The sequence below is a fragment of the Flavobacterium anhuiense genome (assembly GCF_050990855.1).
Classification (GTDB): domain Bacteria; phylum Bacteroidota; class Bacteroidia; order Flavobacteriales; family Flavobacteriaceae; genus Flavobacterium; species Flavobacterium anhuiense_C.
Window position 1 is genome coordinate 4,402,992 of sequence record NZ_CP158861.1, and the last position, 115,343, is coordinate 4,518,334.

Annotated in this window: 90 protein-coding genes (2 of these 90 cut by a window edge); 40 read left to right on the forward strand and 50 right to left on the reverse strand. The window is 34.7% G+C overall.

Annotated elements, in window-relative coordinates; translation table 11 throughout:
- Positions 1–76 carry the 3' end of a pectate lyase gene (gene pelA, locus ABTV69_RS19140; RefSeq protein ID WP_433831631.1) on the forward strand. 1,109 nt of this gene lie to the left of the window's left edge, so the window shows 76 of its 1,185 coding nt (coding positions 1,110–1,185); its start codon lies off the left edge, out of view; it ends in the stop codon at positions 74–76.
- A gap of 394 nt (positions 77–470) precedes the next feature.
- Here the strand turns inward: pelA (ABTV69_RS19140) and ABTV69_RS19145 are convergent, their stop codons facing one another.
- The 4 genes from ABTV69_RS19145 to ABTV69_RS19160 all read right to left on the reverse strand — a co-directional run bounded on the left by ABTV69_RS19145 (position 471) and on the right by ABTV69_RS19160 (position 4,392).
- Positions 471–1,307 carry an amidohydrolase family protein gene (locus tag ABTV69_RS19145; RefSeq protein WP_433831633.1) on the reverse strand — a complete coding sequence of 279 codons (837 nt, stop codon included), beginning with the start codon at positions 1,305–1,307 and terminating at the stop codon, positions 471–473.
- A 6-nt stretch (positions 1,308–1,313) separates the two neighbouring features.
- Complete coding sequence (locus ABTV69_RS19150; protein ID WP_433831635.1) at positions 1,314–2,111, reverse strand: SDR family oxidoreductase; 798 nt, start codon at positions 2,109–2,111, stop codon at positions 1,314–1,316.
- A 162-nt stretch (positions 2,112–2,273) separates the two neighbouring features.
- The gene (locus ABTV69_RS19155) at positions 2,274–3,287 is read right to left on the reverse strand and encodes a zinc-binding alcohol dehydrogenase family protein (RefSeq protein WP_433831637.1); all 1,014 of its coding nucleotides are present in this window, start codon (positions 3,285–3,287) and stop codon (positions 2,274–2,276) included.
- Between the two features lie 250 nt (positions 3,288–3,537).
- Entirely contained in the window at positions 3,538–4,392 is an 855-nt protein-coding gene (locus ABTV69_RS19160) for a fumarylacetoacetate hydrolase family protein (RefSeq protein ID WP_433831639.1), read from the reverse strand.
- Between the two features lie 388 nt (positions 4,393–4,780).
- On the opposite strand from ABTV69_RS19160, the gene ABTV69_RS19165 reads away from it, so the two are divergent.
- The 7 genes from ABTV69_RS19165 to fucP all read left to right on the forward strand — a co-directional run bounded on the left by ABTV69_RS19165 (position 4,781) and on the right by fucP (position 12,718).
- On the forward strand, positions 4,781–5,929 hold the full coding sequence (locus ABTV69_RS19165) for an ABC transporter substrate-binding protein (RefSeq protein WP_433831640.1): 1,149 nt from the start codon (positions 4,781–4,783) through the stop codon (positions 5,927–5,929).
- Positions 5,926–7,068 carry a CaiB/BaiF CoA transferase family protein gene (locus ABTV69_RS19170; protein ID WP_433831642.1) on the forward strand — a complete coding sequence of 381 codons (1,143 nt, stop codon included), beginning with the start codon at positions 5,926–5,928 and terminating at the stop codon, positions 7,066–7,068. Before ABTV69_RS19165 ends, ABTV69_RS19170 begins: the two co-directional genes overlap by 4 nt.
- 99 nt (positions 7,069–7,167) lie before the next feature.
- Positions 7,168–8,307 carry a CaiB/BaiF CoA transferase family protein gene (locus tag ABTV69_RS19175; protein WP_433831644.1) on the forward strand — a complete coding sequence of 380 codons (1,140 nt, stop codon included), beginning with the start codon at positions 7,168–7,170 and terminating at the stop codon, positions 8,305–8,307.
- 2 nt (positions 8,308–8,309) lie between these two features.
- On the forward strand, positions 8,310–9,533 hold the full coding sequence (locus ABTV69_RS19180; protein WP_433831646.1) for an extracellular solute-binding protein: 1,224 nt from the start codon (positions 8,310–8,312) through the stop codon (positions 9,531–9,533).
- Between the two features lie 79 nt (positions 9,534–9,612).
- A complete protein-coding gene (locus ABTV69_RS19185; protein ID WP_433831648.1) occupies positions 9,613–10,686 on the forward strand; it encodes a Gfo/Idh/MocA family protein in 1,074 nt (357 codons plus the stop codon).
- 108 nt (positions 10,687–10,794) lie between these two features.
- Positions 10,795–11,238, forward strand: coding sequence for a MaoC/PaaZ C-terminal domain-containing protein (locus ABTV69_RS19190; protein ID WP_433831650.1), 444 nt, complete (start codon positions 10,795–10,797; stop codon positions 11,236–11,238).
- A 175-nt stretch (positions 11,239–11,413) separates the two neighbouring features.
- On the forward strand, positions 11,414–12,718 hold the full coding sequence (fucP, locus tag ABTV69_RS19195; protein WP_433831652.1) for an L-fucose:H+ symporter permease: 1,305 nt from the start codon (positions 11,414–11,416) through the stop codon (positions 12,716–12,718).
- A 394-nt stretch (positions 12,719–13,112) separates the two neighbouring features.
- Here the strand turns inward: fucP and ABTV69_RS19200 are convergent, their stop codons facing one another.
- The 4 genes from ABTV69_RS19200 to ABTV69_RS19215 form a co-directional block, all read right to left on the reverse strand.
- The gene (locus tag ABTV69_RS19200) at positions 13,113–13,604 is read right to left on the reverse strand and encodes a hypothetical protein (RefSeq protein WP_433831654.1); all 492 of its coding nucleotides are present in this window, start codon (positions 13,602–13,604) and stop codon (positions 13,113–13,115) included.
- Between the two features lie 180 nt (positions 13,605–13,784).
- A complete protein-coding gene (locus tag ABTV69_RS19205) occupies positions 13,785–15,191 on the reverse strand; it encodes an efflux transporter outer membrane subunit (RefSeq protein WP_433831656.1) in 1,407 nt (468 codons plus the stop codon).
- An 18-nt stretch (positions 15,192–15,209) separates the two neighbouring features.
- Positions 15,210–18,380, reverse strand: a complete 3,171-nt coding sequence (locus tag ABTV69_RS19210) for an efflux RND transporter permease subunit (RefSeq protein WP_433831658.1) — start codon at positions 18,378–18,380, stop codon at positions 15,210–15,212.
- A 5-nt stretch (positions 18,381–18,385) separates the two neighbouring features.
- Positions 18,386–19,540, reverse strand: a complete 1,155-nt coding sequence (locus tag ABTV69_RS19215; protein WP_433831660.1) for an efflux RND transporter periplasmic adaptor subunit — start codon at positions 19,538–19,540, stop codon at positions 18,386–18,388.
- Between the two features lie 265 nt (positions 19,541–19,805).
- On the opposite strand from ABTV69_RS19215, the gene ABTV69_RS19220 reads away from it, so the two are divergent.
- The 4 genes from ABTV69_RS19220 (at position 19,806) to ABTV69_RS19235 (ending at position 23,477) form a co-directional block, all read left to right on the forward strand.
- Positions 19,806–20,852, forward strand: coding sequence for a sensor histidine kinase (locus ABTV69_RS19220; RefSeq protein WP_433831662.1), 1,047 nt, complete (start codon positions 19,806–19,808; stop codon positions 20,850–20,852).
- A complete protein-coding gene (locus ABTV69_RS19225) occupies positions 20,849–21,580 on the forward strand; it encodes a LytR/AlgR family response regulator transcription factor (RefSeq protein ID WP_433831664.1) in 732 nt (243 codons plus the stop codon). Before ABTV69_RS19220 ends, ABTV69_RS19225 begins: the two co-directional genes overlap by 4 nt.
- 19 nt (positions 21,581–21,599) lie before the next feature.
- Positions 21,600–21,893 carry a DUF3861 domain-containing protein gene (locus ABTV69_RS19230; RefSeq protein ID WP_433831666.1) on the forward strand — a complete coding sequence of 98 codons (294 nt, stop codon included), beginning with the start codon at positions 21,600–21,602 and terminating at the stop codon, positions 21,891–21,893.
- 354 nt (positions 21,894–22,247) lie between these two features.
- Complete coding sequence (locus ABTV69_RS19235) at positions 22,248–23,477, forward strand: PQQ-dependent sugar dehydrogenase (protein WP_433831668.1); 1,230 nt, start codon at positions 22,248–22,250, stop codon at positions 23,475–23,477.
- 148 nt (positions 23,478–23,625) lie between these two features.
- Here the strand turns inward: ABTV69_RS19235 and ABTV69_RS19240 are convergent, their stop codons facing one another.
- Together ABTV69_RS19240 and ABTV69_RS19245 are read right to left on the reverse strand one after the other, a co-directional pair.
- Entirely contained in the window at positions 23,626–24,240 is a 615-nt protein-coding gene (locus ABTV69_RS19240; protein ID WP_433831670.1) for a thioredoxin family protein, read from the reverse strand.
- Positions 24,241–24,246: 6 nt separating this feature from the next.
- The gene (locus ABTV69_RS19245) at positions 24,247–24,726 is read right to left on the reverse strand and encodes a redoxin domain-containing protein (protein ID WP_433831672.1); all 480 of its coding nucleotides are present in this window, start codon (positions 24,724–24,726) and stop codon (positions 24,247–24,249) included.
- 519 nt (positions 24,727–25,245) lie between these two features.
- Between ABTV69_RS19245 and ABTV69_RS19250 the strand changes: the two genes are divergently transcribed.
- Positions 25,246–26,163: a DsbA family protein gene (locus ABTV69_RS19250; protein ID WP_433831674.1), complete on the forward strand. Its 918-nt coding sequence runs from the start codon at positions 25,246–25,248 to the stop codon at positions 26,161–26,163.
- A gap of 2 nt (positions 26,164–26,165) precedes the next feature.
- Here the strand turns inward: ABTV69_RS19250 and ABTV69_RS19255 are convergent, their stop codons facing one another.
- Positions 26,166–26,594, reverse strand: a complete 429-nt coding sequence (locus ABTV69_RS19255; protein ID WP_433831676.1) for an NUDIX domain-containing protein — start codon at positions 26,592–26,594, stop codon at positions 26,166–26,168.
- A gap of 98 nt (positions 26,595–26,692) precedes the next feature.
- Positions 26,693–27,166: a CinA family protein gene (locus ABTV69_RS19260; RefSeq protein WP_433831678.1), complete on the reverse strand. Its 474-nt coding sequence runs from the start codon at positions 27,164–27,166 to the stop codon at positions 26,693–26,695.
- 314 nt (positions 27,167–27,480) lie between these two features.
- On the opposite strand from ABTV69_RS19260, the gene ABTV69_RS19265 reads away from it, so the two are divergent.
- From ABTV69_RS19265 to ABTV69_RS19275, 3 genes are read left to right on the forward strand one after another with little or no spacing between them, the layout of a single operon-like run.
- Positions 27,481–27,969: a hypothetical protein gene (locus ABTV69_RS19265; RefSeq protein ID WP_433831680.1), complete on the forward strand. Its 489-nt coding sequence runs from the start codon at positions 27,481–27,483 to the stop codon at positions 27,967–27,969.
- 34 nt (positions 27,970–28,003) lie between these two features.
- Positions 28,004–28,402 (forward strand): hypothetical protein, encoded by a 399-nt coding sequence (locus ABTV69_RS19270; protein WP_433831682.1) that lies wholly within the window; start codon positions 28,004–28,006, stop codon positions 28,400–28,402.
- 44 nt (positions 28,403–28,446) lie between these two features.
- Positions 28,447–28,719 carry a PrgI family protein gene (locus tag ABTV69_RS19275; RefSeq protein WP_433831684.1) on the forward strand — a complete coding sequence of 91 codons (273 nt, stop codon included), beginning with the start codon at positions 28,447–28,449 and terminating at the stop codon, positions 28,717–28,719.
- A 73-nt stretch (positions 28,720–28,792) separates the two neighbouring features.
- On the opposite strand, the gene ABTV69_RS19280 is transcribed toward ABTV69_RS19275, so the two are convergent.
- The 5 genes from ABTV69_RS19280 to ABTV69_RS19300 all read right to left on the reverse strand — a co-directional run bounded on the left by ABTV69_RS19280 (position 28,793) and on the right by ABTV69_RS19300 (position 36,262).
- Positions 28,793–29,161 (reverse strand): STAS/SEC14 domain-containing protein, encoded by a 369-nt coding sequence (locus ABTV69_RS19280; RefSeq protein ID WP_433831686.1) that lies wholly within the window; start codon positions 29,159–29,161, stop codon positions 28,793–28,795.
- A 442-nt stretch (positions 29,162–29,603) separates the two neighbouring features.
- Positions 29,604–31,373 (reverse strand): RagB/SusD family nutrient uptake outer membrane protein, encoded by a 1,770-nt coding sequence (locus ABTV69_RS19285; protein ID WP_433831688.1) that lies wholly within the window; start codon positions 31,371–31,373, stop codon positions 29,604–29,606.
- Between the two features lie 5 nt (positions 31,374–31,378).
- Positions 31,379–34,660 (reverse strand): SusC/RagA family TonB-linked outer membrane protein, encoded by a 3,282-nt coding sequence (locus tag ABTV69_RS19290; RefSeq protein WP_433831690.1) that lies wholly within the window; start codon positions 34,658–34,660, stop codon positions 31,379–31,381.
- Between the two features lie 70 nt (positions 34,661–34,730).
- Positions 34,731–35,654, reverse strand: a complete 924-nt coding sequence (locus ABTV69_RS19295; protein WP_433831692.1) for a FecR family protein — start codon at positions 35,652–35,654, stop codon at positions 34,731–34,733.
- Between the two features lie 83 nt (positions 35,655–35,737).
- Positions 35,738–36,262, reverse strand: a complete 525-nt coding sequence (locus tag ABTV69_RS19300) for an RNA polymerase sigma-70 factor (protein WP_433831694.1) — start codon at positions 36,260–36,262, stop codon at positions 35,738–35,740.
- Between the two features lie 265 nt (positions 36,263–36,527).
- Between ABTV69_RS19300 and ABTV69_RS19305 the strand changes: the two genes are divergently transcribed.
- Complete coding sequence (locus ABTV69_RS19305) at positions 36,528–37,592, forward strand: phosphatidylinositol-specific phospholipase C1-like protein (RefSeq protein ID WP_433831696.1); 1,065 nt, start codon at positions 36,528–36,530, stop codon at positions 37,590–37,592.
- Between the two features lie 300 nt (positions 37,593–37,892).
- On the opposite strand, the gene ABTV69_RS19310 is transcribed toward ABTV69_RS19305, so the two are convergent.
- On the reverse strand, positions 37,893–39,827 hold the full coding sequence (locus ABTV69_RS19310; RefSeq protein ID WP_433831698.1) for a metallophosphoesterase family protein: 1,935 nt from the start codon (positions 39,825–39,827) through the stop codon (positions 37,893–37,895).
- A 163-nt stretch (positions 39,828–39,990) separates the two neighbouring features.
- On the opposite strand from ABTV69_RS19310, the gene ABTV69_RS19315 reads away from it, so the two are divergent.
- Both ABTV69_RS19315 and ABTV69_RS19320 read left to right on the forward strand, forming a co-directional pair.
- The gene (locus ABTV69_RS19315) at positions 39,991–40,584 is read left to right on the forward strand and encodes a Crp/Fnr family transcriptional regulator (protein ID WP_433831700.1); all 594 of its coding nucleotides are present in this window, start codon (positions 39,991–39,993) and stop codon (positions 40,582–40,584) included.
- Positions 40,585–40,676: 92 nt separating this feature from the next.
- A complete protein-coding gene (locus ABTV69_RS19320; RefSeq protein WP_433831702.1) occupies positions 40,677–41,735 on the forward strand; it encodes an SDR family oxidoreductase in 1,059 nt (352 codons plus the stop codon).
- A 63-nt stretch (positions 41,736–41,798) separates the two neighbouring features.
- On the opposite strand, the gene ABTV69_RS19325 is transcribed toward ABTV69_RS19320, so the two are convergent.
- The gene (locus tag ABTV69_RS19325; protein WP_433831704.1) at positions 41,799–42,434 is read right to left on the reverse strand and encodes an HAD family hydrolase; all 636 of its coding nucleotides are present in this window, start codon (positions 42,432–42,434) and stop codon (positions 41,799–41,801) included.
- Positions 42,435–42,648: 214 nt separating this feature from the next.
- Here ABTV69_RS19325 and ABTV69_RS19330 point away from each other — a divergent pair, with 214 nt between their 5' ends.
- Positions 42,649–43,812 (forward strand): DUF4861 family protein, encoded by a 1,164-nt coding sequence (locus ABTV69_RS19330; RefSeq protein WP_433831706.1) that lies wholly within the window; start codon positions 42,649–42,651, stop codon positions 43,810–43,812.
- A gap of 414 nt (positions 43,813–44,226) precedes the next feature.
- On the opposite strand, the gene ABTV69_RS19335 is transcribed toward ABTV69_RS19330, so the two are convergent.
- Positions 44,227–45,297 (reverse strand): substrate-binding domain-containing protein, encoded by a 1,071-nt coding sequence (locus tag ABTV69_RS19335; RefSeq protein WP_433836730.1) that lies wholly within the window; start codon positions 45,295–45,297, stop codon positions 44,227–44,229.
- Between the two features lie 119 nt (positions 45,298–45,416).
- Between ABTV69_RS19335 and ABTV69_RS19340 the strand changes: the two genes are divergently transcribed.
- The 12 genes from ABTV69_RS19340 (at position 45,417) to ABTV69_RS19395 (ending at position 67,036) form a co-directional block, all read left to right on the forward strand.
- Positions 45,417–45,866 carry a YhcH/YjgK/YiaL family protein gene (locus ABTV69_RS19340; protein ID WP_433831708.1) on the forward strand — a complete coding sequence of 150 codons (450 nt, stop codon included), beginning with the start codon at positions 45,417–45,419 and terminating at the stop codon, positions 45,864–45,866.
- Between the two features lie 3 nt (positions 45,867–45,869).
- Complete coding sequence (locus ABTV69_RS19345) at positions 45,870–46,532, forward strand: bifunctional 4-hydroxy-2-oxoglutarate aldolase/2-dehydro-3-deoxy-phosphogluconate aldolase (RefSeq protein ID WP_433831710.1); 663 nt, start codon at positions 45,870–45,872, stop codon at positions 46,530–46,532.
- Positions 46,533–46,563: 31 nt separating this feature from the next.
- On the forward strand, positions 46,564–47,376 hold the full coding sequence (locus ABTV69_RS19350) for an SDR family oxidoreductase (protein WP_433831712.1): 813 nt from the start codon (positions 46,564–46,566) through the stop codon (positions 47,374–47,376).
- A gap of 113 nt (positions 47,377–47,489) precedes the next feature.
- Positions 47,490–48,674 (forward strand): mannonate dehydratase, encoded by a 1,185-nt coding sequence (uxuA, locus tag ABTV69_RS19355; RefSeq protein WP_433831714.1) that lies wholly within the window; start codon positions 47,490–47,492, stop codon positions 48,672–48,674.
- Between the two features lie 302 nt (positions 48,675–48,976).
- A complete protein-coding gene (locus tag ABTV69_RS19360) occupies positions 48,977–50,605 on the forward strand; it encodes a hypothetical protein (RefSeq protein ID WP_433831716.1) in 1,629 nt (542 codons plus the stop codon).
- 252 nt (positions 50,606–50,857) lie between these two features.
- The gene (locus ABTV69_RS19365) at positions 50,858–54,946 is read left to right on the forward strand and encodes a two-component regulator propeller domain-containing protein (RefSeq protein ID WP_433831718.1); all 4,089 of its coding nucleotides are present in this window, start codon (positions 50,858–50,860) and stop codon (positions 54,944–54,946) included.
- A gap of 492 nt (positions 54,947–55,438) precedes the next feature.
- Positions 55,439–58,441, forward strand: a complete 3,003-nt coding sequence (locus tag ABTV69_RS19370) for a SusC/RagA family TonB-linked outer membrane protein (protein ID WP_433831720.1) — start codon at positions 55,439–55,441, stop codon at positions 58,439–58,441.
- A 12-nt stretch (positions 58,442–58,453) separates the two neighbouring features.
- Positions 58,454–59,974, forward strand: a complete 1,521-nt coding sequence (locus ABTV69_RS19375) for a RagB/SusD family nutrient uptake outer membrane protein (protein ID WP_433831722.1) — start codon at positions 58,454–58,456, stop codon at positions 59,972–59,974.
- Positions 59,975–60,579: 605 nt separating this feature from the next.
- A complete protein-coding gene (locus ABTV69_RS19380; protein WP_433831724.1) occupies positions 60,580–61,770 on the forward strand; it encodes a glycoside hydrolase family 88 protein in 1,191 nt (396 codons plus the stop codon).
- 75 nt (positions 61,771–61,845) lie between these two features.
- Entirely contained in the window at positions 61,846–64,248 is a 2,403-nt protein-coding gene (locus ABTV69_RS19385) for a glycoside hydrolase family 2 protein (RefSeq protein WP_433831726.1), read from the forward strand.
- Positions 64,249–64,439: 191 nt separating this feature from the next.
- Complete coding sequence (locus ABTV69_RS19390) at positions 64,440–66,239, forward strand: glycoside hydrolase family 2 protein (RefSeq protein WP_433831728.1); 1,800 nt, start codon at positions 64,440–64,442, stop codon at positions 66,237–66,239.
- Between the two features lie 233 nt (positions 66,240–66,472).
- Positions 66,473–67,036: a DUF2911 domain-containing protein gene (locus ABTV69_RS19395; protein ID WP_433831730.1), complete on the forward strand. Its 564-nt coding sequence runs from the start codon at positions 66,473–66,475 to the stop codon at positions 67,034–67,036.
- A gap of 356 nt (positions 67,037–67,392) precedes the next feature.
- On the opposite strand, the gene ABTV69_RS19400 is transcribed toward ABTV69_RS19395, so the two are convergent.
- The 3 genes from ABTV69_RS19400 to ABTV69_RS19410 are packed head-to-tail and all read right to left on the reverse strand — an operon-like array spanning position 67,393 to position 71,220.
- Positions 67,393–69,597 carry a xanthine dehydrogenase family protein molybdopterin-binding subunit gene (locus ABTV69_RS19400; protein WP_433831732.1) on the reverse strand — a complete coding sequence of 735 codons (2,205 nt, stop codon included), beginning with the start codon at positions 69,595–69,597 and terminating at the stop codon, positions 67,393–67,395.
- Positions 69,598–69,604: 7 nt separating this feature from the next.
- A complete protein-coding gene (locus ABTV69_RS19405) occupies positions 69,605–70,585 on the reverse strand; it encodes an FAD binding domain-containing protein (RefSeq protein WP_433831734.1) in 981 nt (326 codons plus the stop codon).
- Positions 70,582–71,220, reverse strand: coding sequence for a 2Fe-2S iron-sulfur cluster-binding protein (locus ABTV69_RS19410; protein WP_433831736.1), 639 nt, complete (start codon positions 71,218–71,220; stop codon positions 70,582–70,584). The genes ABTV69_RS19405 and ABTV69_RS19410 overlap by 4 nt, the downstream gene beginning before the upstream one ends.
- 429 nt (positions 71,221–71,649) lie before the next feature.
- Between ABTV69_RS19410 and ABTV69_RS19415 the strand changes: the two genes are divergently transcribed.
- Positions 71,650–72,786, forward strand: a complete 1,137-nt coding sequence (locus ABTV69_RS19415) for a cysteine desulfurase family protein (RefSeq protein WP_433831738.1) — start codon at positions 71,650–71,652, stop codon at positions 72,784–72,786.
- A gap of 211 nt (positions 72,787–72,997) precedes the next feature.
- Here ABTV69_RS19415 and ABTV69_RS19420 read toward each other — a convergent pair whose 3' ends face one another.
- Genes ABTV69_RS19420 through ABTV69_RS19430 form a run of 3 tightly spaced genes read right to left on the reverse strand, consistent with a single transcriptional unit; the run spans position 72,998 to position 75,514 of the window.
- On the reverse strand, positions 72,998–73,621 hold the full coding sequence (locus ABTV69_RS19420; RefSeq protein WP_433831740.1) for a nucleotidyltransferase family protein: 624 nt from the start codon (positions 73,619–73,621) through the stop codon (positions 72,998–73,000).
- Positions 73,611–74,735 carry an XdhC family protein gene (locus ABTV69_RS19425; RefSeq protein ID WP_433831742.1) on the reverse strand — a complete coding sequence of 375 codons (1,125 nt, stop codon included), beginning with the start codon at positions 74,733–74,735 and terminating at the stop codon, positions 73,611–73,613. The genes ABTV69_RS19420 and ABTV69_RS19425 overlap by 11 nt, the downstream gene beginning before the upstream one ends.
- A 35-nt stretch (positions 74,736–74,770) precedes the next feature.
- On the reverse strand, positions 74,771–75,514 hold the full coding sequence (locus ABTV69_RS19430) for a response regulator transcription factor (RefSeq protein WP_433831744.1): 744 nt from the start codon (positions 75,512–75,514) through the stop codon (positions 74,771–74,773).
- A 134-nt stretch (positions 75,515–75,648) separates the two neighbouring features.
- Between ABTV69_RS19430 and ABTV69_RS19435 the strand changes: the two genes are divergently transcribed.
- Together ABTV69_RS19435 and ABTV69_RS19440 are read left to right on the forward strand one after the other, a co-directional pair.
- Complete coding sequence (locus tag ABTV69_RS19435; RefSeq protein WP_433831746.1) at positions 75,649–76,398, forward strand: DUF1349 domain-containing protein; 750 nt, start codon at positions 75,649–75,651, stop codon at positions 76,396–76,398.
- A gap of 146 nt (positions 76,399–76,544) precedes the next feature.
- Entirely contained in the window at positions 76,545–76,877 is a 333-nt protein-coding gene (locus ABTV69_RS19440; protein ID WP_433831748.1) for a YegP family protein, read from the forward strand.
- Positions 76,878–76,932: 55 nt separating this feature from the next.
- Here ABTV69_RS19440 and ABTV69_RS19445 read toward each other — a convergent pair whose 3' ends face one another.
- The 10 genes from ABTV69_RS19445 to rhaT all read right to left on the reverse strand — a co-directional run bounded on the left by ABTV69_RS19445 (position 76,933) and on the right by rhaT (position 88,953).
- On the reverse strand, positions 76,933–77,433 hold the full coding sequence (locus tag ABTV69_RS19445; RefSeq protein ID WP_433831750.1) for a hypothetical protein: 501 nt from the start codon (positions 77,431–77,433) through the stop codon (positions 76,933–76,935).
- A gap of 4 nt (positions 77,434–77,437) precedes the next feature.
- On the reverse strand, positions 77,438–77,851 hold the full coding sequence (locus ABTV69_RS19450) for a hypothetical protein (RefSeq protein WP_433831752.1): 414 nt from the start codon (positions 77,849–77,851) through the stop codon (positions 77,438–77,440).
- A 73-nt stretch (positions 77,852–77,924) separates the two neighbouring features.
- On the reverse strand, positions 77,925–79,295 hold the full coding sequence (locus ABTV69_RS19455) for a glycoside hydrolase family 27 protein (protein ID WP_433831754.1): 1,371 nt from the start codon (positions 79,293–79,295) through the stop codon (positions 77,925–77,927).
- Positions 79,296–79,462: 167 nt separating this feature from the next.
- Positions 79,463–80,050, reverse strand: a complete 588-nt coding sequence (locus ABTV69_RS19460; RefSeq protein WP_433831756.1) for a LutC/YkgG family protein — start codon at positions 80,048–80,050, stop codon at positions 79,463–79,465.
- Positions 80,043–81,443, reverse strand: a complete 1,401-nt coding sequence (locus tag ABTV69_RS19465) for a lactate utilization protein B (RefSeq protein WP_433831758.1) — start codon at positions 81,441–81,443, stop codon at positions 80,043–80,045. Before ABTV69_RS19465 ends, ABTV69_RS19460 begins: the two co-directional genes overlap by 8 nt.
- Positions 81,444–81,626: 183 nt before the next feature.
- A complete protein-coding gene (locus tag ABTV69_RS19470; protein ID WP_433831760.1) occupies positions 81,627–82,367 on the reverse strand; it encodes a (Fe-S)-binding protein in 741 nt (246 codons plus the stop codon).
- 97 nt (positions 82,368–82,464) lie between these two features.
- Complete coding sequence (locus ABTV69_RS19475; protein ID WP_433831762.1) at positions 82,465–83,826, reverse strand: FGGY-family carbohydrate kinase; 1,362 nt, start codon at positions 83,824–83,826, stop codon at positions 82,465–82,467.
- 83 nt (positions 83,827–83,909) lie between these two features.
- Entirely contained in the window at positions 83,910–85,184 is a 1,275-nt protein-coding gene (locus ABTV69_RS19480) for a TIM barrel protein (RefSeq protein WP_433831764.1), read from the reverse strand.
- A gap of 545 nt (positions 85,185–85,729) precedes the next feature.
- Entirely contained in the window at positions 85,730–87,874 is a 2,145-nt protein-coding gene (locus ABTV69_RS19485; RefSeq protein ID WP_433831766.1) for a bifunctional aldolase/short-chain dehydrogenase, read from the reverse strand.
- Between the two features lie 29 nt (positions 87,875–87,903).
- Positions 87,904–88,953, reverse strand: coding sequence for an L-rhamnose/proton symporter RhaT (gene rhaT / locus ABTV69_RS19490; protein ID WP_433831768.1), 1,050 nt, complete (start codon positions 88,951–88,953; stop codon positions 87,904–87,906).
- A gap of 388 nt (positions 88,954–89,341) precedes the next feature.
- Here rhaT and ABTV69_RS19495 point away from each other — a divergent pair, with 388 nt between their 5' ends.
- Entirely contained in the window at positions 89,342–90,382 is a 1,041-nt protein-coding gene (locus tag ABTV69_RS19495) for a GntR family transcriptional regulator (protein WP_433836732.1), read from the forward strand.
- Between the two features lie 115 nt (positions 90,383–90,497).
- On the opposite strand, the gene ABTV69_RS19500 is transcribed toward ABTV69_RS19495, so the two are convergent.
- From ABTV69_RS19500 to ABTV69_RS19515, 4 genes are all read right to left on the reverse strand, one after another.
- Entirely contained in the window at positions 90,498–90,674 is a 177-nt protein-coding gene (locus tag ABTV69_RS19500) for a histone H1 (RefSeq protein ID WP_008467640.1), read from the reverse strand.
- A gap of 392 nt (positions 90,675–91,066) precedes the next feature.
- On the reverse strand, positions 91,067–92,356 hold the full coding sequence (locus ABTV69_RS19505; RefSeq protein WP_433831770.1) for a DUF4861 family protein: 1,290 nt from the start codon (positions 92,354–92,356) through the stop codon (positions 91,067–91,069).
- A gap of 195 nt (positions 92,357–92,551) precedes the next feature.
- Entirely contained in the window at positions 92,552–92,986 is a 435-nt protein-coding gene (locus ABTV69_RS19510) for a hypothetical protein (RefSeq protein WP_433831772.1), read from the reverse strand.
- Positions 92,987–93,075: 89 nt separating this feature from the next.
- On the reverse strand, positions 93,076–93,618 hold the full coding sequence (locus tag ABTV69_RS19515; protein ID WP_433831774.1) for a hypothetical protein: 543 nt from the start codon (positions 93,616–93,618) through the stop codon (positions 93,076–93,078).
- 331 nt (positions 93,619–93,949) lie between these two features.
- Between ABTV69_RS19515 and ABTV69_RS19520 the strand changes: the two genes are divergently transcribed.
- The 4 genes from ABTV69_RS19520 to ABTV69_RS19535 all read left to right on the forward strand — a co-directional run bounded on the left by ABTV69_RS19520 (position 93,950) and on the right by ABTV69_RS19535 (position 98,869).
- Positions 93,950–95,041 carry a sensor histidine kinase gene (locus ABTV69_RS19520; RefSeq protein WP_433831776.1) on the forward strand — a complete coding sequence of 364 codons (1,092 nt, stop codon included), beginning with the start codon at positions 93,950–93,952 and terminating at the stop codon, positions 95,039–95,041.
- 5 nt (positions 95,042–95,046) lie between these two features.
- Positions 95,047–96,387: a sigma-54-dependent transcriptional regulator gene (locus ABTV69_RS19525; protein WP_433831778.1), complete on the forward strand. Its 1,341-nt coding sequence runs from the start codon at positions 95,047–95,049 to the stop codon at positions 96,385–96,387.
- Positions 96,388–96,857: 470 nt separating this feature from the next.
- Positions 96,858–97,838 (forward strand): helix-turn-helix domain-containing protein, encoded by a 981-nt coding sequence (locus ABTV69_RS19530; RefSeq protein WP_433831780.1) that lies wholly within the window; start codon positions 96,858–96,860, stop codon positions 97,836–97,838.
- 32 nt (positions 97,839–97,870) lie between these two features.
- Positions 97,871–98,869: a helix-turn-helix domain-containing protein gene (locus ABTV69_RS19535; RefSeq protein ID WP_433831782.1), complete on the forward strand. Its 999-nt coding sequence runs from the start codon at positions 97,871–97,873 to the stop codon at positions 98,867–98,869.
- 98 nt (positions 98,870–98,967) lie between these two features.
- On the opposite strand, the gene ABTV69_RS19540 is transcribed toward ABTV69_RS19535, so the two are convergent.
- The 10 genes from ABTV69_RS19540 to ABTV69_RS19585 all read right to left on the reverse strand — a co-directional run.
- On the reverse strand, positions 98,968–100,947 hold the full coding sequence (locus tag ABTV69_RS19540; RefSeq protein ID WP_433831784.1) for an OmpA family protein: 1,980 nt from the start codon (positions 100,945–100,947) through the stop codon (positions 98,968–98,970).
- A gap of 22 nt (positions 100,948–100,969) precedes the next feature.
- Positions 100,970–101,881 (reverse strand): PorP/SprF family type IX secretion system membrane protein, encoded by a 912-nt coding sequence (locus tag ABTV69_RS19545; protein WP_433831786.1) that lies wholly within the window; start codon positions 101,879–101,881, stop codon positions 100,970–100,972.
- A 29-nt stretch (positions 101,882–101,910) separates the two neighbouring features.
- Positions 101,911–103,287: a gliding motility-associated C-terminal domain-containing protein gene (locus ABTV69_RS19550; RefSeq protein ID WP_433831788.1), complete on the reverse strand. Its 1,377-nt coding sequence runs from the start codon at positions 103,285–103,287 to the stop codon at positions 101,911–101,913.
- 313 nt (positions 103,288–103,600) lie between these two features.
- On the reverse strand, positions 103,601–106,771 hold the full coding sequence (locus tag ABTV69_RS19555) for a hypothetical protein (RefSeq protein ID WP_433831790.1): 3,171 nt from the start codon (positions 106,769–106,771) through the stop codon (positions 103,601–103,603).
- Positions 106,772–107,088: 317 nt separating this feature from the next.
- Positions 107,089–107,832: a rhamnogalacturonan acetylesterase gene (locus ABTV69_RS19560; protein WP_433831792.1), complete on the reverse strand. Its 744-nt coding sequence runs from the start codon at positions 107,830–107,832 to the stop codon at positions 107,089–107,091.
- 284 nt (positions 107,833–108,116) lie between these two features.
- A complete protein-coding gene (locus ABTV69_RS19565; RefSeq protein ID WP_433831794.1) occupies positions 108,117–109,472 on the reverse strand; it encodes a glycoside hydrolase family 28 protein in 1,356 nt (451 codons plus the stop codon).
- 66 nt (positions 109,473–109,538) lie between these two features.
- Positions 109,539–111,536, reverse strand: a complete 1,998-nt coding sequence (pelA, locus tag ABTV69_RS19570; RefSeq protein ID WP_433831796.1) for a pectate lyase — start codon at positions 111,534–111,536, stop codon at positions 109,539–109,541.
- Positions 111,537–111,544: 8 nt separating this feature from the next.
- Positions 111,545–113,134 (reverse strand): glycoside hydrolase family 43 protein, encoded by a 1,590-nt coding sequence (locus tag ABTV69_RS19575; protein WP_433831798.1) that lies wholly within the window; start codon positions 113,132–113,134, stop codon positions 111,545–111,547.
- Between the two features lie 198 nt (positions 113,135–113,332).
- Positions 113,333–114,559, reverse strand: a complete 1,227-nt coding sequence (locus ABTV69_RS19580; protein ID WP_433831800.1) for a glycoside hydrolase family 88/105 protein — start codon at positions 114,557–114,559, stop codon at positions 113,333–113,335.
- 22 nt (positions 114,560–114,581) lie between these two features.
- A protein-coding gene (locus tag ABTV69_RS19585) for a glycoside hydrolase family 88/105 protein (protein WP_433831802.1) crosses the window boundary here: on the reverse strand, positions 114,582–115,343 show its 3' portion. The gene runs 444 nt beyond the window's last position; only the last 762 of its 1,206 coding nucleotides appear in the window; its start codon lies off the right edge, out of view — the gene reads right to left on this strand; its stop codon occupies positions 114,582–114,584.

Sequence of the window (115,343 nt, forward strand, 5' to 3'; positions counted from 1 at the left end):
ACCTGAAAAAGCTTTAAAAAAATATCCAGAATGGCAGAAAAAATGGGCGCCTGATGCAGATGTTTTGAAAAAGTAAAATATTAGCGCTAAATTTTTAGCCACAGATTAAAAGGATTAAAATGATTTAAAAAAAATCTATAAAATCCTTTAATCTGTGGCTATTTTTTGTTTTCTATTTAAAACATAGCCCATGGTTTCAACCATGGGAACGCAACGTTTTTCCAATCTTTGTCTCCCAATGGTTGAAACCATGGGCTATATTTTATCAACTGTCTCAAACCCCTAAGTCAACCTGTTTAGTGCTCCAGCGGAGCAAAATATTTATAGAACATCAATAGGACAAATGAAAAAAGCTCCAACGGACGATATATAATCATAAAAAACATGTCGCTGCGCTGGAGCTTTATATAGTAAACCTATATTTCTTGCTATAAATATTTCGCTTCTCCGAAGCTTGCAAAAATTAAATATTACATATTTAAATTGTAAAAAGAATTCGCATTCTCAAACCAAATCTTATTCTGATCCTCAATTGAAAATTCAGTAATATAATCTTCTAAAGTTTTCACCACTTCATTATAATCAGAAGCTACGTTTAAAACTGGCCAATCTGACCCGTACATTAATTTATCGATTGAAAAGTTTTCAAAGATTACATCCAAATATGGTTTTAAATCTTCGGGTTTCCAATTTTTCCAATCGGCTTCGGTTACCATTCCTGAGATTTTGCACCAAACGTTATCGTATTTTGCTATTTCTTCGATTCCTTTTTTCCAAGAATCAATACTTCCTGATTTGATATCTGGTTTTGCAATATGATCAATCACAAATCGCTGATTTGGGAAATCTTGAACCAAATTAATTGCAGCTGGTAATTGACGTTCGAAAATTAAAATATCATACGTATAATCAAATGCTTTTAAAGCTTGAATTCCTCTTCTGAATTCTGCTCCAAACATAAAATCATCTGGTTCGCCTTGCACAACATGTCTAAAACCTTTCAGTTTTTTTTGATTGGAAAAAAATTGCAAACGCTCTTCGATATTTTCATTTCTCAAATCTATCCAGCCGACAACTCCTTTTATGAAATCATTTTTTGAAGCTAAATCCAATAAAAAATGAGTTTCTTCTTCAGATTGACTTGCCTGAACTGCAACACAGCCCTCAAATTGATTTTGTTTTAAAATTGGCTGCAAATCTTCAGGCAGAAAATCTTTCTGAATATTTTGCATCGTTTCATCAATCCAGCTGTCTCTAACGGGATCAAACTTCCAAAAATGCTGATGGGAATCAATTCTTTTACTCATAATTTCTTAGTTAACATCGCTGATTAATGCGCGGTCTAAATGTACGTAACCTCCATCCACAAAAACAAATTGTCCTGTAGTATGCGATGATTTTTCTGAAATGATAAAAAGTGCTGTATCTGCAATTTCTTCTGTTTTCGTCATTCTACTTTCCAGCGGAATACTTTTGTTGATTTTATTCAAAACTGTTTGACCATCTGGCAATGTTTTAATCCAATCTTCGTAAGCAGGAGTATAACTTTCAGCAATAATAATCGCATTCGAACGAATTCCAAACTGGATCAAATCGACTGCCCATTCTCTTGTTAAGCCCAAAACTCCACCTTTCGCTGCAGCGTAACCAGAAGTTCCACCTTGCCCTGTTAAAGCCACTTTTGAACCAATGTTTAAAATATTTCCTTTTGATTCTTTCAAAAACGGCAACGCATATTTCGCTAAAAGAAAATAACTCACTACATTCAATTTCAACGAATTCATGAAATCTTCGTAGCTAGAATCTAATCCAGCTCCGTCATTTACACCAACATTATTAATTATAGCATCGATTCTTCCATATTTTGCTCCAATTACTTTTACGGCGTTTTCTATTGCAACAGGATCAGTTACGTCAGTTTGTACGAATAACGAATTAACGCCACTTTTTTGAAGTCTTTCTACGTATTCAAAACCTCTTGCATTTCGGTCAACCAAAACCGGAATCGCACCTTCATCTGCCAATCTGTTAACAATTGTTTCTCCGATACTGCCTTCCTTTCCAGCCGAACCAGAAACGACAACAATTTTATTTTTTAAGTTTAAATCCATTTTTCGTGGTTATTTAAAGTTATAGTTTTTCTCATTTTTGTCATTTCGACGAAGGAGAAATCTCCGCAAGAAATTCTATAAAGATTGGTGAATTTCTAGATGGAGCTACTTGTGGAGATTCCTCGTTCCTCGGAATGACAAACAGTACTTTATAATATACTTTTACTCAATTTCAATCAACGCCTTGATCACATTATTTTTCGGATCAATCAAATCTCTGAAATCATTAATCATATCAGAAAAACTAGTTCTATGAGTGATATATTTTTTCGGATCGATTTTTCCTTCTTTCAAACATTTCATTACATATTCGAAATCTTCGATTGTAGCATTTCTACTGCTCATCAAAGTCGATTCTCTTTTGTGGAAATCAGGATGACTGAAACTTAATTCGCCTTTTTGAAGTCCGACCAAAACGAATCTTCCTCCATGCGAAATGTAATTGAAAGCGCTATTCATCACTTTCTGATTTCCAGTTGCGTCAATTACCACGTTTGCCATGTCTCCGTTTGTCAATTCAGCCAATTTTGCAGCAACATCATCGTTTAACGGATTAATCGTTTCATCAGCTTGCAATTGCTCTTTACAGAAATTCAATCTGTAATCGTTAATATCCATTACGATAACTTTGGCACCAGCGATTTTTGCAAACTGGATTAAACCAATTCCAATTGGTCCTGCCCCCATTACTAAAACCGTATCTGTAGCTTTTACAGCCGCTCTTCTAACACCGTGTGCTGCAATTGCCAATGGTTCAACCAAAGCCAATTCATCATAATCCAAACCTTGACCGTGCAGTAAATATTGTTCCGGAATTGAAACATATTCAGCCATTCCGCCATCAATATGCACTCCAAAAACTTTGATATTTACGCAGCAGTTCGTTAATCCGTTTCTGCAAGCAACACATTTTCCGCAATTGAAATACGGAATAAAAGTTACTTTATCTCCAGGTTTAAAACCTTCCGCATTTCCTTTTACATATTCAGCAGCCAATTCGTGACCTAAAATTCTTGGATATTCAAAATACGGTTGAGTTCCGCCAAAAGCGTGAATATCAGTTCCGCAGATACCGATTCTTTTTATTTTCAATAAAACTTCACCTTCTTTTGGTTCTGGAATATTCGTTTCTTTCAATAGAAATTCCTGCGGTTTTTCGCAAACAATATATTTCATTTTATACTTTCTTAATTTTATTTTTTTAACTATTTGTTACCGTACTAATTTTGAAAATCGCTACTTAATCTGACGCTGATTACACCGATTCGCTATCGCGAAAACACGGATTAAGGCGGATTTTTTTAATCTTTCTAAAAATTTAAATATAGAATCCGTTTTAATCAGCGTTTTTACAAAGTAAATCTGTTTTATCCGCGTCACAAAGCAGAGACAGTTGAATCCTTAGTTCAAATAACAGATAATCATATTACTTTTTATAAGCTACAGCTTTCTGTTTGCTTGTTCCTAAACCTTCAATTCCTAATTCTACAACATCTCCCGCTTTAATGTAAATCGGATCTGGTTTGATTCCTAAACCTACTCCTGGAGGCGTTCCTGTACTGATAATATCGCCAGGAAGCAATGTCATAAACTGACTTAAATAATGCACCAAATAAGGAATTTTAAAAACTAAATTTAGCGTGTTGCTGTCTTGGTATTTTTTACCGTTTACCGTCAGCCACATTTTTAAATTGTCAACATCTGCGATTTCATCTTTCGTTGCCAAAAATGGTCCAAGAGGCGCAAAAGTGTCGCTTCCTTTTCCTTTTGCCCATTGCCCGCCACGCTCCAACTGAAAAGCTCTTTCGCTATAATCATTCAACAAAGCATAACCTGCAACATAATCTAAAGCTTCCGCTTCTTCAACATAACTTGCTTTTTTTCCAACTATGAAAGCCAATTCAACTTCCCAATCTGTTTTTTCAGAGTTTTTTGGAATGATCAAATCATCGTCTGGACCGCACAAAGAAGTTGTCGATTTAAAGAAAATAATAGGTTCTGTCGGAATCGGAGCATTTGTTTCTTTGCAGTGATCCACATAATTCAATCCAATGCAGATAATTTTAGAAGGTCTTGCGACAGGCGAACCCAGACGTACTGAAGCATCTACTTCTGGCAAAGTCGGATTGCTTTCTAATGCTTGTTGTAATTTTTCTAATCCATTTTCTTCAAAGAAACTTTCGTTAAAATCGGTTACAATTGAAGAAACATCGTATCTTTTTTCTCCAATTATAACGCCCGGTTTTTCTTTTCCGATTTCTCCAAAACGTATTAATTTCATAATCGTATATTTTTAATTGTTAGTTTATTTTTTCTGACGAAAGAGCTTCGTGTTTTCGCAGGCATTCTACATTTATCAATTCAAAATTGGCGTAAAAGCGACTTCAAAAATAATAAATGTAAAAATCACAATTACAAAAATACTTTTTAAAAATTAATATTCTAGATATATTTCATTTTCCTATTCTTAAAACAGCTAAACTTTAAATTTTTATAACATTTTTTACATGGTTTGTAAAAATAATATCACTAATTGCCGATTTATGCAAAAAGATTCTTGAATAAAGTTTGTATTTGTTGCGCATTTGAATCTTATTCCTACTTTTGTAATTGTAATTTTTACATTTATTATTTCAAACGATTTCACTACTCAAAATTCCTATATAAAAATGATAAAATTAAAAGGCATTACTTGGAACCATACAAGAGGTTTGCTTCCAATGGTTGCCACATCTCAGCGTTTTACAGAACTACATCCTGAAGTTGAAATTTCTTGGGAAAAGAGAAGTTTACAAGAATTTGCCGATGCTTCAATCGAAGACTTAGCCAAAAGATTTGATTTATTGGTAATTGATCATCCTTGGACAGGTTTTGGAGCACAGACAAAAGCAATTCTTCCTGTATCTGATTATTTATCAAACGAATATATTAAAGATCAAGAAATTAATACCGTTGGAAAATCATACGGAAGTTATGTTTTTCACGACAAATTATGGGCGCTTCCTATTGATGCGGCGACTCCAGTTGCTTCTGCCCGCTTGGATCTTTTAGAAAAAAATAATTTAGAAGTTCCTAAAACGTATGATGATTTATTGGCTTTAGCGAAAAAAGGTTTAGTCGCTTTCGCTGGAATTCCGGTAGATGTTTTAATGAGTTTTTATATGTTTTGCTGCAGTTTGGGAGAAGCTCCTTTTCTTTCTGAAGAAAAAGTGATTTCTGAAACTACAGGAAAAAAAGCGCTTCAAATGTTTAGAGAACTGGCGCAATTGATTGATCCAGCTAACTTTAACAGAAATCCAATTCAGGTTTACGAAGCAATGGTCAATTCAAATGAAATTGCCTACTGCCCTTTTGCGTATGGATATTCTAACTATTCGAGAAGTGGTTACAGCAATAATCTTTTACATTTTTATGATTTAGTGCGTTTGAATGACAACCCAATGATTTCTTCTTTGGGCGGAACAGGATTGGCTGTTTCTTCATTCAGCGAACATACTGAAACAGCTATAAAATATGCTGAATTTACATGTTCATCACAAGTACAGCAAAATATTTATACCGATAACGGTGGTCAGCCAGGACATTTGCAAGCTTGGAAAAGTGAGAGAATTAATGGCGTAACACACGATTATTTCAAAAATACATTGCCAGCTTTAGAGCGTGCTTTCCTTCGTCCAAGATATTACGGTCACATGTATTTCCAAGATCACGCAGGTGATGTGGTTCGTAATTATTTGATGAATGGCGGAGACGAATTGAAAGTATTAGAAGAAATGAATGCGCTTTACGCGGAATCTCTAAAAATTCAGACGATATGAGACCTTTAGAAGGACTAATTGTTCTGGAATTCTGCCAGTTTTTGGCAGGACCTTCAGCTGGTTTAAAACTAGCTGATTTGGGCGCGCGCGTCATCAAAATCGAACGTCCTGTAAAAGGAGAAGCTTGCAGACAATTAAGTATCAAAGATTTATTTGTAGATGACAGCAGTTTGCTTTTTCATACGATAAACAGAAATAAAGAATCTTTTGCAGCCGATTTAAAAAATCCAGACGATTTGGTTTTGATTAAGAAACTAATCGAAAAGGCTGATATTATGACGCATAATTTCAGACCTGGAGTAATGGAAAAAATCGGTTTAGATTTCGAAAATACCCTTTCTATAAATCCGCAGATTATTTACGGAACTATTACAGGATACGGAAATGAAGGCCCGTGGGCTAAAAAACCGGGACAAGATTTATTGTTGCAATCACTTTCTGGTTTAAGCTGGTTAAGCGGACGCAAAAGTCAAGGTCCGGTTCCGTTTGGATTGGCAGTTGCCGATTTAATGTGCGGGAATCATTTTGTACAAGGAATTTTAGCCGCACTTTTAAAAAGAGCTAAAACAAAAAAAGGAGTTTTGGTTGAAGTGAGTTTACTTGAATCGATTTTGGACGTTCAGTTTGAAGCGATTACTTCATTCTTAAACGATGGCGGTCAATTGCCAGAACGTGGTGATATTAAAGGAAGTGCACACGCTTTTTTAAGTGCACCTTACGGAGTCTACCAAACGAAAGATGGTTATTTGTCTCTTGCCATGGGTGATTTAATTTTCATCGGAAAAACGTTAGGATTGGATTTAAACGCTTTCGCGGATAAACATTTATGGTTTGAAAAACGAGACGAAATCAGAACGATTTTAAGCGAAAGAATTCAAACCCAAACTTCTGATTATTGGATTGAAATCTTGCAGAAAGAAGGCATTTGGTGCGGAAAAGTTTTTAATTATGAAGAACTGGATAATCAGCCCTTTGTGAACGAATTACAGTTGAAACAAACCGTAAAAAATACCGAAGGAGAAACTTTAGTCACAACCAGAAGTCCGATACAGTTAGACGGTGAAATTTTGCTTAGCGAAAAAGCAGCGCCAAAAGTTGGTCAAGATAATTTAAGAATACACGAAGAGTTTATTCGATAGATTGTTGAACCGTTTATTTGTTTAATCGTTTAATCGAATTAAACAAATCGACGAATTGACGGTTAAACAAATAAACGATTAAACGAACAAACAGAAAAAATGAAACCTTTAGAAGATTATTTAATTGTAGATTTCAGTCAGTTTCTTTCGGGACCTTCAGCGAGTTTACGTCTTGCCGATTTAGGTGCGCGCGTGATAAAAATTGAAAAACCAGGAACGGGAGATATCTGCCGAACTTTATATACTTCTGATTTGATTATGAACGGCGAATCGTCTGTTTTTCATACCATCAACAGAAACAAAGAATCTTTTGCGATTGATTTTAAACAACCAGAAGAACTTCAAAAACTAAAAAAATTATTAGCCAAAGCCGATGTTGTCATGCATAATTTCAGACCCGGAGTTATGGAGCGTATTGGTTTGAGTTATGACGATGTAAAAAGCATCAATCCGAATGTGATTTATGGATCGATTTCAGGTTTTGGAGAACATCCAGATTTGAAAGATTTACCGGGTCAGGATTTGCTTTTACAATCTTTAACGGCTTTAACTTGGCTGAGCGGCAATCAAGAAGACGGTCCAGTTCCGATGGGATTGTCGATTGTAGATATGCTTGCGGGAGCGCATTTGGCTCAAGGAATTTTAGCGGCTTTATACAGAAAAGCAACGCATAATATTGGAGCACAAATTCAAGTCAGTATGTTGGAATCGGCGTTTGACTTTCAGTTTGAAACCATTACGACTTATTTCAACGATGGTGGCGAATTGCCTGTTCGAACAAAAACCAATAACGCACACGCTTATTTGGGCGCACCATACGGCATTTACAAAACCAAAAACGGCTATTTAGCGTTGGCAATGGGATCAATTCCTGTTCTGGCTTCTTTGTTGAAATGTGATGCTTTGTTAGCTTTTCCAGAAAATAAATTTACGCTTAGAGATGATATCAAAAACATCTTAGCAGAACATTTGCAAACGCAGGAAACACAATTTTGGCTAGATATTTTAGAACCTGCTGACATTTGGTGTGCAGGAGTTTTAAACTATCAACAGCTTTTTGCAGAAGACGGATTTAAAGTTTTGAATTTCACTCAGCAAGTAGAAATGCTAGATGGTTATAGTTATAAAACAACGCGCTGTCCAATAAAAATTGACGGCGAATATTTGAACTCTGGAAAAGGTTCACCAAAATTAGGTCAGGATAACGAACGTATTATTAAAGAATTTATAGACTCCTAAAAATGGATAAAATCAGAATCGCTGTTCGAAAATTCGATCCCTTCGAAAGTACATTGCAAAAGTTGTGGGATGCTTTTTGTATTGAAAATAATATTCAAGTTGAAGCCGAAATGATTCCGATGGAGCTCCATGATTTGTATGAAACCACGATTTCTAAAAAAGGCTTAAAAGAAGGAAAATGGGATATTGCGCACCTCAATACCGACTGGATTTTTGATGCTGTACACGAAAAAGCGGTTCAAGATTTATATACTTTTATTGCAGAAAATCCGCCAGAAAATTATCCTTATGGCTGGCATAAATCGCTTCTGCATTTGCAAAAACTGGACAACGGAACTTTCGGACTTCCTTTTCACGATGGTCCAGAATGTCTCATTTACAGAAAAGATTTGTTCGAAAACAAAACTGAAAAAGAGAATTTCAAAAAGCAGTTTGGTTACGAACTTTCTACTCCAAAAACTTGGCAAGAATTTGTTGATATTGCTACTTTTTTCAATCGCCCAGAAGAAAATTTATACGGAACTATTTTTGCGAATTATCCAGACGGACACAATATGGTTTTTGACTTCTGCCTGCAATTATGGACGCGCGGTGGTTCTTTAATCAATACTAAAAATCAAATTTCTATTTATAGCGAAGCTGGAATTCAAGCTTTGGATTTTTATAGAAAAATAGTAAATAATAAAAACGCTGTTCATCCTAAATCGAGAGAATTTGGTTCAGTTGAAGCTGGTTTGGCTTTCGCCGATGGACAAGCCGCAATGGCCATCAACTGGTTCGGATTTGCTTCAATGGCGGAAGTGATTGAAGAATCAAAAGTAAAAGGCAAAATTGACATTACTTCCCTTCCATCCGATCCTAATCATAAAACGGCTTCTTTGAATGTATATTGGTTGTACACAATTGGTTCAGGAAGCAAACATAAAAAACTGGCTTACGATTTTCTGCGTTTTGCTACAACTGCCGAAAGCGACAAATTGTTGACAAAAGAAGGTGGAATCGGTTGCAGAAAATCAACTTGGAAAGATGAAGAAATTAATACGTTAATTCCATTTTATCATAAATTGGAAATGCTGCACGAAAATGCTTTGACCTTACCGCAAACGCCGATTTGGCCAAAGGTGTGCGAATTTATCGATCATATGGTTTTAAAAGCTATTAATAGCGATATTCCTTCAGCACAATTATTAGAAGAAACACAAATTAATATTCAAAAAATAGAATAAAGAAAATTACCGTCATGAAAAACTTTGTCAAAGTTTTAAACTTTGACAAAGTTGACACTAATCTTAAAAATAGTTTATCATGAATATTCCATATAAACCCTTATTACCAGAAACAGAACAGCCCATCATCATTATCGGAGCAAGCGGAATCGTAAAAGATGCGCATCTTCCTGCTTACGAAATGGCTGGTTTTAAAGTTTTTGGTATTACGAATAGAACGATTTCAAAAGCATACGATTTACAGAAAGAATTCAAAATTGATCATGTTTTTGAAAGTGTTGCCGATGCTGTTAAAAATGCGCCTTCAAACGCCGTTTATGACATTACGGTTTTGCCTGATCAATATATCGAAATTTTAGAGCAATTGCCTGATGGAGCTGCGGTTCTGATTCAGAAACCAATGGGTAATGATTTGGCTCAAGCACGTGAGATCGTAGAAGTTTGCGAAAGGAAGAATTTGGTCGCTGCGATTAATTTCCAGCTTCGTTTTTCGTCTTTCGTAAGTGCTGCAAGATATTTGATTAATGAAGGAATTATCGGTGATTTATACGATTTCGAATTCAAAGTAACGGTAAATACGCCTTGGGAATTGTTTCCACTAATCAAAGAACATCCTAGATTGGAAATTCTCTTTCATAGCGTTCATTACATCGATTGCATCCGTTCTTTCCTAGGGAACCCGAAAGGAGTTTACGCAAAAACAGCTAAACATCCTCTTAAAAAATTATCTTCAAGCCGATCTACCATTATCTTAGATTATGGCGAAGATAAACATGTTGTGATCAATACAAATCATGATCATCATTTTGGTCCAAAACACGAAGAAAGCTATATTAAATGGGAAGGAACAAAAGGCGCGGTTAAGGCAAAAATGGGCTTATTGATGAATTATCCTGACGGTCTTCCTGACGTTTTTGAATATGCTTTACCTAAAAAAGATAATGAAAAAGAATACGAATGGACCAAAGTTAAGCTAGAAGGTTCATGGTTCCCAGAAGCTTTTATTGGCGCAATGTCTAATCTGATGCGTTTTAAAGAGGGCTCTGACTCCATATTATCTGCTAGCGTGCAAGATGTTTTAGGAACAATGAAAGTGGTGGAAGCTTGCTACATCAGTAGTAAAAATGGCGGAATTTCTTTTGATGAAGTGTAATTAAAACACTATATTTCAAAACCAAAAAAAAATAAATTTAGTCCTCTTCAAAAAAGCTTCATTTTGATATTTATTTGAAAGAGCCGACGAATAAAAAGTATCTAAATTATGTATTTTAAATCGACTTTTTTCGAAGATTATACCATCGACGATAAACGAGTAACTGTCGGCAGAACGATCACAGAAACTGATTTTGTGGTTCACGCTGGACATACGGGAGATTTCTTCCCGCACCATATGGATGAAGAATGGTGCAAAACACAACCTTTCGGTCAAAGAATTGCACACGGAACCATGGTTTTCAGTATAGGAATTGGTTTGACTGCATCTGAAATAAATCCAGAAGCTTTTTCAAGAGGTTATGACAGAATGCGTTTTGTAAAACCAGTTCATATTGGAGATACGATTCACTCTGAAATCACAATCTCTGAAAAAGGCGAAGCTAAAAACCCTGAATTGGGAGCTGTTACTGAACACGTAGAAATCATTAACCAACGCGGTGAAGTCGTTTTGGTTTGTGATCATTTACTTTTTGTGAAAAGAAGATCCTAAGTTTCTAAGCTACTAAGACTCTGAGTTTCTAAGTTTCTAAGTTACTAAGTTACTAAGTTACTAAGTTAAAAAACTTTGAATCTTAGTGTCTTGGTGGCAAAAGATAAAAACTTAGAATCTTAGTATCTCAGCATCTTAGCAACTCAAAAAAAATAAACAAAAAACTATCAACACAATGCAAATTACAAACCAAGCTGGCGATCAACACGAAGTGCCGACAGAAGGCGGAAAAGGAAATCAATATCTTTTGCCTTTTATTTTAGTTACATGCCTATTTTTTCTATGGGGAATGGCCCATAATCTTGATTCTGTTTTGATTCCGCACTTGAAAAAAGCGTGCGAATTAAACAATCGTCAATCTACTCTTATCGATACTTCTGTATTCTTTGCTTATTTTATTATGGCAATTCCTGCGGGAATGCTGATTAAAAGGTTTGGTTACAAAAACAGTATTATAACAGGTTTATTAGTTTTTGCAATTGGAGCCTTTTTATTTGTTCCTGCGGCTAATACTAGAACTTATGAGCTATTCTTATTTGCCTTGTTTGTAATTGGGTGCGGACTAACAATTTTAGAAACCAGTGCCAACCCTTACGCAGCGATTTTAGGACCAGCTGAATCTTCTTCTAAAAGATTGAATTTAGCGGCTTCTTTCAACGGATTAGCAGCAATGGTAGCACCAATCGTAGGTTCGCTATTTATTCTTTCAGGAACAAATCATACACCAGAACAAATGGCAGCAATGCCTGAAGCAGAAAAAGCGGCTTATTTATTAGGCGAAGCAGCTTCTGTAAAAATGCCTTACATTGTATTAGGAAGCATTTTAGTTTTGGTTGCTGTTATATTTTATTTTGTACAATTGCCTTCAATGAAAGCCACTCATGTAGAAGCTGAAATTAAGCCTGGATTTTTCTCTGTTTTAAAATTCAGACATTTAAGCTGGGGAGTTGTAGCACAGTTTTTCTACGTTGGTGCTCAAGTTTGCATTACAAGTTTCTTTATTCGTATTGCACAGCAAGGCGCTGGATTAGACGAAAAAACAGCTGGATATTATTTAGGAATCTACGGTTTTCTTTTTATGGCAGGACGTTTTATCGGTACATTCTTTTTACGTTTTGTAAAAGATTATGTATTGCTTTCTATCTATTGTGTAATGAGCGTTTTGCTATGTTTAGTAGCAATTTACGGTTCTGGAATCGTAGTTATTTATGCACTTGGAGGAATCGGATTCTTTATGTCTATTATGTTCCCAACTATTTTCTCTTTGGGAATTAAAGGCTTAAAATCGAATACTGAAACAGGTTCTTCTTGGCTGGTAATGTCAATTGTTGGTGGAGCGATTATTCCTTATGGAATGGGAACTTTAATCGATATGAATCATGATGATATTCAGTCTGGATATATTATTCCTTTAGTTTGCTTCTTGATTATTCTCTCTTTTGGAGCTATTGGCCATAAAGTAAAAGCGGTTACAGAATAGTTTTTTGCCACAGATTATTGTATGGCTTAAAAAGTTTTTTTTAGCCATGAATTCACGAATTATTTTTTTATGAATAATAATTTAAATATCAATTGCCTCCAGTTTTAACTGGAGGTTTTTTGTTTATAGGAACAATAAGGCTTTAGCCAAACTTTGCGTTTAATTCGGCTAAAGCCTTAAATGCATAATCTTTTAACCTCCAGCTAAAGCTGGAGGCAATTCATTTTTTATTTTTAGTCGCGACCTGGGCGATAGCGAATAGGTGAAGTACCAATTTCCATTAATTATAAATCATCCATTTTGTCAAAAATTCGTGCCAATTCGTGAAATTAGTGGCTATTAACAACAAAAAACGCCCCCTATTGGAGGCGTTTTTCTTAGTCATGTTTTGGAATTAATGGTGTTTTCCATTAGAGTGATCGTGGTTTTTGTCTGACTTATTGTTTCCGTGGCCGTTATTACCCTTATTACCTTTGTCGTTTCCGTAATGGTTACCGTTGTTACTTTTTGGTTTTTCGCCTCTGTTTTTTTGAGGTTTTCCAACATAACCTTTTGGATAACTGGCTCTGTGTTTTGAATGATAATAATACGGAGCATCTCCTCTATAATCGGTCAAAACTACTTTATATCCAGAGTACAAATCATATTGTCTGTATCTTGATGGAAGTCTTTTTTCACGCATCCATTTTCCACCGTTATCGTAGATAAATACGCTTTGATTGATATCATAATACACATCGATGTCTGGCAAATAGTAATACCTGCTGTTGTCGTAGCCTTGTGGTCCCCAATTTGGAGGAGTACCAATATTTACATTAACTGATACTTGCGCATGAGCAAAAAATACACTCATAAAAAGCACTGAGGCGAATACTAACTTTTTCATGTCTTTAGAATTTAAATGTTAATCTTAGTAGATAATGATCGAAAGTAATGCCAAAAGTTTGTGGCTAAAGCATTTAATATACAAATTTACGAAACTAATCGACGAATAGCATTTTTTAAACGATGTACATTTCAAAAAAACGTCTCAAAGATTGAGACGTTTTTTTTCATTATAAATCAATTATTTCCAACCGCCACCCAACGCTCTGTACAAATTAATAACAGCTTGCAATTTTTGCAGGTTGTCTGCTACTCCGCTTAACTGTGCAGCCAAAAGATTTTGTTGAGATGTTAATACATCAGTATAATTGGTTGCTGAACTATATTCTAAAAGTTCTTGAGTAAAGTCTACTGCTTTTTCTAAAGCTGCAATTTGTTTAGCTCTCGAATCTTCTTTCTCAACAGCCATTTGATACGAATACAATGCATTTGAAACTTCCTGACCAGCCACTAAAAGACTTTGCTGAAAACTGTTGTAAGCTTGCAATTGTTGTGACTGCGCTGTTGTCAATCTCATTTTGTTTAATCCGTTATTGAATAACGGCTGTGTTAAGCCTCCTATAATTGAATAAAAAATAGAATGGCTGAAGAAATCGTTTAACTCTAAATTAGAAAATCCTGTGCTTGCTGTAAGTGTCAAACTTGGATAAAAATACGTCTTAGCCAAATTTGTCGATTCGAAAGCTACTCTGAAGTTAAATTCCGCTTGACGGACATCTGGACGATTATTCAACAATTGTACTGGCATTCCAATTGCAATGTTTTCTGGGATAATCTGAGTTCCTAAAACACCTCTATCGATTGGTCCTGGAGCTTGTCCTAACAGAATGTTTAAAGCATTTTCTGCTTCACGAATGTTTTGTTTCAAATCTGGAATCAAGACTTCTGCCGCATGTTGATTGGCCTCACTTTGAACCACAGCAGCACCTGTTACAATTGCTCCTTCTTTTAAAGCTTTAATGGTTTCAACATTTTCGATACGGCTTTTTAAAGTTTCTTCTGTAATCTTCAATGATTCATCATAAGACAGAAGCAGAAAATAAGTATTCGCAATATCTGCAATTAACTGTGTCTGAACAGCTTGTTTTGCTGCATCTGTAGCCAAATACGTTGCCAAAGCTGCACGCTTAGAACTGCTTAATTTTCCCCAAACATCAATTTCCCACGAAGTGCTTACGCCTAACTTATAAGTCGTTGTTAAAGTATTGATGTTGATTCCTGCTGGAAAGTTTAAACCTGCCTGAGATTGTTTGTTATGCGTTACATTAGCATCTAATTGCAGGCTAGGATAATAAGCCAATTTACTCTGACGCAAGGAAGCTTGTGCTTGTACAATATTCTCAATCGCGTTTTTCAGGTTTAAATTCTGATCTAATCCCTTTTGAATTAAGGCATTCAGTTTTTCATCTTTAAAAACAGTATTCCAAGGCATATCTGCAATTGTAGTCGAATCTGTAGAAGACTGATCACGGTACAATTGATCGGTTTTTAAAGTAGTGGGACGTTCGTATTTCTTGGTAACAGAGCACGCACTAATGAGTGCGGCTGTTAGTACCAGTAGAATATATTTATTTGAACTATTCGTCATCGTTGTTGTAATTAAATTTTACTCTTTGTGAGCTTCTATTAAATGAATTTCGTCTTCATCATCATCGTCATCATCATAACCATCTTTTGCCGGACCACTTACTTTTTCTTGTAAGGTTTGGAAAATGATAAACAATACCGGAATCACGAAAACCCCTAAAATTGTACCAATTAACATTCCTCCCACGGCTCCAGTACCAATCGATCTATTACCTACGGCACCCGCACCAGTCGCAAACATCAACGGAACTAATCCTAAAATAAAGGCAAAAGAAGTCATCAAAATAGGTCGTAAACGTGCTACAGCTCCATCAATTGCAGCTTGTAAAATTGGAAGACCTTTTCTTCTTCTGTCCAAAGCAAATTCGACAATCAAAATACCGTTCTTCGCGAGAAGTCCAATCAACATGATTAAAGAAATCTGCAAGTAAATATTACTGTTCAGTTTGAAAATAATCGAGAACAAGTACGCTCCCGCTAATCCAAAAGGAATTGAGAATAATACGGCGAATGGCAAAATATAACTTTCGTATTGAGCACTTAACAAGAAATAAACGAATACCAAACATAAGATGAAAATGAAAATTGTCTCACTTCCAGATGCCAATTCCTCACGTGTTAAACCTGAGAATTCGTAACCATAACCTGCAGGAAGACTTTCTGCAGCTACTTCTTGAATTGCTTTAATAGCATCTCCAGAACTAAATCCTGGTTTTGGTGCTCCTGTAATCGAAATCGAAGTAAATAAGTTAAATCTCGAAATCGATTCTGGACCAAAAACTCTCGTCATTTTTACAAACTCTGTAATTGGCGCCATGTTTCCAGCGCTGTTACGAACAAAGATTTTATTTAATCCTTGCGTGTTCGTTCTAAACTCTGGAGAAGCCTGAATCATTACACGATATTGTTTTCCGAATTTGTTGAAATTCGAAGCGTACAATCCACCATAATATCCTTGCATTGTTGATAAAATCGTGTTTACAGAAACTCCTGCATCTTTCGCTTTCGCTAAATTAATATCCATCATATACTGAGGGAAACCAGGATTAAATGGTGTCGTTGCATACTGAATCTCTGGGCGCTCTGATAACTTGGCTAAGAATTCATTATTTACTTTATAAAATTCAGAAGTTGTGTGACCTCCTTTATCCTGCAATTGGAATTCGAATCCGCCACTTTGTCCAAAACCTTGAATCGTTGGAGGCGAAATAAAGAAAATATTGGCTTCACGAATTCCGCTTGTTTTTGCAAAAAGCTGTCCGATTACATCATCAACACTCAAATCACGTTCATCCCAAGGTTTCAATTTCACAATAACCATACTGTAAGCACTACCCGCACCCGCTGTAAAGTTTTGACCAACAATACGAAGTGTATTTCTAACTCCCGGAATTGTCTTTGCAATACTGTCTACTCTTTTCGCAATGACATCCGAACGTTCCATAGAAGCTGATGGCGGCAAACTAATGTTAGCGAATACAGTACCTTGGTCTTCAGATGGTACGAAAGCTGAAGGTGTCGTTTTCATCATATAAACTAATGCTATACCCGCAATTACAATTGAAGCTACTGCAATCCATTTTTTAGCAGAAAGGAAACTTACAGAACGTTTGTATCTTGCTGTAACATTATCGAATGCCACGTTAAATGAAGTATAAAAACGCTGTAAATAGCTTTTATGTTTATGATCGTCTGCATGCGGTTTCAGTAAAAGAGCACACAATGCTGGACTTAAAGTCAAAGCATTTACTGCCGAAAGAATAATCGCGACCGCAAGTGTAATACCAAACTGTTTGTAGAAAACCCCTGTCGAACCTCCAATAAAAGTTACTGGAATAAATACCGCGGCCATTACCAATGTAATCGAAATAATTGCTCCCGAAATCTCGTCCATTGCATGAATTGTCGCTTTTTTAGCCGATTTATATCCATGATCGAGTTTAGCGTGAACCGCCTCTACGACCACAATCGCATCATCGACCACAATACCAATGGCCAGAACCATCGCAAAAAGTGTCAATAAGTTAATCGTAAATCCGAATAAATTCAGGAAGAAAAACGTTCCCACAATCGCAACTGGAACTGCAATTGCTGGAATTAAAGTCGATCTAAAATCCTGAAGGAAAATAAACACTACGATGAAAACCAGAATAAAAGCTTCCACCAAAGTATGGATTACTTTTTCAATAGAAGCATCCAAGTTTTCGTTAACGTCAACCAGAGTGGTATATTTAACTCCTTTCGGGAAATTCTTCGCTGCTTCTTCAATCAATTTTTTAGAATTGTTGATTACGTCACGCGCATTAGATCCTGGAGTCTGGCTAATTGCCATCGCTGCCGATTCTACTCCATTTGTTTTAATAGTCGAAGCGTAGCTTAAAGATCCTAATTCAACTTTAGCAACATCTTTAAGTCGAAGCATTTGCCCATTTCCAACAGACTTAATTACAATTTCCTCAAATTCTTGAGCACTTGTTAAACGTCCTTTGTATTTAATTACATATTGAAAAGCCTGATCTCCATTTTCACCAAATTTACCTGGCGCAGCTTCAATATTCTGTTCTGCCAAAGCAGCCGAAATATCGCTTGGGATCAATTTGTATTGCTGCATTACATCTGGTTTAAGCCAGATTCTCATCGAGTAATCTTTTGCACCAAAAACGGTAACATCTCCTACCCCAACAACACGTTGAATTTGTGGTACAAGGTTGATCTTCGCATAGTTCTGAAGAAACGTCTGGTCGTAAGCTTTGTCTTCACTGTATAATGAGAAAATTAACAAGTTACTACTCTGACTTTTTGTAACGGTAACCCCAGCTTGAGTAACCTCAACAGGCAATAAACTGGTTGCTCTAGAAACCCTGTTCTGAACGTTTACCGCTGCTAAGTCTGGGTTTGTTCCTACTTTAAAGAAGATTTTAATAGATGCATTTCCGTCATTAGTTGCTGTAGAAGTCATGTACGTCATGTTTTCTACACCATTAATTTGCTCTTCCAACGGAATTACAATACTTTTTAGTACCACGTCGGCATTGGCTCCTGTATAACTAGCCGCCACGTTTACTGTCGGAGGTGCAATATCTGGATACTGCGATATCGGTAACTCAATTAGGCCTAAAACACCTAAAATAACGATAATAACAGATATTACCGTTGAGAGTACGGGTCTTTGTATAAATTTTTTAAACATTTTTTTTATTTTAAATCGGCGTAAACTGTTTCTGGGCTTTGATTTTGGGCTTTAATTTCAGTTCCTTCTTTTAGAGAGGCTACTCCTTCTAACACAATTTGATCTCCAGGATTTAAACCACTTGTAACTACATAATAATTACCTGCTGAATTGTCTAAAACGGTGATATTTGCATTCTTAGTTTTTCCATCTTTACCCACAACTACTGCGAAAATTTTATCCTGCAATTCGAATGTTGCGCTTTGAGGAACTATAATTGAATTTTTAACTTCGTTCGGAATTCTAACTGTAGTGCTGCTTCCGCTTCTAATAATTCCTTTTGGATTAGGAAAACGTGCTCTAAAGTTTACAGTACCTGTTTCTGTATTGATTAATCCGTTTACGGTTTCTATTTTTCCTTTTTGATCATAAGTTGAACCATCTGAAAGCAATAAAGAAACTGCCGGCATGCTTTTTATTTTTTGGTTTAATGAACCTCCAGCGTCTTTAGTAAAATTCAGCAAGACTTTTTCATTCATAGCAAAATAGGCATATACATTTCCAATACTTGAAACTGTTGTTAAAGGTTCAGCCGTATTCGAGCTTACCAAACTTCCTAAACGGAAAGGAATTGAACCTACAACACCATTTACTGGACTTGTTACTGTAGTATACCCTAAGTTAACTTTTGCATTTACTAAAGCCGCATTTGCTTGCGCTAAAGAAGCAACAGCTGACTCGTAAGTATATTGAGCAGACTCTAAATCGTATTTACTGATAATTCCTTTTTCAACCAATGGTTTTACTTTATTTACAGCTAATTTTGCTGAGCTTACATCTGCCTGAGCACTCTTAATGCTTGCCGTTGCCGTACGAACTTGTTGCTCATACTCTGGAGCGCTAATTTTAAATAATGGCTGCCCTGCTTTTACAACAGCTCCTTCATCTACGAAAATCTTGTCGATGTAACCTTCAACTCTTGGGCGAATTTCTATATTTTGTTGTCCTTGTATACTAGCTGGAAAATCGCTATTTAACGTAGCTGATTCTGGCTGTAGTGTAACAGTCTTATATTCTTTAATCTGCGGAGCTCCTCCGGCTTGAGCCGATTTATCATTTTTACCGCAAGAAGCGATAATAAGTGATGCTGCTAGAATGCTTAAAAATGATTGCTTATTCATCTTGAAAAATGTGTAATTATCTATTATATGACAACAAAAGAACTAAAATATAACACACAAAAATTTTCAAATAGACGAAGAGCGAAAGACAATCGATAAAGGTAAGATGACAGCCGACGGAATTTTTATTACTATTAAACAAGTGTTTAATTTTTATCCCGTCGGCTCTAAAATGCTTTCTAGAGGCTCTAATTCAGGTTTTAGCGATTGCTCCAATTTCATATTTAAATAAAATGTAATATTGTCCCTAAAATCACAAATTCTAATGGCACCAAACTTTTTTAGACCTTATTTATTTACCGGGCTACACATCCTTGGCTGGTCTTTATTAGGCTATCTTATGTTGTTTTACATTCCATTAACTTGGAATGTGGTACTTCCTGAGGCATTCTGGCTTTGGCAGAGCATTATATTGTTTCAACTAATCATTCTCTTTTATTATACGGCAAAAATTATAGTCCCAAAAACCATCATTAAAGACAATACTTCGGCTTTCTTAGTCTGGGCATTTGCTGCCATTATAACCCTGCAGTTAATTGCCTATTTTTATACCTCACAAACCGATCTCCATAATCAAATTAGTAAGGCTATTGGCTTTAAGAAATATAAAAATCCGTATTTTGATAATTACGTTTTTACTCTGACATTATTGGTTTTAGGAATCAGTACCAGTTGGGCGATGCTAACACACTGGCAAAAAGCAGCACAACACAAACTGAAACTGGAGCAAGACAAAACAATGGCAGAATTGGCCATGCTGAAAGCGCAAATTAATCCGCATTTTTTCTTTAATTCATTAAATAGCATTTATTCTCTGACTTATACTGATATTGAAGATTCTAGAAATGCATTACATACTTTAAGCCGCATGATGCGCTATTTGCTTTACAGTAACGAAGAAAAAACTACGCTACTGAAAGAAGCAGAATTTATGAGAGATTTCATTGCATTAATGAAGCTTCGTGCCAATAGCAAACTAACTATTACAACAGACATTCCAGAAAAAATACACGACTATCCAATTGTTCCCATGTTATTACTACCTTTAGTAGAAAATGCTTTTAAACATGGTGTTCATGCTACAGATAAAAGCGAGATTTACATTAAACTAACACAAAATGGCGGCAATCTGGAATTTGAAGTAGAGAATACTTATTTTGAAAAAACATCGGTTTCTGACGTTGGCGGAATTGGTCTAACCAATACCAAACGAAGATTACAACTGATTTATCCTAATCAGCATTATATTTCTTTTGGCGTTACCGATCATGGAACATATAAAATTAAATTGAAAATAAATCTAGAGCAATGACGGTATTAAAATGTATAGCAGTAGATGATGAACCATTAGCTTTAAAACTGGTAGAAACGTTTATACAGCAAACTCCATTTTTAGAATTAATTACAACATGCGACAATGCTGTAGACGCTATGGGCATCATTAAAGAAACAAAACCCGATTTGGTTTTCTTAGACATCAACATGCCTAATTTGAGCGGAATGGAATTGGCAAGACTTCTACAAGATCAAGCCGGACCACTGCCAAAAATTGTTTTTACAACAGCTTACAATCATTATGCAATCGAAGGTTATCGTGTAAACGCGGTAGATTATCTTTTAAAACCTTTCAGCTACGAAGAATTTCTGCGCGCTTCAAGCAAAGTTTTGCAATTAACAGAAGAAGCCAATAACAATTTTACAACAATTGCTGCCGATGATGAATTTATCTTTTTGAAAGTCGAATACCAATGGGTTCGAATTTCATTAAAAGACATCACTTATATCGAAAGTTTAAAAGATTATGTAAAAGTGCATCTCGAAGATTCTCAAAAAGCTTTAATGTCCCTTATTTCACTTAAAGCATTAGAAGAAAAACTACCTTCCTCAAAATTTATGCGCGTTCATCGTTCCTTTATTGTTTCGCTTGACAAAATTAGCGCTATCAGCAAAAACTCGATTTTTATCGATAAAATAGAAATCACAGTCGGCGAGCAATACAAAGAAGCGTTTAAAGTATTAGTCGATAAATGGCTAAAATAAAATTAGAATAGTAAATATCATGGAAAAAAGATCAAACAAATATTACCTTACTTTAAGTCTTAAGGAATATGCAAATGGTGAAACCGAACCTGCAAAAGAACTCGGAATCGAATTTGACAATCACGACGAAATCTTCGGAATTATTGAAAGAATAAAATCTAAAAACATTTTTGCCAATGAGTCTGAAGCTACTCAATTTGCTTTAGGGTTAAAATTATTTAGTGAAATCAAATTAAAAAACAGAAAAAATCCGCTTTTTGAAGAATTAAATGAAGTATTTCCTGTCTTCATGAAAAAATTAAAAAGTCTTTAAATTTCTCTTTAAAAACAAGACTTCAGCTCCATTTTTATTGAATTTTAGAATGTTAATTTTTTGCTAAGAAAAAAACAATACAATTCTTACTGGCAATATTTTGTAGCAATTTTCCGTTCCAATTAGGCATGTCCCACTAAATGCTTTTCCAAAAGAAGTTTAATTTCTGTTAAATGAAATTCTTTAGCTTCACATAAAATGTTAAAAGCATTTAGGCATTCTTAATTGAAAATAAAATTGAGAATTTCGTTTGAAACTGACCATTTCTAATTAACGAATCTCTACTCGCAATCTTCTTTTTCGAAATGTTCGATAATGCAAAAAATTATTTTTTAACCATTAAAATGAAGCATTATGATAATTCAAAAAAGTATTTTTCTTCTAGCCGGAATTTTTATTTTGGGCAGCTGTTCGAATAACGACAATACTGACCCAGGAACCGATCCGGGACCAACTGGTCCACCTGTAGAAACAGGTAATGCCAATACCACTTATCAGCCCGCATTTTCTGGACAAACACGAGCAGGAAGCATTCAAACTACCACAGCATATGAAGCTAAAGTAATCACCAGCGGTTTAAGCGCTCCTTGGGGAGTTGCCTATCTTCCTGATGGACGTCTTTTGGTAACTGAAAAATCGGGGAAAATTAGAATTGTTACTCAGGCTGGAGTTATTGGCAACGCATTAACTGGCGTACCAGCAGTAAATCCTGCTGATCAAGGAGGATTATTAGGGATTTGCTTAGATCCTTCATACGCTACTAACCGAATGATTTATTGGGTATTCTCTGAAATTGTTGCTGGTGGAAATATTACCGCTGTAGCGAAAGGAAGAATTTCAGACAATGAAACTGCTATTGAAAATCCGACTGTTATTTATCGTTCTAATACCCCAAACGCAAGTACACTACACTACGGAGGCCGCGTTTTATTTGATAAAACTGGAAATTTATTTGTGAGCATTGGAGAAAGATCTGTATTAGAAACTCGTCCGTTGGCACAATCAGTAACTAGCAGCTTGGGAAAAATTGTACATATTACCACAAGCGGACAAGCGGCATCAGGCAATCCAACTTTCACACAATCAGGAGCTTTACCAGAACTTTATACCATTGGGCATAGAAATCCACAAGGATTGGCCATACATCCGACTACAGGTGAATTATGGCAAAGCGAACACGGCCCAAGAGGTGGCGACGAAATTAACAGAATTAAAGCTGGAGCAAATTATGGCTGGCCAACAATTACGTACGGAATTGAATATAGTGGTACGAAAATTGGAGAAGGTATTACACAAAAAGATGGAATGGAACAGCCTGTTTATTATTGGGATCCTGTAGTATCACCAAGTGGAATGACATTTTACGCAGGAAACCGTATTCCAGAATGGCAAAATAATCTTTTTATTGGTTCTTTAAGCGGTATGCACATTGTGCGTTTAGCTTTTAAAGACAATAAAGTAGCTGGTGAGGAAAGATTATTAGCCACAGAAGGACAAAGATTTAGAGATATTACACAAGGAAAAGATGAAGCATTATACGCCGTTACCGATCAAGGAAGACTTTATCGAATAGATAAAAAATAAACAACTTGTTCACTATACATGCCAAAAAACGCCCCAATTATGGGGCGTTTCGTGTTTTTGTGATTTTGTTTTTTTTTGTTTCAAGTTTCAGGTTTCAAGTTAAACGCACCAGAATAAAACTTGAAACCTGAAACCTGAAACAAAAAACTTAAGCTTTTGCTTTTCTTTTTACAGTACAGCCAATTTCTTTGGTTTGTGTAACGGCAGGTTTTTGACCGCTTTTTAATGATGCAATTACATCTTCAGCGTATTTTACTTTCTGCGGATTATTTCCTTCTGGATCATTATCGATTGCTCCAACATATTCTACTACATTTCCTTTTGCCGTTTTAGAAACGATAAAAATGTGAGGGGTACGTTTTGCGCCATATTCATCAGTGATTTTTTGTCCTGGATCAAATAAATAGGGGAAAGAATATTTTTTCTCCTTTGCCAAATCCTGCATTTTTGCAAATGTATCTGCCGTAGAAGCTTCTGGATCGTTTGGATTAATCGCAATTACTGGATATCCTTGTGATTTGAATTTTTTATCTAAATCGATAATTCTCTGTTCATATCCAATTGCGTACGGACATGTATTGCAGGTAAAAACAACAATATATCCTTTTGCATCTTTAAAAGTTCCGAACGAAACTTCTTTGTTGTCTACATTTTTCAATTTAAAATCTGGAGCTGTATCCCCCGCTTTAAGGGTTACTGCATTTTGTGCATGAGATAGAAAAGCAGAAAATGCTAATGCTAGTAATAAGATTATTTTCTTCATAATGGTTTACAGTTTTTTATATTCAGTTAATAATTGTTCGTAGGTAAATTCGCTTTCCACAAATTTTCTTTTGTCTCCTTTAATAAAAAGCGTTGCTGGAATACTTCCTGACCAACTTGGATCTATTCTATCAATAAACTCTTGTGGATTGCTTTCGTTTAATAGAAAAACTTCATTTTTTAAATTTTTCCTTTTCACAAACGGAATTACATTTGATTGCAGTTTCGATTTAAAATCTAAGCTCACCAATAAAATAGCCAATTTCTCTGATTTATATTCTGCTCTCAGTTTCTCAAAATGCGGTAATTCTTTTATGCAGGGTGCGCACCAAGTCGCCCAGAAGTTAACCACATAGGTACTGTCTTTTCCGTTTTTTACTCGCTCGTTCAGCTGATTTATAGTTAAAAGCTTCACGTTCTGATTGTATCCTTTCACGGAAAAAAGCAAAAACAGAAAAAAGGAAATTTTTAAAAGTTTATTTTTCATCGATCTTTTGACCTTAAAATTAATTTGTTTCCTACAAATATAAACTAATGCGTAATTAGATTTTGTTAATGAAAAATTAATGATTTTTTTTTGAGATTCTAAGATGCTAATTTTCTAAGTTTTATTATGTTTCGTTCCTACGGAACTTTAGATCTCGGTCTATTCTATGACAACGGATTAAAATCCGTTGCTACAAGACCAAAACATTCCTACGGAATTATAAAAATTGAATTGTTGAATCTCACGTAAAAGAGCCGTTAGGCTCGTCCAATATTGTAGCGCTGGATTTTAATCCAGCGAAAAATAGCGATATTCAAAATCGAGAATCATAGATTCGAAACATTATATCATCATCACCTTTTCTAGTCATCTTTTTTTGACTAATTGACTCACAATAATATTCACCTCAACTTTGCAGCAATTAAAAACTCGAGCGTACATTTTAAAATTATGAAAATACTGTCGCTATTATTAATCTTGATTTGCAGTACAAGCTGCCAATCACAAACGAATTCAAAAATGAGTCAAGATAAAACTAATCCGTTATTATGCGATCCTGTGAGTGGAATGTGTGAAATGCCTATTGGCGAACAATCGAATGAAAAAACATTGATTCCATCAGAAAATAAACCTATTAAAATTATTTACTACACCGATCCTATTTGTTCTTCTTGTTGGGGAATCGAACCTCAACTTAGAAAATTAAAGTTAGAATACGGCGATTATTTTGATATTGATTATCGAATGGGTGGTTTACTGCCCGATTGGAGCTATAACAGTGGCGGAATAAGCAAACCTTCTGATGTAGCACATCATTGGGATGAAGCTAGTTTGTATTACGAGATGCCGATTGACGGAAATGTTTGGATTGAAGATCCGTTAGATTCTTCTTATCCTTCTTGTATTGCTATGAAAGCGGCTCAAATGCAAAGCAAAACAAAAGCGATTTCCTTTATGCGTATTCTTCGCGAAAAGCTGTATTTGGATAAGAAGAATATTGCAAAATGGGAAAACATAACAGAAGCTGCAAAAAACGCTGGTTTGGATGTTCAGAAATTAAAAGCAGATTATGATGATGCTGAAGAACTTTTTCAAGAAGATTTAAACTACGCCCGAACGCTTGGAGTGAGGGGTTTTCCAACTTTATTTTTTTCCGACGGAAATGGCAAGCAATTAACTGTCTATGGTTCTAAACCTTATGCAGATTTCAAGAATACCTTATTGGCTTTATTTCCTGAAGCAAAAAAGAAAAATATTAAAAATGAAAATGCATTAGATCTATTTGAGACTTTTCCAACATTAGCTCCCAAAGAATATGCGGTTATTTTAGACAAATCAACTTCTGAAGCTACCTCTATTTTAGAAAAATTACATCAGCAAGGTTTATTAGACAAAAAGACAATCAAAAACGGTTCGCTTTATATTATTAAAAAGTAAATTTATTGATTGACATCTTTTGACCTTTCTCTGTATTTGGCGAGAGCAATTTTATCAATTGGCAAAACAAACGGATTTTCATTCACATCGATCCATTCAAATTTGCTAATATCAGGACTATTGATTTTTAGGTTTTCAAGATCGGTTATTTTCACAATATAATAAATCAGTAGAATTTGTCTGCCGTCGTCTAAAATCGATTCCACAAAATGTTCTTGTGTGTATAAGTGCTCTACGATTTCAATTTTAACGTCAAGTTCTTCTGAAAACTCCCTGTGCAAACAGTCTAAAACGCCTTCACCAAATTCAACGCCTCCGCCAGGGAGTTTGCAGAATATTTTACCTTTGTGGTATTCATAAAGTGCTAAAATCTTAGTATCGTTTTCGCATATCGCATAGGCTCTTACGTTAAAACTAGAGAGAGGTTTCATAAATAGAAAATCAAAATTCTTTCGATGCAAATTTAAAAATTAAAAAGCCGTAAAGTTTAATTTCTTTACGGCTTTTGTTCTTTATTATATACTTTTAGTCAAATCTCTTTCAAAATCAAGTCGGCTACAACATCTATTGCCTGATTGATAATTTCTTCTGGCGTTCCCTTAAATTCAAAACGTTTGGCAATTTGTTTTTCAGCGAAGATTATATGTAAAAAAATAGTCCCTACGGGTTTAGATTCACTTTCGCTGCCACCTGGCGTTGTCAATCCAGTTAAGCCTACACAAATATCAGAATTAATATAACGATAAAAATTCTGCGCCATCAGCCTCGTAACCTCAGCAGATTCTGCACTATACTGTTCAATTGTTCCCCACGGAATATGAAGTAAATCCTCCTTCATAGAAGAATGATAACACACTATTCCTCCTATTAGAATTCTTCCCGAATTAAAAACAGTCGAAAATTCATAGCACATTTTTCCTGCAGAAGCACTTTCTGCAAATGCAATTGTCATGTTCTTTTCTATTAAAGCCTGACAGCACGCTGTTACCTTTTCTGATGCCATATTGTTTTTAAATTTAATTGGATATTATTCTATCAAATGTATTTTGTTTCACTTTAGTAAACTTACATAATTTCTTACAATTTTTACATTATAAGTAACTGTTAATTATGCAACTATATCATTTTTTTTTATAATACACCCGTCCTTTTTAGATGTTAATTTTGTAAATATAGCTTCTCGACTAAATCGAAATTACAAGCCAAATAAAATTATATAAGCCTGAAATTTAATTACAGTGAGAACTGTAAATATTTTAATCATCTTCTTGTGAAGATTCAAACATTAAAAAAATAACAAATCAAAAAAACACTATTATGGAAAAGCAACATAACCATGATTACGGTCAATTTGATCCTGATTATATCGAACAAAACACACTTGTTGACGGGACTTATTCTAATGAAGACGAATTCAAACAAGTTTTAAAGAAACATGACAGCCGAGAATTTGGAGAAAGCGATCCAGATCATTACGAGCAAAACAAGCTTATTGATAATGACAATTATGCACGAGACGAAGATCCGTATCAATATCAAGAAGAGTTTGTTGAAGATCCTTCTCATCCAAAGGGAGATTTTGAACCTAACCCTAATATCAGAGCAGAAAACATTCCTAACCAGGAACGAATTATCAATGAAGACGATGCCATTACAAACGATGACACCGAAGATGATTTAAATGATGAATATGATCCTGATTTACAATACGAAAACGATCGTGAAAGAGATGAAGATCATGACAAGGATGAGGAATTAGATGATTTTGATGCCGAACACTATCCAGAAAATCACCCTAGAGAATAGCAAAAATTATTGTAAATTGTAATGTAATATCAATATGACTTTAGCAACTCAGATTGTCTGGCTATTTGTTCTTGCAATTCCAATTGCCTGTATTAGCTGGACAGTAACGCACGAAGAAATTTTTAGAGAACCTCATGAATGGTGTGTGAGACATTCCAAAAATGACAGATACATTTTATCTAGAAAGTTCTTTTATCTTCTTACTTGTGAATATTGCTTCAGTCATTATGTTACAATTGCCTTTCTGATTATATGCGATTATAAACTTTTGTTAAATGATTGGAGAGGTTATATTTTGGCAGGGTTTTCTCTAGTTTTTATGGCAAACGTCTATATGAGCCTTTTTGCACTATTACGCCAAGCGATTAAAAAAGAAAAGGTAGAAATAGAGAAAATTGAAAGTGAAACTGACAGCGTAGACAGTAAAAATTAAAATAACAAATAAAAAAGTAAGTATAATTAAATAAAATTGACATCATGGAGAATTTGAATTTTATAGACCCATTATTACACGGAATCAAACCTGAAAGTAAACCGTTAAATCTGTCAGTAAAACAAATGGTATGTGCTGGTGTTGGTGTTCTTTTGGCATCAGCAGTTTTAAAGAAAACCGGACATCAAAAAGCAAGCGCTGTTGTTGGGGGGCTTGCATTGCCACTTTTAGCTTCGGCTTGCTATAAAAAATACAGTCAAGTGAGTAAAGATAAAATTGATGCTAAATCAAGCAGCGGTATCGAGTACAATCACTAATCGATAATAACCTATCATAAAAAAAAGATCGCTTATATTAAAATAAGCGATCTTTTTTTATGATAAAATGGAGTTACGAGATATTTCCTTCAACCCAATTTAATGCCTTATTAAAATCTATTTTTTTATAACCACGAAACTCGCCCGGAACAATATAACTAAAGCCGTTAGTGAAAGAAATAATTTCTTCTGTATCCGTAACAATTGCGGCTCTATTCCATTTTCCTAAATTTTTAAGTCCCAAAAGTCCATCTTCTAACCACGCTCCTGGTGTAAAATTTTTAATGTCAGTATCCAAAACCAATAAAAAATTTATTTCATTGATTTGCTTTACCAAATGCTCAACCGCTGGAGTTACTGTAGTCAAAAAATCTTCTTTTGTTACTTCTGCCAATGCTCTAAAGGCAACAATATTATCTGTGGTATCTATTTGATGTATCATGATTTTATACTTTTTGAGTTAATTTATGAGGTTTTATTTGGAACATTTTTTTAATGTTTAATAGCAACTCAAATATACTCATTATCAATCAGATAACACTTACATTTAACTATTCGTTTATTATATTTTTTTAAGATACTAAGATGCTAAGGTTCTGAGATTCTAAGTTTTTCCTGGTTGATATTTGTAGAGATGCATTGCTGTGCATCTAACGCAAGGTTTTTTCAATTCTTATTTTTCCTAAAATACATTAGACGCACTGCAGTGCGTCTCTACGGATAAATCTTTATGTGTAGAATTTTTACAATTTGTAAAAATGAGCAAAGAGAAAAAAAACTTAGAATCTTAGCACCTTAGTCCCTTAGAATCTTAAGAAAAAAAAGCCTGCATCTACTCGAAACAGGCTTTTTGAAAAAAATAAAAAATAAACTAACACACAAACTTAATTGTATCCTTGGTTTTGTTCAAATTCTTTAGTCACATCGATTGTGGACTGCGGAATTGGGAATACTCTTCTATAAGGTTCTGAAGCTGGTTTTGCCGTACCTGGAAGATCAAATTTCCCGAAACGGATCATTTGCGGTCTTCTGTACAATTCCCAGTATAATTCGAAACCAATTTCATTATATAAAATCGTTTGATCTATTGAAGTCAGAGCTTTTCCTGGTGTGCTTCCGTATAAAGATTCTCTGTTTCTGCTTGTACGCAATTTGTTTAAATCTTCCATTGCTAGACCAGTATTTCCTTTTCTGAAATAAGCTTCAGCTCTCATCGTGTACATTCCTCCTAGACGGAATAAAGGAATGTCAACATTACTATTTCCGTTACCTCCTTCTGGATCAAATTCATATTTAAAAATACGTGCTCCTTGATTGATTTCATTTTGGGCAAAAACAGCCTGAGCTGGATTCTTGAAAGTTAAAGAAGGCGTAAAATCCATTCTTGTAGTTGTACTCTTTTCCATTACTAATGGCGAAACTTTTATACGTCCGTTAACCATTTCTAATGAACCCGAAGACAATAAGATTGGTCCGTATTGTGGTCCATACTGAATTCCTCTGTTAAAGTGAAACCAAGGCAAGTTGGCGCTTTTTGGTACAATATCTGTTGCAGGAACACTAATATCTGTTCCATCATTTTTAAACCAAGTTCCGTCTGAATACTGGTATTTTTGTTGGAATCTTGGATCATCGTGATTTCCATCCCATGTTGCAAAAAACTCAGGTGTTGTACATGCAGCATTTGTTCCTCTATTAGCTGCAGAAGTTCTTTGATTACGCTCCATACATACATAAGCAAAGCTGTTTGAACCATTTCTGATGTAATCGATCTTTTGAGAAATAGCAAAAATCAATTCTTTTCCTTTCTCATTATCTCTTGCAAAGTTTTTGAAATAATCGCTTTCTAAGGAATATTTACCAGAATTAATCAGCAATGAAGTATAATAAATTACACGATCCATATCTGTTCCTGTACCCGTTGCAGCTGCTTCATTAAAATTGAAAGCTGAAGCTGTATTGAAACGATCTTTAAAAACAGCACGGTTTAAGTACATAGTTGCTAAGAATCCGTAGGCTGCTTCTCTTGTAAATCTTCCATGGTGCGTTTGCTGTGTTCCCATTTCTGCCAAATCTGGAAGTAAAGCTTCAACATCAGCAATTAATTTATCAATTTGCGTATCGGCTTTTAAAATCTGCAAAGGCGCATTTGGGTTCATTGGATCTCTGTATGGCGCTTGTCCGTACAAATCTAAAGTCGTGTATAAATAATACGCTAAAAGTCCTTTCGCTTCCGCTAAAAACAATTTCTTCTCTGGAATTGAACTTTCTTCAACTGATTGGATTGCAGTTAACGAACGCGTAATTCCGTTTGTCAATTTATTCCAGTTATCCACCACAATCGCATTATCCGATTTCCATGTAAACTCATGCATGTCTCTCCATTTTCCGCCATCTCCCCAGTCACTACCACGAGTTGGCAAGATCGCCTCATCTGTTGTGTATTCTTGTAAAGAGAAAACACCTCCATGATCTACAAAAGTCCCGTCTCCCAAACGGTCATAAGCTGCTGCAAGAGCCCCTGCAGGATTTGAAGCATCTTCCCCTAAAACCTCATCCAACACCACTTCGTCAAGGTTTGTACAGCTTGCAAAAAGCCATATAAAAGAAAATATCGCTATTGTTTTTATATTAAAAATTGTATTTGTCTTCATAATAATTATAGTTTTAAAGTTGCTCCAAAACTGAATGTTCTAGAAGTTGGATAACTTGCATAATCGATACCGATAGATTGATTTCCTCCGTTTGATTTCGGACTGTTGATTAACGGATCGTACCCTGTATAATTTGTTATCGTAATTAAGTTCTGACCTGTTACATAAAGCGTTAATCCGTTGATCCAGTTTAGTCCTTTTAAGTCAAAATTGTAACCGATACGAGCTGTATTCAATCTTATAAAATCTGATTTTTCTAAGAATAAAGTAGACAAGATTGGTGAGTTTGCTGCATTTGCTCCAGACTCATAATAACCTGTTGCTACGTTACGATCTGATGCCAAGTTGTTTATATTTAAGGCATTCAAACCTGTATTATTCAATAAATAACCGCCTGTTTGTCCGATGATAGAGAACGAAAACGTAAAGTTTTTATATCTCATATCACTGTTAAATCCGTAGTAGAAAGTTGGCAACGCTCCTTCAATAATAATTCTATCGCTATTATCAATTACACCGTCTCCGTTTTGATCTTTAAAGATATTGGCTCCGTTTGCATCAAAACCAATGTGCTGCAATAAGTAGAATGAACCAGCAGCATAACCGCTTTTGTAAATATTAGCATTTACACCAGATTGTCCAGGTCCTGAAATGGTTCCTGTCAAAATTTCTGATACCGGAAGATCTTCAATTTTATTGTTTAAAGTCGCGCCGTTCATATCAATGTTCCAAGTAAAGTTTTTAGTGTCAACTAATTTTGACCCCAGCATAAACTCGATACCTTTATTGATGATTTTACCGTCAATATTGGTCCAGATTGTAGTCGTTGGACTCAAAGCTTGAGAAGGAACATTCAAAATTGCATCTGTAGTCGTTTTATTGAAATAATCTAATGTCCCGTACAATTTATCATTCCATAAATTAAAATCTAAACCTACGTTATACTGCGTTACAACTTCCCATTTCAAATCAGGATTTGGCGTTCTGTTTACAGAAACTCCGTTCACTAAATTTAAGTCGTCGTATAAATAATATCCATCCGCTCCAGACAATGAATAACTTGCCTGCGTGATTTTATTTTCTACTTCTTGGTTTCCTGTTTGTCCCCAGCTTGCTCTTAGTTTTAAATTGTTTAAAGTAGAAGACTCTTTCAAGAAACTTTCGTTAGCAATATTCCATCCTAAAGCAAAAGATGGGAAATAACCGTATTTATTGTTTTTACCAAAACGAGTCGATCCGTCACCTCTCATAGAAGCCGTTACCAAATATCTGTTGTCAAAACTATAATTCAACCTTCCAAAATAAGACTGCAATTCGTTTTCTTGTGCGTAACCCGTTGTTCCAGATTGTGTTCCTTTGAAACCAGGATTGATTGATGGCGGAACTCCTTCGCCTTGATTCGAGATTCCGTCAATACTGAAACTTGTTCCTGATCTTTCAAATTTTTGGTAAGAGAAACCAGCCAAAGCTTCGATTTTATGCTTATCTAAATTTAAATTGTATGTCAAATAATGCTCAACTAGAGAGTTTTTAGAATCTAAATTATTCTGAACATATTTCCCTTTCGGATTCAAATCTGTCAAGTTTGGAAAAATAGTCGTGTTTCTTTCTGCCATAGAACGGTCAATACCAATGTTTAATTTGTATTCTAATCCGTCAATAATTCTTAAAGAAGCTTCTAAATTTCCTAAAACTCTCAATGTTCTCGTTTGATCTTGGTAAATGCTCAACAAATATGCTGGGTTGTAATGAGCATTCATGTTGAAGTTCGTGTAATTTCCATTCGCATCAAAAACAGAACGCGTTGGATTTGCCATTAAAGTATGAACAATCAATTGTCCGTTAGAACCACCATCATCACTTGTTGGAACTCCGTCATCTTTCGTTTCACTAGCCGTAAGATTCATTTTTACTTTCAAACGTTTGTTGTCCAAAAATGATTCTGCTGCATTAATTCTTCCTGAAAGACGTTTAAAATTACTGTTGCGAACCACACCTTCCTGATCCATTTGCGCGATAGAAGCATAGTAATTTCCAGAGTCTGTTTGTTTAGAAAAAGAAAGCGAATTATTTGTCGTAATAGCAGTTCTGTAAATCACATCTTGCCAATCTGTATTTCCACCATGATCAAAGGCTTTGTCAGTAATTGCATTTCGGTACTCTCCTGCACTTAAAACATCCAACTTATTAGCCACAGTTGCAACTCCTGTGTATGTATCAAAAGTTAATGTTCCCTCGCCTTTAGAACCTTTTTTAGTTGTTACCAAAACTACACCATTAGATCCTCTTGCTCCATAAATGGCAGAAGCCGATGCATCTTTTAAAACGGTAATCGATTCGATATCGCTTGTATTCAAAAAGTTTAATGGATTTTTAGCAGAAGAGCTTCCAAAACCTACGTTGCTTCCAGAAGGGCTTACATCATCATTTGACAACGGAACACCATCTACAACGAACAAAGGTGTACTTCCGCTTCTGATAGATCCAACTCCACGAATGGTTACGTTTACTCCTGCTCCTGGCTCACCGCTTGTATTTACAACACGTACACCAGCCACTTTTCCTTGCATTAAATTATCTACAGAAACGTTTACACCTTGCTTGAAGTTTGCGGCTTCCAATTGCGTAACCGCACCTGTAACGTCTTTTTTAGATTGTTTTCCGTAACCTACAACCAAAACTTCGTTTAACTCCGCTGTATTTGGCTCCAATTGAACTGTCATAAAACCAGTTTGCACGGCAACTGTTTTGGTTTTATAACCCATATAAGAAATGTCTAATGTTTTTCCTTCGCCTACTGTAATTTCAAATTCTCCATCAAAATTAGTAACGGTAGAATTTGAAGAACTTGTTTCAGATACTGTTGCTCCAGGAATAGGCACTTTAAATTCGTCCACCACTTTTCCTTTTACTTTAATTCTGTCTACTGCTTTTGTGTTTGCCGCTTTTGGCGCAGCGGTTTTCTGAATTAAAATCAGTTTTCCATTAATATTATAATTGAAATTTGCTTTTTGAGAAAGGTCATTCAAAATCGCAGTAATAGACTCATTGCTATAATTTACTGTATAAGCCGTATTATCAGCAATTACAGCTTGTCCGTAACTGAATTTGTAATCGGTTTTTTGTGTCAATTTTGAAAAAATAGAAACCAGAGTAGCTTTTTCTATTTTATTTGCTACTTTTGATTCCTTAAAATTAGTTTTACTGTAGCCACTTTGAAAGGCAAGTAAAGCCAGGACTAAAAAGACAAAACTCTTTAGATTTAAATAAGAAGGTTTAAAATACATGATTTAAGTAATTGTTTTTACGATGCTTAATTATTAATGGCAGTTGTTCCCGCAACTGCTTTTTTTGTTTTTAATCCACTTTAACTATTTCGCCATAGACTTTGAATTTTAGGTTTGTGATATAATTTATTTGTTCCAAAACATTTTCTAATGTCGCGTCCTTCTTAATGAATACCGTTAACGGCGTTGCTAATACGTGTTCGTTGTTATACTGAAATGAAACTCCGTATTTATATTGTAAAATGGCAATAACCTGTTTTAAAGTAGTTTGGTCAAGCGTTACATCTTGATTGTACCAATTCACCAAAAATGCTTTGTCTGCCATTTGTTTGGTTAGCTTTTGAGATTCAAATAAAGCTTCTTGATTAGGCACTAAATCTACACTCTGTCCTTTCCCAGAAACATTTACTTTTCCCGTTACCACAATTACTTTACAGTTAGATTTTGATAATTGAATGTGAAATGAGGTTCCCACAACTCGAGTCTGAATTTCTCCAGAATGAATGATAAACGGATGCTGTTTATCTTTGGCAACTTCAAAAAACGCGTTTCCTTTTAGTAAAGAAACCGTTCTTTGATCGCCTTCAAATTTTTCAGGATACTGAAATGATGAGTTTGCTGCCAGATAAATTTTCGAACCGTCACTTAATTGGATAGATTGGGGGATCGATGACGTCTTAAATGTGATTTGTTTTTGGTTTAAAACATTTGGTCTCAAGAAAAATCCTAAACCAAGCAGAAAAAGAATGCTGGCAGCAGCCATATATTTTAAATAAGGATTGAAAGATCTCTTCTTTCCTATTCTTAATTGAATTTCGTCGTAGATATTTTGAGATTCGATTTCTGGATTTCCCATAAGATCATTATCCCACTTTGAGTTTTGATATTCGCCAAAAGCAAAATCATTTAATAAATTTTCTTCTGCTGATGAAGTTTTTCCTCGCGAACTTTTATCTAGCAAATAGTCTAAACTATGTTTGATTCTTTTTATCATAATACTTATTGTTATAGATAAGTACTAGAAACTCGAAATCGTACTATCGTCGAATATTATGAAAACATCAAGCGAAAGTTATCTTAAAATTTATGATTTAAAATAATGAATGGAGCCAGCCAAGCCAAGTCTTTTAAGCCTTCGCGAAGTTGTTTTACAGCCGATGAAATCTGATTTTTTACCGTTTGTTTTGAAATTCCAAGTTCGTCTGCAATCTGATCGATTGTCATGTCTTGAAATTTATACATTAATAAAACCTCTTTTCTTTTTTCTGGAAGTTTATCTAATGCAGCATAAAGCAGATCCATAATTTCGGGATCTATAGTCGAAAAATTGTCTATAATGTAGTCTTCAAATTTTTCTTCTAAAATAGTCTTATCAAAACGATTGTTCTGATAATGTTTGAAAACCTGATTTTTAACTGCACGAAATAAAAAGGGTTCGATGGCATTAATATTCAGTTCTTCTTTTCTTTCCCATAAATCCACAAAAACATCCTGAACAATGTTCTGCGCCAAGTCTTTGTCCTGAGTCATCGTATAAGAAAACGCATTGAGCTTTTTCCAATATTGGTTATACGTTTTTTCAAAAATTTCAGGATTATTCATACGACAATTACAGGCTTTTTAATATCGTAAAATAATAAAATGAAAAGCCAATCTTTTTTGCGTCAAGGTTATCTTTAAATTAATAAATAAACACTTTTGCTGTAGAAATACTACTTTTTTAAAGCCACAGCACAAATGACTTTGCGATTTCTTTTTTTTAATCTAACACAAAAACCGCAATCCCATTTTAACTTAGTCCCTTTCAAAAATGCAATTTTCTCTTGATGCGTCCCCAGTCAACAGTATCAATTACATTTTTAGAATTATGAAACAATTTTTGTTTACTTTATTATTCGCTGGAGCTTTAAATATCAATGCTCAGGCGCAGAACGACAATCTGAAAATTAACCAGCTTCAGGTTATCGGATCTCATAACAGTTATCGCCATGCGATCGAAACTGATTTATACAATCTAATACAAGCCAGAGACACCACTCGTTCTCTTAAAGGCTTGCAATACACTCATATCAGTATTACCGACCAATTAAACAAAGGTTTACGCAATCTGGAAATCGATATTTTTACTGACGCGAAAGGTGGAAAATATGCTCATCCAAAAGGTTTGGATGTCGCTAAATCTAAAGAAGCCTACGATCCAAACGGATTAATGAAAAAACCTGGATTTAAGGTTTTCCACATGCCAGATATCGATTTTAGAACTTCTGTTTATACGTTCGAAAGCTGTCTTCAGGAATTAAAAAAATGGTCGGATGCTAATCCCGGACACGTTCCTGTTTTTATCACTTTAGAACCAAAAGACGGCGATGCGAATTTCTTCGGAACAAAACCAGAAGATTTTACCGCGGCAGTTTTTGACGAAATGGATAAAGTAATCCGTAAAGAATTAGGAAAAGACAAACTGATTACGCCAGATATGGTTCGCGGAAAATACAAAACACTCGAAGAAGCAGTTTTAAATAATAATTGGCCAACTTTAAAAGAAGCCAAAGGACGATTTTTATTCTTATTAGATAATAACGGCGCAAAAAGAGATTTGTACGCATTGAATCACCCGTCCCTTAAGGGACGCGCCGTTTTTATTAACGCCGAACCAGGAAAACCAGAAGCTGCAGCTTTATTTAGAAATAATGCAGAAGATCCAACAATTGAAGATTTAGTAAAAAAAGGCTATATCATAAGAACCAGAGCCGATTCTGATACCAAAGAAGCACGCGCCAATGATTACACACATTTTGAATTGGCTAAAAAATCAGGTGCGCAAATCATCACAACCGATTATTATCTGCCAAGCACATTCTTCAATTCTCCGTACCAAATTAAGTACGATGACGGAAGTTATGTTCGAAATAATCCTGTAACTGCGCCTTAAATTTCTATGTGTTTTTTAACCGCAAAGCACGCAAGGATTTTTACCTAGGATTACGCATATAAACGCAAAGTTCGCAAAGCTAAATGATAAAGCTTTGCGAACTTGCTTTTGAATTGCTCGCAAAGACGCAGAGTCGCAAAGTTTTTTATATTCTTTGCGACTCTGCGCCTTTGCGAGATTAAAAAATCTCCGCGAACTCTGCGTAACCTTACTTATTAATCGCTCGCAAAGTTTTATATATTCTTTGCGACTTTCCGCCTTTACGAGATTTAAAAAAACTTTGCGTTCTTTGCGCAATTCTTAGCACTCTTTGCGGTTAATCTCTCCTGTCTTCAAATCAACAGTAAAATGATCTGCTGGAACTTCATGCATGAATTTATTAAAGATAATCAAGAACAACTTCATTCGTTTTTGAAACGGAGTATCTTTTGAAAGATCAGCTTTAGTTCCTTCTAAAAACAACTCAGATAAAACTTTATACTGTTTTGCTCGTTCAACTCCAACATCAGCAAGAGCCAATTCGTCTGCGCTTCTGAAACGGTAAAAATCAATTAAAAGATCATTTCCTGTCCAATTGAAATGGGATTCTTTTAGTTTGTTTTTAGCTAAAGTCTGTTCTGATTTCGTTACCGCTTCTTTCCATTCTTTTTGAAACTGCTCTTTATTTTTCAAAATAAAATCAAAATCCTTATCTGATTTGATATTCGCTAAAACCAATAAATCTTTAGCCGAAACATTCAATAGAAAATTAGCAAAATCTGAAGGCCAATCGTCTTTTAAGAAACGAAGGCGTACCAATTCTTTCAAATGAAAATCGGTAAAATCGTGGTAGTTTTTAGTCTTTAAAATATCGATATTCCAAATATCTTTCGCATTCTGACTTTCCAAAAACTGATATTCCATTTTATACATATCAAAAAGCTCATTGTATCTCGGAACCACATCAATTGTAATAGTCTGAATATCGACAACATTATCTTTCTTTAAAGTCAGTAATTTATAAGCTGGAATATATGCTGCAAGCGACGGTGTTTGCACATTTACTAAAGTATTCCCTTTTGGCGAAGTTCTAACTCCTGTATCGTTAATATGCATGTGGCCTCCAAAATGAATCTTCAATCCAGCATCGGCAAAAACCTGCGCCACTTCTTCAACTGGAACTCGATTCAACTGCCATTTGTTTGGACCAAGCAGCTCTTTTATTTCCGCGGAAGCGTCATCATTAAAATCAATCATCGGAAAATGGCTAAAAGCTACCAGAGTTTTACCTTGTTTTTTGGCTTGCGCCGAAATGTCTTTAACCCATTCAATCAAATGTTTTTTGTTTGAAAGCACATTATTATATCCCGTACTGGCTTCAGAATAACTTTTCGAATCTTTTGGATCACCATTCGTTTTCTTCGGAATATAAACGTTTCCGTCAATTGCCATTAACCAAAGTCCGTCAACTGGTTCTACAACATAACTAACGTCTGGAACTTCGTAACCCGGTGCAACTTCGTATACACGATTAGCCAATTTTGCACTTTCTAAAGCTTTATCAAACGAATAATTTTCACTAGAATAATCCGAAAAAGGTGTTGCCCAAAATTTATATTTTTTGTTTGGATGAAAACCAAAATCTTTCAAATTATCGGTAATTCCTAAATAACCCATTTTAGCAATATCGGCGGTAACAACTACAGGCTGTTCGATGGTGAAATTTGGCGCATACATGCCGTCTTTGCTAAAAATGGGTTGACTTTTACCTTCTTTCCCTAAAAAATCTTCTTTTCCAGATTCTTGTGCAAAAGGTCCAACTGGATCGTGATTTCCTGTGGTAATGAAGAATTCTATACTGTATTTTTTTGAATATTGCTCTAAAATTTTAGCTAATCCGCGAATGTGAATGGGCTGTCCATCATCCGTGTAATCGCCTGGAAGCGCTACGTATTTGATCTTTCGTTTTGCGATATCTTCTAAAGCCGCAAGGAAAGCAAAATAGTTTTCATTGAAAATTCGAGTAGAATGCAATTGCGATGACATGGTTCGCACCAAAACATATTGATTCGTTTTCGGATTCAGAACGCCTTTATAATCAGAATCTGAAAATCCGCCAAATAAGTCTTGCAAATGAACATCAGATAAAAATGCGATTTGTGTCCCGTTCAAATTCTTTGTTTTCTGCGCCGAAACGAAACTATTAAAAACAGCAAAAAGGGACACTATAAAAAGTGAAGTAAATTTTAATTTCATAGGTTTTTAACTTTAATAAATTGGGGACGCTTTATTAGAAGTTTTGCAATTTTTAATCGACAGCAATTTTATCACTTTAATCCTAGAATCAGTTTATGATAGTGTTATGGAATAATAATGTTTTGTAATTTTGAATATATAGCTAACCTAGAAAAGTAATAAATTGGAAAAATTGACAGAATACCAATCTTTAATTGATCATTTGCAAGCTCGTGTAGCCTTTTCTGACGAAGAGCTTAATCAATTTATATCTGAGTTTAAAATCACCAAAATAAAAAAGAGACAGTTTATTGTGCAGCCTGATTTTATTGCAAAATATAGAAGTTATGTCGTAAAAGGCGCTTTAAGGGCTTATGTGGTAGGCGATGACGGACAGGAACATACTATTGCATTTGCCATTGAAGATTGGTGGATCTCGGACTACAATAGCTACATTTATCAAAAGCCTGCGACTATGTTTGTTGTAGCGCTTGAAGATTCAGTTCTTTTACAAATCGATTTTGATGCTGAAACGAAATTAAAGAAAGCCAATCCTAAATTTGAAACCTTTTTCCGCATAACGGCAGAACGAACTGCTGCCTCTTTTCAGCGAAGAATTATTATGAATCTTACTTCTTCTGCCGAAGAACGTTTCGAAAGTTTTAATGCCGAATTTCCTTTGGTTGTAAAACGAGTGCCACAATATACTCTAGCTTCTTATTTAGGAATGACAACTGAATTTTTATCTAAAATACGAAACAAAAAATTGAAGGAATAAAGTTGAACTACTTCAACCTTTTTCCATAATCTACTTCATTTTTAATCTGCCACAACCGCCAGAACTTTGTAAAAAATCTTAATACAAAGAAAATGGGAACAAATAAAAATACGGCTTTAGTAGTTGGAGCAAACGGAGTAATTGGCACTAATCTTATTGATTATCTTTTATCTACAAAAAAATGGAATGTGATTGGGCTGTCACGAAAAGGAGGAACAGATTGCGAGAATTTAAAATTCATTTCTGTTGATTTACTTGATATAGAAAGCTGTAAAAAGCAATTATCTGAACTAAAAAATATCACCCATATTTATTATACTGCTTATCAAAATCGTCCAACTTGGTCGGAACTTGTTGAACCCAATATGAAAATGCTTCAAAATGTAGTGGAAACAATTGAACCAATTGCTACAAATCTTCAGCATATCAGTTTAATGCAAGGTTATAAAGTTTATGGCGCACACCTTGGCCCCTTTAAAACTCCAGCTAAAGAAACTGATGCCAGCCACATGCCTCCAGAATTTAATACTTCGCAACAACACTATTTAGAGAAAAAACAAGAAGTAAAAAATTGGACTTGGAGTGCGATTCGTCCGTCAGTAGTTGGCGGAACAGCTTTGGGAAACCCAATGAATCTAGCTCTTTTAATTGCTGTTTACGCCTCAATTTCAAAAGAATTACATATTCCGCTTCGATTTCCTGGAAAACTTGGAGCATACGATAAATTAATGGAAATGACCGATGCCGGATTATTGGCTAAAGCTACTGTTTGGGCTGCTACAAATCCTAAATGTGCTAATCAGGCCTTTAATATTACAAATGGCGATTTATTTAGATGGGAAGAACTTTGGCCAAAAATTGCGAATTACTTCGAGATTCCTGTTGCGCAACCGCTTCCAATGCAATTAAAATCTGTGATGGCAGATAAAGATATTGTTTGGAAAAATATACAGGAAAAATATAATTTAGAAAAACACAATTACGAGAAATTAGCAGTTTGGGAATTTGGAGATTTTGTCTTTTCTTGGGATTATGATTTTTTCTCAGATGGAACCAAAGCACGACGTTTAGGTTTTCATGAATTTGTAGATACCGACGAAATGTTTTTTAAACTATTCGACCAATTTCGATTAAATAAAGTTATACCTTGAAATATTAATAAAACCTTGATAAAAGCTTTGTCAAAATTAAAACTTTGACAAAGCTTTTATCAATTAAAAACCAAGCTTTTCACTTAATTCTTCATAAGAATTAAAAAGCTCCGCTCCTTCTTCTTCTAGATCTTCATTATTAAAACCATTTGCAAAACCGTACACTTTAAATCCGCCGCTCACTCCTGCTTTTACGCCCGCTTTGCTATCTTCGATCACAACGCAATCTTTTACTTCAAACCCCATTTCTTTTGCAGCATGCAGAAATATTCCAGGATCTGGTTTCCAGCTTCCAATTTGATACGAACTAAACATCCTATTTTCGAATTTATCCAATAATCCAGCAACTTCAAGATTAAGGCGAATTTTCTTCATAGGTCCGCTAGACGCTACACAATACGGAATTTTTAATTTTGATATAAAATTCTCAATTCCTTTCATTGGTTTTACCTGCGTTTTAAAAGCTTCAAAACTCTTCTCGCGGTATTGCATTTCAAAATCTTCAGGCAGTTTCTGATCGATTGCTTCTTCGATATAACGGAAACAATCTTTTAAATTTCGACCGTTAAAATAACGGTACGCGTCTTCCAATTCCATTTCGAATCCGTGTTCTTGGGCCATCGCCAGCAAAATTCCGTTACCGATTTTTTCTGTGTCGACCAAAACTCCGTCACAATCGAAAATAATACATTTAACCATTTCTATTGATTTTCATTTAATTACAAATCTCATCCATTTAAAAAGGCAAGAAATGAAAATTACGAAAAAATAATCTATTCTATAATTCAAACTTTACTTTCTCATTTTCAATATTTTGTACGGAATTACACTTATTCTGTATTTTCAATTCCGATTTGATTTGTACTTTTATACTTCTATCAAACCTAATTTTTAAAATATAAAATAAAGAATTTTGAAAAAACATCTTTTTATCATAACCATTCTGACAGCCAATTTTACTGCTTTTTCTCAGAATAAAATCATTACGGTTACCAACAATTTAAAAATCGATCGCGAATTTGAAACAATCGAATTAACGAAAAAATCACTCGGATTGGCTGCAAATGCTAAACTCGAAGATTATGCAATAAAAAATGGAAACACCTTTCTTGAAACCCAAACTGTAGACAATGATGGTGACGGAAATGCAGATGTTTTATTGTTTCAGCCTAAAATTAAGGCTTCATCAAAACAAGATTTTGAAGTTGTAAATGGAACAAATCCTACCGCTTCAAAAGTTGTGAGCTGTTATTCGCGATTTGTCCCAGAGCGTACAGACGATTATGCTTGGGAAAACAATAAAGTCGCTTTTAGAACGTATGGTCCTGTGGCTCAAAAAATGGTGGAAGATCAAATTCCAGGCGGAACATTGACAAGCGGAATCGATGCTTGGCTTAAAAAAGTTGAATATCCGATTATTAATAAATGGTACGAAAAAACAATTAACGGAACAGGAAGTTACCACAAAGATACAGGAGAAGGTTTGGATAATTTTCAAGTTGGCGACAGTCGTGGCATAGGCGGAATTGCTGTAAATGTTGATGGAAAATATTATTTTTCAAAAAATTTCATCAGCTGGAAAACGATTACAACTGGCCCAATCCGAACAAGTTTCATTTTAACTTATGCCGATTGGGATGCTAAAGGAAATAAAATAACCGAATCGAAATTAATCAGTTTGGATTACGGAAGTCAGCTTTCACGTTTTGAAATCAACATTACAGGCACCAAAACTATTGCCGCAGGTTTAACGCTTCACGACAAAAAAGGAACTATTGGAACCAACTTAAAAGAAGGCTGGTTGAACTATTGGGAACCTATAGATGATTCGGAAATCGGCATGGGCTTAGTTGTTCCAAATGGTTCATTAGCTAGTTTTGACAATCATGTTACCAATGAAAAAGAACTAAGCAACTTGTATGGAAATATTGCTGTAAAAAACAACAAAGCCATTTATTATGCTGGTTTTGGTTGGAAAAAAGGAAGTCCGTTTCAAACCAAACAAGAATGGGAAAAGTATTTGAGTTCTTTTGCCGAGAAGATTAATAATCCTTTGATTGTGAAGGTTAAGAAGTAATGGTTTTGCCGCTGAGGCCTTAAAGCACAAAGATTTTTTTTAAGCTTTATTTTTTAGTCTCGCAAAGTCGCCGAGACGCAAAGTTTTTTTGTTTCACGCAGATTTAGCAGATAAAACAGAGTTACTCTCATTTTTGTCATTTCGACGAAGGAGAAATCACAATAGAAATTCCTTGAAAGATTTTCAATCTTTGTCTGTATACGAGTGCGATTTCTCCTTTCAGTCGAAATGACAAAATTGCTATAAAACTTAGCCAATGGTTTCAACCTTTGGAACGCAACGTACATCACAATACGTTTCCCAAGGTTGAAACCTTGGGCTATGTTCGCATTGTATGTCTTAAAAAACTTTGCGTCTCTGCGACTTTGCGAGAAAAAAAACCTTTGTGCCTTAGCGCCTTAGTGGCAAAAAAAATCATCGCTTAGCCGGAAAATAATTCTCTTTCAAAATAATCTCCAACGGAATATAATTCGTTCGCTCTGTTTCTTCTTGGAGAACCAGTTTTTTATATAAATAATTAATTCCCATATACCCTTGATCTTCGGGCCTTTGGTTGATTAAGAAGTCAATAACACCTTTGTTTAGATATTCAATATTTTCTTTCAGTAAATCAAAACCAATAATTCGAACGCCTTTTATATTGTTTTTTTCTAAAAATTCAGCGACAATATAAGCTCTCGAATTCGGTACAAAAACACTATTTACACCAGAAAACATTTCCAAATTCAGCTGATCGATTCCGGAATCTTTTAAGGTAAATTCTGAAAACGTGAAATTCGTCAACTCATCATGATCTTCAAAATACGAATAAAAACCTTTTATGCGCTGCTGATACACAGATGTACTTTCAATCTCTCTTGTAATTTTAAAAATTAAAACTTGCCTCTCGTTTTTTACAGCAAAACTAATTAACCTTCCTGCCAAATAACCGCTCTGAAAAGCATCTTGGCCAACATAAGCATGTTCGTTTTCTTCAGCAATATTCGAATCGATCATTACAATTGGAATCTTCTTCTTTTCATATTCCTTTAAAAACTGAACCGAATCTTCATAGAAAATTGGAGCAAACAAAAGTCCGTCACAATCAAAAGCTAACACTTTTTGTGCAGATTCTTTAAACGATGCCAGATTATAATCGTAGAAAAAATAATCCAAAACAATTCCGAATTTACTGAATTCCAAAGCTGCTTTTTCAATTCCTTCTGCCTGACTTTTCCAATACTCCAAAGTTTCCGATTTCGGAAGAAAAACCGCAAAATGAAATTTTTTGTTTAAAGCCAGATTACTCGCCAAAATATTTCGGGTGTAACCAAACTCTTCAATTATCGCATTGACCTTATCAACGGTTTCTTGCGCTACTTGTCCGCGTTTGTGTATAATCCTATCAACAGTTCCTGCAGAAACATTAGCTAGTTCGGCAATTTTTTTTATTGTTATGATATTGATTCTTTTTAAGTTAAAAAAATAAAAGCAGTTGGGTAAAATTAATTTATTTTATCAAAAATAAGTTGTTTTACATCACATTTTGCATACATTTGTAAAATACCGTGTACGCACACGCAAATATACACATAACAACATCAAACCAAAATAAAACGTATTAAATGATATTAGATTCCTTACATAACGCGGCAAAATACTACGGTCTGCATCCAAATTTCAAGAAAGCTTTTGATTATGTGAACCAAAATGACATTGCAAATCTTGAAGAAGGCGCTTTCGAAATTGGCGAAGGTTTAAAATTAATTGTAATTGTTGGAGAAGGAAATACAAAAGAAGAAGCTGTAAAAGGATTTGAATGCCATGATAAAAACATCGACATTCAAATTTCTATTAAAGGTCCTGAAACTTTTGCTTGGAAACCAAGAGAAAAATGTGTGAATCCGAATGGCGATTACAGTGACGAAAGAGATGTTCGTTTCTTCCACGATGCGCCAGATACATTTTTTGAAATGCAAGAAAAACAATTTGCAATCTTGTTTCCAGAAGATGTTCATACTGCAATGATTGGCGAAGGAACTTTGAAAAAAATCGTTATTAAAGTAAAAATATAAGTCATGAGCACTATTCAAAATTCAATTGATATTATTATAAAACAAGGAATGCTTCCGTTGTATTTCAATGCAGACGAAAGCAAAAGCATTGCTTTACTAAAAACATTATATAATGTCGGAATTAGAGCAGTTGAATATACAAGCCGTGGTCCAGAAGCACTTTCTAATTTCAAAAAAATGATTGAAGTAAGAAATGCTGAAATGCCAGGAATGCTTTTAGGTATTGGAACGATCAAGAATTTAGCGCAAGCAGAAACCTATTATTTAGCTGGAGCCGATTTTTTTATCAGTCCGGGTTTTGTTCCTGAAATCGCTTCGTTTTTAATTGCTAAAGAAGTACTGTATGCTCCGGGTTGTATGACTCCAACTGAAATTATTGCTGCCGAAAATGCTGGAGTAAAATTCATCAAACTTTTCCCGGGAAACATTTTGGGTCCAGATTTTATGAGCGGAATTAGAGATGTTTTTCCTAACTTAATTTTTATGCCTACAGGCGGTGTCGACACAACAAGACAAAGTATTGAAACTTGGTTTAAGGCTGGTGTTTCTGCCGTCGGAATGGGAAGCAAACTTATCAGTAAAGAAGTAATGGAATACGAAGCTTACGAGACAATCGAAAAAGAAACAAAGAGAGTTTTAGATCTAATTGCAACAATTAAAGGTTAAGAAGAAAAAAAATAATCAATTATAAAATTACATGAATTCAATATTCAATCTAGAAGGAAAAATTGCTCTAATAACAGGAGGTGCGGGAGTTTTAGGAAGCAATTTTGCAAATGTATTAGCAAAACAAGGTGTTATTGTCGGAATTGTTTCTCAGTCACTTGAAAAAGCAGAAAGCACTGTAAAAGCGCTTGAGGCAAACGGCGGAAAAGGTTTTGCTGTTCAAGCCAATGTTTTGGTAAAAGAAGAATTAGAAAAGATTAAAGATTTGATCGTTGAAAAATACGGACGTCTTGATATTCTGATTAATGCAGCGGGCGGAAATATGCCAGGCGCAACAATTCAGCCAGATCAAGCGATTTATGACATGAAAAGCGATGACTTGCAAAAAGTAATCGACTTGAACATTATAGGAACCATGCTTCCAACTCAGGTTTTTGCTGAACTTTTTGCAAAACAGAAATCAGGAAATATCATCAACATTTCTTCTGCATCGGCTCAAAGACCTTTAACAAGAGTGGTGGGGTATTCTGCTTCAAAAGCGGCAATTGATAACTTCACACAATGGATGGCGGTTGAACTGGCTCAAAAATATGGTGAAGGAATTCGTGTAAATGCTATTTCTCCAGGCTTTTTTATCGGAGAACAAAACCGTGCTTTATTGCTCACTCCAGAGGGAAAACTAACTCCAAGAGGAGAAAAAATCATCGACCATACACCAATGGGAAGATTTGGAACACCAGAAGATATCGATGGTGCACTTTTATTTTTATGCAGCGACATGTCAAAATTCGTGACTGGAATAACATTAAAAGTAGATGGTGGCTTTGCTGCTACAAGTATTTAACGTACGCTTCTCCTGCAAGGTTTTCAAAACCCTGTAGGTTTCAACTTAAGACAATTACTAATTAACAATACCTACAAGGTTTTGAAAACTTTGCAGGAATAAAAAATATAAAAATGGAACAAACATTAAGATGGTTCGGACCAAATGATCCTGTTTCTTTACAAGATATTAAACAAACCGGAGCAACGGGGATTGTAACGGCTTTACACCACATTCCAAACGGGCAAGTTTGGAGCATTGATGAAATCATCAAAAGAAAAGTTGAAATCGAACACGAAGATGGAGATCCTAAAAAAGGAGCTTCTGGATTAGTTTGGTCAGTTGTAGAAAGTATTCCAGTTCACGAAGACATTAAAAAACAGACAGGAAATTATCTTCAATACATTGAAAACTATAAAGAAAGCATCCGCAATTTAGCTTTATGCGGCATCAAATGCGTTTGTTATAATTTCATGCCTGTTTTAGATTGGTCAAGAACTGATTTGTCTTATACGGTTGAAGATGGTTCAAAAGCTTTGCGTTTTGATATTAATGCTTTTGCTGCTTTTGAATTGTTTATTCTAAAAAGACCAGGCGCAGAAAAAGAATATTCGTTAGAACAAATTCAGAAGGCCAGAGATCATTTCGATACTTTGACCGAAGAAGATAAAATTAAATTACAGCGAAATATTTTGGCTGGACTTCCAGGGGCTGAAGAAGCATATACGGTTGAAGATTTCTTAGTAACATTAAGCGCTTACAATCATATTGACAGACAAGCTTTGAAGAATAATCTTTTTCACTTTTTAAAAGAAATTATTCCCGTTGCTGAGAGCAAAGGTGTTTTAATGGCAATTCATCCAGACGATCCGCCTTATCCAATTTTAGGTTTGCCTAGAGTAGTAAGCACAGAAGAAGATTTGATCGAATTAATGAACGCTGCTCCTTCTCCATCAAACGGATTTACTATGTGTACCGGGTCTTACGGTGTTCGCGCCGATAATGACTTGCCAGGAATTGTAAGACGTCATGGCGATAAAATGAATTTCATTCACTTAAGAAGCACGCAACGCGACGAGGAAGGAAGTTTCTATGAAGCCAATCACTTAGAAGGCGATGTTGATATGTACGAAGTTGTAAAAGCAATTTTGGAAGTGGAGAAAAGAAACAACAGCAAATTACCAATGCGTCCAGATCACGGACACCAAATGTTGGATGATTTGAAGAAAAAAACAAATCCGGGTTATTCTGCTATCGGCCGTTTAAGAGGTCTTGCAGAACTACGCGGACTTGAGCTTGGAATCAAACGATCTTTATAGTGGGGGTTTTGGCGCTAAGGCACTAGGACACAAAGTTATTCTTTAAGCTTTTGTTTTTTAGTCTCGCAAAGTCGCTGAGACGCAAAGTTTTTAAGTTCTGTTTGTCATCCTGACGAAGGAAGGATCTCCATAAGTAACTCGACAAAGATTGTCAATTCTGTTTGCGGAGCTACTTGTGGAGATTCCTCGTTCCTCGGAATGACAAAAAATACGCGTGATCTACTAGAGAAAAAACTTCGTGCCTCAGTGCCTTCGTGGCAAAAACCTCAAAAAAACTAACTAACCACAACAACCACAAAACCATGATTCGCCAAACCATTCTTATATCCTGCGGTCTTTTCATGAATACTTTACTGGCGCAGGAATTACCTAAAATTACTACTTCAAAAACCAATTATCTTCCCGATTTTAGTTATGCAGGCTATCATTTCGGCGAAAGCCAAATTCCTAAAGCAAATGGAAAAATCATTAATGCAACTGATTTTGGAGTAAAAGCCAATGATAATCTAGACGATTCAAAAGCACTTTTAAAAGCCTTTAAAGCAGCCAATGCCGTTGAAGGAAATGTAATTCTACAATTGCCTGCTGGGCGAATTATTCTAAGCGATATTTTATACATTGAACGAAGCAATTTTGTTCTTCGAGGCACTGGTTCTAATGAAAACGGAACCGAAATCTATTGTCCAAGACCGATGATGTATCTTAAAGATTCTCCTGTTTTGGCTGAACTTCGAGAATATTTGACCACTTTCGACAAAAGACAACGCGAAACCGAAAATAATATTGATCTTCCATTCTCGCAATATGCGTGGTCTGGCGGTTTTATTTGGACTCAAGTTCGAGGCGAACGTGTGAAATCATATTTGGATAAATATGAACCGGAATCGAATCCATTGGCGAAAGTCAGTTCAGGGAAAATGGGTGAACATGTTATTACCGTTTCAGATATAAAAAATTTGAAAGTTGGCGATGTTGTCGAATTGCAGTTGTTTAATAAAGACGGTGAAAATGGCGAAATCATAAAAGATTTATATCAAGGCGCCAAAGTAAAACCGGGTTCCCATCATTGGAAATTTCCAAAACTTCCGATTGTGAGACAGCAAGTTGAAATCAATAAAATTTCGGGTTCAAAAATCACTTTAAAAACACCTTTAACTATTTCGATAAAACCAAGTTATCAAGCGCAATTGGTAGAATGGAAACATTTAACCGAAGTCGGAATCGAACATCTTCGTTTTACTTTTCCTGATATTCCAAGAGTTGCGCATCACGTTGAACCTGGAAATAATGGGATTTTCTTAACTCGTCTTTTCAATAGTTGGGTAAAAGATGTCAAAATCACCAATGCTGATAGTGGAATTTTGGCGGAAGAAGTAGCTAATACTACAATCGAAGATATTACCACAGATGGCCCGCATTTAGCACATTATACCGTAACTTTAGGCGGCGTACATAATATTTTGGTTAAGAATCTGAAAATCTATAATTCAGCCGTTCATCCGTTAAGCTTCAACACTTTTGCTACTAAAAATGTATATCAAAACTGTGAGATATTTACAGATCCAGTTTTAGATCAGCATTCGGGAGCGAATCATCAAAACTTATTTGATAATATTACCGTTCATTTAAAAGCGGATAAAAACAATAGCTACGCTTTATTTGGCGGTGGCGGAGCCGATTACTGGAAACCTTCACACGGACCTTTTAGTACGTTTTGGAATTTAAACGTTCAAGTTGAAAATCCAGATGCCTCAAAACCTGTTTTATTGTATGGCATGAAAGACGGCGCTTTAGCCAGAATTATTGGTGTTCACGGAAATACAAAATTTGAAATCAAATACGACATTGATCCTTATATTGAATTTTTGAATACGCCGATAGAAAAGATTCCTTCATTGTATGATTATCAGCTGATAAGGCGATTGAAATAATCTCGCAAAGTCGCTAAGACGCGAAGTTTTTCTCATTTTTGTCATTTCGACGAAGGAGAAATCTCCGTGAGAAGCTCTACAAAGATTGGCTTATTGCAGCGGAGTTACTTGCGGAGATTTCTCCTTCGTCGAAATGACATACAGTAGTTATTTTTTTTTAAATAAACAATAAAAACTTTGCGTCTTAGCGACTTTGCGAGACTAAAATAACAAGCAAAAAACTCTGCAACTTTGAACCTAAAAACCCTCACTATGAAGTACACGAGCGTCTTTCTAGTTTTACTTTTTATTTCAGGAAATCTGTTTTCCCAAAATAAATACCGCCTTAAAAATTTCTCCACTACTGATGGAATTTCGCAGAGTTCTGTCATTGCTATTCATCAAGATAAATTGGGGCAAATGTGGTTTGGAACACGCGATGGCTTGAATAAATATGATGGAAGCCGATTTACCATTTTTAGGAATGATGTTTCCAATAAATATTCCATCAGCAACAATGATATTTTGGCTATTGAAGAAGATAATTCTGGAAAAATCTGGGTAGGAACTTATAATGGATTGAATTGTTATGATCCTGTTTCGAATCGTTTTACAAGGTATCTTCATACCAAAGCCAATCATACAATTAGCAACAATGCCGTTTGGAGCATGAGAGAAATTGGTGGCGAAATGTGGTTTGGAACTTCAAAAGGACTTACTATTTTCAATAAAAAATCAGGATTGTTTAGCTCAGTTTTCCATTCAGATGAGGATGCTTCTACTCTTCCTAGCAATAATATTCTCAGCATTTTACAAACCAAAAAAGGCGAAATCTGGATTGGAACTACAAAGGGGTTATGTCAGCTCGTAAATCGAAAAAACGGTAAACTGAGCTTTAAAAATTATCCTTTAAATACAACCGATTTATTAAACGTACAATCGATAATCGAAGAGAAAGACGGCAGTTTGTGGGTCGGAACAAAAAATAAAGGGCTTTTAAAATTTGATCTGAAAGAAAAAGCTTTTGTTTCTTTTTTACCAACTGAAAAATATCGAGAAATCAATACCGACATTCGTTCTTTAGTAATTGATAACCAAGGTTCTTTATGGATTGGCGCTTACGACGGAATTTACATTTTAGGACAAGATAAAAGTCTGCAGAAGATCAACAATACGAACAACAGCAACGGAATCGACAAAGTAAAGTCGGTTTTTATGGACAAGAAAGGTTCTATCTGGATTGGCTGTTATTACAAAGGCGTAAATCTTTGGGATGTTTCAAATGTAAATTTCTCTAATTACAATCAGAATTCAAAAAAGATTCCGATGAGTTTTGATGTGGTAAGTTCTATTATTTCAGATAAAAACCAAAATATTTATTTCGGGACTGAAGGCGGGGGAATCACGATTTACAATAAAAATAACGAAACTGTAAATTACATCAACAGCAAAACTGGGCAATCTAATAAAAATGACATTAAAGCCATGTGCCTTTCAGACGATCATATTTTATGGATTGGAACTTTTTCTAAAGGATTATCGGCCTATAATACGGTTTCGAAACAAATTGAAGACAATAGAATCGCTCCCGACTTAAAGGATTTTTTAAAGGAAAGTGGTGTCTATTCGCTTAAAGCGGAAAATAAAATCTTATGGATCGGGACTTTTGGTAAAGGCTTAATTCGTTATGATACCGCTAATAAAACATTTCAGATTATTGGCAATGACAATACAAAACCTGTCTTTTTAACCAATAATATGGTTCGCAGTATCTTGATTGACAAACAAAATTCAATCTGGTTGGGAACTCAAAACGGTTTAAACCGTATTCCGCTTCAAAATTTTAATCCGAAGAAATATCAAATACAACATTTCTTTTACGATCATTCGTCGTTATCTGGCGATGATATTTTGACTTTATTTCAAGATTCTCAAAACAGAATTTGGGTTGGAACAAAAGCCAAAGGATTGCATTATTTTGACGGAAAAAAATTCAATCGAATCAATCTTAGAATTGGAAATACTGTCATTACTTCTATTCACTCGATTTTAGAAGATGACGATAAAAACTTATGGATTAGCACCAATCAAGGAATTATTAAATACAACCAGACTAAAAAATCAGTTGTAATTTACGATCAGAAAGATGGTTTGGCGAGTAACGAATTCAACGATAATTCGGCTTTAAAATTAGGATCTAACCAGTTTTATTTCGGAAGTCCGTCTGGTGCAACTTTTTTCGATGCAACAAAAATCTCTTTAAACAATTATGCTCCACAGGTTTTAATTACTGATTTAAAAATTAAAAACGAAACGGTAAACGCGCATGACAAAGATGGAATTTTAGAACAAAGCATCGGTTTTACCAAAACAATAATTTTGGATTATGATAAGGCGAATTTCTCGATCAGTTTTGCGATTCCAAATTACATTCGATCCAAAAACAATCAATACAGTTATCGTCTGGTTGGTTTAGAAAATAACTGGACAACAACTAAAAACAGCGAAGCCAATTTTGCCATTCAAAATCCAGGAACGTATACGTTTGAAGTCCGTGGCGCAAATAATGACGGTGTTTGGAATCAGAATCCAACGACTTTAACCGTTGTAGTAAATCCAGCTCCGTGGCGCAGTATTTGGGCGTTTATGCTGTACGGAATCATAATTGGTTTGGGTTTATATGGTTTGATTTGGATTATGAAATCGAAAGCCAGATTGAAACAAAAACTAGAATTGGAGTATCTGGAAACACAGCGAATTGAAGAAAACAATAAACTGAAACTGGATTTCTTCACCAATATTTCGCATGAATTTAGAACGCCTTTAACTTTGATTTTAGGTCCGCTACAGCAAATTTTAGCTGATTATAACGGAACGAATGAAATGTACAAAAAGCTTTTGGTCATTGAAGGAAGCGCGAATCATTTATTGAGTTTGATTAATCGTTTAATGGATTTTAGAAAACTAGAAAATCATCAGGTTACATTGGAATCGGCAAACGGAAACATTGTCAAATTCACCAAAGAAATCTTTTTATCGTTTATCGAATATGCCAAAGATGGCGGTTACGATTATACGTTTGAAACTGAAAACGAAGAAATTCTGGTCTATTTTGATCGATACAAACTCGAACGCGTATTTTATAATCTGATTTCAAATGCATTTAGATACACTCCAAAAGGCGGTGCTATAAAAATTAAAATCAATCACGATCAGCAAAATCTTTTTATCGCAGTTGAAGATTCTGGCGTAGGCATTTCTGAAGAACATATTGATAAGATTTTCGATTTGTTTTTTGAAATTCCGATGCACAATCAAGTTCAGAAAAACTACAATAAAGGGACTGGAATTGGGCTTTCAATCGTAAAAAACATTGTCGAATTGCATAAAGGAAAAATCGATGTTACGAACAAAATTACTGGCGGGGTTATTTTTAAAGTGACTTTACCTTTGGGTCGTGAACATCTGCTTGACAGCGAAATTATTCCTGATTTTAAAATCAGTGATGATATTGAACAATATAATGCTCAATTAGAACCTTCAGAAATAATCGAAAATGACGATATTGAAGATTTAATTGTCAACGAAGAAAAACAAACCATTTTACTTGTTGAAGATCATAAAGTCTTAAGAAAGTTCATGAAAAACCTTCTCAAAAAAGATTACAACATTATTGAAGCTGAAAATGGTAAAATAGCTTTAGAAAAAGCCTTAAAATTTGTTCCGAATCTAATTATCAGCGACGTTATTATGCCCGAAATGGTTGGAACTGAATTATGTTCTAAAATTAAAGAAAATATCAAAACCAGCCATATTCCAGTTATTTTGCTGACTTCTAGATCTTCCTTGGTTTACAAATTTGAAGGATTGGAAAGTGGTGCCGACGATTACATCAGTAAGCCATTTAATTTAATGGAATTTAGACTTCGCGTTAAAAATCTTTTAAATACAACAGAACGTTTACGAATCAAATTTTCTAGCGAAGACAGTTTTATTCCGTCAGAAATAACCGTTTCTTCTCTGGATGAAGAACTCTTGAAGAAAGCTTTCAAAATTGTGGAAGAAAATATTTCAAACGAACAATTTGATATTCCGTTTTTCTGTTCAGAATTAGGCGTAAGCCGAACGATGCTGTTTTTAAAAATTAAGGCTTGGACCAATTGCACGCCAAACGAATTTATTCATGAAATCAGATTAAAACGCGCCGCTCAATTATTAGAACAAAACAAACTAACCGTTTCTGAAATTAGTTATAAAGTCGGTTTCAATAATCCGAAATACTTTAGCAAATGCTTTCAGAAAAAATACGGCGAGACTCCATCTCAATACGCCGACAAATTTTATAAAACTTGTGAGATGTGAAAATGTGAAATGTGAAATGTAAGATGTGAAAATGTAAGATGTGAAATGTGAAATGTTAGTATCTCTTACTTTTCACTTTTCACTTTTCACTTTTCACTTTTCACTTTTCACTTTTTACTTTTCACTTTTTACTTTTTACTTTTCACTTTTTACTTTTCACTTTTTACTTTTTACTTTTCACTTTTTACTTTTCACTTTTCACTTTTCACTTTTACTTTTCACTTTTACTTTTTACATTTCACATTTCACATTTCACATTTTTCACATCTTACATAAACAATCCGCATTTTTAAAGGCTTAAAAAAGGGTATCTGTATTTTTGGATACCCTTTTTTGTATTTCTATTTCTTTTCTCAAGTATACATTTGCGATATGAAAATCAAAAAACCAAACTTCTTATTGCTGCAAATTTTGTTTGTCATTATCATAATCGGAATGAGTTTACTGCTTTTCTATCTTACCTAACTTATTAACCTTAAAACCAAAAAATGAATGTTTACAAACCACAAAAACAAATCGTTTAGATGGTGTTTACTGGTATCTTTTTTACTAGTAAATGTCGTGATGCATGCACAAGAACGAAAAGTGACTGGAAAAATAACTTCTAGTGAAGATTTACTCGGACTTCCTGGTGCTAATGTTTATATCAAGAATTCTTCTGTGGGCGCTTCTGCCGATATGGATGGGAATTACACTGTGATAGTAGGAGAAAAAAATGCTGTTTTAGTTTTCAATTTCGTCGGATTTCAAACTGTCGAAGTTCCAGTTGGGACTAAAAATGTAATCAATGTAAGTTTAAAACCAGATACAAAAGCATTGGATGAAGTTATCGTAGTAGGTTACGGTACACGTAAAAAGAGTGACATTACAGGATCTGTGTCTTCTGTAACGGCAAAAGAACTAACGGCTTATCCTGTTTTAAGTGCAGAACAAGCGCTGCAAGGCCGTGCGGCTGGTGTTTCGGTAATGACCAATAATGGCGGCGAACCAGGAGCTCCAACAAAAATCAGGGTTCGTGGAGGAACTTCTATTAATGCTAGTGGAGATGCTTTGATCGTTGTAGATGGTTTTGCAGGTGTTTCTATGCCAGCTCCGCAAGATATTGCTTCTATTGAAGTTTTAAAAGATGCTTCAGCAACGGCAATTTACGGTTCTCGCGGATCAAATGGGGTTATTATGGTAACGACCAAAAAAGGAAAATCAGGAAAACCGGTAATTGAGTTTAGCAATTCGACTTCTGTGCAATCGGTAAATAACAAACTAGATTTATTAAACGCCGATCAGTTTGCCGCTTACCGCAAAAGTTTTACTACGCATACGCAAGGTCCTGCAAATACAGATTGGCAAGATGTGATTTATCGTGACGGAATGATTTCGAATACACAATTATCTTTCTCAGGCGGATCAGAAAATATAAGATATTATGTTTCTGGAACGTATTTCAACCAAAATGGAGTTGTAATTAACTCTGGTATTGACCGATATACCATTGTAGGTAATCTTGAAGCTGATTTGTCTCCAAAATTTAAAGTGGGATTAAATACTTTTACAAGCAAACAGAACAAGGAAGGAATCGTAAGCCAGACAAGCGCTGGAGGAACTGGTGCTGCTGGTGTAATCGCTTCTGCATATCGTTTTATGCCAGATAAAGGAATTTATAATGCTGATGGAACGTATACCACAACGGCTCCAATTGGTGATGATATTGATAACCCGTACGCAACAGCAATGGAAAATATCTTAGAAACCGTTTCGGTTACCAACCGAAATAATTTCTTCGCTCAATATCAAATTACAAAAGATCTGGATTTTAAAACGACTTTAGGCTTAACAGACAGTAATTCGCAAACAGGAAGATTTATTCCTTCCACTTTAATTGCAGGAAAAAATATTAAAGGAGAAGCTTCTGTAAACAACACCAGATTTTCATCTTTCTTGACCGAAAATTATTTAACCTTTAAACGCGAAATTATCGATAAAGGAATGTTGACGGTTTTAGGCGGATACTCATATCAAAAGAATAAAAACGAAAATTCGTATGCCGCTTCAAGAGGATTTTTAACGAATACCAATTCATACCGAAATTTAGGAGCTGGAACTGTTTTCTTAAAACCTGATTCTGGTTTATCTGAAACTGAATTGATTTCTGCTTTCGGAAGGTTGAATTTCGATTATGCTGATAAATATTTAGTGACGTTCACAGCGAGACGAGATGGTTCTTCTAGCTTTAGTAAAAACTACAAGTACGGAACTTTCCCTTCTGGAGCAATTGGATGGAATATTAGTAAAGAAAACTTTTTGAAAGACAATAAAACAGTTTCAAACTTAAAACTGAGAGCTAGTTATGGAGCAACAGGAAATCCTTCAATTGGAGCCTACTCTACTCTTTCTAGATTTTCTGAAATTTACTATGTGAGCGGTGACGTGATTACAAATGCGGTTCAGTTAACTTCATTGGATAATCCGAACTTAAAATGGGAAACCTCTTATCAGCAAGATTACGGAATTGATTTAGGTTTGTTTGATAACCGAATCAGTATCACGGCAGATTATTATAAAACCATTACAAAAGATTTGTTGTTCAACAGACCATTGCCAGGAATTTCTGGAATTGCTTCTCAGCTTCAAAATGTAGGTGAATTAGAAAATAAAGGATGGGAATTAGCAATTAACAGCAGAAACTTTATTGGTGCTGATTTTACTTGGTCAACCAACTTTAATATCTCTTCAAACAAAAATAAAGTATTAAAACTAGCCGACAATAAAGATCTTTTAATCAATTCTGCACCAGGGCATTTCTTAGCAACTGAATCTCAAGTTTTACGAGTAGGTCAGCCTGTTGGATCTTTCTTCGGATTTATTTATGATGGTGTAATTCAGCAGGGAGAAACAGTGTTGCCAGGAAACTTTGAAACAGCTCCAGGAGGCGAGAAATTTAGAGATTACAATGGCGACGGAAAACTAGATTCTCAAGATAAAACGATTATCGGAAATCCGAATCCAGATTTCATCTTCGGATTCAACAATGATTTCACTTATAAAAATCTAGACTTGAACATCTTCTTTCAAGGTTCTGAAGGAGGCCAAATCTTGAATTATACTTTGATGGAATTGGCTTCTGGAAACAACAATGCGACAACAGAAGTTCTGGATGCTTGGACACCCACTCATACCGATACAAATGTTCCTGCAAATGCAGCAAGAACAAAAAGAATTACTTCAAGATTTGTTTATGATGGAAGTTACATTCGTTTGAAAAACATTTCTTTAGGCTACAGTTTAGATGAAAAAGTAGTTTCTAAAATGGGATTAAGCAAAGTTCGTTTCTACATCAGTGCGCAAAACCTTTGGACGATTACCAATTATCCAGGAACAGATCCAGAGACAAACTACTTAAACGACACAAACTCGCGAAGTAATACCTATTTAGGATTGGATTACGGAGGATATCCAAACGTAAGAACGTTTACAGCAGGATTCAATTTAAAATTTTAATCTAATACAACTATGAAAAAATATATAGCTCTTCTTTGCTTCGGAACACTTGCTTTTTTCAGCTGTTCTGATCTAGAAGAAAAACCGGTAGGAATTATTCGTCCAGAAAACTTTTTTAATAATACAGACGATTTGCAGGCTGCTGTAAATGGTGCTTTTGCCAACATTGCCCACAACAATTATTGGGGAAGAGAATTTACAATTGCCCTTATGCTTCGCGATGATATGGCCGATATTGGCGATAGAACCACACAAGCAGCGCGTATTGACGTAAACGACATGTCTATGAACGATACCAACGCGCTTGTAGCCAACTTTTGGCCTCAATCGTATGTTATCATTACTGCAGCAAATCAAGCGATTGAAGGTGCTAAAAAAACACCTGGAGATCCAGCAAAAGTGAATGCTATTGTGGCGCAAGCTTATTTTGCAAGAGCATTTGCGTACTATCATTTGGTCCGTCTTTTTGGTGATATTCCGTATGTAGATTTTGTTGTGAATGATGTATCGCAAGTAAATTCTTTAAGCAAAACCAAAGAAGCTGAAGTTTATCCAAAAATTATTGCCGATTTAGAATTTGCAAAACAATGGTTGGATGATAAACCAAAAGTTAAAGCAATTCCAGGAAAAGGTACTGCAGCTGGATATTTAGCCTCCGTTTATTTGACTTTAGGAAATTTTCAAAAAGCGTATGACGAGGCGAAATATGTAATTACAAACGAAGCCAAATTTGGTTTAGGTCTTGATGCTGATTTTCAAGATTTGTTCAACGCGACTAAAACAGCTTCACTAAAAGAACCATTATTTACAATTGACTTTAATAACTTGACTTCAGGAAATTACGGTCAAGATTATACTGCATTTTTCACAGGATCATTGAAAGATGATAGTTATAGCTACGGACAAGGTTTCTCTGTTGCTGTTCCTTCTTTAAAAGTCTTCAACACTTGGGATCAGAGAGATTACAGAAGAGCGGTAAGTTTTGATACCATCATTAGAAAGAAAACAGGCCCAGGCGGAGCTTTACAGGTTTATCCTTCAAGCGACAACGAAAAAGCACCTCGTCCGCATATTGCGAAATATTTCCGTTTTCCGGGAAAAGCTGGTGCTAACGGAAGAACTTCTCAGCACAATTATATCACCATGCGTTTTGCAGAAGTTTTATTGACTGCTGCCGAAGCTTTAAACGAAATTAGTCCAGGAACTACAGAAGCGGATGGTTATGTAAACCGTGTTCGCGCAAGAGCAAGAAACAAAGCAGGAAAACTGGTTTCTTTTCCAGCAAACGTAACACCTAATCTTTCTCAAAGTGATTTTAGAAAAATAGTAATCGACGAAAGAAGATTAGAACTGGCTTTTGAATATGTAAGATGGTACGACATCAAAAGGCTTAAAATCGGACCAGAAGTTTTTGGACCAAACGGTTTAGAGCCTCATGCTAATTTTGATCCAAACAGAGATTATTTATGGCCATTGCCTGGAACAGAATTGGCTATAAATCCGAATTTAAAACCGAATAATCCTGGTTATTAATAATTTTTAGGACGCGGATGAAGCGGGTTTGCTTATCGCAATCCCGATAGCTATCGGGAGCGGATTTACACTGATTTTTTTATTGCTTAACGCATTATTTGGTTTCACGCAGATTGAACAGATTTAATTTAAAAAAATCTATTTATCTATTAGATTTTTAAAAGTCTGCGCGAAAGAAAAAATCAGCCAAATCTGCAAGATCTGCGAGAGAAAAAAATTAAAACGCGGATGAAACGGATTTGCTATCGCAAAAACGCTGATTTAAACGGATTTTTTTTTGTGTGACGCATAATTGGTCTCCCGCAGATCTTGCAGATTGAGCAGATTATTTTTTTTTAAAATCTGTGTGAAATAAAAAAATCAGCCAAATCTGCCAAATCTGCGAGAGTATAAAAAATTTAGGCGCATTTGGTTTCACACAGATTTAAAAGGATTTTAAGCAGATGGAGCAGATTCATTAAAAAATCAATTTTAATCAGCTTAAATCTGTAGAATCTGCGTGAAATAAAAAAATCCATGCAAATCAGCTCCCGATAGCTATCGGGATCGCGATAGCGAATCCGCCCAATCTGCGTCCAAAATATCACAATATATATTATTTTAATATGAAGAATGTCAGTTTCATTTCTTTAATTCTTGGATTTGCATCGCTAGTAACAGCATGCAAGTCCGGAATTAATTCTCAACCAAAAACTACCTCTGCAGCGACAGAAAAACTGCAATCGCGTTACAAAATGTTGCTCGATTATCCAGTCGATTCGATGTCGATGCCGAGAAGTATGAATATCAAAACTCTTGAGATTCGCAAAGTGCCATCAAGAGATTGGACAAGCGGTTTCTTTGCTGGAAATCTTTGGCAGTTATACCGATTGACAGGCGATTCAAAATACAAAGAACAAGCTCAAAAATGGACTCCTTTCAGCAAAAAGGAAAGTGTCAATAGTAATTCGCATGACGTAGGTTTTAAAGTGTTTTGCAGTTTTGGAGAAGCTCTAAAAGTGGAAAACAAGAAAGAATACGAAGCGGTAATTGTTAAAGGCGCAGAAACTTTATGCAAAAGATTTAATCCAAAAGTAGGGTCAATACGTTCTTGGGATTTCAACAAAGAAATTTGGGATTTTCCTGTAATCATTGACAATATGATGAATTTAGAATTGCTTTTTGAAGCTTCTAAAATATCTGGAAATCCAAAATACCGCAATGTGGCCATTCAGCATGCCAATACTACTTTAAAAAATCAATTTAGAGAAGACAATTCCTGTTATCACGTTATCGATTATAATCCGACAACGGGCATAATTAGAAAGAAAACAACGCTTCAGGGGTATAATGATGATTCTGTTTGGGCGCGCGGTCAGGCTTGGGCTGTTTACGGATTCACCATGTCGTATCGCTACACAAAAGATCCTGCTTATTTAAATCAAGCCGAAGCAACTGCACATTATTTTATGACGGATAAAAACCTACCAGAAGACGGAATTCCGTATTGGGATTTGAAAGACCCGAGTATTCCAAATGCCCCTCGCGATGTTTCAGCTGCAATGGTTATGGCATCAGCTTTATATGAATTGTATACTTATACCCAAAATAAAAGTTATTTGGCTTTCGCCGATAAACTAATGGCCTCGGTACAGACAGATCAATATATTTTGGATACTAAAATTAAAGCTCCCTTCTTGTTTGATCACAGCACTGGGAACTGGCCAAAACACGACGAAATTGACGAACCAATAATCTACGCCGATTATTATTTTTTAGAAGCTTTAATAAAGGTACAGAGGCTCAAAGGTTCATAGTAAAAAAGGTTTTGAATCTTTGAACTTTTGACCCAGAAAACCTTTGAACCTTTGTAACTATGAACCTTTGTAACTATGAATAAAACTTTTTCAATTTTTGCGCTTTTTGTTTTGTTTCAAATTTGTCTGAGCAGCAGTTTTGCTCAGACAAAAATGAACATCAATGACAATTGGCTTTATTTAGAAAATCATACACCAAACCTCAACGAAGCACAAAAAGCTTCTAATTGGGTTTCATTAAACTTACCTCATACTTGGAACGCCGAAGATGCAACCGATTTAATGCCCGGTTACAGACGCGATGCAAGTTGGTACCAAAAAAAACTTAACCTCTCTAAAATAGATCAAAATCAATTTTATTCTTTATACTTTGAAGGATCAAACGTAACAACAAAAGTCTATGTAAACGGCAAAGAAGCGGGTTCTCACATTGGTGGTTATATTGGCTTTTCTATCGATATTACAAAATTGATTAAAGAAGGAAACAACGATATTTTTGTCCGTGTGGATAATAGTTATGACATCGAAATTATACCGTCTCAAAAAAGCGATTTCTTTATTTATGGCGGTATCACGCGCGATGTTTGGTTGGTTTCGAAATACAAAAAATATATCGACAATATCAAAATCACTACTCCAGAAGTTTCAGCTAAAAAGGCTTCGGTTCAGATTGTTTCATCTATTATAAATCCTGATAATGCAAAAGATTTATCATTGACGATAACATTAAAAAATCCGAAAGGGAAAAAAGTAGCAAGCAAAACAATTCCTGTTTCGAGTAAAACTTCTACCATCACTTTCGAAAACATTAAAAATCCAGAACTTTGGGATACTGAAAAACCTAATTTATACCGATTGACAGCTTTTTTATCAGAGAAAAATCAAATAAAAGACAGCGTTGCAGAAAAAGTAGGTTTCAGATGGTTTGAGTTTAAAGATCATGGCCCTTTTTATCTTAACGGAAAACGTTTATTAATTCGCGGAACACATCGTCATGAAGAACAAGCGGGAGTTGGTGCAGCCATGACCAACGAACAACATTGGGCTGACATGAAATCGATAAAAGAAATGGGCGCAAATTTCGTTCGCTTGGCACATTACCCGCAAGATCCAGAAGTTTACAAAGCTTGCGATGAATTAGGTTTATTGGTTTGGGACGAATTGCCTTGGTGCCGCGGCGGAATTGGAAATGAGGTTTGGAAAACCAACGCCAAAAATATGCTGGAAGAAATCATCAATCAAAATTATAACCATCCGAGTATTATAATTTGGTCTTTAGGAAATGAAATAAACTGGCTTCCAGATTTTCCTGACGGCGATAATGCCGAAAAAACAAATGCCTTTTTAACGGAATTAAATGACATTGCACACAAACTCGATCCGACAAGAAAAACGGCGATTAGAAAATATTATGAAGGTTCGCATATTGTAGATGTCTTCTCGCCTTCTATTTGGTCGGGCTGGTATTCTGGAAGCTACAAAAGCTATCAAAAAGCAATTGATGTTTACAAGAAAGAATACAAACATTTTATTCATGCCGAATATGGCGGAGATAGTCATGTTGGGCGTCATAGCGAGAATCCTGTTACGGGAGAAAATGTTATAAAAGCCGAAGGTTGGGAAGAAGCTATTGTTCAGACTAAAGTCGCAAACATTGCCCAAATTGGCGATTGGAGCGAAAATTATATAGTTGATTTGTTTGACTGGCATTTGCATATATCCGAGAATGACCCAAATTTTGTGGGAAATGTTCAATGGGCATTTAAGGATTTTGCAACGCCGTTGCGTCCAGAAGATGATATTCCGTATATGAATCAAAAAGGACTTACAGACAGAAATGGAGTTCCGAAAGATGCGTATTATGTTTTTAAAAGTTATTGGGCAAAAGAGCCTTTTGCGTACATCGAATCACACACTTGGACAGAACGCCAAGGACCTGAAAATACGCCAAGAACCATCAGCGTTTTCAGTAATTGTGATAAAGTGACTTTATCTCACAACGGAAAATCATTGGGCGAAAAACAGCGAAATCTTGCGCTTTATCCTGCAAATGGCTTAACTTGGGAGGTCAATTTTGCGAAAGGTGAAAATGTTTTAATTGCCATTGGAAAAACAAAAGAGGGGAAAACAGTTTCTGATACGCTGAAAGTGAATTACCGTTTCAATAAAAATAATACGGCGGTTTCTTTGCAATTGTCATCAGAAAAATTAAAAAATGGAAATTACTTGGTAACCGCAATTGCAATCGATAATAACAATTTACGTTGTCTCGATTATGAAGCGAGTGTTTATTTTCAATGTTTAAAAGGAGGAAAAACATTGAAAAACCAAGGAACACCAACTGGAAGCGAATCCATCAGAATGGCAAACGGAAAAGCATCTATCGAAGTAATTCCTGACGGTTCTAATACTCCAATCGAAATGACGGCATTGAATCAAAGTTTTAAAGGAGAATATTTGAGGATTCCTACTGACTGAAAAGACTCTAAGATGCTAAGGCACTAAGATTCTAAGTTTTTTTATGCCACAGATTAATGGATTAAAGAGATTAAAAAAGTTCCGTTAGGAACGAAAGATCGGTAGCACCGGATGAAATCCGGTGGAATTAATTACGTCACGCCAATTAAGTCCCATAGGGACGACATATATTACACAAACAAGATTACAAAATGAAAAAAATTCTAACATTATTATTCCTTACATCATTCGCAATTGGACAATCACAAGGTTTAATTTCTAACGTGTCAAACCGAAATACCACTTCGCTAAATGGAACGTGGAATTACATTATCGATCCGTATCAAACTGGATTTTACAGCTTTCACTTAGATCAATATGACAAACAGGAAAAACCAGCTAAAGGAGCTTTTTTCAGTAATTATCATGCTCAAAACAAACAGGAATTGGTAGAATATGATTTTGATAAATCGCCGACCATTACAATTCCAAGTGATTGGAATTCAAAAGTTCCAGAACTGAAATATTACGAAGGAAACGTATGGTTCAAAAAGTCATTTGATTATAATTTGGCAGCCAAAAAACGTCTTTTTTTATATTTAGGAGCGATCAATTATAAAGCAGATGTTTATTTAAACGGAAAAAAACTAGGAACTCACGAAGGCGGATTCACACCGTTTAATTACGAAGTCACTTCGATTGTACAGCCAAAAGGCAATTATTTGGTTGTAAAAGTGGATAACACGCGCCATAAAGAAGATGTTCCGACTGTTAATACCGATTGGTGGAATTACGGCGGCATAACTCGTGATGTAACCCTAATTGAAGAGGAAGCTTCATTCATAGAAGATTATAACATTCAGCTGAAAAAAGGCAATGCCAATGTTATTTCTGGTTTTATTAAAATCAATAATTTGGAGGCTTCTCAAAACAATGTTTCGATTTCTATTCCAGAATTAAAAATCAATTTTAAAGGAAAAGCAGATGCTCAAGGAATTTTAAACTTCGAAATTCCTGTTAAAAAAATCTCGTATTGGTCGCCTGAAAATCCGAAATTATATGAGGTAACGATTGACTTTAACGGAAAAAAATTAAAAGATCAAATTGGTTTTAGAACTATCGAAACCAAAGAAGATAAAATTCTGCTTAACGGAAAACAGGTCTTTTTACGCGGAATTTCGATTCATGAAGAAAATGCTAAAGGTGGACGTGCTAATTCTCCCGAAGATGCTTTACGTCTACTAAACTGGGCAAAAGAATTAGGCTGCAATTATGTTCGTTTGGCACATTATCCGCACAACGAAAACATCATTCGCGAAGCTGATAAAATGGGAATCATGGTTTGGGAAGAAATTCCGGTGTATTGGACCGTAGAATTTACGAATAAAAATACCTACCGAAATGCAGAAGATCAACTAACCGCTTCAATCACGAGAGATAAAAACAGAGCAAGCATTATTATTTGGTCAATGGCAAATGAAACTCCGATTTCTGATGCTAGAAATACTTTCATTAAAAATTTAGCTTCACACACAAGATCGTTAGATGATACAAGATTAATCAGTGCCGCTTTATTGACTAAAAAAGAAACCATTGACGATCCAATTGGTGAAGTTTTAGATGTTGTCGCTTTCAATCAATATTTGGGCTGGTACGGCGGAAATCTAGAAGATGCGGAAAAAATAACATGGAAATCAAAATATAATAAGCCTATAATTGTTTCTGAATTTGGAGGTGATGCTAAAGCAGGTTTCCACGGAGAGAAAAACGAACGCTGGACAGAAGAATATCAGGAATATTTATACATTCAGAATTTAAAAATGATCGAAAAGATTCCACACCTTAGCGGAACAAGTCCGTGGATTTTGGTTGATTTTAGATCGCCAAAAAGACTGCTTCCAGGAATTCAGGACGGTTACAATCGTAAAGGTTTAATTTCGAATGATGGCGAAAAGAAGAAAGCATTTTACATTATGCAGAATTGGTATGCTAAGAAAAAAAGCGAGTTTTAATTTATTACAGGGTTTACACAATGCATATCGTAGAGACGCACTGCAGTGCGTCTAACATGTTGCGGATAACCGTTGCGTAGACGCACTGCAGTGCGTCTCTACAAAAATTGGAAAGGAAATAAAATTATATTATCAAATCTGTTACCAATTCATTAACAAAAAACAGACTGTAGATTATATGATTTTTCTTCATTATTAACTTACTTTGTAGTTATTCTAAAAATTGTAATCCTATGAAAAAATTTTATTTACTGGCAGTTACCTTGTTTGCTGCCTTTACAGTTCAGGCACAAGATGTAGTGAAATTTGCTCCACTAGACAATAGTCCTGTTGATATTTCTTATTTCCCAAACAAAGCGGTTAAGTTCAAAAAAACAGATAATCCAAATCCGGTTATCAAAGTTACTTATGCAAGACCTTCTTCAAAAGGAAGAACTATTTTTGGCGATGTTGTTAAATTTGGAGAAATCTGGAGAGTTGGTGCTAACGAGAATACAGAAATCAAATTCTACAAAGACGTAACAATTGGTGGTAAAAAAGTTCCTGCAGGATACTACAGTTTTTTTGCTATTCCAGAAAAAGACAAATGGACAATCATTATCAATAAAGAATTAGATTTATGGGGTGGTTATGCGTATGACGAAAGCAAAGACGTTGTTAGAGTGTCTGTTCCTGTCAAACCAGTTTCTACTCCAATCGAAGCTTTATCTATTGCATTTACAACTCAAGGTAATATCGCTAATTTGGTTATTGGATGGGATAAAACTACGGTTGAATTGCCTATTACGGTTAAATAAGTTTTACTGATATGCCACAAAGGCACAAAGTCGCAAAGTTTTTTTTAAGCTTTGCGATTTTTTTTTATCTCGCAATCCCGATAGTGATCGGGAGCAGAGACGCAAAGTTTATTACACAGATTATCAAGCAATCTTGTCATTTCGACGAAGGAGAAATCTCCACGAGAAACTCTACAAAGATTGGCTTATTATTGCGGAGCTACTTACGAAGATTTCTCCTTCGTCGAAATGACAAAAATGGGGTTACTTTGTCAATAAACTTTGCGTCTCTGCGACTTCGCGAGATTTTCTTCACAACAAAAAAATCCCTTTAAGATCGTACTCTCAAAGGGATTATTATAATTGTTTTTTTATGCTTAAACCTTAGCCGTTTCTATAATCTTATCCAACGTAATGGGTAAATCTCTAACACGTTTTCCAGTTGCATTAAAAACAGCATTTGCAATTGCAGGCGCCATTCCAACTAAAGCCGTTTCTCCAAGTCCTTTTGTTCCCATTGGATTACTGATTGGATCTTTTTTGTTTACGAAAAACACTTCCTGCTTTTCAATATCTGCATTTACAGGAACATGATAATCGGCAAAATTATTATTGATCGGGCGTCCAAAACGATGATCGATTTCTAAAGCTTCCATTAATCCCATTCCGATTCCTCCGACAGCTCCGCCAAACATTTGTCCAGCAGAAGTTTTCTGACTGATAACCGTTCCAATATCGGCACAAGAAACCACATGCGCCAATCTAATTTTACCCAAATTCGGATTCACTAATACTTTTACAAAATGAACCGAAAACGAATAAATCGAATATTTCTTTGCTTCTTCAGCTGCTTTTGAAAGATTTTCTACTTCAAAATCTTCTAATTTATTGCTGCTTAGAAGTGTGGCTAAAGTAACCGATTTAGATTTGTCCTTTTTAGAAGAAACAGCTCCATTTTCAAAAGTCAAATCGGTAATCGCGATTCCTTTCAAAGCAGGATTTTTGCTTCCCAATTCAATTATTTTATTTACTAATAAATTACAGGCATCGTGCACCGCAGAACCCACAGACGAAGTCGTTGCCGAACCTCCTTGCGTTGGCCCTTTTGGCAATCCGCTTTTACCCATTTCGATAATGACATTTTCTGAAGGCAAACCAATTACTTCTGCTCCAATTGCCGTCATCATCGTTGCTGTTCCAGGTCCCATATCGTTTACGCTACATTGCAGAACCAAATCTCCATTGGCTAAGAATTTTGCTTTTACCGAAGTTGGACTTCTATAACAGCCAAAAGTTCCTGTTCCCATTCCGTAACCCACTAGCCAATTTCCTTCTTTTACAGAACCCGGTTCGTTTTTACGATTCTTCCAGCCAATGCGTTCCATTCCTGCTTCGTAACATTCTAAAAGAAATTTACTGCTCCACGGTTTATTTTGTTCCTGATCTTTTTCAGCATAATTGCGTTTTCTGAATTCAATCGGATCTAAGTTTAATTTATATGCCATTTCATCCATTGCAGATTCTAAGGCAAAAGAGCCTGTTGCTTCTCCCGGACCGCGCATCCAAATTGGCGTACACGTATCCAAAGGCACAATTCTATAACGGGTAGAAACATTGGCACAATCATAAATAAATCGAGACATGTTTACTGTTCCTTCCATGAAATCTTCATAGCTCGAAGTCATGGCAACCGCTTCATGCGTTAACCCTGTCAGTTTTCCATCTTTCGTAGCGCCTAATCCCATTTTCTGGATGGTGTAAGGTCTAAAACCCACATTGGTAAACATTTGTTCGCGATGCAAAACTAATTTTACGGGACGATTTAGTTTTTTAGCTCCAATCAGAGCGGCAATTTCATACGGCCAAGTATGCAATCCCATTCCGAACGCACCTCCAATGTATTCTGAATGAACCTCAACATCTTCTACAGGAACATCAAAAACTCCTGCTACACTTTTTCGAGTTCCTTCAACACCTTGACTTTTCGTATATAAAATCGGTTTGTTTCCGTTCCATTTTGCAATGATGTTGGCCAATTCCATTGGATTATGAACTTCAGTTGGAATCGTATATTCGGTTTCTAAAACAATCTCAGCATTTTTATAACCGTCATGCTCACCGCGATGGTAATCATTTCCTTTATCGGTATCTATTTTTCTTTCTTTATCAGCTGCTTTGTGAAGTTCAGTCGAATGTTCTTCTTTAAAATAATCCGCTTTAATTAAACTTGCCGCATAACGCATACGCTCAAAAGTATCGGCAATTACCAAAGCAATTGGCTGATCGTAATACAAAACCGAATCGTCCTTGAAAATCTGAAGTGGCTGACCGAAATTTCGTTTGTCTTTCGCTTTTTGATAGCCAGAAGGTTTGTCGACATTCAAATGCGTAATCACCGCCAAAACTCCTGGCGCCCATTCTGCTTTTTTAGTATCAATGGTTTTAATTCTTCCTTTGGCAATCGTACTTCCCACAAGGCAGGCATAAACCACACCCGGCGTTTTATATTCAGCTGAATAAGTTGCAGAGCCCGTTACTTTAGCAAATCCGTCAACTCTATTAATATTACTTGTCTTACTCATAATTTAATTATTTTGATGCTGCTATTGTAAGTGCTTCTGTTACTGCGTTTCCTCCAAGCGTTAGTTTAAAATCATTGTCGCCATATCCTCTGGCTCCTTTCATAGACAAATCGCCCGCTTGTTTAAATACATCTTCTGAAATGGTTTTCCCTTTCAAGAATTTTTCTGTTTCAGTCAATCTCCAGGGTTTATGTGCCACACCGCCCATAGCTAATCTGACATCATTTATAGTGTTATTCTTAATATCCAAAGCCACGGCAACAGACACCAATGCAAAAGCATAACTCGTTCTGTCACGAACTTTTAGATAATGAACATTTTTAGTGAAATTATTATCGGGAATTTCAACCGAAGTAATTAATTCTCTTTCATCCAATTTATTGTCTTTTTCAGGCGTATTTCCAGGAAGACGATGAAAATCGGTAAAATCAATTTCTCTTTTTCCTTTTGGGCCTTCAACTAGAACTTTCGCGTCAAGCGCCGCCAAAGCCACGCACATATCACTTGGGTGGACAGCAATACAACTATCCGAAGCGCCAAAAATAGCGTGCATTCTGTTCGAACCGCCAATTGCTCCGCAGCCACTTTTAGGAGTGCGTTTGTTGCAAGGCATATCAGTATTATAAAAATAAGAACATCTGGTACGTTGTAGCATATTTCCTCCCACAGTTGCCATGTGGCGAATTTGCTGAGAAGCTCCTGCTGCTAAAGCTAATGCCAGCAAAGGATATTTTTCTTTTATAGAAGTATCTTCGGCAACTTGACTGTTTTTAGCCAATGCGCCAATAGAAACTTTTCCTTTTAAGAATTCTATTTTCTTTAAATCTAATCCGTTGATGTCAACTAGTTTGTCTGGCGCCACGATATTCTTTTTCATTAAATCGACTAGATTCGTTCCTCCTGCAATAAACATCGAAGAATTATCTTTGGCTTTTCCTGTAACTGCCGATGAAGACGACAAGGCTTTAATTATCTGAAAGTTTTTCATATTTCCTTCCCTCCTTCCTTAACTTCAGTTATAGCGTCAACAATATTATGATAAGCGCCACATCTACAGATGTTACCGCTCATATATTCGCTAATTTCTTCTCTGCTGTTGGCGTGACCTTCTTTGATACAAGCAATTCCCGACATGATTTGTCCCGGAGTACAATACCCGCACTGAAAACCGTCGTGTTTAATAAAAGCTTCCTGCATTGGATGCAGTTTTTTACCTTTCGAAAGTCCTTCGATTGTGGTAACCTGAGCATTTTGCTGCATCGTTGCCAGAGAAAGACAAGATAAGATTCTTGTTCCGTTTACGTGAACTGTACACGCGCCACATTGTCCGTGGTCGCAACCTTTTTTGGTTCCTGTAAGCTGTAATTGTTCTCGAAGTAAATCCAACAAAGTGGTTCTTGGCTCAATGTTTAAATTGTGTTTTGTGCCATTTACTTCAATAGAAAGCGGTACTGTTTCTAAATACTCCGCAATTTTTTCGTCCCATTTCTTGTCAGAAGCCATTACCAATGAAGGTGGCGTCAGCGCAAGAGCGGTAAAAAGTCCTGATTTCTTTATAAAGTCACGACGCGAATTGGAATCTTCGGGCGTTACTTTATCCTGATTTGTTTTTTTAGAAGCCATTCAGTCTATTTGTTAAATTAGCAAACTCACTTTTGTATTCTAACAAATTTAATCATCTTCTATCACAAAAAGTTATGAAATTCAAACATTACTCTTATTTAGAATAATTACAATTTCGTTTATTTTTTAACCGCAAAGGCGCAATGGTTTCGCAAAACTCGCAAAGTTTTTTATTTCATATTAATGTCTATAATTTATTTCTCTCGCAGATTTAGCAGATAATGCAGATTTTGAATATGATGAAATCATTTGCGCAGATTCTTTATTACAGAAATAAATAAAAAATCTGTTTAGATCTGCAAAATCTGCGAGAGAAATAAATTATGCGCACTAAAACTTTGCGCTCTTTGCAAAACCATTGCGCCTGCGGTTAATTTTTTCACAGAGATTAATTCTGAAATTGTATTTTTACTAAAATAAGCCCAGATTATGCCACAGCAAGAAATCATATATCTTGATAATAATGCCACAACCCGTGTTGATGAGCGTGTTTTGAACGCCATGCTTCCGTATTTTACTGATTTGTACGCCAATTCAACAGGAACACATTTGGCTGGTTTAACGGTAAAAGAAGCTGTTGAAAATGCGGCTTGGCAAACGGCTGATTTGATCAACGCTGATGCTGATGAAATCATCTTCACTTCAGGTGCTACAGAAGCGATCAATTTGGCTATAAAAGGTCTTGGTGATCAGGAAAAAAAACATATTGTAACGATTCAAACCGAACATAAGGCTGTTTTGGAAACCTGCCGTTTTATGGAAAGTATTGGTTTTGATGTCACTTATCTTCCAACTGATTCTGACGGAATTTTAAACATTCAACTTTTAGAAGAAATAATAACAGATAAAACACTGGTTTTCATCGGAATGTATTCTAATAATGAAACGGGTGTCATACAAAATAGCAGCACCATTTCTAACATTCTGAAAGCAAAAAATGTCCTTTTTATGTGTGATGCAACTCAGGCTGTTGGAAAAATTCCTTTTGATGTAAAAAAAATCGGAATTGATCTTTTGACGTTATCTGCGCATAAATTTTATGGGCCAAAAGGAGTTGGTGCGTTGTATGTTTCGGCGAAAGCCAAAGTAAAATTATCTCCTCAAATTCTTGGTGGCGGACAACAGCGAAAATTACGAAGCGGAACATTAAATGTTCCCGGAATTATCGGTTTAGGAAAAGCATCGGAAATTGCTGTAAATGAATTAGAAAAAGATCAAAATAGAATTTCTCTATTACGAAACAAACTCGAAAAAGGTTTATTGCAATTTGAAGGTTCTTTCGTTAACGGAAATAGGGAAAACCGAATTTATAACACTTCAAATATTTGTTTTCCTGGTGTAAATTCAGAACAGCTGATTTTGGCTTTGGGAAATATTTCGGTTTCAAATGGCGCTTCTTGCTCGGCGGTAACTACTGAACCTTCGCATGTTTTAAAAGCAATGGGATTGTCTGATGAAGAGGCTTTGAGTTCGATTCGTTTTAGTTTGGGAAGATTTACTACTTCTGAGGAAATTGATATTGCTATTGAGCGTGTTTTGGAAGTGGCTGGACGATTGCGGGTTTGAGTTTTTTTTTCACCGCAAAGGCGCAAGGTTCGCAAAGTTTTTATATCCTCTATCCTCATAGTTTTGTCATTTCGACGAAGGAGAAATCTCCGCGAGAAACTCCGCAAAGATTGGCGATATGCTGTATGGAGCTACTTGCGGAGATTTCTCCTTCGTCGAAATGACAAACTGTATCTGAAAATCTTCATTAAACGAAACCTTTGTGTCTCTGTCACTTTGAATCTTTGTCCCTTAGATCGATCAACTTAGAATAATCTTCCTCTGTATCAATATCAATATTTCCTTTTTCAAAGGAAACCGAAACTGTATCTTGAATATATTTTTTAATGATTTTTTTGGCTCCCTCCTGCCCTTTTAATTCTAGCAATTCTTGAAAGTATTTTTTCTGAAATAAAACTGGCGTTCCTAAAGTTTCGGAATAAGTCGAAGCTGCAATTCCTTTTTTGTTTTTATGGGATTCCAAAATTAAATTTTCAAAAACAGAACTCGTCACAAAAGGCTGATCACAAACTGCCAAAATGCATTGTTCGCAATCTGGATTTAGAAGCAACAATTCAAGGATACCTTTTACTATTGACGAAGACATTCCGTTTTCCCATTCGGAATTAAAAGTAAATGTTATTTCAGGTAAATTAAGCTCTTTTTCGATTATATTGTGATTAGAGCCTGTTACAACTATTACAAATGAGTTTTCAACCTTTAAAGCTTCTAAAATAGTGTTTTTTAACAGTGTGGATTCTTTATACTTCAATAACTGTTTAGGCCTTCCCAATCTAGAAGAATTTCCCGCGGCCAGAACAACAATAGCGGTTTTATGCTGCGCGTTATTCTTCATAATGTACTTCATTGTGTATTTTGCCCGCTTTATATTTTAAAGATGTTCCTGTCCTTCTCGATGCTGTCGCTTTTATTTCCGAAATGATTGACAAAGCAATTTCTTCTGAAGTTTCAGCGCCAATATCCAAACCAATGGGACTATGAATTCGGCTTAATTGTTCGTTGCTTATTACAATTCCTTCCGCCATAAAATCATCCTGCATTCGGTTAAATTTTGATTTCGGACCGAGAATTCCGATATAATGAAAATCGGTTCTTAATAGTGCTTTTAAAACTGCTAAATCATATTTGTAATTGTGCGTCATCAAAACAAAATACGTTTGATCATCAATAACAATATTCTCAAGAAAGTCTTCTGATTTTACAACCGAAACCTGATTTGCTTTTGGAAATCGTTTTACTGTTGCATGCGTTGCACGACCTTCTCCAATTGTAATTTTCCATCCTAAAACAGACGCCATTTTTACTAGTGGCTGAATATCATTTCCTGCACCAGCAATTACTAACGAAATATAGGGTTTTATATATTCAATTAAAGCTTCATTATCATTTTCTTCCTGAAGTTTTTTAACTACTGACTTTTTGCTTTTCAACACTTCTTTTACATCGGAAATTAAATGTAAAACTTCATTATTATGGTTTAAAATTGGACTGTCACTTCTAAAAAACAAAGTTGTTCCAATTTGAAATGCATTTCTTTTTAAAGAAAAAACCGTTACAATTACCGCCTCTTTTCTTTCTAATTCCAATTGCTGTAAAAGCTGAATTGGATTATTTTCTACCTCATCATTTATATACTCAAAAAGAATGTGCACAATTCCGTTGCAACCAAGCTGCAAGCCTACCTCGGCATCGTCTTCGTTGCTGGTGTTGTACGTAACAATTTTATTTTGCTTTTGATGAATTGAAAGAAGCGCTTTTCGCAAAGCATCGCCTTCAAGACAACCGCCACTTATTGCGCCGGTCAGCACACCATCTTCTGTAACTAGCATTCTCGCGCCGGGCTGTCTGTATGACGAACCTTCAACTTTGACAACAGTAGCCAAAGCCGTTTTTTTTCCTTCTATTTGTGCTACGGAATACGCTTTAAGAATTTCGCTGATTTCCTTCATATTAATTATCTTCCAAACAAAAATAAGTAAATCTTTTAAAGAGAAATAATTCCCATGACAAAAGCCGTTTGGATAGCTTCAGCCGTATTGGTCACTTTTAATTTTTCAATGATATTTTGTCTGTGACGTCTTACTGTGTAAACTGAAATATGCATTTCTGATGCAATTTGCTCACTTTTATACCCTTTTGCAACATTCGTCAACACTTCAACTTCCCTTTTAGAAAGAATAGCTTCTGCTTTGTTTTTATATTTTTCAATCGCAACGACTTCGCCTGTCTGAATATTAAAAATCTTTCCATCAATTCCTGTTCGAGGCTGTAAATCAGTTGAAGGCAAATACAAACACAATGCAAGTGAAATACTGCCATTATTGAAGGTGTTTAAATAGATCGTTCGGTGATTTATATAAGTAATTTTATCATTAGAATCTTTCATTCTAAGACGGCTCAAAGTACTATAATTGCTGTATTCTTCTTTTGAAACTCCTTTTAAAAACTCATAAAAATTAAGTTCTAAAACATGTCTTTCAACTATATCTTCTGAATTTATCTTGCTAAAAATACATTCTTCAAAGGCAGAATCAATTACAGCATTTTCATCTGGCAGTCCGAAAATAGAACCAAAACTTCCTGCATAAATATAACTTTTGTCGGATTGGTAATCGGATAAAACGGCTACACATTGCTCTATTTTGACATAATTGATAACAAATTGCTTGTACATTTCGATATCATTTGATTCTCCAATCTCAAATTTTTGTTCTAAAAACGTGGTCATTAATTGGTTTTCAATTGAAGAATTTTGCGGCATTAGAAAGTGTAATTGGTTAATTTTACGTATTGCTCCTTTTTTAAAGCAAGTCTATTTTTGGAAAATTAAAAATATTACTTTCTATCCCAAAAAAATAATCTATGAAAACATTTTTTTACAACGCCATTATTATCCTGAGCCTTTCTGCCTTATCGAGCTGTAACAATAAAAACGAAACTGCAAAAAACACCATGAAAGAAGAAACAAAGATCGATTCTGCAATTGTAAACGGTTCGCCTTGCGACATTAAATTATCTTCAATTCATTTTACAAAAGCCGTTAACGGCGCTGATACGCTCATAAAAACGGAAGCTAACGAAAAAGTCATTTTTAAAGCGGGCGAAAAATCAGATTACTTTTCTGATCCGGACGGAAAATTGTCTAATACTACCGCGCCAATGCTTTTGTCTAAAGTAGACAATACAAAGCCTTTTACGCTTACCGCGAAAGTTACGCCTGAGTTTACCGAAAAAGGCTTATACAATGCTGGTGTTTTATACATTTATGTGAATGATAGTTTCTACCAAAAATTCTGTTTTGAGCAAGACGAAAGAGGCAATCACAGAATTGTAACGGTTCGTACCATGGGAACTTCTGACGATAATAACCATGATGTTGTGAAAGAACCTTCTGTTTACATGAAAATCACTTCTGACACTAAAACAGTGGCTAGTTATTATTCCCTAGATAAAAAGAATTGGCAAATGGTTCGTTTGTATAAAAACAATTATCCAAAAGAAATCTGGATGGGAATTAGTACACAATGCCCAATTGAAAAAGGCACTCAAAGTATTTTTGAAGAAATCAACTTGGAAGAAAAAAGCGTTTCTGATTTTCGTTTAGGAATCTAATTTTACTCTTTTAAATACTTGAGCAAAAACAAATTATTAGTATTAAGATAATCATTTTTTCAAATTGACGTATGATTTATATTACTAAGTTTTGTATTTTTATCTATAGCAAAATATATATTACCTAACTTAAAATAATAAACTACATGGGAAAATTTGTAATCACTACTAGAGCCAACGGAGAGTTTCAATTCAATTTAAAAGCTGGAAATGGCCAGACTATTTTAACAAGTGAAGGTTATACAACAAAAGCAGCTTGCAACAATGGAATTGACTCTGTTAAAAAAAATGCGCCAGATGATGATCGTTATGATAGATTAGAGTCAAAAAGTGGAAAACCATACTTCAATTTAAAAGCTGGAAATGGTCAGATTATTGGTTCAAGCGAAATGTACGAAAGTGTAGCAGCTAGAGAAAATGGAATTGAATCTGTAAAGAAAAATGCTCCTGATGCAACTATAGATGATCAAACTGCATAATTTGATTATATCAAGAAAAATCAAAAACGAGGCCTTGTAAAGCCTCGTTTTTTTTTTATAACTCTTTTCTTTTATCAAATTCATTTAAGATTTTCTCTAGATTTTTTTTATCTGTCAAATAAAGTTCGTCATATTTATTAATCGCTCTCATTTCACTTTGCGGTCTTAATTTACTTAATATTTCAGGTTTGCCCTCTGGAAAGCCTATCAGTGCAACTACTGACGTAATTTTCTTCGGCACCATTCCAACTTCAAAACTTCTATCGAAAGCTGCATATTCTAAAATTGCAGAAACATTCATAAAATTCTCAACATCTCTGTCTGCAAAAATTACATCGAATTTACTACCTGTTGGAATATCTGTGTAATCAGAGCAACATTCTACTAAGATTTGATTTTCGGTTAATTCTAAATTATTAAATCGGTGTTCTGGATTTCTACTAAAAAAATCTTTTACCGATTCTTGATCTGCAATTGACATCAATATCAAAACAGGAAATATTCCTTTTGAAATTGCCTCTGAAGTTACTAACTCAAGATCTGAAAATACTGCCATAATTTTATTCTGACCAATTTACAAAATGTAGTTTTCTATTTGCTTTCTCCTCTATTGAAGAAATATAATACAACTCATTTCCATACTCGTCATATTTCTCATAAGGCGTTAACTTACCTTCATTTTCTTTAAGATAAAAATCTATCAATCCTAAAATTTTTATTCTATCAAATTTTTCTTCCTTGTAATTCTCGATTCTGTCAAATTCTTCATAATTGATTAATACATTATGCAAAGACAGCAATTGTTTTTTCAAATTATTCTCAACAATTATGGTTATAGAATCTTCTAATTTGAATATAGAATTTGTTGGCGATATTTTAAAAATAGGATGATAAACTGTGTAAGGTTCTCCCCATTCAAACTTTTTATCTTCCGCCCAACAAAATGGAACAGTACTTTCATCTATATCTTGCATAATTCGATCTGATTTCGAAACAAATATTCTCAGCTAATATCTAAAAAATTGTAGAATGCTAAACTCATTTTCTTTATTTTTTCGTTTTTAATTGATATAAAATTGAACTGTGAAGTTTTAATTCTGCTTCAATTTCTTTTGAAGTTATTTTTGATTTTTCGCCTGTCCACATATTCAAAACTTCGGCTGAACCTGAAATTCCTAAATCGGAAAGATTTACAGAAACTTTTTGCGAAGCGTTATCTGAAATATTGAACAAAGCCAGATAAACACTGCCATCTTTTGCGTTTTTTGATGTCACGGCAATTTTTCCGTCTTTCTGAAAAAGCTGTTTTACTTCACTGCTTTCGTTATGCATTTTTACGACATCTTTATTCGTTAATAATGATAAAGTAAAAGCATCGTTGCTTGGCAAATCTCCTCCAAAAAACAATGGTGATTTGAAGATATTGAAAAATGTAATTAAAGTATATTGTTCGTCTTTGGTTAAACGTGTCATTCGGTCCTCGCCTCTTTCTCCCCTTACCGAAATACGTCCTAACGGAATCATATCGCAATCTGGCCATGTTCCTGGCGCGATGTATGGATACCATTTTTGCGCTACATCCATCAAATGTGTAATATGAGGCCACGTATCCCAAACATCATCGACCATACGCCACATATTGGCATGAGTTGTAACGTGTGCAGCAGCCGAAATTGGTGTTTCTCCTGGCGAAGTGCTCAATACAATTTTACGTCCGCATTTATCAATTGCATTTCGAATTAAATTGATTTCACCTTCGTGATAAGGTCTTGACAAATCATCTATTTTAATAAAATCCACTCCCCATTGCGCGTACAATTCGAAAATAGAATTATAATATTCCTGTGCACCTGGCTTATCTGCAAGAACTGTGTAATTATCCCTGAGCCATTCGCATTGCATTGCAGTAGAATATACCTGATCTGCTGTAATTCCGTTTGCTCCTTTTATTGGCAGTTTATCTTCGACTGCTTTTTTCGGAATTCCGCGCATAATATGGATTCCGAACTTTAATCCTTTTTTGTGAATGTAATCGGCTAAAGGTTTGAAACCTTGACCGTCTTTTGCTGAAGGAAATCGGTTTACGGCTGGCAAATATCTTCCGTACTGATCGATTACGTAACGCGGATCGGTTTGGTTGTATCCTCCAGCTTTGTCGTTTTCAACAAACCATCGAATGTCGACTACTATATATTCCCAGCCAAATTTCTTTAGCTCTTTTGCCATATAATCGGCATTGGCTTTTACCTCGTGTTCTTCAACTGTTGGTCCGTAACAGTCCCAACTGTTCCAGCCCATTGGCGGAGTTTGAGCCCATTGTTTGAATTCTTCTTTCTGAAATGCTTTGGTTTGAGCATTTCCTAATGTCGACAGAAAGAATACTCCTATCGCCATTGTAAATAAGTTTGTGATTTTCATTGCAAGCGTGGTTTTAAGTGTAAGTTATACACTTTAAAAGTAATAAAAAAATTGTACCATGATCACTTTTTTTATTTTTTCACATAATCAACCACTTGTAAATGAAAACAAAAAATGCAGAAAAGTCGCCCTTTCTGCATTTTATTACTATATATTTCTCTTCGCTTTTAATCCAATAAAAATACAATCAATCCTCTTGCTCCATGAGCTCCAAGAACTAAAGACTGTTCAATATCTGCCGTTTTTGATGGACCGGCGATAAAAGTTCCGAAACCATATTCCATGTTTCCGATTCTTTGATATGCTTGTTGCATTGTACGAACAAGATCTTTTTTATGAACGATAATTGCCAAATATTGTGCAATAAAAGGCGCAACACGCTGTCCTAAAACATCATCGGTTACCCAAAGTCCGCTGTTTTCTGCCACTCCAAAATGTGCTTTTACAACCGTTAATTCAACATCTTGAAGTGAATGCGGATCAACCGTTTTCCAGTCCAAAGAAGCAATTTCAGAAAGTTCTGGAAGCGTTGTGATTAATCTCTTTTCTAAGTTATAATTAGCTTTAATGTAATTGATGATTTCGTTATAATCGGCAACTTCTACAGGATCGCCTCCAATACCTTTTAAAACGGTTTTGTACGTTTCTAATACATCAAATTGTTCTGAACCTAAAAGATTTAGATCTGGCAATTCTGCGACCTCATTAGGCTGATTCAGTTTTATTCTTTTTAAAATTTCGCCTTTACTACTCATTCTTTTTATCTTTAGATTCTCTCGAATTTTTCTTGTACCATTCTCTAAAAGATTCTTCTGGAACATCTGGCATTTCGCGCTGATCGTACCATTTGTTCATCTTATTGTTAACCATTCCTGGAATGTTCTTCATTACAAATCGTCCTGATTTTCCAGCAATATTAAACACTGTCGGATTCGCTAGCACAGTTGCCATTGTTTTCATTGCTACTGTTTTGGCTGTTGGCGTGTGACCTTCCTTAACCAAAACCTGACGCCATTTGTACAATTGATCGTGAATATCAATTTTTACTGGGCAAACGTTGGTACACGAACCGCAAAGCGTACTCGCAAAAGGCAAATCGGCATTTTTGATCATATCTAAATTGGGAGCCAGAATAGAACCAATTGGTCCCGCAACCGCATTGTGATAACTATGTCCACCGCTTCGTCTGTAAACGGGACAAGTATTCATACAAGCACCGCAACGAATACATTTCAAAGAATTTCTAAAATCTTCCCTTCCTAATTGCGTGCTTCTTCCGTTGTCTACAATTACAAGATGCATTTCTTGGCCGTCTCTTGGCTTCTTGAAGTGGCTAGAAAAAGTAGTAATTGGCTGTCCTGTTGCACTTCTTGCTAATAATCGCAAGAACACGCCTAAATGTTCTCTTTTTGGAATTAATTTCTCAAATCCCATACAAGCAATATGAACGTCTGCTAAATGCGCACCCATATCGGCATTTCCTTCATTGGTACAAACCACAAATTCCCCAGTTTCTGCAACAGCAAAATTGACTCCTGTTAAAGCTACTTTTCTAGTCAAAAAAGTATTTCTTAAACTTTGGCGAGCCGATTCTGTTAAATACTGCGGATTGAAGTTTCCTTTTTCTGTACCTAAATGTTCGTGGAAAGTTTCACTTACATCTTCTTTCTTTAAATGAATCGCTGGAAGTACAATATGGCTTGGCGGTTCTTTTCGAAGCTGAACGATATATTCTCCTAAATCAGAATCGATTACTTCTATTCCTTTTTCCGCTAAATAATCATTTAAATGGCATTCTTCTGTAAGCATCGATTTGGATTTCACCATTTGCTTAACCTCATGTTTAGCCATGATAGAATGCACAATTTCGTTGTGTTCTTTGGCATCGGCTGCCCAATGCACGATTATTCCGTTTCGTTGCGCATTCGCTTCAAATTCCACTAAATAATCGTGAATATTAGAAAGCACATTAAATTTAATTTGAGAAGCTGTTTCTCGAAGCAGTTCCCAATCTTCAATTTGATGCGCTGATTTATCTCTTTTGGCACGCACAAACCAAAGCGTTTCGTCATGCCAATTGACACGCTCTGCGTCTTTATTAAACTTTCTGGCGGCTTCGCTGTGCGGTATTACTTTTTCTGATGACATCTGTAAAAATTGTTTTTACCATTAAGGCATTAAGTAAATTAAGCTAAACTTTATAACCTTAATTTCTAAATGATTAAAAGAAAATTAAGCTTGCTTTAAAATCACTTAAATCTCTTATCTATTAACCATTAAATATTTCAAGCTAAACTTAATTCACTTAATATCTTAATGGTAGAAAAAAAATTAATTTTCGAGTGAATTTAATATTTCAGCAATGTGAATGGTTTTGATCTTGCTTTTTTGTCTTTTTAGAATTCCATCCAAATGCATTAAACAAGACATATCTCCACCTGTAATATAATCCACATTATGGCTTTCGTGATCTTTGATACGATCTTGACCCATTTTTACAGAAATAGCTTCTTCGGTAACGCAAAACGTTCCTCCAAAACCACAACATTCGTCTTTTCTAGTCAATTCAACTAAATCAAGATCTTTTATACTATTCAATAATTGTCCTGGTTTTGAGAAAAATGGTGCGTTTAATTCTGTCATTTGCGAAAGCTTTAATCCACGCTGACCGTGACAGCTGACGTGCATTCCGACTTTAAACGGAAATCTTCCGTCGATATGATCGATTTTTAAAACGTCGGTTATAAACTCTGTCAGTTCGTAAACTGTATTTCGAATGGCTGTTGCCTTCTCTTCTTGTTTTTCGTCATGCAAATGGTCTTTCACATGCAAAACACAACTTCCGGAAGGACAGACGATATAATCAAATCCAGAAAAATTGGCAATAAAATTGGCATCGCATCCTTTTGTTAAATGTGCGTAACCGCTATTTGCCATTGGTTGTCCGCAGCAGGTTTGTCCCATCGGAAACTCGACTTCACAACCTAATTTTTGTAGTAATTCGTAGGTTGCGATTCCTACTTTTGGATAAAATTGGTCGACATAACAAGGTATAAAAAGTCCAATTTTCATATTGTAGTATTTAGTGTGTTGTTCATTTAGGCGTGTACTGTAAAAAATGTAAAAAATACGTTTCTCAGCAAATTTACAACATACAGACCGTTTTTACCTAATGTTTATAGAATTTCAAGTCAATTAAATCATTCTGAATTGGCTTTGGATTCCAATTATCGTGAATTGCCAGCGCTGCCCCCAAAGCACTTGCTTGCGCCATCGAAGCGGCATACACTTCTACGTCTGGAAAAGCTTCTGCCAATAAATTCATGTAAATCGAATTTTTGCTGAAACCTCCATCCACAAAAATCTTTTTTACGGGACTGTTATGAATGACCAAATTGGTAGAAAAAACCTGCTGTTCTACCAAATCCAGCATTAATTGATGATAAGCGGTTTCGTAATCTTTATAATGCGAAAGATCTCTTTTTTGAAAAGGACATTCTTTCAGAATATCAAAATTGTATTTTTTCGGATAGATTATTTGATAATTAAGCGCTCGTAAATTGGCTACTATTTTTTTATCAAAATATACTTCTTTGTACGTATCAATAGGAACATTAAAATGCTCAGCCAAACGTTTGGTTTGCACTTCGTGTTCGTTTCCTGCAAATAAACGCGCTGCTTTTACAGGCTTTTCTGTATACTGCAAATAGCAAAGGCAATCGTTTTGTGACTCATCAAAAGTTAGCGGTTTGTTGTTGAACGGATTTAGAGAAATACTCCACGTTCCTGTAGACAACAACACAAAAGGCTCAGTAAAGTTAATCGTATACGGAATAATCGCCGATGAACTATCATGAAGACCAACTCCGACAGCAAGGTTTTCACGGGTCATAATGACATCTTTACCAAAATGTATTGGCGGTATTTTTTCTGAAATCCCTTCCTCTTTCAGCCATTTATGGTATTTCATTTTTTTGAAATTCCACATATTCGTATGACAGCCTATGCTTGTTATATCCGCATAAGCTTCATTCGTTAAAAGAAAACTTAAAAACTGCGGCAAATGCAGACAGTGTTTTACTTTTTCGAAGATTTCAGGTTTTTCTTCTTTTAGGCGATAAATCTGCATTCCCGAATTTAAACTGCCCAAAACTGGAGAAGCTGTTTTTACAGCAAACTTCTTTTCTCCTTTATATTTTTCATAGAAAGCAGATTTTAAATCCTCTGGATAATCTTTCAGATAATTATACAGCGGAGTTAAAATTTTTCCGTTTTCGTCAATATAAACAAAACTGGCTCCGTAAGTGCTGAAATTGATGGCTTTTAAAACATAATCTTTCAGTTCTTTTATTTCAGATAACCGATCTAAAACCCAGTTTTTCAGTACTTCGATATCTTCGCACGGAAATCCGTCTTCGTCTGTGGTTTCTTCCAGATTTACTGATTTCTCCCAGACAATTTTATAATTTTCGTTAAATAAAAAAACCTTTTTGTTTGTTTTACCAATATCAAAAATCGCAACTACATTCATTTTTATTAATTATGAGTTATGAATTATAAGTTATAAGTTGTGAACTACTTAACTCATAATTCATAACTTATAACTCATAATTATTACAATCCAGTGGCCATTGTTTTTAAACCTCTCTCGCCAACTAGGTTTTCTCTAACCTGAAGTGAACGATATAATGCAACCGGATTTAATGCTGCTCCAGAACGAAGACGAGCTTCTGCAACTAATGCGCGAACATCTGTACGGAAAGCATTTTGAAGAATTTCTTGTGCTCTTACTACATCATTTTCTTCTTGCGCTTGCTCTAATGCTTTTCTGTCAACAGAAAGTGCTTGAGCGTAAGCAATCATAATCGCTTCAACAGATTGCAATAAATCTTCTAATGGATCTTTAATATTGTGAGAAGCATCGATCATCCAACCCAAATCTTTAGCGTGGTTCATTCCTCTTGCATCCATTCCTTCAACCAATTCATTGAAAATCAAGAATAATTGATATGGTTTTAATGCTCCAGCTGTTAAATCGTCATCACCATATTTTGAATCGTTAAAGTGGAAACCTCCTAATTTGTTTTCCATCAATAATAAAGAAACGATTTGCTCAATGTTAGCATTTGGAAGGTGGTGACCTAAATCTACTAATGTCTGCGCTTTGTCGCCTAACTTTTTAACATACGAATAAGACTGCCCCCAATCTGCTACAGTCGTAGAATAAAAGTTAGGCTCAGCACATTTGTATTCTAAAAATAATTTCCAGTTTGAAGGTAATGCATCGTAGATTTCCTCTAAACTTTCTAATGTATTTTGATACGCCTTTCTAAAGTTTAACTGCCCAGGGAAGTTAGAACCGTCAGCAAGCCATACTGTTAAAGACTCAGAACCTAATTCGATTCCGTGTTTAATAACTTCAATATTGTGAGCAATTGCTTGTTTGCGAACTGCTTTATTTACATTTTGTAAAGAACCGTATTTATAAGTGTGCTCAGCGCTTGCTTGATCTTGAAATGTATTCGAGTTCATAGCGTCAAATTTTAATCCGTGCTGAGTTGCTAATGTTTTAATTTCGTTATAATTTGTTGGAATGTCCCACGGAATATGAAGTGAAATCGCTCCTGAAGCATTGTTTAATTTGTGTAGCAAACCAACATCTTCGATTTTTTCTTCTAAAGAACGAGGTTCTCCTCCTCCAGCGAAACGTCCAAATCTTGTTCCTCCTGTTCCTAAAGCCCAAGATGGAATGGCAATTTGAAAGTCGATTAATTTTTGAATAATCGCCTCTGTATCATTTATTTCAGATGCTGTAAAAACTAATTTGTTCTGGTGTTTTTTTAATAAATCTTCGTTATGAGATTCAATGTGGTTTGATGAGATTAACATAGTTATTTATTCTTTTAATAGAGTTTACAATATATAAATTTTATATTTCTAGTATATTTTTTTAACATGCCTTTGCGAAATTTTGCACGCGGATTTTACGGGTTCGCTTATCGCGAAGACGCGGATTGACGCGGATTTTATTTTCTGGTTTCACGCTCCCGATAGCTATCGGGATAAAAAGGATTTGAGCAGATAATGCAGATCTTTTTTAAATTATTCTAGATTATAAATACATTTAAAAATCTGTTAGATCAGCTTAAATCTGTCTAAATCTGCGTAAAACAAAAAAATCCTTTTTTTTCTGCGTTTTCGCGATAGCGAATCTGCGCCATCTGCGTTCTATTCTTTACACATCAAAATATATTTTCAACTTATAAAACCTACATTAACTGTACTCTGGTTTTACTTCACTTTTTTGTTAAGTTTTCTTTGTTTAAAACGAATGCTATATGCTAAAAAAATCTAACGTTCGAAAGAATTCGAACGCTAGACCACAAAAAACCACTTTTGCTTAAACAAACTTATATAAAAAACCTAAACAATCTTTATCTATAAAAGCCCATAGCTACGCCTCCGTCTACGTTTAATGCGTTCCCTGTAGATTTACCTAGTAAACCTCCAACAAAAGCATAACAAGCGTTGGCAATATCATCTGGCAATATGATTTCATTTAATAACGTACGTTTTGCATAGTAAGCCGGAAGTTCTTCAACTGTAACTCCGTATGCTTTTGCACGACCTTCTGCCCAACCTCCAGACCAAATATTTGAGTCTGAAATTACAGCGTCAGGATTTACTGTATTTACACGAATTTTGTCTGCTCCAAGTTCAGCAGCCATTAAACGCGTTAAGTGTGCTTGAGCCGCTTTAGCCGATCCATAACCAGGATTGTTCGGACCTGCAACAACTGCATTTTTAGAAACGATATTTACGATATCTCCTCCAAAACCTTGTTTGCGCATTACTTCGATTCCCGCTTTAGAAACAATAAATTGCCCTTTCACCAAGATATCGTATAATCTATCCCACTCTTCTAAAGTGTGTTCTGCAATAGATTTAGAAATACTGATTCCAGCATTATTCACAATAATATCTACACCTCCAAAAGCTAAAGAAGCTTCGTCTAATGCTTTTTCTGTACTTACTTCGTCCGTAACATTTAATAAAGTGCTCGAAACCGCATCTTTACCAAATGCTTTTACAAATTCTGCTGCAGCACCTTCTAAACGCTCTTCGTTAATATCATTCAAAACAACACAAGCACCTTCTTGAGCGAATTTTTTAGCAATAGCTTTTCCAATTCCACCTCCTGAACCAGTGATTAATGCCACTCTTCCAGATAATGCTTTTGGTTTTGGCATACGCTGTAATTTAGCTTCTTCCAACAACCAGTATTCAATATCAAAAGCTTCTTGATGCGGTAAAGAAGTATATTCTGAAACTGCTTCTGCACCTTTCATTACGTTTACAGCATTGATATAATATTCAGATGCTAAACGCGCCATTGTTTTATCTTTAGCAAAGGTGAACATACCAACTCCAGGATATAAAATCACAACTGGATTCGGATCACGCATTGCTGGTGAATTTGATTTTTTACATGCATAGTAATAGTCTTTGTACATTGCACGGTACGCTTCAAATGCAGGCGTTAATTTTGCTTTGATAGCCTCAACATCAGATAAATCTTCGTTTGGCTCTAATTCTAAAACCAATGGGCTGATTTTAGTTCTTAGAAAGTGATCTGGGCAAGAAGTTCCTAATGGAGCTAATTTTGAAAGATCATTAGAATTGATGAATTCTAAAACTCTTGCATCGTCTGTATAATGACCAATCATTTGACGCTCTGACGAACAGAAACCTCTTAAAATCGGAGCAACTTTAGCCGCTTTTAATTTACGGTCTGATTCTGGAAGACTGTCAATTTTCTTTCCTCCAAAAACTGGACGTGTTTTTCCGTAATTGTCTTCCAAATAAGAAGCACATTTCTCGATTACTTCCAGCGTATTAATATAACTATCAAACGCAGTATCTCCCCAAGTAAATAAACCGTGAGAACCCAACATGATTCCGCGTAGTTTTTTACCGTTTTTTGCTGCTTCTTCTAAACAGGCTCTCAACTGAAGACCAAGATCAAATCCTGGACGCTGCCATCCTACCCAACCGATTTCTCCGTTGAATAATTCTTCTGTGATTTTTTTTCCATCTTTCGCTGCAGCGATAGCAATTGCTGCATCTGGATGTAAGTGATCAATATGTTTGAATGGAAGAAAACCATGTAAAGGCGTATCGATAGAAGGCGCTTTTGACGCTAAATCGAAAATACAGTGGTTGAATAATTCTACCATTTCGTCTTCAAATTCAATACCTCTGTAAACATTTTCAAGATTACGAAGTCTGTCCAAATACAAAGCAGCACAACCTGATTTTGTCAACGTTCCGATATCACCACCAGAACCTTTAATCCACATTACTTCAGAAGATTCTCCAGTAAGAGGATCTTTGTCTGTAATTTTCACAGAAGTATTTCCACCTCCATAGTTGGTCAATCTTAAATCAGCCCCTAACAAGTTAGAACGATAAATAAAAAGCGCTACTTCATCACCTGCTAATGCTGCTGCCTTAGCTTCATCCCAAAGGTAGCTTACATGCTTAAAATTCATATTATTAATTGTGTTTGTATTCGACATATAGTATTTTAAATTATTTCTTGAATTATTTATAATGAGTTACCAATTCCTACCAAAACAATCGAAAGCATAATAAGCCCGATTCCCCAGATGAAAGTTCTAAATGTTTTCTTAGAAACTCCCGTCCATTCTTTCAAATAAAATCCCCAGAAATTTGCCGTCAGGATAATCGTTGCCATGTGCAGAATCCACGAACTAGCACCATTTCCTAATTTGCTCTCTCCCATTCCGTAAAAGAAAAATTGTAAAAACCACATTGTTCCAGCCAGTGCGGAAAACAAGATATTTTTAGTTATTGGAGTAGCTTTATTAGTATAATCGCCAATAGTTTTATTTTTAAAATTCAAATAAAGACACCAGATAAAGTTGGTAGTAAGACCTCCCCAGAGCAATACGATATAAGTTACATTATTCTGAAAAAGAGGGTTACATCCGTTAATTACGGCCTGCTCAGCCATTGGTTTTCCAGCTTCAATTCCATAATTGAAGAATGAACTTAAAATACCAGAAATAACAGCAACCGTTAAACCTTTTACCAAACTGAAATCTTTGTCTTTATCTTCGTGACCTGTAGCAAAATCTTTTTCTTTCAGCATTCCAGCTTTCCCAGAAATCGCAATTCCTAAAAGACACACTGCTGTTCCCAACAACACCAGCTGTCCGCCACTACTCGCAAGCATATCAGTAAAAGAAATCTTTCCATCCGTTGGATATAAATCGTAATAAATTGACGGAACTAAAGCTCCAAATGCAGAACAGAATCCAAGCGTGATCGAATTTCCCAAAGACATTCCAAGATAACGAACCCCAAGACCATAAGTAAGTCCACCTATACCCCAGATTAATCCCATCGTAAATGTAAATGCTTTTATTGATGGAGAAGCTGCTGCAATAATTTCACCAAAATTCGGAATCGTTAAGTAAGCTGCGATTGGCGGAACAATCAGCCAAGAGAAAAATCCTCCCACTAGCCAATAGCTTTCCCAAGCCCAGTCCTTCACTTTTTTAAAAGGCATATAAAAACTACCTGAAGAAAATCCCCCGATAGAATGAAAAATGATTCCTAATAATGATTCCATTTAATAAATTTTAGTTTTTGGTTTGTTAGATAGTAATTTGGTTTTGTAAAATAAGAGAATGTCAAAAACAAAACTGTCCTGTACTATCCTTTACGTATTTCATATTTTTTGTTAAAACTAAAGATTATTAGAAATAACGACCTGCAATTATTGGGTAAATAAATTTAAAATGGCTATTTTAGCAATCGATTTCGTAATTATTGATTCTGCATTGGGGTTAAAATTTAGAAATTATAAAAAAAAGATTACAAGCCTTGACAAATTCTCTTTTTCCTGACAAAAAAGATTCCGCACCGCTGATTTTTTTTTAAAAAAGAGATTTTTTGAAAATTATTTAGAATTAAAAAGAGTTTCGCTGCAATACGAAACAAATTTCCTCACAATGAACATGATTAAGCTTATTAAAATAGACGAAGATTCTCGAGTTCCTAAGTACAAACAAATTGTGGACTCCATTCTTCAAAATATCGCCAACGGAAATTTAAAAATCAATCAAAAAATTCCATCTATCAATAGTTTCAGCGAAGAATTTTATATGTCTCGGGATACTGTTGAGAAAGCCTATAACATTTTAAAAGAGCGAAAAATCATTTCTTCTATTAGGGGAAAGGGCTATTACATTACGAGAACAAAGCTCGAATCTAAAGTTAATATTTTGTTTCTAACCAATAAATTGAGTTCGTACAAAATGAAAACATATAGTTCCTTTATTAATACTCTAGGTGCAAATGCTCACGTTGATCTTCAGATTTACCACTGCGACGAAACTCTGTTTCTAAATATCTTAGATAAATTTGAAGGCGCTTACGACTACTATGTAATTACAACTCATTTTAAAACAGATGAATTAAAACATTTAAGCTTTACTGATGAAGTTGTTAATGCTATAAAAAACATTCCGCAAGACAAGTTGGTTGTATTAGATAATATCAAACTAGGAACTGGCGATGATGTTATTAAAATTTACCAAGATTTTGAAAATGACATTTATAATGCGCTAAAAGAAGGACTTTCTAAAATAGCCAAATACAAACGTTTAATTCTGGTTTATCCAGATAAAGCCGTTTATCCTTATCCGAGACGAATTTTGCATGGATTTAGAAAATTTTGTGTCGAACACGAAATCAATTTTGAAATTCTAAGTGAAGTTTACGACGATATAATTCTTAAAAAAGGAGATTTATTTATTACAATCGAAGAATCTGATCTGGTGAATTTAGTAAAACAGATTCGTGACGAAGAGTTTGTTTTGGGAAAAGATATTGGCGTCATTTCTTATAACGACACCCCTTTAAAAGATTTACTTGGAATTACCGTGATGTCTACCGATTTTAATGTAATGGGAGAAACTGCCGCGAGAATGATTTTGAACAAAGAAAAAGGACAAGTAAAAGTTCCTTTTAATTTTATTGATCGAAATTCTATTTGAGGGACTAAGATTAGGAGATGCTAAGGTTCTAAGTTTTTTCTTCCTGTCTTAAAATTAATACTTCTACTTTAAACCTAAAAAAAACCTCGCTTTATAGGCGAGGTTTTTAGTTGTATTATTTTTTTGATTCTTCGATAGAAACTTTTCTGAACTCTTTTAAAAGTTTTTCAATTTCTAAAGTTGATTTACGTGCTCTTGGTCCAGCAGCTTTAATTCCTTTTTCAGTCAAAGATTCAGCTTCAGCTTTGAATGTTTCAATTTCGGCGTTGATTTTTACTAATAAATCTTTCATGCTTATATATTGTTAAATTAAGCCACAAAAATAAAAGTTTGTGTGATAGTTACAACAATTTTGCTGTTAAATTTAATGCAGTTTTTCATTCATTTTCTTTACAATAAATTGACTCGCCTATTCTTTAAAAGCCCAGAAAACACAACAACTTAACAATCAAACACTTATTTTAAATTTATTCTATCCTCACCCTTTTTAATCCGTTACAGAAAGCATCCTTGGCCAAGCTTTTCAATTTAAAATAATCGTTTTAAACGCTTCCTTTTGTTAATTTTTAAATGAAAGAACTCCACAATCAAAGAAAAAATTACGCAATAGATAGATCTTTACGAGCAATTTTCATCAAAAAAGAGAAATCTAAAAATATGAAGAAAGCACTTTCTTAATTATATTTATTTTATTTCAACTTTTACTTTTGCAGAAAGCTGTTTAGCCAAATCGGTAACATAACTAGTAAAAAAGACTGAGTCATTAAAACCTTTATCTGCACTTAATTCCCACGCTGCAATTGCATAGTAACTAATTTCCTTGCCATCATCAATTTTTAATTTTGCTAAATACGAATCTGTCAGCTGTCCTGTTTTAGGAGCTTCGATGTAACCTTGGTAAAGATTTGCTGGAACTAAAATTGCTGTTCCTAAAATCCACTCACGTTCATAAGTCAAATAATCATGCTGAATTAAACAAATCCAATCGCCTGCTTCAATGACTTGAAGCGGATTTTTATTATTCAAATTAGAAATTGCAGCCAGAAAGGTTTCCTTACCCTTAATGCCTTTTATCGAAACCGTGTTTTTATAAGCATACATTCCTGGCCAAATAGAAGTTGTTTCTTGTACTTGATAAAGGTTTTCAGAAGCTTTCCAATTTTGGTAGTGATAACTTAAAACTGAATTTACAGGTCCTTCAGCTACAATTTTAAAAGTAGTCTTCTCCACATTATTGATTGTATCATTCCCTAAAATTCCTAATCGGTTTATTTTGTTGTCAATTAATAATGCATAACCTCCTAGACCTACAGAATTTCCAACAGGAAAAATATCTCTTCCCCAATCGTACATTACATGATAATTATCTTCAACAGCACCTTTATTATTTATACCTACATTTTCTGGGGTTATTCCTGGAAGTTTTTTTCCAAAAACATCCTTAGAATTTCGTCCATCCAAATAATGTCTAAATCCTACTTTATCATTTTCCCAAGTCGGCCCATCTGTTTGGTATTTTTGATATCCAAGCTTTTTATGAACCTGATTTGCCATTAAAACTTCCTGTGTGTCTGGATGAACAGGAAGGTTCTTTCCTTCTCTTTTTCCAAAACGCACACTCGTTTTTATTGTAAATTTCGGATCCGATTCTGACCATTTTAACTGTACTTTTTTCTCTTCATTAGGCAAAAAATCAGTGGTAAAGAAAAGTTCATCCCATTTTCCATCACCATTAAGATCGTTGACTTGCGCTGGAATTGTATCTGTTTTAAAAAGCAAAATAGGGAAAGTTCCTTTGATGTTGCTTTCACCAATACTTTCTCTTTTTATAGAAAAAGCTTTTTGCGATAATGCCAAAGAACTACTGTTTTTTAAAACTATTGTTTTTTCTGAAACGTTTTGAGAAACTTTACAACTTGCGAATAAAGCTGTTATTAAAGTAATCGGAAGATAAAATAATACTCTTTTTTTCATTCTTTTTTATTCTTTATTTTTCTGAACAATTTAATGTTTTTAATTGTTATAACAACACTTAATACAAAAAACTTTATTCAAAAGAATTGTTGCAAATAATAAAAAAGCAGGATAAAGAACACTATTTATCGTGCTTTCAACGGCAACATCTTCTACAAAATGTGCAAACGAAAAAACATAAAAAAATAAAAAAAATTACATCAGAAAGTACATAGCCCTATAGTACTCTTGAAATTTTCTCTGCGAAATTTTAGATGGCATAAATTTTTTTTTGTCCGTTTTAAAATCCAATTTACTATTAAAAAATTTCTTTAATTCCTTTAAAATTTCAGTTCTTGTTTTTGACTCATCAAATAACATTACATTATCTGTTACTTCTAAAAATGACAGACTTCTATAAAACTGAACATTAAATAAACATACTAAAGTATTAGCTTCTTTTTTGCCCTGTGATAAAAATTGAAGCAGTTCATTATGATTGTAAATAACATAAACAATGCGATCAGATTCTTTTACTGTTTCATGAAGAAATGAATCTTCAATAAATTCAAACTGATCTTTGAATCTTCTTTTAAACATTTTCAAGAAAATGCCCTTACTATCAAATACCAAAACTTTTTTCTTCGCCATCACTCTTGTTTTTTACAGTTCAAATTTAAATCAGTAAAAGAATGATTATAACCCCAATACGCCACAAAATAAATACTATAGGGTCAATTTTAAACTTTTAAGATAGGGATGACGTTCTGCTCAACAAAAGCCAACAGCTCTTCCATTTTACGATAATCAAAATCTTTTCTAGAAATAGAAATAATATAATTATTCTCTTCCTTTATATACAGGAATAAAAAATTCTTAGTTAGAATTGCCTTTTCAATTGTTGTCCATTTATGTGTTAATCTGCCTAAAGGAAATCTAATACATACTTTGGATCCAGTAAATACAAATTTGTATCTACTGTTCAACTTTTTAAACTTTAATAGCCGTTTAGCCATTTGAAACGCAAATCTGGAAACGACATCTACAAAAAAATTTTCAATAATTACAAAAAAAACAATTGCAGCTAGGCTTCTTATTAGCCAAAGAAAAAAATCATTCTCCAGATTTATATCGAATAAATCAAAAAAAATGAAAAATAACACTAGCGCTATTGATACAAAAATAATACGTTGTCTAAATAAATGCTCAAAATACATTTTGTTTAGCTTTCTTATTTCTGAAAGATTTAATGGAAACTCCAAAGAAAAATTTGTGGCATTCATATTTTGTCTGAGATACAATCATGCAGCAAATTTATCCTTAACATTTCTTCTCTAACAGACCATTAAGTTTTTAAACTATCACTATAAGACTTTTAAAATTTTGATCTTAAAGAGCTTTTCAAGACAGCTAAAAAGCATGTGTTTTTTTTAGATAAAATTCATCATAAAACTAGCTCATAAAAGACAAAAAAGTAATACTATAAGACAGAACAACAAATATGTATTTAGTTTAATATCAAATAATTAAAATCAAAAAAGGTTTTACTTTTAGCTTCAGATAATTTAATTACTTTTGAAACTAATTTTCAAAAATCATCTACATTTTCTTACAATGAATTTATTATCAACCGAAGAAGATTTACGAGAAAAAAATAAAGAACTTGCCTGCCTTTATACCATTTATAAAACTATCTTCAAATCGAACTCCATCACTATTCAAACGCTTGATCAAATAATTGTAAGCACAAAAAAAGCGTGGAGCTACAGTTCAGAATGTGTAGTCGAACTTGAGATTAAAGATTGCTGTTTGACGACCGATAAACTAACTAAAAATACCGTTTTCCTATCGAACGTGATCATTGTTGACAAAATAAAATACGGTTGCATCAAAGTACATTATCCATCAGAAAAATATACTACAAAAGATTTTACTGGCGATGAGAGAAAGCTTCTCGAGATTATTGCTATCGAAATTGGAAACTACATAGAAAAATGCCATATCCTAGGAAGAAATGCAGCATTGCAACAAGCACTTGAACGTATGGGGCGTCTTTCGTTGCTTGGAGAAATGAGTGCAGGAATCGCACATGAATTAAATACTCCATTGGGTAATGTTTTAGGATATGCAGAACTTATAAAAGAACAAAATAGTAACCCTGAAATCGATGCTGATCTTTCAATTATTATCAATTCGATTGTTTATTCGCGTGAAATTGTAAAAAAACTCATGTTCTTTTCTTCCGAAATGCCACAAAAGCGGGAGCTTCAAGAATTAAAACCAATTATTGATTTTTCATTATCTATTTTAAAATCCAATTTTCAAAATAAGGAAATCAAATATGAACTCATTGTCAAAGACAGTGCTATAATGGCTAACATAGATTCTGTTCAAATTACTCAGGTAGTACTTAATCTACTTATAAACGGGATTTATGCTTCTCCAGAAAAAAGTACCATCAAAATAATTATCGAAGATGATGCTGAAAATTTATATCTGAAAATTGAAGATAATGGAACTGGAGTTCCCGATTCTATAAAGGAAAAAATATTTGAACCTTTTTTTTCAACCAAACCCATCAATTATGGCTGTGGTTTGGGACTAAGTCTAGTTCAAAGTATAATTAAAAATCACAATGGAGAAATAACTCTTCAAAACAATTTTCCCAACGGATCAATTTTTACCATTCGGATCCCTTTATTTTAAATCAAATGACTTTCAAAAAAGAAAACATACTGGTTGTCGATGACCATAATGATATGTTGGATTTAATCCAAAGGCAATTAAAAACTTTCAACTACCGCACTTACAAAGCTTCTTCTGTAAATGAAGCTATAGAAGTCCTAAAAAATGCAGAGATTGATCTATTAATAAGTGATCTGAATATGCCAAATATTAGTGGGATTGAGCTTGTTAAGTTTGCTGAAGAACATTATCCGTTGATGCCAAAAATAGTCATTTCCGGAGCTCCATCAATCCATAATGCTGTCAGCGCAATTAAATCAGGGGCCTTACACTATTTAATTAAACCTTTCACTAGTGATGAACTTCATAAAGCCATTTTAGATTCGTTAACGAAAAGAACCTTTGCTTCTAAAAATCCCACTCAAATTCTGCAACAAAAAAACGAAAATCCTTATGAGGGGCTAATTGGAAATTCGAAGCCATTTAAAGATTTAATTGAAATCGTTAATCGCGTAAAAGATACTAAAGCAAATGTGCTTATAGAAGGCGAAACCGGCACAGGGAAAGAATTAATTGCAAGAGCGATTCATTTTAGCGGCAAATTTGCAGACAAACCCTTTATTGTAGTAAACTGTGCGGGAATACCTGAAAGTTTAATTGAATCTGAATTATTTGGACATATAAAAGGTTCTTTTACAGGCGCCTTAGAAAACCGAACCGGTTTATTTCAATCTGCTTCAGGAGGAACTATCTTTTTAGATGAAATTGGAGATGCTCCGATTGCTGTACAAATTAGGCTTTTGCGCGTAATTCAAGAAAAAGAAATTTTACGTGTTGGAGCGTCTAAACCAGAAAAAATTGATGTACGTATTTTATCTGCCACAAACTGCAATCTGGAACATATGGTTTCAAAAGGCACCTTCAGAGAAGATTTATATTACAGAATAAATGTTATAAACATCAAGACTATTCCCTTAAGAGATCGTAAAGAAGATTTCTTACCGCTACTAAAAGTTTTTATAGAGAAATATGCGCATGAATATAATAAATCAAATATTCGAATTGATGACAAAGCGATTGGAGTGTTAATGCGATATAGATGGCCTGGAAATATAAGGGAACTTGAAAATATAATTCAAAGGCTAATTATTATGAGTGATGACATAATCACATTAAATCATATTCCCGAAAATTTAAAATATCACATTCCTTCATCAGATACTATATTCAAATCACTAAAAGAATATGAAAAAGAACATATTTTAAAAATTTTAGAAGCTGTTAACAACAATAAGACAAAAGCAGCTCAAATACTTCAAATTGACAGAAAAACTTTAAACCAAAAAATTCTAAAAAGTGAGGAGTAATTCCTCATGTGCTCATAATCTACCTATACTATTTGTATATTAAAAAATAGGTAAAACTATAATTTATTGACTCATAATAATATATAAAAACAGGCACATCTTTTGCCTGTAGAAGACAGAAATATATTACAATAGATTCAATTAAGAAATAAATCCCTATTGTTAAACCTAAAAACTCAGTAGAATTATGATCACAAACATAAGTTTTATCAAAACTCAACATTTTTTTTGCGCTTCATATTTGAAGTTTACTTCCAAATTATTCCTAAAAAAAGATACGAACAGTATACTTATTCCAAAAATACTTCAACTTAAATAAAAATCACTTTTTTACTAGTAATCTCGTTGCTTTTTGGAGCTAGCTTATTTCACATCCTACCAAAAACAACTAAATATCAATATCTTACAAACAAAAATACATCTTTATTTTCTTAAAAAAACTTAACTTTATAAAACAAATCCACATTTTCATGAAAATAATAAAACATTATTATGATGCAAATCTTTCTTGGGTAGAACATTATGCCTCGCAAATTGGAGGGAAAATTGAAGGAAATTTTATTATTATGCCTCAGGATACCCAAACTGGAATTAGATACTTTTTAGATTGTGGTGATGGCATTGTTGCCTATTACATCAATGTACAATACAAAAAAAGCTTTCAATTTTTACAGCAAAATTTAAATCATGATTTTGTGGGATTCTATTACAATCTTACAGAAGGTGAAGCCACAATTAGCAGTGACTTTTTCATGTATAATGTTGGTAGATGGAAATACAATCTTGCAGTAATAGATAGCTCTTTACAGTCTGAATATAATGTTAAAGAAGGAAGTACAACTTTTTCACTTTGCATTTTTATAAAAAAGAGTATGTTAAAAGCCTTTGTACAGAAAAAAAATATTGTGATACAAAATATTGATTCAGTAATAGATTCTAAAGAAAATACAATGATTCGTTTTGACAGAATGGGTAATGAAAGTTATCATATTTTAAGCGATTTAAGAAAATTAGAAGTGGGAGGATCAATTTTCGATTTACATTTAAAAGGAACTGTCCACTTACTAATTTCAAATTATCTAAAAAAAATCGCTACAAAAAGAATCATTATCCAGACTGTAAACCAAGATGACTTAGATAACATTATTAATATTCAAATGTTTTTAATTGACCATCTAAAAGACCATTTTCCTAGCATAACAGAGATGGCTAAGATGGCAAATATGTCAGAATCAAAATTTAAAACCTTGTTCAAGAAGATAACGGGAAACACTCCAAATGTATTTTTTATGGAAAATAAATTACTGCTTGCCAAAGAGCTTCTCGAAAAGAAACAACTAACTATTTCACAAATTTCAGATCAGCTTAATTTTACCAATAATTCTTATTTCGCTTCTAAATTTAAAGAACATTTTGGATTATCTCCCAAAGCTTTTAATAAGCAACTGTAATTCCCTATTAACTGCCAGAAATAAATCAAATTATGAGAAGAGTTACACATTACTACAGTTTAACACCTGAATGGCAAAATGACTTTGTAAAACAATTAAACACACAATTAATAGACGATAAACTAATTATTGTACCAGATGATATCGGTACAGGTTACTTTTATTTTTCACAAGTAATGGATGGCATATCGGCAGTTTATGCAGATTTAACTCCAAAAGTCCCACTAAAACTAACTAGACAAAAGTCAGATAATGAATTATTTATCTTTCATTTTGATTTAAGTGAACATATTAATCTAATTAAAATTAATAATATTGATTATGAAATCGGTTCATATAACAAACTCGACCTAGTTATACTTGACAATCAAATAGAAAGCTCATTTAAACCAACCGTAAATGAAAGGGTTATTGCTTTACGCCTGCTCATAGATAAAAAATTGTTGCAAGATTTTATTCAAAAATTTAAACGACAGGAAGGTGCGTTTGACCATACGGCCACGAACAAAAAAGTTTTTTATCATTATGGCAATATTGACAGCAACAGTATACTGCTTATTAGGTCCTTAAAAAACAAAGCGGTTACCGACCTGTCTTTTGATTCTTACATTAAGGGTATCTCGTTAAAAGTACTAGGTAATTTTTTTAATAAATTTTATGATTCGGAGGAACAAAGTGCCAAACTTACCGAAATTGAAAATGAATTTATCGAAAAAACAAAGGAATATCTCATGAATAATTTATTCGGTCCCTTTCCTTCTTTAGTCTTTTTAGCGGGTATGGCAGGAATGTCAGCTTCTAAATACAAAAGCTCATTTAAAAAACGTTTTAATAATACACCAAAAAATTTATTTATTGAAGAAAAAATAAAGCTCGCACAAGAGCTTCTTAAAAGCGGTAAATTCTCAACGTTGTCAGATGTGATGTATGAGCTTAATTATACTAAACTAAGTTATTTTTGTTCAAAATATCAAGAAGTTTTAAATAGAAAACCAACAGATGATTTTGTAAAAAAATCTTCAGTAAAGTAATTTCTATCAACTATATTTTTTATCATTTCAAAATAGACGCAAAAAAACTGTTGTCAATATCTCTATTAGACAACAGTTAATAATAATTAGTTTGAATTTTAATCAAATTGAATTATAAATTCAGAACGCCTATTGAGCTGATGTTCGGTTTCCGAACATTTTACTCCATTTGAACATTTATTAAGTAAGCGTGTTTCACCATATCCTTTTCCGGTAATACGGTCAGAATTAATTCCATGGTTTATTATGTAGTCCACTGTCGCTTTAGCTCTACTTTCAGATAATTTCATATTAAACTCGTCATGTCCTCTACTATCTGTATGCGAATTAACTGTCAACTTTATAGTTGAATGAGTTTTCATTAAATCCACTACTTTATTTAACTCCGCTTTTGAAGATTCTCTAATTTTATAACCATTGTAATCAAAATAAATTGGCAACAATTTTAATTTATGCGTTAGATCGTCATCATTTTCAAGTTGTACTTTATTACCATCAACAATAACCTCTTTTTCATTTACAAATTCAAAAGAATATTCTCTTCTTTCCGATGGTTTAAATGTTGGCGCAACTTGACTTCTTTCCGCTATACCGACTTTTTTATAAACTAGTTTGTAGTCTTTGTACGCTTCAAGATCTGCATTATATTTACCGTCTTTGTCACTATAAACTGTTTTTACAATTTCTTCATTAGTATTGTAAATTTGAACTGCTACGTTTTCGATTGGTACGCCAGTTGTAAATTTTAAAGTACCATACACTTTAGGGAAATAATCAAAATCAAAAGTTACAGGTCGATTTTGAGTAAAACTATAAATATCATCATTACCACTTCTATCAGATGAAAAATATCCTTTTTTTGTATCATCATTAATTATATATGCAAAATCATCTTCATTAGTATTTACACCGTCACCTAAATTTGCTACATGATAAACACCTTGATCATCTTTTACTGCTGCAAAAACATCAAGTCCTCCAAGACCTGGATGCCCATCTGATGAAAAATATAAAATTCCCGACGAATCTACAAACGGATATGTTTCTCTTCCTAAAGTATTAATTTCATCACTTAATTTAGTGACATCGTTTCCAACAAAACCACCCTTTTTAAGACTAACCACATATAGGTCTGAATTACCAAATGAATTATTGCGGTCAGAAACAAAGTAAAGTTCGCTTTCATCTGCATTTATTGCAGGATGTGCTGATGAAAATCCATCACTATTAACGGGATAACCTAATTCTTTAATATTTTTCCACTCACCATTTATATTCTGTGCCGTGTAAATTTTCAAATAAGAAATCCCATTTTTATCCTCTGCCAGCTTACCGTCCTTATAATTATTTCTCGTAAAAAACATTGTTTTTCCATCTTTGGTAATTGCGGCAGTACTTTGATGATACCTTGTATTAATTTCTCCCTTCAAAAGAATTGGATTTTGAAGACCGCCTTCACTCGAAACATCCGCAGTATAAAGCTTCAAGAATGATTTGTTATTCCAGCTGTGCTTCGGTTTTATAATTATTCCAGTATCTTTTGCAGATGAATATATTACCTTATCTTTTCCTAAAAACGAAGTGCCAAAATCAGAAAATGGAGAGTTAATAGCAACGGCATTATAAACATATCTACCTGATTGCTTTTGAATCTCATCCAACAACTTTTTCTCATTCCAATTACCACTCAAATCTTTTTTTCCTGTCTGAGCGTAGTACTGTTTCATAATTTGTTCAGCTTCCCTATATTTTTGACTATTATTTAAAGTCTGCGCATATCTAAAATAATATTCAGGATTTATTTTTTCAGAAGCGTTTATAATTTTTGAATAATAAGTTGCTGCTTGAGGATATTTACCATTATAATAGTAACAGTCTCCTAATTTAGTATAGATATCAAAAGAACTATTACCTTTACTGATCGCCTCTTCATACAGTTTAGCAGCCTCAGTAAAAGCAAACTCATTGTATGCCTGATTTGCCTTGTCTATTTTTCGATCTTGGGCTTTTGTCATACAAATATCAGCAAAGCAGATCATCAAGAAAACCAATGCTATTTTTATATTTTTATCCATCATTATGTATCGTTTTATGCGTTAATTAGAAGAACCTTGGTGTAATCATTTTTGATTTTGATTTACTAATCAATTCAAATCTTAAGAAGATCTCATGTGAGCCGGAGTTATAATTTCCTATGTGGGTAGTGTCATAGTCATAAGCATAACCAACATTTAAACCATCAGTAACTTGAAAGCCTGCAAGTCCGCTTACTGCTGCATCCCAACGATAAGCTGCACCTAAAGTCAATTTGTCGTTGATTAAAAAATTTGCTGATACGTCGATAGCTATTGGTGCACCGGAAACAGCTTTTATCATTGTTGCTGGCTTAAATTTTAAATAAGGATTCAAGTCAAAAACGTAACCTCCCATTAGATAAAAATGTGAAGAAGAAGAATAGGTTGTTTCCTTAGTATCATCAAAATAGTTCGTTTTTAATAATCTAGGCACTGATAATCCTACGTACCAATTGTAAGAGTGCACATAAAAACCAACGCCAACATTTGGCGAAATTTGAGATTCTACTCCTGTGAGATACGGATCTGGATATTCAACGTTAAGCTTGCTATAATCCACAGAGAAATTGTCAAGTGTCCCAGATATACCAAATGAATATTTTAGGTCAGTACTTCCTAAAATTGTATAAGAATAATTTGCTGTTACTCCTGTATTTTTAGTTGGACCAATTTGATCATTTAGAACATTTAATCCTAAAGAGCTATGAATTCCAACTGGACTTTGAATAGAAAAATTCATTGTTTTTGGTGAACCTTCTAAACCAACCCATTGCGTTCTGTATAATGCCATTGCACTCAATACTTCTCTTGATCCTGTATATCCTGGATTAAAAGTCATTGTATTGTACATATATTGTGAATATTGTGATTCTTGTTGAGCAGAAGCACTAAAAACAACTACTAGCATCACAACTATTGTTTGAAATATTCTTTTCATTACTTTAAATTTTAATTCTCTTTTTAGAATTATTGATTATTAATATATAGATAACCTGTTCTCTCTTTTGCGACATTGTCTTTACTATATTTCAAAATATAGAAATATGTTCCTGTTGGAAGTTTTTCATTTCTGTTCACAGTTGCCCTTCCATCTGAATAACCGGCAAATACGTTATCAGTTTCATTATATCCTCTTGTTTCAAACACTTTTACTCCCCAACGATTGTAAATTTCAACGGTGTTGTCTGGATATTCATCAATTCCTTTAATATGAAAAGTATCGTTTATACCATCGCCATTTGGTGATAAAGCATTATAAACAACCAAATCTTTATCTAATGGTTCTTTTTTGTCTGCAATTGCAATTGTAAAAATCCCGTAACCTTTTACTTCTGATGTAACTAACTGTGTATATTGTGCTCCTAAAATTGCATCTGGCATTTTATCACTGGTGACACCTCCTTCTTTAACCCATTTACCAGAACTTTCGTCCCAACGTACAATAACAGCCTCTTTGTCACTACTCAGATTGAAAAATTCTGACGGAGTCGTTCTTGGATCCATAGTTAAGCTAAGCACCAATTTCTCTCCTCCATTTTCTTTTGTTACTGTCCAGTATTCAGCATTATTAATAAAACCAATTATTGGATCTTTACTTGAGTGATTATAATTTTCTCCTGAATTTTTATAAAAATATTGAGCAGTGTATACATTACCATTTGTTTCTCCTTCACTGTAAGAAGGCCTAAAATACAAGTCATCACCTATAGGGTATTCAAATAGAGTGTTTCCTTTTTTTTGCACTTTCCCATCCACAAAACTTATGTCGCTTGCATTGACGTGAATCGCCGTTTCATTAAAAATCATTTCTCCATTTTCAGCATCACCATCAATAATACCATTTAAAAATTCAGCTTTTTTGTTTATAGCTACTACTGCACCTAACTGAAAAGGAACTAAGTCTGAAATATTATCAAAGATTACATTTTGAAAATTGGTTATACCTGCCCCTTCAATTCGCTGTACATCCTGTCCAATGAAATGTGTTTTGCCATTCTCTGACGAAGTAAAAGTCACTATTCCGTTATTAATCCAATTTTTGAAAACAAACACATTTCCATCATTAACAAATTGAGCATCTGACTTGTTATCATAATCAGAAAAAACAGATAAAACAGTGCTTTTTTCTACTTTCATATCTCCGTAATTAACAAACTGTGCATGAGCTCCTGGAGAAAAGATTATTGCGATTATTAAAGCTATTAGGCAATAAAATTTCTTATTTAAAGAAATCTTTATCTTAGCTTTTAAATCATTTGTAAATCCGCACAAACCAATATTTTTCATCACTTTATTTTCTTTATAAATTATATTAAAATAATGACGCAAAATTATATCTAACATAAAGTCTGATTAACCTGTAAAAGTTTTAAGAATATCAGAATAAGTCAATTACGGTAGTCAATTTTCAACTAATTTTAATTTGCTTGAAATTGAAATGTCAATTAAAAATTAAGAAATAGCAAAAAGCCATAAAATTTATTTTTAGACAATATTTAAAATTAAAGCCGATTGAATTAACTTTTTTTGTTTGATAAATTGAGGAACAAAAATTTATGTTTAGTCTCCCTCCAAAAAAAAAGCTGCAAAATAGATTTGCAGCTTTTAATAAACATCAAGTATTTAGAAATATTGATTTGAATTCCTTCTTGTTTTTTTACTTTAAATAGTCGATTTGGATGATGTCATCTAACATAACAGCATAGGATCCGTTATTCTCTGGAGTATAAATAACTGTATTACCGCTTAGAGAGATCGCATTTTTGTCTATTCTAACACCATTGATAAATAGCTTAACCGCCGACAAATCTGATGGTGTTGAATTTAACGAAAAACTTGTTTGCCCGACTTTTGTCGGTGTAAACTCTTCTACTGCTTGTTGAGGAACAGTAACAACAGTACTTATGTCTATTGCTTTAGTATCACCTTTCTCATCTTTATAAATCAATTTTTTAGTTGATGTATCAAAGGTCAAACTGGTAAGGGTTTCATTAAGTTTTACGAGATCGGCAATATTAATCACTTTTGAATTTCCATTCGCATCAATGTAGGTGAACTCGTTTTTTACCCCGTCATAACTTACATTGCCCCCTGTATTTGTGACAATGTTTTCTATAATCTGTTTTACCTTTTCATTGTTCACTATGGTCTGGAAATTATCCGCAACATCATTGATAACATCAATGGTCACTTCTTTTTCTTTCTCATTTTTATAAATGTAGCTTCCCGAGCCTGTTTTTCTGATGGTGGTCTCCGTTTCGTTCAGCTTCACAAAATCAGCAATGTTGATCACTTTTGAATCTCCATTCGCATCAATGTAGGTGAACTCGTTTTTTACCCCGTCATAACTTACATTGCCCCCTGTATTTGTGACAATGTTTTCTATAATCTGTTTTACCTTCTCATTGTTCACTATGGTCTGGAAATTATCCGCAACATCATTGATAACATCAATGGTCACTTCTTTTTCTTTCTCATTTTTATAAATGTAGCTTCCCGAGCCTGTTTTTCTGATGGTGGTCTCCGTTTCGTTCAGCTTCACAAAATCAGCAATGTTGATCACTTTTGAATCTCCATTCGAATCAATGTAGGTGAACTCGTTTTTTACCCCGTCATAACTTACATTGCCCCCTGTATTTGTGACAATGTTTTCTATAATCTGTTTTACCTTTTCATTGTTCACTATGGTCTGGAAATTATCCGCAACATCATTGATAACATCAATGGTCACTTCTTTTTCTTTCTCATTTTTATAAATGTAGCTTCCCGAGCCTGTTTTTCTGATGGTGGTCTCCGTTTCGTTCAGCTTCACAAAATCAGCAATGTTGATCACTTTTGAATCTCCATTCGAATCAATGTAGGTGAACTCGTTTTTTACCCCGTCATAACTTACATTGCCCCCTGTATTTGTGACAATGTTTTCTATAATCTGTTTTACCTTCTCATTGTTCACTATGGTCTGGAAATTATCCGCAACATCATTGATAACATCAATGGTCACTTCTTTTTCTTTCTCATTTTTATAAATGTAGCTTCCCGAGCCTGTTTTTCTGATGGTGGTCTCCGTTTCGTTCAGCTTCACAAAATCAGCAATGTTGATCACTTTTGAATCTCCATTCGAATCGATATAAGTGAACTCCTGGGTGGTCGCATTATAGCTTACATTTCCTTCGGTCTTATTCACTATATTCTGGATGATCTCAGTTACTGCAGGATTTTTGACAATCGTCTGGAAGTTGTCCGCAACATCATTTATAACATCAATCGTAACTTCAGTGCCCGCCTCATTCTTGTAGACATAGCTGCCTGAGCCGTTTGCAGCAATCGTGGTCACCGTTTCGTTAAGCTTCACAAGATCCGAAATGTTGATCACTTTTGAATCTCCATTCGAATCGATATAAGTGAACTCCTGTGTGGTCGCATTATAGCTTACATTCCCTTCGGTCTTGTTCACTATATTCTGGATGATCTCAGTTACTGCAGGATAGTTAACAATCGTCTGGAAGTTGTCCGCAACATCATTTATAACATCAATCGTAACTTCAGTGCCCGCCTCATTCTTGTAGACATAGCTGCCTGAGCCGTTTGCAGCAATCGTGGTCACCGTTTCGTTAAGCTTCACAAGATCCGAAATGTTGATCACTTTTGAATCTCCATTCGAATCGATATAAGTGAACTCCTGTGTGGTCGCATTATAGCTTACATTCCCTTCGGTCTTGTTCACTATATTCTGGATGATCTCAGTGACCGCAGGATTGTTGACAATCGTCTGGAAGTTGTCCGCAACGTCATTGATAACATCAATCGTAACTTCAGTGCCCGCCTCATTCTTGTAGACATAGCTGCCTGAACCTTTTGCATCAATCGTAGTCACCGTTTCGTTAAGCTTCACAAGATCTGAAATGTTGATCACATGAGAATTTCCGCTATTATCGGTATAGCTGAACTCCTGGGTGGTCGCATTATAGCTTACATTCCCTTCGGTCTTGTTCACTATATTCTGGATGATCTCAGTTACTGCAGGATTGTTGACAATCGTCTGGAAGTTGTCCGCAACATCATTTATAACATCAATCGTAACTTCAGTGCCCGCCTCATTCTTGTAGACATAGCTGCCTGAGCCGTTTGCAGCAATCGTGGTCACCGTTTCGTTAAGCTTCACAAGATCCGAAATGTTGATCACTTTTGAGTCTCCATTCGAATCGATATAAGTGAACTCCTGGGTGGTCGCATTATAGCTTACATTCCCTTCGGTCTTGTTCACTATATTCTGGATGATCTCAGTGACCGCAGGATTGTTGACAATCGTCTGGAAGTTGTCCGCAACGTCATTGATAACATCAATCGTAACTTCAGTGCCCGCCTCATTCTTGTAGACATAGCTGCCTGAGCCATTGGAAGTGATTGTTGTTATAACTTCATTTGCTTTTATTATATCACTAATATTAATTATATGCGTATTACCTTTATCGTCAATATAAGTAAATTGATTTGTGATCGGATTATATATTACAGTACCTGCTTCTGCTCCGCTTTCACCTGCAATCACAATTCTATTCCACTTTTCATCATACCAATAATAATATCCTGGTCTAATATCAGCTGTTGTCTCAGTAGCAAAAACTAACAAACTATTTACATTACCATTTGTGATTGTAACTGTATCGGTTGTACTAGTCAATTTTACTCTTGGTATCAGCATCCCTTTATCATTCGAAAAAACCTCTAACTGTGTCGATTTATTAGGACTAAAAGTCCCAACACCAACCTGTGAATAAGCAGAAATAGATCCTAAAATGACAAATAAAGGAAGTAATCTATTTTTCATAACTATAATTATTTTGTGTTTAATTATTTTATAAAGCCCTTAAATCCAAATATCTAGATTTAACGCTGCAAAGTTCTTCTGAAAATAGATTTCATTTTACCTGTAAAAGTTTTTAAACTTATAGATTAAGGTATATGTCCTATCATAGCTAATGATGTCATAAATAGTTTAAATTAGATTTTTATAAGATAGAGAATGACAGACACATACTAAAAACTAAGTACAAACTGAACAAAAAAAAACCTGTAAATTTCATTAAAATGAAATTTACAGGTTTTAGTATTGCAAAAATTGTTTTAACCAAACAACTGCTCTAACTACTTTATTTCTTTTTTCAGTCTTTGCAAAGAAGGATCTTGTATTTTTTTGATTTCTTTGATAACAATTGCAGCAATCTCAGTAGCTCCTTTCAGAGACAAATGCGTGTCATCTGCTTTTTCTTTGTCATAATATGGATTTTCTCCTACCTTGAAATGCAAATGCAATTGTTTTGATTTTTCTGGTCCGTAAGTTTGCTCTAAGATTTCGGTATAATACTCTAAGTCAATAAACGGCACATTTAATTCTTGCGCTACTAGACGGGTTTCCAGCGGATAATCTCCATGCGTAGGAACAAGAACTCCTTTTTCATTAAAATTACGTCTAGCAATAGAAGTCAGTAATATAGGAACTGCTCCTTTTTCCCTACTTTCGTTTACAAATTTAATAAGATTATATCTGTAAGCTGTATGCGGATTGGTATAGCGGCTTGGATCTTCAATTTTTTCATCATTATGCCCGAATTCTATAAAAACATAATCTCCTTTTTTTAGATTATTATATATTGAATCCCATCGTTTTTCATTGATAAAACTTCTGGTACTTCTGCCATTTACTGCTTTATTTACAACTGTAACATTATCTTTAAAAAGTGGCTGCAAAACTTGCGCCCATCCATGCTCTGGATTCTTTTCAGGATCTTTCTTATTTGCCATTGTAGAGTCTCCAATACAATATAAAGTTGTTTTTTGAGCGAAACCTAGTGAAGTAATTAAGAGCGTTAGTAGAATGTATTTTTTCATTGTTAATAATTTTGTTTTAATTTTTTAGCGTAAACTACACAAAGATTTGTTTTTTGTTTCACGCAGATTTGCTGATTTTAGGTGATCTTTACAGATTAATTTTAAAAACATCTTTTTGATCTGCTTTGATCTTTTTAAATCTCCGTGAAAAATTTACTCTCGCAGATTTAGCAGATTATGGAGATTTTTCACCAGACTGTATGCGCACCTATGGTTAGACACACTGCAGTGCTTCTCTACTGAAAATCTTTGTCCCTTTGCTTCTTTGTCCCTTTGAACTAAATCTAAGGTTTCGAAACTGCTGTAGGCACGCTCGCTCTTTGTCCGATAAAAACATCTGTCATTAAAACGTTTTCAGCATTTTCATTAGACAGAGCATTTTTTGCTTGTTTGATTTCTATGTTTTTTAAAGCTATGTTTTTGATTTTTTTATCGGGAAATCCTTGAATTACGATTCCAGATTCTGATGCTTTGTTACAAGTAATATTCGAAAAATGTATGTTAGATATATCCGATTGAAAACCTTTACCTTCTCCATGATAATTAGCTGTAATATACAAACAGTCTTCTACTTGATCTAACTCTATATTTCTAACAAAAACATTTCTAATATACCCACCACGATCTGCATTAGTTTTTAAATAAATTCCCCTTTTCAAATAACCTACTGTCTTACAATCTTCTACAAACACATTTTGTACGCCTGCCGACATTTCACTACCTATTACAACGCCATGCAAACCTTTAAAATTACAATTCCTAATTACAATATTTTGGCTTGGGGTTGCAGTATTTGCTCTACCCTCATGATCTCTCCCTGCTTTTATGGCCACATTATCGTCTCCGTTATCAAATGTCACATTTTCTATTAGAACGTCTTTTGCATATTCTGGGTCGATTCCATCATTGTTATGATTAAGCGATTTGTAGCTTATTCCACGAACGGTTATACTTTCTGATTTTAAAAGATGCAGGCACCAGAAGGGTGAATTTTCTATTCTGATATTTTCTACTAAGATGTTTTTGCAGTTTAAAAACTGAATCATTTGAGGTCTTAAGAAATAACCTTCTCCAAATTTTCTTTCTTCTAAAGAAGTGTTGTTATGATTCATTTCACGGCTTCTATTTTTACCTTCATTTTCTTTTGCTTTGAAGGTTTTCCAAGTCTTTCCGCCTTCTCCATCAATCGTTCCTTCACCAGAGATCGCAATATTGGTACAATTATTAGCGTAAATAAGCGGGCTATAATTGTAAAGCATTGTTCCTTCCCAACTTGTTAAAACCATTGGCAAATAATCTTTAGGATTATCGCTAAACTTTATTTTGGCTCCTTTTTCTATTTTAAGATTTACATTGCTCACAAAATGAATAGGCCCATTAACCTTGTAAATTCCCTTAGGAACTATTATCGTACCGCCATTATTCTTCTTACACAAAGCCATCGCTTTGTCAAAAACACTCTTATTGTCCCTTACAGAATCTCCTTTTGCTCCTAATTTCAAAACATTGATTTCATATTTTGGAATAGCAGGAAGCTGAATTCGTTTTACAATAGAATCGACTTTCTCTGAAGGAAAATCACTTTTCTGTGCAAATGATGCCCATGAAAGAAGTATTAGAAAAAGGTATTTGAAATTCATATTTTTTAATTTTTATTCTGAGTATATAGTCGCAGTTCTCAGTCAAAGTTTTAAGTTAAACTGGGACTAAAGAGAATACCAATTGACAATTTTGTCTTTAAGAATATTTTCAATCGAATATTGTGCTGCTTCTTTGTTTGAAAGCTGATGCGACCATTTCACTCTTTTTGAAGGCTGAAATCCTTCACCACTGCAATTGTATTCTGCATAAAAAGATTTTTTTTCTGCATCTGGTTTCGACCAATTTTCCCAACCTTCTGGCTTAATTTGTTTTCCCATTTCACAGTTAATAAAAACTGTTTTAGCATAAATACGCCATGGCCTTCCTAAATAAACATCTTTTGCTTCTGGATTTGCAGTAAGTTTGCAGTTTCTAAAAACGAATCCGAAAGGAGTTCCTTCTGGTGTTGAAGCGGCCGTGATATAAGAACTTTTAATACTGTGAATATTGCAATTTTCAAACAAAGCAGTTGCTCCTCCAAAAATAAAATCGGTCGTGCCTTCGATATAACAGTCTTTAAAATATTGTTTAGCACCTTTTCCTGACAGGTACAAAGTGTCTTGATTACCTAAAAGATTGCAATTGAAAATCTTAGCTCGGTTTGCAACGACAGATAATGCAATTGCTTGTCCATGCTCTCCCGAAGTATTTTTTATAGTAAGATTTGATGCCGAAAAATCATCTCCTTCTACCAAAACTGTATACGTATAGAAAGTGCTATTTCTTCCTAAAGCGATTTTAGAAAAATTATCATCATAAGTAATAATCGTATTTTCTTTGCTTTCGCCTTGTAAAACTACATTAGTATTCCATTCTGGAATTCGGACTTTCTCATTATAAATTCCGTTTTTTACAAAGATGGTTACTTTCTCATACGGAAACGCTGGAGTCGCATAAACAGCATCTTGTATTTTGGTATAATCTCCAGAACCGTCTTGCGCTACGGTAATATAATTTACATTTTTCTTTTCTGCAGCGCCTACTTTTGTTCCATTTTTAACTGCCCATTCTGGGTATTTTTTTAAAACTTCTTCGGGTTCATCAGAGTACCATGAGTAGCCATTTCTTCGTTCTGCACCAATCTGATCTATAGATTTCTTTTTAATTCCATCACGATCGCAAAAGAATGGTTCGTTGGTTTCCAAATCCATAAATCTTGCCCAAATTGGTTTAGCATTTACGGCAGGGATCATCTTTTTGTCTACGATTTTACCCGCATCATTTAGAACTCTTTTCTCTTCTAAATTGGTGATCTTAGTTTTTTCAAACCATGCTTGAGCACTTTTTACTGCGGTAACAATTTCTCTTGAAGGTTTATTAATTGACATTAAAAGCAGTGCAATTTTTGCCGATTCGTAGCCACTTAAAGAAGCTAATTCGAAAGCTCTTGCATTTGCAGGAAGCAGTGTAACTTCGTCATGCTGGGCGCACCAAGCGGTTAAAACTCCATTTTGTTTGTACTGTGTTTTTAAAATGCAGTCAATTCCTTTATCAAATGCTTTTTTGCATTTTTCAACAATTTCTGCTGAAGGTTTTATACTATAATAATCGCTTTGATCTGCAACTGCTTTTATGACATTCATGATGTTTACCATCGAGTTGTCATTGTATGTAATATGAGTATAGTAGCCTTTTTTTAAAGGATAAAACTGTGGCCATCCACCATTTGCATATTGTGCTTCAAGAAGATAATTTAGTCCTTTTAAAAAAGATTCTTGGTATCGTTCGTCTTTTATTTGTGCATACATTCTAGACATAAAAAGCATTTCTTGACAAGTTGCTCCGTTGTCTGTTGTTGTTTCTGCAGCAGTTTTCTTAAGGGCAGTTAAGTCTTTTTTCTGTTTTTCTGTCAATTCATCCTGCATTTGGATATTTTTTGGCCATCCGCCTATATCTCTTTGGTACAAGAGCACATTTTCAGCTATTCTTTTAGCTTCCGCCGAAGCAAACCAAGAAGCATCACTTTTTCTAATAATTTCTGGCCATCTTTTGTATGTATTCTGAGAGTTCACAGCAAAACTGTAAAGACATAAAAAAAGCACTATTTGTTTTTTTAACTGCATTATTTCCTTTATTTCGTTATTCTAAACCAATCTACTTCAACATTTCCAGAATCATTTTTAACTTCTTCCCCTAGAGCAAAAAGTCCAACTTTTGCACCAATCCATCTTCCTTCTTTAGCTTTAAAATCTTTTCCTACTTTTTGATAATTTTTATCATCTAGACTGTAAAAGAAACTACAAATTCCTCCTTTATTAATTTGCACTCTCAAATAAATTATATTGTTTTCTATTGTTATAGGTTCGGTTTCTGTTTCTGAAATTGTTTTATCAAATGTTCCCGTTTTCTGACTTAGGTAAAGTTTTCCATCATTATTTTTAAAACTGAGCAAACTATAATCTAATCCCATTACGATTAAACCTGTAGATTCACGATTTAGCCTCGGATGGAATGTCAATTTTGTTGTAGCTGTAAATTCTTCTGCTGGAAATTTTTGCAACAATAAATTTGGAGCATTAAAGATATTCTGGGAAGTAGTATTACAAAACAAATTCAAGTAACCTAAACTGGTTGGAAATCCCCAATTTATTTGTCTATTGGCTTGCCACTGCCATTGCAAACCTAATTTTGGTTCATTAAATTCATCAGATTCTGCTGGAGTTTCTATCGGGTATTTTTTACCAACATTTGGCTTATTATAAGTGGTAACAGGTTCTCCTATTCCATTTTTATCAAAATCTTCTCCCATTACCGGCCAATCGTTTACCCATTTCATCGGCTGTAGATGTACAATTCGCCCATAAGCGCCTTTATCCTGAAAATGGAAAAACCAATCTTCACCTGTCTGAGTAGTAACCCAAGCACCTTGATGCGGACCATTTATGTTGGTCGAACCTTGTTCTAAAACCTTCTTTTTTTCGTAAGGTCCGAAAACATTTTTCGATCTTAAAATAGTCTGCCAGCCTGTTGGAACACCACCTGCAGGAGCAAAAATGTAGTAGTAGCCATTTCTTTTATAAAACTTAGGGCCTTCAATTGTTTCTTCGCCTTTGTGCCCATCGATTACCATTACTGCATCGTCATTGATAACAGTTCCTTCCGGGTTCATACTGCAGACTACCAAAAGACTTTTAATCTGCGCTCGACTTCCCGCAAAAGCATGAGTTAAATATGCTTTACCATCGGTATCCCAAAGCGGACTAGGATCTATTAGTCCTTTTCCTGCTTTTACTAAAAGCGGTTCAGACCAAGGTCCTTCTGCTTTCTTTGCTTTTATCATATAAATTCCAAAATCGGGATCGGGATAGTATATGTAAAATTCATTTTTATGATAAGTTATGCTTGGCGCCCAAACTCCGTTTCCGTGCTGTACACTATTATATGTTTCAAATGGCGGCTGCTTTAGCAAAGCATGAGCAATTATTTTCCAGTTAACCAAATCCTTAGAATGCAAAATTGGAAGACCTGGAATACAATTGAAAGAAGAAGCTGTCATATAATAATCATCGCCTACGCGAACAACATCTGGATCTGAATAATCGGCATGCAGAATCGGATTGGTATAGGTTCCGTCTCCATTATCTGATGTCCAGACTTGTGCGTTATTCTTCTGCAAGCAAAAAACAGACAGCAGAAAAAGGATGATTTTTATAGTTTTCATTTTTAATTGATTATTTATTAATATCCCCAACGGGTTTATTTTTTGTCATTTCGACCGAAGGGAGAAATCACACTAGAAACTCTGTACAGAATGTCGCCAATCTTTGTCGAATTCCGAGTGTGATTTCTCCCTTCGGTCGAAATGACAAACTATATGTAAATCATTTACAATTGATAATTAAACATTAAAAATTATCTATTATCTATTTAATTCTATCGCAGCCAAAATAAAAGGTCCAGTCGCTTTAGGATCGTTGTCTTTTTTTCTTTCGTTTACGTAATATTCGTAAGAACCATCACGGTAAGGATTTCCACCTAAACCAGCTACTTGACAACAGTTTGTAAGTGTGATTCCACCATCTGCATCTACTTTTTTGATCAATACAGTAGTTAAACCGTCAAAAGCTTTATTTGCTGCTTTTTTAAATTTAGCCGGTAAATATCCTTTGTTTGCTCCTTTTGCATAAGCATACGCAAACATAGCTGAACCAGAAGCTTCTAAATAATTATCCTTTTCACCGCCTTTATCTGTAACTTGATACCATAAACCAGATGATTTATCTTGAAATTTAAGAATTGCTTCAGAAGCGTTGTTTAAATATTTAACCAATTCTTTTTGTTTTGGATGATCTTTTGGCATATAATCTAAAACATCAACCAAAGCCATTACATACCAACCTAGAGATCTAGACCAGAAATTAGGCGAATTTCCAGTTTCTTTATTTGCCCAAGGCATTTGTTTACTTTCGTCCCAAGCGTGATATAATAATCCTGTTTTTGGATCTGTTGCTTTTTGCTGAATTAACTCAAATTGTTTCGCGATATCATCAAAGCTTTTTCCATTTTCAAATTTAGCTGTGTATTCTGCATAGAATGGCTCTCCCATATACAAACCATCTAACCACATTTGGTTTGGATAAATTTGTTTGTGCCAGAATCCACCGCTTGGTGTTCTTGGCTGTTCTGCCAATTGTTTGCGAATCTGCTGTAAAGCTTTTAAATATCTATCTTCTTTAGTAGAAGCATAAATGTCAAAAAGCAAACGTCCAGGCACAACCAAATCAATGTTGAATTTATCAAATTCATAAGTATTGATCGTTCCGTCAGGCTGAACTAAATTATCTACATAGCCTCTGATATAAGCTTTGTATCTTGGATCGGGATTTTTTTTGTACAATTCTTCGATTGAATGCAATACTAAAGCGTGAACATAATCCCACTTTGGTTTTTTAGCATCGTCCAGCATATACGATTCTGGATGGCGCTTCATCAAGGTCAAGGCCATTTTATCCGACCATTTCAGATTTTTTCCAATTACAATGTCTTTTTTTGCTGGTTCTTGCGATGTTACTTTACAACTTGTAATAGTCATAAAACAAGCCATCAAAATTGACATAAAATAACCTTGCTTTCTACTCTTTTTCATTTCAAAATATATTTAAATTCTACTATTTTTCTAATTCTATTGCGGCTAAAATAAAAGGACCTAATCCGTGTGAATTATCTATTTTAATTTTTTCACCAATGTAATATTCATAAGAGCCGTCACGATAAGGATTCCCTCCTAACCCAGCGCTAGCACACACTTGGGTAATGTGTATTTCACCGTCTGTATCGACCGTCACAAGCTTTTTTACAATTCCATCAAATCCTTTTTCGGCTAACGTTTTGTAGCTTTTTGGCAAATATCCTTTTTTTGCTCCTTTTGCAAACGCGTAAATAAACATTTCAGACCCCGAAGCTTCAAGATAATTCCCTTTTCTATTTCCAGCATCTGTAACTTGATACCATAATCCCGATTTGTCTTGATATTTTGCAACTGCTTTCGAAATTTCATTCAAATACTGAACCAGTTCTTTTCTTTTAGAATGATTTTCTGGCATATAATCTAAAACATCTACCAAAGCCATCATGTACCAGCCTATCGATCGAGACCAAAAATTGGGTGAAGTTCCAGTTTCTTTATTGGCCCAATCCATTTTTTTGCTTTCATCCCAAGCATGAAAAAGAAGACCCGTTTTTTTGTCTAAAGTATGATTACGAATTAGCTCAAACTGTTTTGCAATATCATCGAAACCTTTTCCTTGCTCAAATTCAGCTGTATAATGGGCATAAAAAGGAGTTCCCATATACAATCCGTCCAACCACATTTGATTTGGATAAATTTTCTTATGCCAAAATCCTCCCGAATTTGTTCTTGGATGCGTTTC

What these genes read in the sequence shown, in the direction of transcription:
- ABTV69_RS19515 (WP_433831774.1), bottom strand. Translation starts at nt 93,618, where the DNA reads ATGAATGCCACAAATTTTTCTTTGGAGTTTCCATTAAATCTTTCAGAA.
- ABTV69_RS19360 (WP_433831716.1), top strand. Translation starts at nt 48,977, where the DNA reads ATGATTCGCCAAACCATTCTTATATCCTGCGGTCTTTTCATGAATACT.
- ABTV69_RS19340 (WP_433831708.1), top strand. Translation starts at nt 45,417, where the DNA reads ATGATATTAGATTCCTTACATAACGCGGCAAAATACTACGGTCTGCAT.
- ABTV69_RS19145 (WP_433831633.1), bottom strand. Translation starts at nt 1,307, where the DNA reads ATGAGTAAAAGAATTGATTCCCATCAGCATTTTTGGAAGTTTGATCCC.
- ABTV69_RS19455 (WP_433831754.1), bottom strand. Translation starts at nt 79,295, where the DNA reads ATGAAAATCACAAACTTATTTACAATGGCGATAGGAGTATTCTTTCTG.
- ABTV69_RS19475 (WP_433831762.1), bottom strand. Translation starts at nt 83,826, where the DNA reads ATGAATGTAGTTGCGATTTTTGATATTGGTAAAACAAACAAAAAGGTT.
- ABTV69_RS19370 (WP_433831720.1), top strand. Translation starts at nt 55,439, where the DNA reads ATGTTTACAAACCACAAAAACAAATCGTTTAGATGGTGTTTACTGGTA.
- ABTV69_RS19405 (WP_433831734.1), bottom strand. Translation starts at nt 70,585, where the DNA reads ATGAAAAACTTTCAGATAATTAAAGCCTTGTCGTCTTCATCGGCAGTT.
- ABTV69_RS19220 (WP_433831662.1), top strand. Translation starts at nt 19,806, where the DNA reads ATGGCACCAAACTTTTTTAGACCTTATTTATTTACCGGGCTACACATC.
- ABTV69_RS19235 (WP_433831668.1), top strand. Translation starts at nt 22,248, where the DNA reads ATGATAATTCAAAAAAGTATTTTTCTTCTAGCCGGAATTTTTATTTTG.
- ABTV69_RS19205 (WP_433831656.1), bottom strand. Translation starts at nt 15,191, where the DNA reads ATGACGAATAGTTCAAATAAATATATTCTACTGGTACTAACAGCCGCA.
- ABTV69_RS19175 (WP_433831644.1), top strand. Translation starts at nt 7,168, where the DNA reads ATGAAACCTTTAGAAGATTATTTAATTGTAGATTTCAGTCAGTTTCTT.
- ABTV69_RS19170 (WP_433831642.1), top strand. Translation starts at nt 5,926, where the DNA reads ATGAGACCTTTAGAAGGACTAATTGTTCTGGAATTCTGCCAGTTTTTG.
- ABTV69_RS19435 (WP_433831746.1), top strand. Translation starts at nt 75,649, where the DNA reads ATGAAAACATTTTTTTACAACGCCATTATTATCCTGAGCCTTTCTGCC.
- fucP (WP_433831652.1), top strand. Translation starts at nt 11,414, where the DNA reads ATGCAAATTACAAACCAAGCTGGCGATCAACACGAAGTGCCGACAGAA.
- ABTV69_RS19245 (WP_433831672.1), bottom strand. Translation starts at nt 24,726, where the DNA reads ATGAAAAATAAACTTTTAAAAATTTCCTTTTTTCTGTTTTTGCTTTTT.
- ABTV69_RS19225 (WP_433831664.1), top strand. Translation starts at nt 20,849, where the DNA reads ATGACGGTATTAAAATGTATAGCAGTAGATGATGAACCATTAGCTTTA.
- ABTV69_RS19325 (WP_433831704.1), bottom strand. Translation starts at nt 42,434, where the DNA reads ATGGTTAAATGTATTATTTTCGATTGTGACGGAGTTTTGGTCGACACA.
- ABTV69_RS19280 (WP_433831686.1), bottom strand. Translation starts at nt 29,161, where the DNA reads ATGATACATCAAATAGATACCACAGATAATATTGTTGCCTTTAGAGCA.
- ABTV69_RS19270 (WP_433831682.1), top strand. Translation starts at nt 28,004, where the DNA reads ATGACTTTAGCAACTCAGATTGTCTGGCTATTTGTTCTTGCAATTCCA.
- ABTV69_RS19210 (WP_433831658.1), bottom strand. Translation starts at nt 18,380, where the DNA reads ATGTTTAAAAAATTTATACAAAGACCCGTACTCTCAACGGTAATATCT.
- ABTV69_RS19385 (WP_433831726.1), top strand. Translation starts at nt 61,846, where the DNA reads ATGAATAAAACTTTTTCAATTTTTGCGCTTTTTGTTTTGTTTCAAATT.
- ABTV69_RS19275 (WP_433831684.1), top strand. Translation starts at nt 28,447, where the DNA reads ATGGAGAATTTGAATTTTATAGACCCATTATTACACGGAATCAAACCT.
- ABTV69_RS19535 (WP_433831782.1), top strand. Translation starts at nt 97,871, where the DNA reads ATGAGAAGAGTTACACATTACTACAGTTTAACACCTGAATGGCAAAAT.
- ABTV69_RS19415 (WP_433831738.1), top strand. Translation starts at nt 71,650, where the DNA reads ATGCCACAGCAAGAAATCATATATCTTGATAATAATGCCACAACCCGT.
- ABTV69_RS19265 (WP_433831680.1), top strand. Translation starts at nt 27,481, where the DNA reads ATGGAAAAGCAACATAACCATGATTACGGTCAATTTGATCCTGATTAT.
- uxuA (WP_433831714.1), top strand. Translation starts at nt 47,490, where the DNA reads ATGGAACAAACATTAAGATGGTTCGGACCAAATGATCCTGTTTCTTTA.
- ABTV69_RS19500 (WP_008467640.1), bottom strand. Translation starts at nt 90,674, where the DNA reads ATGAAAGATTTATTAGTAAAAATCAACGCCGAAATTGAAACATTCAAA.
- ABTV69_RS19485 (WP_433831766.1), bottom strand. Translation starts at nt 87,874, where the DNA reads ATGTCGAATACAAACACAATTAATAATATGAATTTTAAGCATGTAAGC.
- ABTV69_RS19575 (WP_433831798.1), bottom strand. Translation starts at nt 113,134, where the DNA reads ATGAAAACTATAAAAATCATCCTTTTTCTGCTGTCTGTTTTTTGCTTG.
- ABTV69_RS19365 (WP_433831718.1), top strand. Translation starts at nt 50,858, where the DNA reads ATGAAGTACACGAGCGTCTTTCTAGTTTTACTTTTTATTTCAGGAAAT.
- ABTV69_RS19285 (WP_433831688.1), bottom strand. Translation starts at nt 31,373, where the DNA reads ATGAAGACAAATACAATTTTTAATATAAAAACAATAGCGATATTTTCT.
- ABTV69_RS19560 (WP_433831792.1), bottom strand. Translation starts at nt 107,832, where the DNA reads ATGAAAAAATACATTCTACTAACGCTCTTAATTACTTCACTAGGTTTC.
- ABTV69_RS19550 (WP_433831788.1), bottom strand. Translation starts at nt 103,287, where the DNA reads ATGTTAGATATAATTTTGCGTCATTATTTTAATATAATTTATAAAGAA.
- ABTV69_RS19580 (WP_433831800.1), bottom strand. Translation starts at nt 114,559, where the DNA reads ATGAAAAAGAGTAGAAAGCAAGGTTATTTTATGTCAATTTTGATGGCT.
- ABTV69_RS19240 (WP_433831670.1), bottom strand. Translation starts at nt 24,240, where the DNA reads ATGAAGAAAATAATCTTATTACTAGCATTAGCATTTTCTGCTTTTCTA.
- ABTV69_RS19320 (WP_433831702.1), top strand. Translation starts at nt 40,677, where the DNA reads ATGGGAACAAATAAAAATACGGCTTTAGTAGTTGGAGCAAACGGAGTA.
- ABTV69_RS19295 (WP_433831692.1), bottom strand. Translation starts at nt 35,654, where the DNA reads ATGATAAAAAGAATCAAACATAGTTTAGACTATTTGCTAGATAAAAGT.
- ABTV69_RS19520 (WP_433831776.1), top strand. Translation starts at nt 93,950, where the DNA reads ATGAATTTATTATCAACCGAAGAAGATTTACGAGAAAAAAATAAAGAA.
- ABTV69_RS19375 (WP_433831722.1), top strand. Translation starts at nt 58,454, where the DNA reads ATGAAAAAATATATAGCTCTTCTTTGCTTCGGAACACTTGCTTTTTTC.
- ABTV69_RS19190 (WP_433831650.1), top strand. Translation starts at nt 10,795, where the DNA reads ATGTATTTTAAATCGACTTTTTTCGAAGATTATACCATCGACGATAAA.
- ABTV69_RS19345 (WP_433831710.1), top strand. Translation starts at nt 45,870, where the DNA reads ATGAGCACTATTCAAAATTCAATTGATATTATTATAAAACAAGGAATG.
- ABTV69_RS19450 (WP_433831752.1), bottom strand. Translation starts at nt 77,851, where the DNA reads ATGCAAGATATAGATGAAAGTACTGTTCCATTTTGTTGGGCGGAAGAT.
- ABTV69_RS19185 (WP_433831648.1), top strand. Translation starts at nt 9,613, where the DNA reads ATGAATATTCCATATAAACCCTTATTACCAGAAACAGAACAGCCCATC.
- ABTV69_RS19465 (WP_433831758.1), bottom strand. Translation starts at nt 81,443, where the DNA reads ATGTCATCAGAAAAAGTAATACCGCACAGCGAAGCCGCCAGAAAGTTT.
- ABTV69_RS19230 (WP_433831666.1), top strand. Translation starts at nt 21,600, where the DNA reads ATGGAAAAAAGATCAAACAAATATTACCTTACTTTAAGTCTTAAGGAA.
- ABTV69_RS19155 (WP_433831637.1), bottom strand. Translation starts at nt 3,287, where the DNA reads ATGAAATATATTGTTTGCGAAAAACCGCAGGAATTTCTATTGAAAGAA.
- rhaT (WP_433831768.1), bottom strand. Translation starts at nt 88,953, where the DNA reads ATGGAATCATTATTAGGAATCATTTTTCATTCTATCGGGGGATTTTCT.
- ABTV69_RS19460 (WP_433831756.1), bottom strand. Translation starts at nt 80,050, where the DNA reads ATGAGTAGTAAAGGCGAAATTTTAAAAAGAATAAAACTGAATCAGCCT.
- ABTV69_RS19250 (WP_433831674.1), top strand. Translation starts at nt 25,246, where the DNA reads ATGAGTCAAGATAAAACTAATCCGTTATTATGCGATCCTGTGAGTGGA.
- ABTV69_RS19410 (WP_433831736.1), bottom strand. Translation starts at nt 71,220, where the DNA reads ATGGCTTCTAAAAAAACAAATCAGGATAAAGTAACGCCCGAAGATTCC.
- ABTV69_RS19290 (WP_433831690.1), bottom strand. Translation starts at nt 34,660, where the DNA reads ATGTATTTTAAACCTTCTTATTTAAATCTAAAGAGTTTTGTCTTTTTA.
- ABTV69_RS19200 (WP_433831654.1), bottom strand. Translation starts at nt 13,604, where the DNA reads ATGAAAAAGTTAGTATTCGCCTCAGTGCTTTTTATGAGTGTATTTTTT.
- ABTV69_RS19255 (WP_433831676.1), bottom strand. Translation starts at nt 26,594, where the DNA reads ATGAAACCTCTCTCTAGTTTTAACGTAAGAGCCTATGCGATATGCGAA.
- ABTV69_RS19525 (WP_433831778.1), top strand. Translation starts at nt 95,047, where the DNA reads ATGACTTTCAAAAAAGAAAACATACTGGTTGTCGATGACCATAATGAT.
- ABTV69_RS19440 (WP_433831748.1), top strand. Translation starts at nt 76,545, where the DNA reads ATGGGAAAATTTGTAATCACTACTAGAGCCAACGGAGAGTTTCAATTC.
- ABTV69_RS19425 (WP_433831742.1), bottom strand. Translation starts at nt 74,735, where the DNA reads ATGAAGGAAATCAGCGAAATTCTTAAAGCGTATTCCGTAGCACAAATA.
- ABTV69_RS19510 (WP_433831772.1), bottom strand. Translation starts at nt 92,986, where the DNA reads ATGGCGAAGAAAAAAGTTTTGGTATTTGATAGTAAGGGCATTTTCTTG.
- ABTV69_RS19165 (WP_433831640.1), top strand. Translation starts at nt 4,781, where the DNA reads ATGATAAAATTAAAAGGCATTACTTGGAACCATACAAGAGGTTTGCTT.
- pelA (WP_433831796.1), bottom strand. Translation starts at nt 111,536, where the DNA reads ATGCAGTTAAAAAAACAAATAGTGCTTTTTTTATGTCTTTACAGTTTT.
- ABTV69_RS19555 (WP_433831790.1), bottom strand. Translation starts at nt 106,771, where the DNA reads ATGAAAAATAGATTACTTCCTTTATTTGTCATTTTAGGATCTATTTCT.
- ABTV69_RS19420 (WP_433831740.1), bottom strand. Translation starts at nt 73,621, where the DNA reads ATGAAGAATAACGCGCAGCATAAAACCGCTATTGTTGTTCTGGCCGCG.
- ABTV69_RS19545 (WP_433831786.1), bottom strand. Translation starts at nt 101,881, where the DNA reads ATGAAAAGAATATTTCAAACAATAGTTGTGATGCTAGTAGTTGTTTTT.
- ABTV69_RS19350 (WP_433831712.1), top strand. Translation starts at nt 46,564, where the DNA reads ATGAATTCAATATTCAATCTAGAAGGAAAAATTGCTCTAATAACAGGA.
- ABTV69_RS19505 (WP_433831770.1), bottom strand. Translation starts at nt 92,356, where the DNA reads ATGAAAAAAAGAGTATTATTTTATCTTCCGATTACTTTAATAACAGCT.
- ABTV69_RS19305 (WP_433831696.1), top strand. Translation starts at nt 36,528, where the DNA reads ATGAAACAATTTTTGTTTACTTTATTATTCGCTGGAGCTTTAAATATC.
- ABTV69_RS19215 (WP_433831660.1), bottom strand. Translation starts at nt 19,540, where the DNA reads ATGAATAAGCAATCATTTTTAAGCATTCTAGCAGCATCACTTATTATC.
- ABTV69_RS19150 (WP_433831635.1), bottom strand. Translation starts at nt 2,111, where the DNA reads ATGGATTTAAACTTAAAAAATAAAATTGTTGTCGTTTCTGGTTCGGCT.
- ABTV69_RS19180 (WP_433831646.1), top strand. Translation starts at nt 8,310, where the DNA reads ATGGATAAAATCAGAATCGCTGTTCGAAAATTCGATCCCTTCGAAAGT.
- ABTV69_RS19260 (WP_433831678.1), bottom strand. Translation starts at nt 27,166, where the DNA reads ATGGCATCAGAAAAGGTAACAGCGTGCTGTCAGGCTTTAATAGAAAAG.
- ABTV69_RS19445 (WP_433831750.1), bottom strand. Translation starts at nt 77,433, where the DNA reads ATGGCAGTATTTTCAGATCTTGAGTTAGTAACTTCAGAGGCAATTTCA.
- ABTV69_RS19480 (WP_433831764.1), bottom strand. Translation starts at nt 85,184, where the DNA reads ATGTTAATCTCATCAAACCACATTGAATCTCATAACGAAGATTTATTA.
- ABTV69_RS19430 (WP_433831744.1), bottom strand. Translation starts at nt 75,514, where the DNA reads ATGACCACGTTTTTAGAACAAAAATTTGAGATTGGAGAATCAAATGAT.
- ABTV69_RS19395 (WP_433831730.1), top strand. Translation starts at nt 66,473, where the DNA reads ATGAAAAAATTTTATTTACTGGCAGTTACCTTGTTTGCTGCCTTTACA.
- ABTV69_RS19470 (WP_433831760.1), bottom strand. Translation starts at nt 82,367, where the DNA reads ATGAAAATTGGACTTTTTATACCTTGTTATGTCGACCAATTTTATCCA.
- ABTV69_RS19565 (WP_433831794.1), bottom strand. Translation starts at nt 109,472, where the DNA reads ATGAATTTCAAATACCTTTTTCTAATACTTCTTTCATGGGCATCATTT.
- ABTV69_RS19380 (WP_433831724.1), top strand. Translation starts at nt 60,580, where the DNA reads ATGAAGAATGTCAGTTTCATTTCTTTAATTCTTGGATTTGCATCGCTA.
- ABTV69_RS19540 (WP_433831784.1), bottom strand. Translation starts at nt 100,947, where the DNA reads ATGATGGATAAAAATATAAAAATAGCATTGGTTTTCTTGATGATCTGC.
- ABTV69_RS19400 (WP_433831732.1), bottom strand. Translation starts at nt 69,597, where the DNA reads ATGAGTAAGACAAGTAATATTAATAGAGTTGACGGATTTGCTAAAGTA.
- ABTV69_RS19160 (WP_433831639.1), bottom strand. Translation starts at nt 4,392, where the DNA reads ATGAAATTAATACGTTTTGGAGAAATCGGAAAAGAAAAACCGGGCGTT.
- ABTV69_RS19390 (WP_433831728.1), top strand. Translation starts at nt 64,440, where the DNA reads ATGAAAAAAATTCTAACATTATTATTCCTTACATCATTCGCAATTGGA.
- ABTV69_RS19495 (WP_433836732.1), top strand. Translation starts at nt 89,342, where the DNA reads ATGATTAAGCTTATTAAAATAGACGAAGATTCTCGAGTTCCTAAGTAC.
- ABTV69_RS19300 (WP_433831694.1), bottom strand. Translation starts at nt 36,262, where the DNA reads ATGAATAATCCTGAAATTTTTGAAAAAACGTATAACCAATATTGGAAA.
- ABTV69_RS19530 (WP_433831780.1), top strand. Translation starts at nt 96,858, where the DNA reads ATGAAAATAATAAAACATTATTATGATGCAAATCTTTCTTGGGTAGAA.
- ABTV69_RS19310 (WP_433831698.1), bottom strand. Translation starts at nt 39,827, where the DNA reads ATGAAATTAAAATTTACTTCACTTTTTATAGTGTCCCTTTTTGCTGTT.